General features: G+C 70.2%; 114 protein-coding genes (1 of these 114 only partly in view). 46 read left to right on the forward strand and 68 right to left on the reverse strand.

What is annotated here, in order from left to right; genetic code table 11:
- Positions 1-242: helix-turn-helix domain-containing protein (locus ASG52_RS06900; RefSeq protein WP_156383826.1), on the reverse strand; the 242-nt coding region annotated here is incomplete at its 3' end.
- Between the two features lie 270 nt (positions 243-512).
- Between ASG52_RS06900 and ASG52_RS06905 the strand changes: the two genes are divergently transcribed.
- On the forward strand, positions 513-1,298 hold the full coding sequence (locus ASG52_RS06905; protein WP_056240875.1) for a lysophospholipid acyltransferase family protein: 786 nt from the start codon (positions 513-515) through the stop codon (positions 1,296-1,298).
- Positions 1,299-1,303: 5 nt separating this feature from the next.
- Positions 1,304-1,945, forward strand: coding sequence for a hypothetical protein (locus tag ASG52_RS27640; protein ID WP_056240878.1), 642 nt, complete (start codon positions 1,304-1,306; stop codon positions 1,943-1,945).
- A gap of 28 nt (positions 1,946-1,973) precedes the next feature.
- Here the strand turns inward: ASG52_RS27640 and metW are convergent, their stop codons facing one another.
- Complete coding sequence (gene metW / locus ASG52_RS06915) at positions 1,974-2,663, reverse strand: methionine biosynthesis protein MetW (RefSeq protein ID WP_056240881.1); 690 nt, start codon at positions 2,661-2,663, stop codon at positions 1,974-1,976.
- A gap of 11 nt (positions 2,664-2,674) precedes the next feature.
- The gene (gene metX / locus ASG52_RS06920; protein ID WP_056240882.1) at positions 2,675-3,880 is read right to left on the reverse strand and encodes a homoserine O-acetyltransferase MetX; all 1,206 of its coding nucleotides are present in this window, start codon (positions 3,878-3,880) and stop codon (positions 2,675-2,677) included.
- A 323-nt stretch (positions 3,881-4,203) separates the two neighbouring features.
- On the opposite strand from metX, the gene msrB reads away from it, so the two are divergent.
- Together msrB and msrA are read left to right on the forward strand one after the other, a co-directional pair.
- The gene (gene msrB, locus ASG52_RS06925; protein ID WP_056240885.1) at positions 4,204-4,713 is read left to right on the forward strand and encodes a peptide-methionine (R)-S-oxide reductase MsrB; all 510 of its coding nucleotides are present in this window, start codon (positions 4,204-4,206) and stop codon (positions 4,711-4,713) included.
- Entirely contained in the window at positions 4,710-5,444 is a 735-nt protein-coding gene (gene msrA, locus ASG52_RS06930) for a peptide-methionine (S)-S-oxide reductase MsrA (protein ID WP_056240888.1), read from the forward strand. The genes msrB and msrA overlap by 4 nt, the downstream gene beginning before the upstream one ends.
- 47 nt (positions 5,445-5,491) lie before the next feature.
- Here the strand turns inward: msrA and bfr are convergent, their stop codons facing one another.
- The 3 genes from bfr to ASG52_RS06940 form a co-directional block, all read right to left on the reverse strand.
- On the reverse strand, positions 5,492-5,989 hold the full coding sequence (bfr, locus tag ASG52_RS06935) for a bacterioferritin (protein WP_056240891.1): 498 nt from the start codon (positions 5,987-5,989) through the stop codon (positions 5,492-5,494).
- 51 nt (positions 5,990-6,040) lie between these two features.
- Positions 6,041-6,331, reverse strand: coding sequence for a (2Fe-2S)-binding protein (locus tag ASG52_RS28230; protein ID WP_082552409.1), 291 nt, complete (start codon positions 6,329-6,331; stop codon positions 6,041-6,043).
- A gap of 309 nt (positions 6,332-6,640) precedes the next feature.
- Entirely contained in the window at positions 6,641-7,504 is an 864-nt protein-coding gene (locus ASG52_RS06940) for a universal stress protein (protein WP_056240893.1), read from the reverse strand.
- A gap of 385 nt (positions 7,505-7,889) precedes the next feature.
- Here ASG52_RS06940 and ASG52_RS06945 point away from each other — a divergent pair, with 385 nt between their 5' ends.
- Positions 7,890-8,594 carry a DUF4142 domain-containing protein gene (locus ASG52_RS06945; RefSeq protein WP_056240896.1) on the forward strand — a complete coding sequence of 235 codons (705 nt, stop codon included), beginning with the start codon at positions 7,890-7,892 and terminating at the stop codon, positions 8,592-8,594.
- A gap of 221 nt (positions 8,595-8,815) precedes the next feature.
- Here ASG52_RS06945 and ASG52_RS06950 read toward each other — a convergent pair whose 3' ends face one another.
- From ASG52_RS06950 to ASG52_RS28240, 3 genes are all read right to left on the reverse strand, one after another.
- Positions 8,816-9,499 (reverse strand): carbonic anhydrase, encoded by a 684-nt coding sequence (locus tag ASG52_RS06950; protein WP_056240898.1) that lies wholly within the window; start codon positions 9,497-9,499, stop codon positions 8,816-8,818.
- Between the two features lie 147 nt (positions 9,500-9,646).
- Positions 9,647-10,174, reverse strand: a complete 528-nt coding sequence (locus ASG52_RS28235) for an NUDIX hydrolase (protein WP_056240900.1) — start codon at positions 10,172-10,174, stop codon at positions 9,647-9,649.
- 12 nt (positions 10,175-10,186) lie between these two features.
- Positions 10,187-10,936 carry a DUF429 domain-containing protein gene (locus ASG52_RS28240; protein WP_056240902.1) on the reverse strand — a complete coding sequence of 250 codons (750 nt, stop codon included), beginning with the start codon at positions 10,934-10,936 and terminating at the stop codon, positions 10,187-10,189.
- 131 nt (positions 10,937-11,067) lie between these two features.
- Between ASG52_RS28240 and dut the strand changes: the two genes are divergently transcribed.
- The 3 genes from dut to ASG52_RS06975 all read left to right on the forward strand — a co-directional run bounded on the left by dut (position 11,068) and on the right by ASG52_RS06975 (position 12,669).
- Entirely contained in the window at positions 11,068-11,535 is a 468-nt protein-coding gene (gene dut / locus ASG52_RS06965) for a dUTP diphosphatase (RefSeq protein ID WP_082552417.1), read from the forward strand.
- A 108-nt stretch (positions 11,536-11,643) separates the two neighbouring features.
- The gene (locus ASG52_RS06970) at positions 11,644-11,841 is read left to right on the forward strand and encodes a hypothetical protein (protein ID WP_056240908.1); all 198 of its coding nucleotides are present in this window, start codon (positions 11,644-11,646) and stop codon (positions 11,839-11,841) included.
- Between the two features lie 201 nt (positions 11,842-12,042).
- Entirely contained in the window at positions 12,043-12,669 is a 627-nt protein-coding gene (locus ASG52_RS06975) for a TetR/AcrR family transcriptional regulator (protein ID WP_056240910.1), read from the forward strand.
- A 179-nt stretch (positions 12,670-12,848) separates the two neighbouring features.
- Here the strand turns inward: ASG52_RS06975 and ASG52_RS06980 are convergent, their stop codons facing one another.
- The 6 genes from ASG52_RS06980 to ASG52_RS07005 all read right to left on the reverse strand — a co-directional run bounded on the left by ASG52_RS06980 (position 12,849) and on the right by ASG52_RS07005 (position 18,824).
- Entirely contained in the window at positions 12,849-13,193 is a 345-nt protein-coding gene (locus tag ASG52_RS06980) for a DUF1330 domain-containing protein (RefSeq protein WP_056241221.1), read from the reverse strand.
- 14 nt (positions 13,194-13,207) lie between these two features.
- A complete protein-coding gene (gene pyrF, locus ASG52_RS06985) occupies positions 13,208-13,906 on the reverse strand; it encodes an orotidine-5'-phosphate decarboxylase (RefSeq protein ID WP_056240913.1) in 699 nt (232 codons plus the stop codon).
- Positions 13,907-14,593: a uracil-DNA glycosylase family protein gene (locus ASG52_RS06990; protein WP_056240915.1), complete on the reverse strand. Its 687-nt coding sequence runs from the start codon at positions 14,591-14,593 to the stop codon at positions 13,907-13,909.
- A 63-nt stretch (positions 14,594-14,656) separates the two neighbouring features.
- A complete protein-coding gene (locus ASG52_RS06995) occupies positions 14,657-17,017 on the reverse strand; it encodes a calcium-binding protein (RefSeq protein WP_056240916.1) in 2,361 nt (786 codons plus the stop codon).
- 182 nt (positions 17,018-17,199) lie between these two features.
- Positions 17,200-18,333, reverse strand: a complete 1,134-nt coding sequence (locus ASG52_RS07000; protein ID WP_156383827.1) for an AI-2E family transporter — start codon at positions 18,331-18,333, stop codon at positions 17,200-17,202.
- A 35-nt stretch (positions 18,334-18,368) separates the two neighbouring features.
- Positions 18,369-18,824 (reverse strand): molybdenum cofactor biosynthesis protein MoaE, encoded by a 456-nt coding sequence (locus tag ASG52_RS07005; protein ID WP_056240921.1) that lies wholly within the window; start codon positions 18,822-18,824, stop codon positions 18,369-18,371.
- 139 nt (positions 18,825-18,963) lie between these two features.
- Between ASG52_RS07005 and ASG52_RS07010 the strand changes: the two genes are divergently transcribed.
- Positions 18,964-19,986: a gamma carbonic anhydrase family protein gene (locus tag ASG52_RS07010; RefSeq protein ID WP_056240924.1), complete on the forward strand. Its 1,023-nt coding sequence runs from the start codon at positions 18,964-18,966 to the stop codon at positions 19,984-19,986.
- Positions 19,987-20,148: 162 nt separating this feature from the next.
- On the opposite strand, the gene ASG52_RS07015 is transcribed toward ASG52_RS07010, so the two are convergent.
- Positions 20,149-20,835, reverse strand: a complete 687-nt coding sequence (locus ASG52_RS07015; RefSeq protein WP_056240926.1) for a DsbA family protein — start codon at positions 20,833-20,835, stop codon at positions 20,149-20,151.
- A 126-nt stretch (positions 20,836-20,961) separates the two neighbouring features.
- Complete coding sequence (locus ASG52_RS07020) at positions 20,962-24,378, reverse strand: acyl-[ACP]--phospholipid O-acyltransferase (RefSeq protein ID WP_056240928.1); 3,417 nt, start codon at positions 24,376-24,378, stop codon at positions 20,962-20,964.
- Positions 24,379-24,715: 337 nt separating this feature from the next.
- Here ASG52_RS07020 and ASG52_RS07025 point away from each other — a divergent pair, with 337 nt between their 5' ends.
- From ASG52_RS07025 to hisG, 4 genes are all read left to right on the forward strand, one after another.
- Entirely contained in the window at positions 24,716-25,345 is a 630-nt protein-coding gene (locus ASG52_RS07025) for a TetR/AcrR family transcriptional regulator (protein ID WP_056240930.1), read from the forward strand.
- A 117-nt stretch (positions 25,346-25,462) separates the two neighbouring features.
- A complete protein-coding gene (locus ASG52_RS07030; RefSeq protein ID WP_056240932.1) occupies positions 25,463-26,350 on the forward strand; it encodes a TIGR01459 family HAD-type hydrolase in 888 nt (295 codons plus the stop codon).
- Positions 26,351-26,459: 109 nt separating this feature from the next.
- Positions 26,460-27,602 carry an ATP phosphoribosyltransferase regulatory subunit gene (locus ASG52_RS07035; protein WP_056240935.1) on the forward strand — a complete coding sequence of 381 codons (1,143 nt, stop codon included), beginning with the start codon at positions 26,460-26,462 and terminating at the stop codon, positions 27,600-27,602.
- Positions 27,599-28,576, forward strand: a complete 978-nt coding sequence (gene hisG, locus ASG52_RS07040; protein ID WP_056240936.1) for an ATP phosphoribosyltransferase — start codon at positions 27,599-27,601, stop codon at positions 28,574-28,576. The genes ASG52_RS07035 and hisG overlap by 4 nt, the downstream gene beginning before the upstream one ends.
- A 156-nt stretch (positions 28,577-28,732) precedes the next feature.
- On the opposite strand, the gene ASG52_RS07045 is transcribed toward hisG, so the two are convergent.
- From ASG52_RS07045 to hemE, 4 genes are all read right to left on the reverse strand, one after another.
- Positions 28,733-29,071: a lysozyme inhibitor LprI family protein gene (locus ASG52_RS07045; protein WP_056240939.1), complete on the reverse strand. Its 339-nt coding sequence runs from the start codon at positions 29,069-29,071 to the stop codon at positions 28,733-28,735.
- 96 nt (positions 29,072-29,167) lie between these two features.
- Positions 29,168-29,608 carry a protoporphyrinogen oxidase HemJ gene (hemJ, locus tag ASG52_RS07050; protein WP_082552410.1) on the reverse strand — a complete coding sequence of 147 codons (441 nt, stop codon included), beginning with the start codon at positions 29,606-29,608 and terminating at the stop codon, positions 29,168-29,170.
- Entirely contained in the window at positions 29,601-30,047 is a 447-nt protein-coding gene (locus ASG52_RS07055; RefSeq protein ID WP_056240941.1) for an NUDIX hydrolase, read from the reverse strand. The genes hemJ and ASG52_RS07055 overlap by 8 nt, the downstream gene beginning before the upstream one ends.
- Positions 30,044-31,111: a uroporphyrinogen decarboxylase gene (gene hemE / locus ASG52_RS07060; protein WP_056240944.1), complete on the reverse strand. Its 1,068-nt coding sequence runs from the start codon at positions 31,109-31,111 to the stop codon at positions 30,044-30,046. Before hemE ends, ASG52_RS07055 begins: the two co-directional genes overlap by 4 nt.
- Positions 31,112-31,874: 763 nt before the next feature.
- Between hemE and ASG52_RS07065 the strand changes: the two genes are divergently transcribed.
- From ASG52_RS07065 to coaE, 6 genes are read left to right on the forward strand one after another with little or no spacing between them, the layout of a single operon-like run.
- Positions 31,875-32,705 (forward strand): pyruvate, water dikinase regulatory protein, encoded by an 831-nt coding sequence (locus tag ASG52_RS07065; protein WP_056240945.1) that lies wholly within the window; start codon positions 31,875-31,877, stop codon positions 32,703-32,705.
- Positions 32,705-33,838 carry a glycosyltransferase family 61 protein gene (locus ASG52_RS07070; protein WP_056240948.1) on the forward strand — a complete coding sequence of 378 codons (1,134 nt, stop codon included), beginning with the start codon at positions 32,705-32,707 and terminating at the stop codon, positions 33,836-33,838. Before ASG52_RS07065 ends, ASG52_RS07070 begins: the two co-directional genes overlap by 1 nt.
- A gap of 11 nt (positions 33,839-33,849) precedes the next feature.
- Positions 33,850-34,464 (forward strand): Maf family protein, encoded by a 615-nt coding sequence (locus tag ASG52_RS07075; RefSeq protein WP_056240952.1) that lies wholly within the window; start codon positions 33,850-33,852, stop codon positions 34,462-34,464.
- Positions 34,465-34,478: 14 nt separating this feature from the next.
- Positions 34,479-35,429, forward strand: a complete 951-nt coding sequence (locus ASG52_RS07080) for a cation diffusion facilitator family transporter (RefSeq protein ID WP_056240954.1) — start codon at positions 34,479-34,481, stop codon at positions 35,427-35,429.
- Positions 35,426-36,262, forward strand: a complete 837-nt coding sequence (locus tag ASG52_RS07085) for a shikimate dehydrogenase (protein WP_056240956.1) — start codon at positions 35,426-35,428, stop codon at positions 36,260-36,262. Before ASG52_RS07080 ends, ASG52_RS07085 begins: the two co-directional genes overlap by 4 nt.
- The gene (coaE, locus tag ASG52_RS07090; protein ID WP_056240959.1) at positions 36,259-36,870 is read left to right on the forward strand and encodes a dephospho-CoA kinase; all 612 of its coding nucleotides are present in this window, start codon (positions 36,259-36,261) and stop codon (positions 36,868-36,870) included. The genes ASG52_RS07085 and coaE overlap by 4 nt, the downstream gene beginning before the upstream one ends.
- A 3-nt stretch (positions 36,871-36,873) precedes the next feature.
- Here the strand turns inward: coaE and ASG52_RS07095 are convergent, their stop codons facing one another.
- Positions 36,874-37,944, reverse strand: coding sequence for a GSCFA domain-containing protein (locus ASG52_RS07095; RefSeq protein WP_056240961.1), 1,071 nt, complete (start codon positions 37,942-37,944; stop codon positions 36,874-36,876).
- Entirely contained in the window at positions 37,941-38,804 is an 864-nt protein-coding gene (locus ASG52_RS07100) for a WcbI family polysaccharide biosynthesis putative acetyltransferase (RefSeq protein WP_056240964.1), read from the reverse strand. Before ASG52_RS07100 ends, ASG52_RS07095 begins: the two co-directional genes overlap by 4 nt.
- Before the next feature lie 131 nt (positions 38,805-38,935).
- Here ASG52_RS07100 and ASG52_RS07105 point away from each other — a divergent pair, with 131 nt between their 5' ends.
- From ASG52_RS07105 to ASG52_RS07120, 4 genes are all read left to right on the forward strand, one after another.
- Entirely contained in the window at positions 38,936-40,270 is a 1,335-nt protein-coding gene (locus tag ASG52_RS07105; RefSeq protein ID WP_056240965.1) for a leucine-rich repeat-containing protein kinase family protein, read from the forward strand.
- 53 nt (positions 40,271-40,323) lie between these two features.
- Positions 40,324-41,046: a DNA polymerase III subunit epsilon gene (gene dnaQ, locus ASG52_RS07110; RefSeq protein ID WP_056240968.1), complete on the forward strand. Its 723-nt coding sequence runs from the start codon at positions 40,324-40,326 to the stop codon at positions 41,044-41,046.
- 104 nt (positions 41,047-41,150) lie between these two features.
- On the forward strand, positions 41,151-41,603 hold the full coding sequence (locus ASG52_RS07115; RefSeq protein WP_502691033.1) for a ribbon-helix-helix domain-containing protein: 453 nt from the start codon (positions 41,151-41,153) through the stop codon (positions 41,601-41,603).
- 71 nt (positions 41,604-41,674) lie between these two features.
- Complete coding sequence (locus ASG52_RS07120; protein WP_056240971.1) at positions 41,675-42,889, forward strand: extracellular catalytic domain type 1 short-chain-length polyhydroxyalkanoate depolymerase; 1,215 nt, start codon at positions 41,675-41,677, stop codon at positions 42,887-42,889.
- A 4-nt stretch (positions 42,890-42,893) separates the two neighbouring features.
- Here the strand turns inward: ASG52_RS07120 and ASG52_RS07125 are convergent, their stop codons facing one another.
- The 3 genes from ASG52_RS07125 to secA form a co-directional block, all read right to left on the reverse strand.
- On the reverse strand, positions 42,894-43,688 hold the full coding sequence (locus tag ASG52_RS07125) for a 4'-phosphopantetheinyl transferase family protein (protein WP_156383828.1): 795 nt from the start codon (positions 43,686-43,688) through the stop codon (positions 42,894-42,896).
- A gap of 319 nt (positions 43,689-44,007) precedes the next feature.
- The gene (locus ASG52_RS07130) at positions 44,008-44,421 is read right to left on the reverse strand and encodes a GNAT family N-acetyltransferase (protein WP_056240974.1); all 414 of its coding nucleotides are present in this window, start codon (positions 44,419-44,421) and stop codon (positions 44,008-44,010) included.
- An 8-nt stretch (positions 44,422-44,429) separates the two neighbouring features.
- The gene (gene secA, locus ASG52_RS07135) at positions 44,430-47,345 is read right to left on the reverse strand and encodes a preprotein translocase subunit SecA (RefSeq protein WP_056241234.1); all 2,916 of its coding nucleotides are present in this window, start codon (positions 47,343-47,345) and stop codon (positions 44,430-44,432) included.
- A gap of 343 nt (positions 47,346-47,688) precedes the next feature.
- Between secA and ASG52_RS07140 the strand changes: the two genes are divergently transcribed.
- On the forward strand, positions 47,689-48,597 hold the full coding sequence (locus ASG52_RS07140; protein WP_056240977.1) for a peptidylprolyl isomerase: 909 nt from the start codon (positions 47,689-47,691) through the stop codon (positions 48,595-48,597).
- Between the two features lie 392 nt (positions 48,598-48,989).
- On the opposite strand, the gene ASG52_RS07145 is transcribed toward ASG52_RS07140, so the two are convergent.
- From ASG52_RS07145 to ASG52_RS07185, 9 genes are all read right to left on the reverse strand, one after another.
- Positions 48,990-49,628, reverse strand: a complete 639-nt coding sequence (locus ASG52_RS07145) for an acyloxyacyl hydrolase (protein WP_056240980.1) — start codon at positions 49,626-49,628, stop codon at positions 48,990-48,992.
- Positions 49,629-49,854: 226 nt separating this feature from the next.
- Positions 49,855-50,040 (reverse strand): twin transmembrane helix small protein, encoded by a 186-nt coding sequence (locus ASG52_RS07150; RefSeq protein WP_056240983.1) that lies wholly within the window; start codon positions 50,038-50,040, stop codon positions 49,855-49,857.
- A gap of 70 nt (positions 50,041-50,110) precedes the next feature.
- On the reverse strand, positions 50,111-52,828 hold the full coding sequence (locus ASG52_RS07155) for a TIGR02302 family protein (protein ID WP_056240985.1): 2,718 nt from the start codon (positions 52,826-52,828) through the stop codon (positions 50,111-50,113).
- Positions 52,829-52,922: 94 nt separating this feature from the next.
- Positions 52,923-54,191: a diaminopimelate decarboxylase gene (lysA, locus tag ASG52_RS07160; protein WP_056240988.1), complete on the reverse strand. Its 1,269-nt coding sequence runs from the start codon at positions 54,189-54,191 to the stop codon at positions 52,923-52,925.
- A gap of 73 nt (positions 54,192-54,264) precedes the next feature.
- Positions 54,265-54,561 (reverse strand): hypothetical protein, encoded by a 297-nt coding sequence (locus tag ASG52_RS07165; RefSeq protein ID WP_056240991.1) that lies wholly within the window; start codon positions 54,559-54,561, stop codon positions 54,265-54,267.
- Positions 54,562-54,683: 122 nt separating this feature from the next.
- Positions 54,684-54,959: a hypothetical protein gene (locus tag ASG52_RS07170; protein WP_056240993.1), complete on the reverse strand. Its 276-nt coding sequence runs from the start codon at positions 54,957-54,959 to the stop codon at positions 54,684-54,686.
- A 236-nt stretch (positions 54,960-55,195) separates the two neighbouring features.
- Positions 55,196-55,849: an HlyD family secretion protein gene (locus ASG52_RS07175; RefSeq protein WP_056241236.1), complete on the reverse strand. Its 654-nt coding sequence runs from the start codon at positions 55,847-55,849 to the stop codon at positions 55,196-55,198.
- A 251-nt stretch (positions 55,850-56,100) separates the two neighbouring features.
- Positions 56,101-56,703 carry a DUF1134 domain-containing protein gene (locus tag ASG52_RS07180; protein ID WP_056240996.1) on the reverse strand — a complete coding sequence of 201 codons (603 nt, stop codon included), beginning with the start codon at positions 56,701-56,703 and terminating at the stop codon, positions 56,101-56,103.
- 290 nt (positions 56,704-56,993) lie between these two features.
- Positions 56,994-57,902, reverse strand: coding sequence for a 3'(2'),5'-bisphosphate nucleotidase CysQ family protein (locus ASG52_RS07185; RefSeq protein WP_056240999.1), 909 nt, complete (start codon positions 57,900-57,902; stop codon positions 56,994-56,996).
- A gap of 446 nt (positions 57,903-58,348) precedes the next feature.
- On the opposite strand from ASG52_RS07185, the gene chpT reads away from it, so the two are divergent.
- Together chpT and hisS are read left to right on the forward strand one after the other, a co-directional pair.
- Positions 58,349-59,095 carry a histidine phosphotransferase ChpT gene (gene chpT / locus ASG52_RS07190; protein ID WP_056241001.1) on the forward strand — a complete coding sequence of 249 codons (747 nt, stop codon included), beginning with the start codon at positions 58,349-58,351 and terminating at the stop codon, positions 59,093-59,095.
- A 260-nt stretch (positions 59,096-59,355) separates the two neighbouring features.
- Positions 59,356-60,867: a histidine--tRNA ligase gene (gene hisS / locus ASG52_RS07195; protein WP_056241004.1), complete on the forward strand. Its 1,512-nt coding sequence runs from the start codon at positions 59,356-59,358 to the stop codon at positions 60,865-60,867.
- Positions 60,868-60,906: 39 nt separating this feature from the next.
- On the opposite strand, the gene ASG52_RS07200 is transcribed toward hisS, so the two are convergent.
- The 10 genes from ASG52_RS07200 to secB form a co-directional block, all read right to left on the reverse strand.
- Positions 60,907-61,761, reverse strand: coding sequence for a CheR family methyltransferase (locus ASG52_RS07200; protein ID WP_056241006.1), 855 nt, complete (start codon positions 61,759-61,761; stop codon positions 60,907-60,909).
- On the reverse strand, positions 61,758-62,915 hold the full coding sequence (locus ASG52_RS07205; RefSeq protein ID WP_056241009.1) for a protein-glutamate methylesterase/protein-glutamine glutaminase: 1,158 nt from the start codon (positions 62,913-62,915) through the stop codon (positions 61,758-61,760). The genes ASG52_RS07200 and ASG52_RS07205 overlap by 4 nt, the downstream gene beginning before the upstream one ends.
- A gap of 97 nt (positions 62,916-63,012) precedes the next feature.
- Positions 63,013-63,399 carry a response regulator gene (locus tag ASG52_RS07210; RefSeq protein ID WP_056241013.1) on the reverse strand — a complete coding sequence of 129 codons (387 nt, stop codon included), beginning with the start codon at positions 63,397-63,399 and terminating at the stop codon, positions 63,013-63,015.
- Positions 63,400-63,410: 11 nt separating this feature from the next.
- Entirely contained in the window at positions 63,411-63,893 is a 483-nt protein-coding gene (locus ASG52_RS07215; protein ID WP_056241015.1) for a chemotaxis protein CheW, read from the reverse strand.
- Positions 63,894-63,921: 28 nt separating this feature from the next.
- Positions 63,922-66,624, reverse strand: coding sequence for a hybrid sensor histidine kinase/response regulator (locus ASG52_RS07220; RefSeq protein WP_056241020.1), 2,703 nt, complete (start codon positions 66,622-66,624; stop codon positions 63,922-63,924).
- A gap of 260 nt (positions 66,625-66,884) precedes the next feature.
- Complete coding sequence (locus ASG52_RS07225; protein ID WP_056241024.1) at positions 66,885-67,256, reverse strand: tRNA-binding protein; 372 nt, start codon at positions 67,254-67,256, stop codon at positions 66,885-66,887.
- A 1-nt stretch (position 67,257) separates the two neighbouring features.
- Positions 67,258-67,767, reverse strand: a complete 510-nt coding sequence (locus ASG52_RS07230; protein ID WP_056241027.1) for a DUF3429 domain-containing protein — start codon at positions 67,765-67,767, stop codon at positions 67,258-67,260.
- A 42-nt stretch (positions 67,768-67,809) separates the two neighbouring features.
- On the reverse strand, positions 67,810-68,067 hold the full coding sequence (locus ASG52_RS26970) for a hypothetical protein (protein WP_156383829.1): 258 nt from the start codon (positions 68,065-68,067) through the stop codon (positions 67,810-67,812).
- Between the two features lie 71 nt (positions 68,068-68,138).
- A complete protein-coding gene (locus tag ASG52_RS07240) occupies positions 68,139-68,741 on the reverse strand; it encodes a hypothetical protein (RefSeq protein WP_056241031.1) in 603 nt (200 codons plus the stop codon).
- Between the two features lie 168 nt (positions 68,742-68,909).
- Positions 68,910-69,413: a protein-export chaperone SecB gene (gene secB / locus ASG52_RS07245; protein WP_056241033.1), complete on the reverse strand. Its 504-nt coding sequence runs from the start codon at positions 69,411-69,413 to the stop codon at positions 68,910-68,912.
- Positions 69,414-69,834: 421 nt separating this feature from the next.
- On the opposite strand from secB, the gene ASG52_RS07250 reads away from it, so the two are divergent.
- The 5 genes from ASG52_RS07250 to poxB all read left to right on the forward strand — a co-directional run bounded on the left by ASG52_RS07250 (position 69,835) and on the right by poxB (position 76,082).
- A complete protein-coding gene (locus ASG52_RS07250) occupies positions 69,835-70,551 on the forward strand; it encodes a Tim44/TimA family putative adaptor protein (protein WP_056241035.1) in 717 nt (238 codons plus the stop codon).
- A gap of 19 nt (positions 70,552-70,570) precedes the next feature.
- On the forward strand, positions 70,571-71,764 hold the full coding sequence (gene mltA / locus ASG52_RS07255) for a murein transglycosylase A (protein WP_082552419.1): 1,194 nt from the start codon (positions 70,571-70,573) through the stop codon (positions 71,762-71,764).
- A complete protein-coding gene (locus tag ASG52_RS07260; RefSeq protein ID WP_056241036.1) occupies positions 71,761-72,435 on the forward strand; it encodes a Smr/MutS family protein in 675 nt (224 codons plus the stop codon). The genes mltA and ASG52_RS07260 overlap by 4 nt, the downstream gene beginning before the upstream one ends.
- A 234-nt stretch (positions 72,436-72,669) precedes the next feature.
- Entirely contained in the window at positions 72,670-74,013 is a 1,344-nt protein-coding gene (gene rho, locus ASG52_RS07265) for a transcription termination factor Rho (protein ID WP_082552412.1), read from the forward strand.
- Between the two features lie 335 nt (positions 74,014-74,348).
- The gene (poxB, locus tag ASG52_RS07270) at positions 74,349-76,082 is read left to right on the forward strand and encodes a ubiquinone-dependent pyruvate dehydrogenase (RefSeq protein WP_056241042.1); all 1,734 of its coding nucleotides are present in this window, start codon (positions 74,349-74,351) and stop codon (positions 76,080-76,082) included.
- An 8-nt stretch (positions 76,083-76,090) separates the two neighbouring features.
- On the opposite strand, the gene ASG52_RS07275 is transcribed toward poxB, so the two are convergent.
- The 6 genes from ASG52_RS07275 to ASG52_RS07300 form a co-directional block, all read right to left on the reverse strand.
- On the reverse strand, positions 76,091-76,390 hold the full coding sequence (locus ASG52_RS07275; protein ID WP_056241044.1) for a helix-turn-helix domain-containing protein: 300 nt from the start codon (positions 76,388-76,390) through the stop codon (positions 76,091-76,093).
- Positions 76,387-76,743, reverse strand: a complete 357-nt coding sequence (locus tag ASG52_RS07280; RefSeq protein WP_056241048.1) for a type II toxin-antitoxin system RelE/ParE family toxin — start codon at positions 76,741-76,743, stop codon at positions 76,387-76,389. The genes ASG52_RS07275 and ASG52_RS07280 overlap by 4 nt, the downstream gene beginning before the upstream one ends.
- Positions 76,744-76,811: 68 nt before the next feature.
- On the reverse strand, positions 76,812-77,270 hold the full coding sequence (locus ASG52_RS07285; protein ID WP_286158969.1) for an NfeD family protein: 459 nt from the start codon (positions 77,268-77,270) through the stop codon (positions 76,812-76,814).
- Between the two features lie 5 nt (positions 77,271-77,275).
- Positions 77,276-78,265, reverse strand: a complete 990-nt coding sequence (locus ASG52_RS07290; RefSeq protein ID WP_056241053.1) for an SPFH domain-containing protein — start codon at positions 78,263-78,265, stop codon at positions 77,276-77,278.
- Positions 78,266-78,342: 77 nt separating this feature from the next.
- A complete protein-coding gene (locus ASG52_RS07295; RefSeq protein WP_056241057.1) occupies positions 78,343-79,629 on the reverse strand; it encodes a thermonuclease family protein in 1,287 nt (428 codons plus the stop codon).
- Between the two features lie 182 nt (positions 79,630-79,811).
- Positions 79,812-80,645, reverse strand: a complete 834-nt coding sequence (locus ASG52_RS07300) for a hypothetical protein (protein ID WP_056241060.1) — start codon at positions 80,643-80,645, stop codon at positions 79,812-79,814.
- Between the two features lie 192 nt (positions 80,646-80,837).
- Here ASG52_RS07300 and ASG52_RS07305 point away from each other — a divergent pair, with 192 nt between their 5' ends.
- The 3 genes from ASG52_RS07305 to ASG52_RS07315 all read left to right on the forward strand — a co-directional run bounded on the left by ASG52_RS07305 (position 80,838) and on the right by ASG52_RS07315 (position 83,016).
- The gene (locus ASG52_RS07305; protein ID WP_056241063.1) at positions 80,838-81,029 is read left to right on the forward strand and encodes an antitoxin MazE-like protein; all 192 of its coding nucleotides are present in this window, start codon (positions 80,838-80,840) and stop codon (positions 81,027-81,029) included.
- 302 nt (positions 81,030-81,331) lie between these two features.
- Complete coding sequence (locus ASG52_RS07310; RefSeq protein WP_056241065.1) at positions 81,332-82,258, forward strand: lipid kinase; 927 nt, start codon at positions 81,332-81,334, stop codon at positions 82,256-82,258.
- Between the two features lie 17 nt (positions 82,259-82,275).
- Positions 82,276-83,016 (forward strand): TerC family protein, encoded by a 741-nt coding sequence (locus tag ASG52_RS07315; protein ID WP_056241068.1) that lies wholly within the window; start codon positions 82,276-82,278, stop codon positions 83,014-83,016.
- Between the two features lie 15 nt (positions 83,017-83,031).
- On the opposite strand, the gene fhuF is transcribed toward ASG52_RS07315, so the two are convergent.
- The 6 genes from fhuF to ASG52_RS07345 all read right to left on the reverse strand — a co-directional run bounded on the left by fhuF (position 83,032) and on the right by ASG52_RS07345 (position 88,535).
- Positions 83,032-83,556: a siderophore-iron reductase FhuF gene (gene fhuF / locus ASG52_RS07320; RefSeq protein WP_056241070.1), complete on the reverse strand. Its 525-nt coding sequence runs from the start codon at positions 83,554-83,556 to the stop codon at positions 83,032-83,034.
- A gap of 279 nt (positions 83,557-83,835) precedes the next feature.
- Positions 83,836-84,705, reverse strand: coding sequence for an acid phosphatase (locus ASG52_RS07325; RefSeq protein ID WP_286158970.1), 870 nt, complete (start codon positions 84,703-84,705; stop codon positions 83,836-83,838).
- Positions 84,706-84,842: 137 nt separating this feature from the next.
- Entirely contained in the window at positions 84,843-85,733 is an 891-nt protein-coding gene (locus tag ASG52_RS07330; protein WP_502691031.1) for an alpha/beta fold hydrolase, read from the reverse strand.
- Between the two features lie 247 nt (positions 85,734-85,980).
- The gene (gene dapD / locus ASG52_RS07335; protein ID WP_056241075.1) at positions 85,981-86,835 is read right to left on the reverse strand and encodes a 2,3,4,5-tetrahydropyridine-2,6-dicarboxylate N-succinyltransferase; all 855 of its coding nucleotides are present in this window, start codon (positions 86,833-86,835) and stop codon (positions 85,981-85,983) included.
- Positions 86,836-87,076: 241 nt separating this feature from the next.
- The gene (locus ASG52_RS07340) at positions 87,077-87,544 is read right to left on the reverse strand and encodes a Crp/Fnr family transcriptional regulator (RefSeq protein ID WP_056241077.1); all 468 of its coding nucleotides are present in this window, start codon (positions 87,542-87,544) and stop codon (positions 87,077-87,079) included.
- 304 nt (positions 87,545-87,848) lie between these two features.
- On the reverse strand, positions 87,849-88,535 hold the full coding sequence (locus tag ASG52_RS07345; protein ID WP_056241080.1) for a response regulator transcription factor: 687 nt from the start codon (positions 88,533-88,535) through the stop codon (positions 87,849-87,851).
- A 306-nt stretch (positions 88,536-88,841) separates the two neighbouring features.
- Between ASG52_RS07345 and ASG52_RS07350 the strand changes: the two genes are divergently transcribed.
- Together ASG52_RS07350 and rlmN are read left to right on the forward strand one after the other, a co-directional pair.
- Positions 88,842-89,444 (forward strand): L,D-transpeptidase family protein, encoded by a 603-nt coding sequence (locus ASG52_RS07350; protein ID WP_082552414.1) that lies wholly within the window; start codon positions 88,842-88,844, stop codon positions 89,442-89,444.
- Between the two features lie 72 nt (positions 89,445-89,516).
- Positions 89,517-90,794 carry a dual-specificity RNA methyltransferase RlmN gene (gene rlmN / locus ASG52_RS07355; protein ID WP_056241088.1) on the forward strand — a complete coding sequence of 426 codons (1,278 nt, stop codon included), beginning with the start codon at positions 89,517-89,519 and terminating at the stop codon, positions 90,792-90,794.
- 133 nt (positions 90,795-90,927) lie between these two features.
- On the opposite strand, the gene ASG52_RS07360 is transcribed toward rlmN, so the two are convergent.
- The 6 genes from ASG52_RS07360 to ASG52_RS07385 all read right to left on the reverse strand — a co-directional run bounded on the left by ASG52_RS07360 (position 90,928) and on the right by ASG52_RS07385 (position 95,349).
- On the reverse strand, positions 90,928-91,239 hold the full coding sequence (locus tag ASG52_RS07360) for a hypothetical protein (RefSeq protein WP_056241092.1): 312 nt from the start codon (positions 91,237-91,239) through the stop codon (positions 90,928-90,930).
- Between the two features lie 186 nt (positions 91,240-91,425).
- Entirely contained in the window at positions 91,426-92,250 is an 825-nt protein-coding gene (gene panB / locus ASG52_RS07365) for a 3-methyl-2-oxobutanoate hydroxymethyltransferase (protein ID WP_056241096.1), read from the reverse strand.
- 336 nt (positions 92,251-92,586) lie between these two features.
- Positions 92,587-92,973 (reverse strand): thioredoxin family protein, encoded by a 387-nt coding sequence (locus ASG52_RS07370; protein ID WP_056241100.1) that lies wholly within the window; start codon positions 92,971-92,973, stop codon positions 92,587-92,589.
- Between the two features lie 9 nt (positions 92,974-92,982).
- Positions 92,983-93,564, reverse strand: coding sequence for a rhodanese-like domain-containing protein (locus ASG52_RS07375; RefSeq protein ID WP_056241102.1), 582 nt, complete (start codon positions 93,562-93,564; stop codon positions 92,983-92,985).
- Between the two features lie 4 nt (positions 93,565-93,568).
- Complete coding sequence (locus ASG52_RS07380) at positions 93,569-94,384, reverse strand: quinoprotein dehydrogenase-associated SoxYZ-like carrier (RefSeq protein ID WP_056241104.1); 816 nt, start codon at positions 94,382-94,384, stop codon at positions 93,569-93,571.
- Positions 94,385-94,419: 35 nt separating this feature from the next.
- Positions 94,420-95,349, reverse strand: coding sequence for a quinoprotein relay system zinc metallohydrolase 2 (locus ASG52_RS07385; RefSeq protein ID WP_056241252.1), 930 nt, complete (start codon positions 95,347-95,349; stop codon positions 94,420-94,422).
- Between the two features lie 193 nt (positions 95,350-95,542).
- Between ASG52_RS07385 and ASG52_RS07390 the strand changes: the two genes are divergently transcribed.
- Genes ASG52_RS07390 through ASG52_RS07405 form a run of 4 tightly spaced genes read left to right on the forward strand, consistent with a single transcriptional unit; the run spans position 95,543 to position 97,825 of the window.
- Entirely contained in the window at positions 95,543-96,133 is a 591-nt protein-coding gene (locus ASG52_RS07390; RefSeq protein WP_056241106.1) for a TetR/AcrR family transcriptional regulator, read from the forward strand.
- On the forward strand, positions 96,130-96,426 hold the full coding sequence (locus ASG52_RS07395) for a nucleotidyltransferase family protein (protein WP_056241109.1): 297 nt from the start codon (positions 96,130-96,132) through the stop codon (positions 96,424-96,426). Before ASG52_RS07390 ends, ASG52_RS07395 begins: the two co-directional genes overlap by 4 nt.
- Positions 96,423-96,797: a HepT-like ribonuclease domain-containing protein gene (locus ASG52_RS07400; RefSeq protein ID WP_156383830.1), complete on the forward strand. Its 375-nt coding sequence runs from the start codon at positions 96,423-96,425 to the stop codon at positions 96,795-96,797. Before ASG52_RS07395 ends, ASG52_RS07400 begins: the two co-directional genes overlap by 4 nt.
- A gap of 35 nt (positions 96,798-96,832) precedes the next feature.
- Positions 96,833-97,825, forward strand: coding sequence for a CobW family GTP-binding protein (locus ASG52_RS07405; protein WP_056241114.1), 993 nt, complete (start codon positions 96,833-96,835; stop codon positions 97,823-97,825).
- A 377-nt stretch (positions 97,826-98,202) separates the two neighbouring features.
- Here ASG52_RS07405 and ASG52_RS07410 read toward each other — a convergent pair whose 3' ends face one another.
- Positions 98,203-98,472, reverse strand: a complete 270-nt coding sequence (locus ASG52_RS07410; protein WP_056241116.1) for a hypothetical protein — start codon at positions 98,470-98,472, stop codon at positions 98,203-98,205.
- Positions 98,473-98,772: 300 nt separating this feature from the next.
- Between ASG52_RS07410 and ASG52_RS07415 the strand changes: the two genes are divergently transcribed.
- The 4 genes from ASG52_RS07415 to ASG52_RS07430 all read left to right on the forward strand — a co-directional run bounded on the left by ASG52_RS07415 (position 98,773) and on the right by ASG52_RS07430 (position 106,231).
- On the forward strand, positions 98,773-100,149 hold the full coding sequence (locus ASG52_RS07415) for an O-antigen ligase family protein (RefSeq protein ID WP_156383831.1): 1,377 nt from the start codon (positions 98,773-98,775) through the stop codon (positions 100,147-100,149).
- A gap of 4 nt (positions 100,150-100,153) precedes the next feature.
- Positions 100,154-103,444, forward strand: a complete 3,291-nt coding sequence (locus ASG52_RS07420) for an ATP-binding protein (RefSeq protein WP_056241120.1) — start codon at positions 100,154-100,156, stop codon at positions 103,442-103,444.
- 244 nt (positions 103,445-103,688) lie between these two features.
- Positions 103,689-105,134 (forward strand): YcjX family GTP-binding protein, encoded by a 1,446-nt coding sequence (locus tag ASG52_RS07425; RefSeq protein ID WP_056241122.1) that lies wholly within the window; start codon positions 103,689-103,691, stop codon positions 105,132-105,134.
- Positions 105,131-106,231, forward strand: coding sequence for a YcjF family protein (locus tag ASG52_RS07430; RefSeq protein WP_056241124.1), 1,101 nt, complete (start codon positions 105,131-105,133; stop codon positions 106,229-106,231). The genes ASG52_RS07425 and ASG52_RS07430 overlap by 4 nt, the downstream gene beginning before the upstream one ends.
- A 199-nt stretch (positions 106,232-106,430) precedes the next feature.
- Here ASG52_RS07430 and ASG52_RS07435 read toward each other — a convergent pair whose 3' ends face one another.
- From ASG52_RS07435 to ASG52_RS07445, 3 genes are all read right to left on the reverse strand, one after another.
- The gene (locus tag ASG52_RS07435) at positions 106,431-106,811 is read right to left on the reverse strand and encodes a hypothetical protein (RefSeq protein ID WP_056241127.1); all 381 of its coding nucleotides are present in this window, start codon (positions 106,809-106,811) and stop codon (positions 106,431-106,433) included.
- A 315-nt stretch (positions 106,812-107,126) separates the two neighbouring features.
- A complete protein-coding gene (locus ASG52_RS07440; protein WP_056241128.1) occupies positions 107,127-108,020 on the reverse strand; it encodes a hypothetical protein in 894 nt (297 codons plus the stop codon).
- Positions 108,021-108,297: 277 nt separating this feature from the next.
- The gene (locus ASG52_RS07445) at positions 108,298-109,044 is read right to left on the reverse strand and encodes a YebC/PmpR family DNA-binding transcriptional regulator (RefSeq protein ID WP_056241131.1); all 747 of its coding nucleotides are present in this window, start codon (positions 109,042-109,044) and stop codon (positions 108,298-108,300) included.
- Between the two features lie 373 nt (positions 109,045-109,417).
- Here ASG52_RS07445 and rpmG point away from each other — a divergent pair, with 373 nt between their 5' ends.
- Positions 109,418-109,585 carry a 50S ribosomal protein L33 gene (gene rpmG, locus ASG52_RS07450; protein ID WP_003602581.1) on the forward strand — a complete coding sequence of 56 codons (168 nt, stop codon included), beginning with the start codon at positions 109,418-109,420 and terminating at the stop codon, positions 109,583-109,585.
- Positions 109,586-109,658: 73 nt separating this feature from the next.
- Here rpmG and ASG52_RS07455 read toward each other — a convergent pair whose 3' ends face one another.
- Complete coding sequence (locus ASG52_RS07455) at positions 109,659-110,033, reverse strand: VOC family protein (protein WP_056241135.1); 375 nt, start codon at positions 110,031-110,033, stop codon at positions 109,659-109,661.
- 276 nt (positions 110,034-110,309) lie between these two features.
- On the opposite strand from ASG52_RS07455, the gene ASG52_RS07460 reads away from it, so the two are divergent.
- A protein-coding gene (locus ASG52_RS07460) for a DUF4440 domain-containing protein (RefSeq protein ID WP_056241138.1) crosses the window boundary here: on the forward strand, positions 110,310-110,355 show its 5' end (the start). 323 nt of this gene lie beyond the right edge of the window; the window shows 46 of its 369 coding nt (coding positions 1-46); the start codon lies at positions 110,310-110,312; its stop codon lies beyond the right edge, outside the window.

The raw sequence follows: 110,355 nt of genomic DNA on the forward strand, positions 1-110,355 counted from the left end.
AGCGTCGGTCGATCCAAGCGCAGTTTGACGATGAACGCGGCTTGCGCTTCGAGGTGCTGCGAGCGCCGGTCGCCGCCCTGCGGCTTGGCCGCCACCCGGCCTTCCCGCTCGAAGTTCTCCTGCCAGCGAATGGCGCTGGCGGGACTGACCCCGAACCGCGCCGCCGCCTGACGGCGCGAAGCGCCCTCGGACACGGCCTTCACGACCCGTTCGCGCAGATCCGATGACAACGCTGAGCCCATCAATCCTCCTGTCGAGGACCACAGGGAATCAGATATGACAACGCTGAGCCCATCAATCCTCCTGTCGAGGACCACAGGGAATCAGATCACGCCGTGCCAGTGAACCCCGAACGACTCGCAGCGGTCGGCAACAGCTCTAGCGTCGCGGCCAGTCGTGGATTCCGGGTTCCGCGGCGCGGCCCCGGAATGACGGCGGAGGGGTCGGGACACGCGGCGGTGGGCAAGCGCGGGCGCGCGAGCTAAAGGAGCGCCAGCCTCACCGGACCGCCGATGCTCCTCTTCCGCTCCCTCGCCTTCAACCTCTGCTTCTACGTCGCGACCGCGCTGATCGCGATCGGTGGCCTGCCGGCCTTCGTCACGCGCAAGGGCGTGATCCGGGTGGCACAGTTCTGGGGGCGGACGATCCTGTGGCTGCTGCGGGTGGTCGGCGGGACGCGGGTCGAGTTCCGCGGCCTGCACAACATCCCCGAGGGCCCGCTGCTGGTGGCGGCCAAGCACCAGTCGGCGCTGGAGACTCTGGCGCTGACGACCCCATTCGACGACTTCGCCTACGTGCTGAAGCGCGAGCTGATGTGGACGCCGATCGTCGGCTGGTACTTCGCCCGCGGCGGCATGGTGCCTATCGACCGCTCCAAGGGCAGCAAGGTGATGGCGGCGATGAACGCATCCGCCAAGGCCGCCATCGGCCAGGGGCGCCAGCTCATCATCTTCCCCGAGGGCACCCGCCGCCCGGCCGGTGCCCCGCCCGCCTACAAGCAGGGCGCCTCCCACCTCTACACCGCGCTGAACGTGCCCTGCCTGCCGGTGGCGCTCAACACCGGCCTCTACTGGCGCCGCCGGGGCTTTCGCCGCATGCCCGGCACCACCGTCATCGAGTTCCTGCCGGTGATCCCGCCGGGCCTGTCGCGCGTCGAGTTCCTGAACACGGTGCAGGAGCGCATCGAGACCGCCTCCGCCGCCCTGCTGGCGGAAGGCCGCGAAGACCTCGCCCGCCACGGCCACCCCGTCGCCGTGCCGGTCGGCGGCTCGGAGCCGGACACGTCCGGCACGCTCTGACGGAGGTGGTCGAGGCCGCCATCGCCCAGCCGCTGGAGGCCGCGGTCATCGGCGTCGACAAGATGATCTACGATCCCGCGGCCGGATTCCTCGACGAGGGCGAGGCAGCGGTCTCTCTGCCGACGGTTCCACGTCGCCGTATACTGCAGGAACTCGAAGGTCAGCTGTTCCGGACATCCCGGCGGACCCTCGGGACGCACACGGCCGAGGCTCGACAGGGTGCGCCGCAGGACCCGCGCGGTGCAGAGCCAAGCGGGCTGATCGAGATAGATCACTGCGTCGGCGGCGGCCAGGCGAGGGCCGATGGTGCCGAGATAGTTGCCGTCCACCACCCAGGCCGGGAGGGCTGCGATGCGCTCGACTTCCGCGCGGAACGCGTCCGATCCCGCTTCGACCCAACCGGGACGCCAATAGGCATGGTCGAGGTGGAACACCGGGAGCCCGTGCCGAGCGCCGAGACGGCGGGCCAGCGTCGTCTTCCCGCTGCCCGGCGGCCCCAGCACGACGATGCGCCGGGGCGACGGATCGGGCTCGCAGCTCACGCTCTCGGACGGCTCGACCATAGGCGCCCCTTGCGCACCCGTCAGGCTCCGGGATCGACAAGCGTGAAGCGGGGCTCCGCGCCCCGCGCCCCGCCAAAGGGATGATCCCTTCGGAATCCCGGGACTTGCCGCGTCAGGATTTCGGGCGGCCGCGCCGCAGCAGGAACACACCCTGTGCGCCGAGCAGGTTCCAGAACCACCACGGCATCGAGAAGCGCATCGGGCGACCGCGCACGTCCAGCGCGGTGGCCTTCTCGATGCGGGCGCCGACGAGGCGGCACAGGCCGACGAAATCGCGGATGGTGCAGTGGTGGATGTTGGCGGTCTCGTACCACGCCTCCGGCATGGTTTCGGTCACCGGCATCCGGCCGCGGAAAGCGAGTTCGGTCCGCACCCGCCAATGGCCGAAATTAGGGAACGAGATCACCACCTGCCGCCCGATCCGCAGCAGGTGCTCCAGCACGATCCGCGGGTTGCGCGTCGCCTGGATGGTCTGGGACAGGATCACGACGTCGAAGGCGCCGTCGGGATAGTTGGCAAGATCGGTGTCGGCGTCGCCCTGGATCACCGGTAGGCCTTGCGCGAGGCAGGCGTTGACGCCCTCGCGCGACAATTCGATGCCGCGCCCGTCGACCCCGCGGCGATCGCGCAGCAGCGCCAGCAGCGAGCCGTCCCCGCAGCCGATGTCGAGGACGCGCGCGCCCGGCGGCACGAGGCCGAGCACGACGATGTGGTCGATGCGGGCTCCGGCCTCGCGGGGCAGCCCTTCGGCCGCGTCCCACGGGGCGTCGGAGGCGGCGTCGGTGAAGCGTTCCGTTTCCACGGCAGGTCCGCTCACAGGCCGCGCGCCCGCGCTGCCGCGTCGATGAAGCCGCGGGCGGCCGAGAACATCGCCGGCTCGTCGAGCAGGAAGGCGTCGTGGCCCTTGTCGCTCTCCACTTCGACGAAGGCGACGGGGGCCGCCACCGCGTTCAGCGCGTGGACGATGGCGCGGGAATCGGAGGTCGGAAACAGCCAGTCGGAGGTGAAGGACATCACGCAGAAGCGGGTCTTGGAGCCGCGGAAGGCATGGCCGAGCACGCCGCCATGGTCCTCGGCGAGGTCGAAATAATCCATCGCCCGAGTGAGGTAGAGATAGGCGTTGGCGTCGAACCGCTCGACGAAGGAGAGGCCCTGATGGCGCAGGTAGCTCTCGATCTGGAAGTCGGCGTTGAAGGAGAAGGTCGGCGCGGCCCGGTTCTGCAGGCGGCGGCCGAACTTCCGGTGCAGCGCCGGCTCGGAGAGGTAGGTGATGTGCGCGCCCATCCGGGCGACGCCGAGGCCCTTGGACGGCCGGGTGCCGGCCTCGAGATAGCGGCCCTCCTCCCAGGCCGGGTCGGCCATGATGGCCTGGCGCCCGACCTCGTGGAAGGCAATGTTCTGCGCCGAGTGGCGGGGGCCCGTGGCGATCGGCATCGCGGCAAACACCCGCTCGGGGAAGAGCGAGGCCCATTGCAGCACCTGCATCCCGCCCATCGAGCCGCCGATGCAGAGGAACAGGTCCGGCACGCCGAGCCGGTCGAGCAGCATCGCCTGGGCGCGCACCATGTCGCGGATCGTCACCAGCGGGAAGTCGAGTCCGTAGGGGCGCCCCGTGGCGGGATCGAGCGAAGCCGGGCCGGTCGAGCCCATGCAGGAGCCGATGACGTTGGAGCAGACGACGAAGTAGCGGTCGGTATCGACGGGCTTGCCCGGCCCGACCAAGGTCTCCCACCAGCCGGGCTTTGCCGTGACCGGGTGACGATGGGCGAAATGCTGGTCACCGGTGAGCGCGTGGCAGATCAGCACCGCGTTGGAGCGGTCGGCGTTGAGCGTGCCCGCGGTCTGGTAGGCGATCTGGAACGGCCCGAGCCGCGCGCCGGAATCCATCGCCAGCGGTTCGTCGGCGGAGAAGCGCATCACCGGGCTGCGCGGGTCCATCGCCTGCGAGGCCTCGCGGCGCGCGTCTTCCCGTAGCACCGTGTCGCTGCCCGGCTCGATGTGGGTGAGGGTGGAATCCATTGCGCGTCCCGGATGCCTCAAGCCCGGAGCCGGCCCACCGGAGGAGCCGCCCGTCCTCCGCGCATCCCGCAAGATTTCGGGAGCCCGGCCCGCGGCGCCCTTCGGTGGGCAGCCCTCGGCCGGGCCTCCATCGGAGGTAATGCCCGGCCGGGCGAGCGTCAACGCGGGCGAGAGAAAGGTTAAGCTGCCGAAGCCCCTGCCCCGCATGCGGCTCTTCGTCGGGGCGGCGCTGGGGAAAGGATCGTGCTATCGATTGCGCACGATGCAATGCCTCGCCCGCGCAACGGTTTTCGTTCCGGGCGATTTTCCCCGGAGGCTTCGTCATGAACCGCCGTGATACCCTACGCGCCGGCGCCTCGTTCCTCGGGCTCTTCGCCGCCGCGCGCCTCGCCGGACCGGCCTCGGCCGAGACCGGCACGACGTTCGAGGTGACCAAGACCGAGGCCGAATGGCGCCGGAGCTTGAGCCCCGCCGCCTACACCGTGCTGCGCGAGCACGGCACCGAGCGCGCGGGCACCAGCCCGCTCAACAAGGAGAAGCGCGCCGGCCGCTTCGTGTGTGCCGGCTGCGACCTGCCGCTGTTTGCCTCGGACACCAAGTTCGAGAGCGGCACCGGCTGGCCGAGTTTTTTCCAGCCGCTGCCGGACGCCGTCGGCACGCAGGTCGACACCGCCTACGGCATGCGCCGCACCGAGGTGCATTGCCGCCGCTGCGGCGGGCATCTCGGCCACGTCTTCGAGGACGGGCCGCGCCCCACGGGCCTGCGCTACTGCATGAACGGCGTGGCGCTCCGCTTCGAGCCCGCCGCCGACCAGAAGGGAGCCGCATTATGACCCAGAAACCCTCGCGCCATCCGCGCTCCGCGAAGGCGTTGTGGCTCGGCGGCCTCGCGGGCTTGGGCCTGCTGGCCGCGACGGCACTGCCGCTCGCCCCGGTCTCGGCGGAAGAGGCCGGGCGGCGCCTGCCCGACGCGACCGAACGGGCGCAGGAGAACTCCGGCCTTCGCACCGCGACGCTCGCCGGCGGCTGCTTCTGGGGCGTGCAGGGCGTGTTCCAGCACGTGAAGGGCGTCCACCAAGCGGTCTCGGGCTATGCCGGCGGCACCAAGGCCAGCGCCAACTACGACGCCGTCGGCACCGGCCGCACCGGCCACGCCGAGGCCGTCCGGATCACCTACGATCCGGCGGTGATCCGCTACGACGAGTTGTTGCAGATCTTCTTCTCGGTGGCGCTCGACCCGACCCAGGTGAACCGCCAGGGCCCGGATGCCGGCCCGCAATACCGCTCGGCCGTCTTCCCGGCGGATGCCGAGCAGGCGCGGGTGGCGCGTGCCTATATCGGCCAGCTGGACGCCGGAAAAGCCTTCTCGCGGCCCATCGCCACGACGATCGAACAGAGCGCCGTCTTCTACCCGGCGGAGGACTACCATCAGGACTACATGACCCTGCATCCGAACAACGGCTACATCGTCGCCAACGACGTGCCGAAGCTGCAGGATCTGAAGACGCACTTCCCGGAGCGGGCGAACGCGAAGCCGGTGCTGGTGGGAAAGTCGAAGGCGTAAAACGATATCGCCCCCTCCTGCCGGCAGGAGGGGGCGATATCCAAAAATCAGTCCTTCTCGGGCTCGATCTGCTGCAGCCCGCCGATGTGGCGCTGGGCGTAGAGCGGCAGGCCGATCTGGCCGATGAGGTCGAGCTGCGTCTCGAGGAAGTCGATATGGCCTTCCTCGTCGGCGGCCAGCTCCTCGAACAGGATCTTGGTGACGCGGTCGTTGATCGAGTCGCAGTACTTGGCGGCTTCGAGGTAGAGCGCCCGGGCCTCGTTCTCGGCCGCGAGATCGCACTCGATGATCTCCTGGACGTTCTGCCCGATCTTCAGCGGGTCGAGCTCCTGGAGGTTCGGGAAGCCGTCGAGGAACAGGATCCGGTCGATGAACCGATCCGCGTGGTTCATCTCCTCGATCGATTCCTTGCGCCAGAACTTGGCGAGATCGACGTAGCCCCAGTCGTTCAGCAAGCGGAAATGGAGCCAGTACTGGCTGACCGCGGTCAGCTCGCTGCGCAGGCCCCGGTTCAGATATTCGATGACCTTCGCATCACCCTTCATCGGCCCTTACTCCTCATCGTGCGAGGCGTCGGGACGATCAGTCGAACCGTCTCAGGCAGCGACGCCCTCGGGCTCCCTTGTAGTTTGGAACGATCCCAAACTGCAAGTCGCTTCGCAGCCGGTGGAGCAGGCGTGGGCCGCATGACTATGCCCCGCATGGCTCTCGGCCTCGGCGAGCGCGTTGCGTAGGATGCCGCGGATGGTGCGGGCGCAGCGCCCGCATTTGGCGCTGCAGCCGAGGCAGCCATAGACCTGGGCCGGCGTGCGCGGACAGGCGGGGCCCGCCTGAAGGCACGCACGGACCTGTCCGTCGGAGAGGACGTTACAAGAGCAGACGATCATGCGGGGATCGCGAACCTGTCGTGCCTGTCGGGTTCCGCCGGGCGGCGGCGCCTGGAGCCCTCCCGATCACCCTATCTCGCCGGCGTCCTTGAAACGCCCGTAGATTAGAATGATTGAAAAGATCAAGCTTTTCAGGACTTTAGCCGGCAGGTTCGGCCTTGGCAACTCCCCGTGCGCGCAATCGAACGCGACGCGAGCCATCGCGCATGCGGGCGCCATCAAGCGGCCGCGTCCGTGGCGGGGCGGTTCAACGGAACGCGATCAAGGACTTGGCGGACGCGGCTGAAGCGACGGTTCGGCGGCCCCGCCTCAATGCGCCATCAGCACCGGCACCTTCGCCTGCGACAGGATGTGGCTCGTCGGCCCCCCGAAAATCATCTGGCGCAGGCGGCTCTGGGTGTAGGCGCCCTTGATCAGCAGGTCGCAGCCGACGCTCTCGGCGGTGTCGAGGTAGAGTTCGCCCGGCGTGCGGCGCCCGGCGAGCAGCTCCTTGTGCGAGGCCTCGACCCCTTCGGCGGCGAGCGAGCGGGCCACGTCCTCGGCGCTCGGGCCCGGCACCATGCCGCCCTCGGCGCTGAGCACGAGGATGCGCCGGGCGCGGCGCAGGAACGGCATGGCGAAGGCGATGGCGCGTGCCGTCTCGCTCGACCCGTTCCAGGCGATCAGGATCGATTCGCCGAGACAGTCCGGGGCCTGCGGCGGGGCCAGCAAGATCGGGCGCCCGCTTTCGAACAGGGCGGTCTCGAAGGTGGTCATGCGCGGCGCGCCGTCCTCCGGCCCCGGCCGCCCGACCACGGTGGCCGAGAACAGGCGGGCGTACTGGCCGAGGAAGGCGTCGCCCGGCGGCACGTCCGGGCGCCAGCGGTAGCGCGGGCCGGCGTTCGCCGCCGCATCCGGCGAGCAGGCCGCGCCGTATTCGCGCCGCGGCAGGTTTGCTGCCTCCATCGCGGCGACGAAGCGGGCGCCGGCATCCTGGGCTTCCGCCTGGTCGGCCTCCTCGTCGCGCAGCCACGTCATGCCGCCGACCATGTCGACGGGGACGTATTCGGCGAGCGCCGGGCGCAGGGCGATGCCCTCGATCACGCTGCCGAAGCGGCGCGCCACCAGCACGGCGGTCGCGAACACGGAGGGCAGCGCGTCGTGCAGCGTGACCGGAACGAGCAGGGTCTTCATGGCCGGCCTCCTCGAACGGGTTTTTTGGGACTTTGCGGTGCGGGCCGCAGGATCGAAGTGGTGAGGCTAGATCGAATCGGCGTCGTGGAAAACCGGTCCCGTCGCCGCCGTCCCCGGCCGATCCGCCCCGTCACGCGGCGTTTTCCACCGATGCGGTTTCAAGCGACCCGGCGCGGGTGAGTGATCCGCCGCATCATGAGGCAAATGTGGTGGACGACGGACAAGCTTGACCGTTCCGACAAGTCGTCGCTCCGAAGAATTCAATCTCAGGGAACCATGGCGCCGGACGGCAGTTGTCCGAGCGAAGTCGATGTCACGGCCTCGACCGGTTCTACCGGTCTGTGAGGCCGTCACCCATGTCGATTGATCCAATCAGAGGTTCAGTATGCTGAAGAAATACGCTGTCGCGTCCGCTCTCGTCGCCGTCATGGCCACCCCGGCCTTCGCCCAGAGCATGGGCGATTTCCGCATGGACGCGCTGCAGGCCAACTCGTTCGAGATCCAGTCCAGCCAGATCGCGCTGCAGAAGAGCCGCAACCCGACTGTACGCGCTTTCGCCAAGGAAGCGATCCGTGACCACCACGCAGCCGCCGTGGCGCTGACCGGCGGCGGTCGCGACGCCGTCGCGGGCGGCATCGGTGGGCCGATCGGCGGCCTGATCGAAGCTCCGCTGCAGATCGCGGGCGGTGCGGTCGGCGCGGCCACGGGGGCTGCGGCCGGCGTCGTCGGCGGCACGCTCCAGGGCGGCCCGGTCGGTGGCCTCGAAGGCGCTGGCACCGGCGCGGCGCGCGGCGCGGCGGCCGGCACCCGCGCGTTCGACGTGGACACCACCGCGGGCACCGGCCTCGGCGGTCGCCTGAACCCGCAGCAGCAGCAGATGCTCGCCGAGTTGTCCGCCACTCCGGCCGGCCCGCAATTCGACCGGCTCTACGGCCGCCAGCAGGTGATGTCGCACCAGATGTCGCTGCAGATGCACCAGTCCTACGCCCAGTCCGGCCCGAACCCGGCCCTGCGCAACTACGCCCAGCAGGCCGTGCCGGTGCTGCAGGAGCACTACACGATGGCCCAGCGCCTGCCCGGCGCCCGCTGAGTCCAGCGACCCAGTAAGTAAAGAAAGAGCGGCGGGCCGAGAGGCCCGCCGCTCTTTTTGTGTCCCATGATCCGGAAGCGAACGGGCGGCGGAGATGCTCCGCCGCCCGTTCGATTAGAGCATCGTCCCGAAAGGTGGTTTCCGGCTTTCGGAAAAAAGACGATGCGGCACAATAACATAGAGCATCGCCCTGGATCCGATATCCAGGACGATGCTTTAGATCAGCTGCACTGGATCAACGCGGAAGGGGCGAGGCTCAGGCCGTCGCGGGCGACGACGGAGTGGAACTCGCCGGTCTTCGGATCGCGCACGCGCAGCTCGCCGGTGGCGATGCCGAAATGCGCGCCGTGCAGGTGGAGTTCGCCGGCCTCGACCGCCTTGCGGACGAAGTCGAAGGTCATGAGGTTCTTGAGGCTCTGGCCGACCATCGCGTATTCGAGGCGGGTGAGGTAACCCTCCTTGTCCTTGTGGTCGCCGGCATCCGCGAGCGTCTGCTTGGCCGGCTCGACCAGCGAGACCCAGTTGCCGATGTAGTTGCCGCTCGACAGTGGATCGGAGCCGAGGCCCGCGGCCTTGATGCCGCCGCAGGTGGCGTGGCCCATCACGACGATGTGCTTCACCTTGAGGGCCACCACCGCAAATTCGAGCGCCGAAGACGTGCCGTGGTGGCTGTCGCCCTTCGTGTCTTCCGCCGGCGGGACGATGTTGGCGACGTTGCGGATCGTGAAGATCTGGCCAGGCCCGGTGTCGAAGATCACCTCCGGGGCCACGCGGCTGTCGCAGCAGCCGATCAGCAGCACCTCCGGCTCCTGGCCGGCACCGAGCGCTTCGTACTTGCGCCGCTCGTTCGGCAGGCGCTCACCGAGGAAGGTCTTGTAGCCTTCCGTCAGAACCTCAGGAAACATCGTGTCGCTCTCCGGTTATGGTCGAGGGTGCGGCAGCGCACGCGCAGCCCCCGATCGACCCTTCGAGCGTCGGACGGGGTTTGCCGCATCAGGCGCCGCCTCAAGGCGGAAATGACCCCGTTGCCGGTGGTGCCACCGGCAGCAATGTCATGCGTTGCGCCAAGTTAAACGCACAGGCGTGCCCGGAACGTCCCCGGTCACGATTTGTTGCGCCAAATCCGCGAGACCGGCGGGCTCGACCCGCTCCTGGCTCGCGGCAAGTGCGTCAAGGCACCACCAGCGGGTGCCGCGGACCGGATTGTCCTCGGTCTCGGCGAGCCGGCTCGTGTCGATCCGGTCGCTCTGGAGCCGAACCACGAAGTAGCGCTCGCGGGCGAAGCGCGACTTGCGAAACAGGTGGAACGGCCCGTCACAGACGGCGACCAGCGGCCCGAGTTCGACATCCGTGACGCCGATCTCCTCTGCGAGTTCGCGGCGGCAGGCTTCCTCATGGGTCTCGCCGGGCTCCAGCCCGCCGCCGGGCATGAACCAGAAGCCGCGCGCGTCGGGGTTGTCCGGGTCGATCGGGCGGACGGATTCGTACTCGATCAGGAGCAGGCGCCCGGCCGGGTCGAACACCAGGGCGCGGGCGACGTCGCGGGCCGGAAGGTCGGTTTCATGGTCGGTTTCGCTCATCCCCCCGGCCTATCAGCAAACCGGGTCGCGTCCGAGACCTTTGGCCGGCGCCCAGATCACCACCGGCAGCCCCTCCGCGTCGTGCTCGAACGTCGGCGGCAGGGCGACGGCGCGGCCCTCGGCGATGTCGCGGGCGACGATCAGCGCCGCCATGGCGTCGAGATGGTCGTCCGCGCCCACGCCCCGCGGCGGCGTCGAGGCGACGAGGGACGGCGGCAGGCCGGCGACCGCCAGCAGCAGCCGGCGCTCGGTGAGTCCCACGGCCTCGCGCTTGCCGGCCTCGAGCGGCCGATCGCCGTTGAGGCGGAAGAAGGCGACCTCGGGATGGACCTCGTGCACCCGCGTCCGCAGCGCCGGCTCGGCCCGCAGCAGCCCATCCACCTCCTTGATGTAGCGAAAGATATTCCAGCACTGGAGCGAGGGGGCGAAGGGCGGCCCGGAGTTTTCGCGCGAGAGCGCCTTGGCGGTCTCGTAGTCGGCCGCATAGACCGCGGCGCGGGGCGGCACCGGAAAGACGCTGGTGCGCTTCGCGCCCAACAGGGCGCGGGCCGCGTTGTCGGCCGAGCGCCCCTTGTCGTGGATGCGCTCGGGCAGGCCGATCGGCACGTCGATGCCGACGACCTCCGGCGCCTCCGGGGCGTCGAGCAGGTCGCGGACGGAGGAAAAGCGGGCGGCACGCCAACGCTCGGGATCGTCCCGGTCGATGAGCACGCCGGCCCAGGCGCCGCGGCACCCGTCCAGTCCCGCGATCCAGCGCGCCATTTCCGATCCTCGATTGCCGGATTGCTCGATTGTCCTTGGGTCCGGCTTCGCACAGAGTCGGCCGAACTCCTCCCCCGATACGAGGCCGCCGCTTGCGCGAGGATGCGACGAAACGGTTTTCCGCGGAGCCTCTGACGGTGGGGCTGCGCATCCTCGATGCCCGTGTCACCGGCTGGGGCTTTCCGCGCTGGGGCAGTCCCGGCTCGGCCGGGCTCGATCTCCATGCCTGCCTCGACGCGCCTCTGCTGCTGCCCCCCCAGGCGGCGGCCGTGCTGATCCCGGCGGGGGTCTCGGTGCGGATCGGCGATCCCGGTTGGTGCGGGCTGGTCTATCCCCGCTCGGGGCGGGGGCATCGCGACGGGCTCGTGCTCGGCAACGGCACGGGGGTGATCGATGCCGACTACGAGGGCCCGCTGCTGATCTCGGCCTGGAACCGCAACCCGGCGGGCGAAGCGATCCGCATCGAGCCCGGCGAGCGCATCGCGCAGATCGTGTTCACGCGGGTGGTGCGGCCGGAATTCGCGCTGATCGAGGAGGGGGTCGAGGGCGATGCCGCGGGCGGGCGCGGCCAGGGCGGCTTCGGCTCGACCGGGCGGTGAGGCTCGAGATAAGCTTGGCCATAGAGAGACTTAGCGGATCGCCCTCCCGAACTTTTCCCCGTCTCGTCCGTTGATCAGGCCGAACCCCGCAAGCCCGACGAGACCGCCATGGCCGCCCACGAGATCCTCGGCTATTTCGAGCACCGCACCGACGGGGCCTGGATCTGCGTGAAGCCGTTCACGCTCAACACCCGATCCAGTCGGGTCGACATCCGCCGCGGCATGCGCTTCGAGTACGGCCGCCGCGTCGGCGGGCTCGACCTTGCGGAGTATCTGGAGCAGCTCGGCTCCCAGTTCGGCTCCTGATTTTTTGTCCGGAGTTCGGTGATTTCGGCACGGCGGTCGCGAAAAATGCGGCCGTAAAGCCACGCCGCCTCGCTTTTTCTCTCTCCGCACAGATCACCGGGAACGGATCGTCGGCTACGCGATTTGCGATGTGGCCCGGCGACCGATGGGCCGCTCACTCGCTCTGACGCCACCACGCGCGAGGCCTAGGACCCCCCGATCATGTCCCCCGCGACGGCCCGCCTCGTCCCGCCCTCCGCCGAGGAGATTCCGACGACCCGAGAACGGATCGTGGAGGTGGCGGCCCGGTCGTTCCGGGAGATCGGCTACCAGAAGACCACGGTCGCCGACATCGCCCGAACGCTGAAGATGAGCCCGGCCAACGTCTACCGCTTCTTCGATTCGAAGAAGGCCATCAACGAGGCGGTGGTCGAGCGGGTGACGGGCGAGATCGAAGCGATGATTTCGGCCATCGCGGACAGTCCGAATCTCGACGCGCCGGAACGGATCACCCGCATCGTCACGGCGCTGCACACCGATTGCCGTCGCCGCTGGGAGGCGCATCCGCGCGTCCACGAGATGGTCGAGGCGGCCATGAGCGAGAGCTGGTCGGTCTGTCAGGCGCATGTCGATCGCATCGAGGCGGTGCTGACGCGGGTGGTCGAGGACGGCGTGCGCGAGGGCCACTTCACCATCGCCGACCCGAAGGCGGCGGCCGCCTGCCTCCACGCCGCAATCGTGCGCTACTGCCATCCGCTGCTGGTGAGCCGGCAACAGGACACCGCGCTCCCGCCGCTGCCGACGATGATCGCGTTTTTGCTCGGGGCCTTGCGGGCGTCCGAACTGTAGCGCCGGTTCGTCCCACCCAAATCCCTCATCCTGAGGTGCCCGCCTCGGCGGGCCTCGAAGGAGGGCTCCAGCGTATCGCGCGATCCCTGGAGCCCTCCTTCGAGGCTCAGCCTCCGGCTGAGCACCTCAAGATGAGGGTCAAGGGTTGGAAGGCCGGCCGGTGAGCCGAAGCGGCCCTCTTACTCCGAAGCCGCGCCCGGCGTCGGGGCCGGCTCGGAGACCTGCGGCTGCGGGCCGTCGTAGCCTTCGATCACCACGATGTCGGCCTCGGCACCATTCTCCTGTAGGGCGCGGGCGGATTGGTAGAGGTCCGAGTTCCAGCAATCGAGCGCCGCCGCGTAGCTCGGGAACTCGATGACGACGTTGCGGGCGCGCGCCGTGCCGGCCACCGCCTCGTAGGCGCCGCCGCGCACGAGGAAGCGACCGCCGAAGCGGGCGAAGGCGGCGCCGTTGGCGGCGGCATAGGCCTTGTAGGCCTCCGCATCCTGCACATCGACCCGGACGATCCAGTAGGCCTTCGCGATACCCTGGGCCATGCTCACGCTCCCTCCATCTCGGCGACGATTCTTTGGGCGACCGCGCAGGGGTCGTCGGCCCCGGTGATCGGGCGCCCGACCACGACGTGGTCGATGCCGGCCGCCCGCGCCTGACCCGGCGTCATCACCCGCTTCTGGTCGCCCAAACCGGCATCCGCCGGGCGGATGCCCGGCGTGACGATCAGGCGCTCGGAACCGACGACGCGGCGCACGGCCTGCGCCTCGACGGCCGAGCAGACGATGCCGTCGATGCCGATGTCGCGGGCTTGGTTCGCGCGCTGCGCCACCAGTTCGGCCACCGGCAGGGCGTAGCCGGCCTCCGCCGCGTCGGCGTCGTCGTAGGAGGTCAGCACCGTGACCGCCAGGATCTTCAGGCCGTTCCCCCGCCCCTTCACCGCGGCCCGCATGGTCTGCGGATAGGCGTGCACCGTCAGGAACGTCGCCCCGAGGTTCGACACCGAGCGCACCCCCTCCTCGACGGTGTTGCCGATGTCGTGGAGCTTGAGGTCGAGAAACGTCTTCTTGCCCTGCTTGGCCAGCCGCTCGGCGAAGGCGAGGCCGTCGGCGTAACCGAGCCGGTAGCCGATCTTGTAGAAGGTCGCCGCGTCGCCGATGCGCTCGACCAGCCGCTCGGCTGCGCCCACGTCGGGCAGATCGAGGGCGACGATCAGGCGGTCGCGGGGGTCGGCGATGTCCGGCATTCAGGCGCTCGAAGGTGAGGGACCGCGGGCAGCGATCCCCTTCCCAGGCGCGTCTGTCAACGCGCTCGCGACTTCCGCCCTCAGCACCGGAAGCAGCTCGGCCTCGAACCAGGGGTTCTTCCTGAGCCAGCCGTTGTTGCGCCAGGACGGGTGCGGCAGGGGCAGGATGCGCGGCCGCATCGAGGCCGCCAACACATCGCGCCAGCCCGCCACCGTCTCGGTGAGGCCGCCGGGATTGCGTCCGAGATGCCAGGCTTGCGCGTACTGGCCGATCACCAGGATCAGGTCGAGCTGGGGCAGGCCGGCGAGCAGGTCGGCCCGCCATGCGGGCGCGCATTCCCGCCGCGGCGGGCGGTCGCCGCCCTTGGCGTCGAGGCCGGGAAAGCAGGCGCCCATCGGCAGGATCGCGACCTTGGTCGCATCGTAGAACGCCGCCTCGGACAGGCCGAGCCATGCCCGCAGGCGCACGCCCGAGGGATCGCTGAACGGCACGCCGCTGCGATGCGCCCGGTTGCCCGGCGCTTGGCTGGCGATCAGCAGGCGGGCGCTGCCGCTCCCTTGCACCACCGGCCGCGGCTCGTGCGGCAGGGGCGCGCCGAAGCGGGGCGCGTCGCGGCAGATCCGGCAGGCCCGCAGGGCGGCGGCGGTCTGCGCGAAGTCTTTTTGTAGGACGGGCGCGGAGGACATCGCATCCGGAAATGGGGCGGAAAGCCCCAAGCCGCGATGCGTCATCCGCGCCCGCCGTCGACCTTACACGATCAGGATGTCGGCGTGGTCGAGATGCGCCTTTTCGTGGTTGTCCACCACGGCGAAGCGGATCGCCGTGAACGCCGTGCCGCTGCCGTCGGCGTCGTAGGACAGGTCGCCGGTGTTGTGGTCGTAGAGGATGCGGTCGTCGGCATCGACTGCGGCACCGGCATCGCCCAGGTCCTTGAACGCGTCGTCCGTGAGATGACCCGCACCGAGCGCCGTAAAGAGGCTCTTGGCCAGCCGCACCGTGTCGCTGCCATGGGCGAAGTCGGTGATGTGATCGACGTTGTCCGAGCCCAGCGCCGAGGCGAAGACGAAGCTGTCCCGGCCCGCGCCGCCTGTCAGCAGGTCGTCGCCGAGCCCGCCCTCGATCTTGTTGTTGCCCGCGTTGCCGACGATGGCGTTGTCGAAGGTGTTGCCGACCAGCGTGTAGCCGGCCTTGCCCGTCGAGGCCGCGAGTTGCAGCGTCTCGATCTCCTGGCCGGTGCCGAGCCGGTAGTTGCCCGAGGCGATGACCGTGTCCTGGCCGCCGCCCTTGGCCTCCACCACCCGGTCGTTCCAGTTATCGACCAGGTAGGTGTCGTTGCCGCCCTTGCCGACCAGGGTGTCGGCCCCGCCCTTGCCGTCGAGGACGTTGGCGCCGTCGTTGCCCGTGATCGTCTGGGCGAATTCGTTGCCGGTGAGGTTGAGGGCCTTCGTCTTCAAAGGGGCCAGAGCCGAGAGCGTCTCGATCTCCTGGCCGGCCTGGAGCGTGTAGCTCCGCACCGCCAGCACCGTGTCGTTGCCGCCGCCGACGCTCTCGAAGACGCGGTCGCCGATGTTGTCGACGACGTAGGTGTCGTCGCCGCCATAGCCGTAGAGGGCGTCGGCCCCACCCTTGCCGTCGAGGACGTTCGCGCCGAACGTGCCCTGGATCGTCTGGGCGAACGCGTTGCCGGCGAGGTTGATCGCCGCGCCGCCGACGTCGTCGCCGGCCCGGAGCAGTTCGATCTCCTGGCCGGCCTGGAGCGCGTAGCTCACCCCGGCCACCACCGTGTCGGTGCCCCCGCCGACGGCCTCGAAGACGCGGTCGCCCCGGTTGTCGACGATAAAGGTGTCGTTGCCCAGGTTGCCGGTGAGCTGGTCTGAGCCTGTCCAGCCGTCGAGGCGGTCGTCGAAGGCCGAGCCGATCAGCATGTCCCTCGCGGACGAGCCGACGATGGCGGCGCCCGAGGTCAATTCGCTACCATTGGCGGAGAGATGATCGCCTTTACCGATTTTCGATCGAAAATCGATCGATCCTCCCGACCCGAACAATTGCAAGGAAATGCCGTCAAGGGACGGCATCGGGGTCTCCAGATGAGAAAACGAATTGAACTGTTCCAGTGTTCCAGCTGCATAGAATGCCTCTAGAACCTCGACATTCGAAAAGGTGTATCCCTTCAAGCTACCCGAGACGATGACGGTGTCCATTCCAATGCCGCCATCGATACGACCCGCTCCGGATTCAACGATGTCGATCGAAAAAATGTCGCCACCGGCATTTCCAATTAAATCATCGGTCCCTCCGCTCGTATAAAAGTGGTCACTACCATTACCACCGTAAAATTTGTCATCGAATTTGGTCCCATAAAAGGAGTCGCCATTGTTTGATCCGGTCACCGTCAGGCCTGACGTCATGGCGTCGGGCCTCAGTGCGATCGCGAATCCGTCCGTGACCGACGAACTGAAATCAAGCGTCCCACCCGCGCCATCAATGAAGATGCTGATTTTAGATTTGCTTAAAGTCGTTTCACTGTCGATAAATTTACTGAATAATTGGTACTGCGCGACAGTTCCGCGATGGCCGTACCCATCCAGAATCTCGACATTCTTGATCGTCGTATTGCTGAGAAGACCGAGTTGAAGAGTATCGATGCCATCGCCGCCGTCGATCACCGCGCCATCGTAGCTGAATCCGCCCATCTGGAACGTGTCGTTGCCCTTGCCGCCCAAGAGCTGATCGGCACCGCCGCTCTCGAAGATCAGGTCGTCGGTGATGATGACGTCGTCGCCGTCGCCGCCATCGATGATGTCGGCGGCCGACGAGCGCGCCACGATCACGTTGGCGCCCGCGTTGCCCTGGATGACGCTGCCCTTCTCGGAGCCGTACACGGCGATCGGCGCATCGCCCGACAAGGTGAGATGCGTCGCATCGCCCTGAAGGTCGAGCGTGATCTGTTGAGCGGCTCTATCGGCCCCGACCGTCAGGTTGTCGGTCTTGATCGCCACGTATTCCTGGGCCGAATACGTGGCATCGGCGACGACGGTGTCGCCGGGCTTTGCTGCGTCTGTTGCCTCTTGGATCGTTTCGTAATCTTGCGGCACGCGAAGGACGGCCATGACGGATCTCCAAACGTTTCTTGTGTGCCGATTGCTTCGGCATCACTGGTCACGCCAGCGGTGCGGGCACGGTTCGACAGTCGAACCACGCCCGCGTCTCAAGCGCGGCCGCGCACAGTGGTGCAACGTGTGGCTTTTTCGGGGCTGGCGCGGCAACCGCGTCGGCGCGAAATCCGGAGGCGTCAGTCCTCGCCGGGCGCGTCCTCAATGTAGAGTTCCTCCAGCAGAACCTTGATGACGGCCACCAGCGGCAGGGCCAGCGCCACGCCCCACAGGCCGAACAGCACGCCGAGCAGAAGCTGGCCGGCGAAGATCGTCGCCGCCGGCAGGTCGAGGGCGCGACGCTGGATGAACGGCGTGAGGCCGTAGCTCTCCGCCGCCTGCACCGCGAGGTAGACGCCGGTGGCGCCGAGCGCGCCGTTGAGGCCGGAGGCGAGGCTGCTCAGCACGATGATGGCGCCCGCGATCATCGGGCCGAGGGTCGGCACGAAGGCCAAGAGTCCCGCCTGGAGCCCAAGGATCAGCGCCCCGCCGATGCCGAGGAAGGACAGGCCCGCCCAAGTCAGCAAAAAAATCGCCGCCATGGTGAGGAGCTGGCCGAACAGCCAGTGCCGCAGGGTCTCGCCCGATCCGTCGAGGACGCGGGCGCCCTTGTCGCGGTGGCGCGCCGGCACGAGGCGGAGCGCCCCGTCGCGGTAGCCCTTCGGATCGGCCGCGATGGCGATGCCGAGGAAGGCGATGACGAGGACGTTGCCGAGCGCGTTGAACAGCCCGAACACCACGGTCGCCGCCGGCCCGAGCACGCTGCCGGCATCCGACAGGAGCGAGCCGGGGCTCTTCAAGGCGCCCGAGGCGAGGCCGGCGAGGCCGCCCTGCTTCGGTCCCTTGTTCTGCCCGTCGTCGTCGCCCTTGTCTTCCGCCGGCTTCGGAGCGGATGTCTCCGGCCCCTGCGAAAAGTCGAGCTCGATGCCGTGGTCCTTGAGCCAGGTCCGCACCGTCTCGGATTGCTGGCGCACGGTGGTGCCGAGGTCGCGTGCCTGGGTCGTCACCGTGGCGCCGCCGAAGGCGACGAGCGCCAGCGAAAGCGCGCCGAGCGCCAGCGTCGCGATGGTCAGCCGCAAGGCGCGCGGCAGCGGCAGCACGTATCCGAGGCCGCGGGTCAGCCCGTCGAGAAAGACGGCGAACAGGATGCCGGAAAAAATCAGCAGCAGCGTCGCCGAGGCGGTCCAGGCGAGCCAGAGCGCGGCGGCGAAGCTGACCACGGCGATGCCGGCGGCCGTGAGCCGCCGCGGCCCGATGGAGGAGGTTGTGCTCATCGGGCTGTTTTCGCTTTCGATTGTGGTGTGGGGCATCAGGCCCAGGCTTCGGCCGCAGCCTCGTCGGCCTGGGTCGCCTCGACCCAGCCGCCGGTGGCGCCGTCGGCGAGGTGCTCGCGCTTCCAGAACGGGGCGCGGGTCTTGAGGTAGTCCATCAGGAAGTCGGCCGCCCCGAAGGCGGCCTTTCGGTGGGGCGAGGCGGTGATCACGAGCACGATGCCCTCGCCCGGCCGCACGAGGCCGTGGCGGTGGATCACCCGCACGGCCTGGACCGGCCAGCGCGCGCGCGCTTCCTCGACCACCCGGCCGATCTCGGCCTCGGCCATGCCGGGGTAATGTTCGAGTTCGAGTGCGGCGAGCCGCCCGCCCTCGTCGCGGCAAAGGCCGGAAAAGGTCACGACGGCGCCGGCGCGCCCCATCAGCGCCGCCTCGACGCGGGCGATCTCGGCGGCGGTGTCGAACGGCTCGGACTGGATGCTGACCGGATTCATCGCACTCGTTCGATAAGACTTCGCCGGGAGTCCGTAACGGGGCGAGGGTCTCGACTTACCCCATCGCCCCGTGCGCCTATATGGCCCATTCGAGCCCGCGCGCCACGGCGCGCCGGCCCCGCCAGATGACGAGCCGCCCGTGACGCCCGACCTGATCCTGCCCTATCACGGCGTCCTGCCGGTCTTCGCCTCGCGTCCCGTCTGGTGCGGGCGCGGCAGCACCGTGATCGGCACCGCGACGCTGGGGGCCCAGGCGTGGCTCGGCGACGACAGCGTGATCCGCAGCGACGGGCAGGTCATCACTGCGGGCGAGCGCCTGTGGCTCGGGGCCCGCTCCACCGTCCACATCGCCACCGAATCGACCCCGACCCATATCGGCGACCGGGTCACGGTCGGCCGCAACGCGGTGGTGCATGCCTGCACCGTCGGCTCGGACGTGGTGATCGAGGACGACGCGATCATCCTCGACGGCGCCACCGTGGGCGACGGCGTGCTGATCGAGGCCGGCGCCACGATCTTTCCGCGTTCCACGTTGGAGGGCGGCTTCGCCTATGGCGGCAACCCGGCCAAGCAGTTGCGCCCGGTGACGCTCGAAGAAATCGCCGAGCGGGCCGAGCGCCTGCGCGAGGCCGCCGACGAGCGCCCGGCCGGGCCGGAGCCGCTGGCGCCGGAGGTGGAGGAGAGCGTGTTCGTGGCCCGCACGGCCCGGCTCTCCGGCCGCATCGCGCTGGGTGCGGGCGTCACCGTGCTGTTCTCCTGCGAACTCGCGGCGGAAGTCGGCCCGATCGTGATCGGCGCCGACACCAACATCCAAGACAACACCGTGATCCGCACCCGCGGCGAGGGCGTGGTCATCGGCCGCGACACCACCATCGGCCACAACGTCCGCATGGCCGACTGCCGCATCGGCGCGCGCAGCCTCATCGGCATCGGCTCGGTGCTGGCGCCCGGCACGGTGGTCGCCGACGACGTGATGCTGGCCGGCGGCTCGACCACCGATCCGGGCCAGTTGTTGGAAGGCGGCCACCTCTGGGGCGGGCGCCCGGCGCGCATCCTCGGGACGCTCGATCCGAAGAAGCGGGCGCTGATGGCCCACATCGTCGAGGGCTATTGCCGGCACGGGCGGGAGTACCGGGCGTTGCAGGCCGAGAGCGAAGGGTAAGGGCCCGCTTTGTCCTATGCCTCCCCTCATCCTGAGTTGCTGAGCGTCAGCTCGGCCTCGAAGGAGGAGGGCTCCAGTTCGCGCGCGATCCGCTGGAGCCCTCCTTCGAGGCCGCTCCGCGGCACCTCAGGATGAGGGGTTCGGGTGGGACGGAGGGCAGCCCTACCCGCACGCGATCTGATCGCACCGCCGCACCGCCGCGATCATGCGCGCCAGCGACTTCACACCCGGATGCCCCAACATGCCGGTGTTGCCGAGCACGTAGGAGGGCGTCGCGGTCAGCCCGAGATTGGCCGCGAGGTTCATGTGAGCGCGCAGCGCCAGGCGCACCTCCTCGCTGTCGGCGATCTCCTCGAGTTCCGCGCGGGAGACGCCGGTCTTGGTGCCAATGTCGAGGGCCTTGAGGCCGTCGATCTGGCCCTTGGTGGCGAGCAGTTGGCCGTAGAAGGCGAAGGCCGCGGCCGAGCCGAGCTTGCGCTGGACCGCGAGCGAGACCTTTGCGGCTTGGGCCGACATCGGCGAGAGGATCGGGTTGTGGACGAGGCCGATGCGCAAGGCCGGGTCGGTCCCTGAGAGCGCGGTGACGTCGGCGGCGGCCTTTCGGCACCAGGGGCAGTTGTAATCGAAGAACTCGTAGAGCGTGACCTCGGCGTCGCGCGGGCCGACATAGGTGACGCCGCGCAGTTCCTGGATCTGGCCAGTGATCTCGCCGGGCAGCCGCATGTTGGCGACCGGCCGGCCCTCGTCGTTCTCGACCTTGAAGAACTGGCCGTAGCTCTGCGCGGCGGCAGGCCCCGCAACGGCGAAGCCGAGCGAAGCGGCGAGGAGGCGGCGGCGGTCGAGGCTCATGGCGCGAAACCCTGTCGGCGCGGCCGGCGACGACCGCTCGCTGCGCGCCTTATCGACCGAGCATGGTTGAAATTCGGCTTAAAGATCCCGCCCGCCGCCCTCGGAAAGCGGGCAGGGCGCCGAACCTCACGCCGCCTCGGCGGTCGCCGCCCGTTCCTTGGCGAGCTTGCCCACGCTTACCTGATCGACCTTGCCGGTGCCGAGCATCGGCAGCTGCTCCAGCACCACCACCTCGGCCGGCACCGCGAGGTCGGAGGCGCCGCGGCTCTTGGCGAAGGTCTGGTAGGCGGCGCGGGTGGCGCCCTTCGCTTGCGTGAACAGGATCAGGCGCTCGCCCTTGCGGGCGTCCGCCACGGCGGCGACCGCGCTCGGGGCGTCGGGCCAGAGTTCGGCGGCGAGCGCCTCGACGCCCGCGAGCGAGACCATCTCGCCCGCGATCTTGGCGAAGCGCTTGGCCCGGCCCTTGATCGTCACGAAGCCCTCGGTGTCGAGGGCGACGATGTCGCCGGTGTCGTGCCAGCCGTCGGCGGGAGGCTCCAGCACGCCGGGTCTGTCGGCCTTGAGATAACCCAACATGATGTTGGGGCCGCGCACCGAGAGGCGTCCGCCCTCGTCGATGCCGGGCACCGGCTCGAGCCGCGCCTCGATGCCGGGCAGGAGCCGACCCACCGTGCCGAAGCGGTTGAACATCGGCGTGTTGAGCGCCAGCACCGGCCCGCACTCGGTGACGCCGTAGCCCTCCAGAATGCGCAGGCCGAACTTTTCCGCCCAGGTCTTGCGCGTCGTCTGCTTCACCGGCTCGGCGCCGGCCACTACGTAGCGCAGCGAGCGCAGGTCGTAGGAATGGGCCATCTTGGCGTAGCCGGTGAGGAAGGTGTCGGTGCCGAACAGGACGGTGGCGTTCGAGCCGTAGATGAGCTCGGGCACGATCCGGTAATGCAGCGGCGAGGGGTAGAGGTAGACCGGCACGCCGGAGACCAGAGGCAGCACCAGCCCCGCCGTCAGCCCGAAGGCGTGGAACACGGGCAGCACGTTGAACACCTTGTCGCGCGGCCCGAAATCGATGCGGGCGGCGACCTGGGCGGTGTTGGCGAGCATCGCCCGGTTGGCCAGCACCACGCCCTTCGGTGTGCCCTCGCTGCCTGAGGTGAACAGAATCGCGGCCGGGTCTTCGCCCCGACGCGACACCAGCGGACGGCGGGGACTCAGGAACCCCTTGAGCTTGTCGGCCGTACCGACGCTCCCGCGCACGTCCTCCAGATAGATGAGCCGGACGTTCTCCTTGATCCCGTCGATCAGGGCGCCGAGGCGGCCCTTCTCGATGAAGGCGCGCGACGTCAGGATGGTGTCGACCTCCGCCGCCTTGCAGGCCGAGAGGACGGCGGCCGGGCCGGCGGAGAAGTTGATCATCGCCGGGACGCGGCCGGCGCTCGCCAGCGCGAAGAAGGTGACGGCCGCGCCGTTGGCGTTGGGCAGCATCAGCCCGACGGGCTTTTTGCTGTCCGGCAGCAGGGTCTGGAGTTTCCGGGCGAGGATGTTGGCGCCCATCACGAGGCGCGAATAGCTCATCGTGCCCGAGACCGGGTCTTCCAACGCCGTGCGCCGCCAGCCGTGATCGCGGCCCGCCTCGATCAGGGCTTCGAACACGCCGCGCTCGATGTCGGCGGTCTCGAACACAAGGTCCGACATGATGTCGTAGAGGGCGGCGCCCGCGGCGCGGCGGCGGTTCTTGCCCTTGAGGGCCGGGTCCACTTCCAGCCGCACCGGCGGCATGATCGTCACGGTGATCTTGGGCCACCACGCCCGGCGCACCTGATCGCGCTTGAGGCGTGAGAAGATGGTGCGCTCCGGGCCGTCGATCTTCACCGGCACCACCATGGCGCCGGACTTGTCGGCGATCAGCCCGGCCCCGTCATAGACCTTCATCAGGCTGCCGGTGACGGTGAGCCGGCCCTCGGGGAAGATGATCAGCGTCTCGCCGGATTTGACCGCGTTGATCAGCGTGCGGGTGGCGAGCGGCCGGGTCGGGTCGAGCGGCATCGCCTTGGCGACGCTGAGGAACGGCTTCACCCACCAGCGCTGGGCGATGCCGTGATCGATGGCGAAGACCGGGTCCTGATCGAGCAGCGAGAGCGCCAGCGGCGCGTCGAGGAAGGAGACGTGGTTGAGCGCCACGATGGCGTTCGGGCCGGCCCGCTCGACGTTCTCCAGCCCCTTCACCTCCAGGCGATAGACCGCGCGGAACAGGATCGAGAGCGCATCGCGCAACGGGTTCGTCGGCAGGGTCTTCAGGATGACGGCGCCGACGATCAGGTTGAGCACCGCCACGAGCGCCAGGAGCTGCGCCATCGACAGGCCGGCGGCCTGGAGCGCGGCGAGCGCCAGGGTGCCGCCGACCATGAAGGCGGCGGTGAGCACGTTGACCGCGCCGATGACGCGGGCGCGCTTGGCCTTCTCGGTCCAGGCCTGCACCGCCGCGAAGGACGGCACGACGTAGAGGCCGCCCGCGGTGGCGAGCCCGAAGAAGTCGATGGCGATGCGCAGGCCCGATGCACTGGTGATGAAGTCCCAGGCCCCGACCGGCACGTCTCCGTGCGGCGGCACGTGCGAGACCGCCCAGGCGAGATCGAGCCCGAACAGACCCATCAGCACGGCGCCGACGGGGGTCGGCAGCAGGACGATGCGGCCGCTGGCGAGCCAGGAGGCCAGCCCCGAGCCGACCGCGATGCCGACCGAGAAGATCGCGAGCAGGGTCGTCGCGACGATCTCGGTGCCGTTGAGCGTCTGGCGCACCAGCGTCGGCAGCAGCGAGAGGACGACGACGCCCACCAGCCAGAACCAGCTGACGATGACCGAACCGCGCCACAGCCGCGTGTCGGCCCACAGATCCTTGAGGAGATCGGCGGTGGAACGGGCGATGTTGGGATCGACCCTGAGATCGGGCGCGCCCTCGCCGGTCTTCGGGATCGCGCGGGCCGAGAGCCAGCACAGGACCGCCATGCCCATCAGCCCGGCGCCCAAGCCCAGCGCGTGGCCGCCCATCGCCATGGCGAGCCCCGCCGTGATGGTGCCCAGCAGGATGGCGAGGAAGGTCGCGGCCTCGACCAGCGCGTTGCCCGCGGTCAGTTCCTCGCGCTTCAGGTGGTCGGGCAGGATGCCGTACTTGATCGGCCCGAACAGCGCCGCGATGATCCCGAACAGGCCGAGCGCGCCGAACAGCATCGGCACCGAGTGCAGCCAGAAGCCCAGCACCGAGAGCAGGGCCGCAAAAATTTCCGCGAATTTCAGGCGCTTGGCGAGCAGCGCCTTGTCGTAGCGGTCGGCGAGCTGCCCGCCGAGGCCCGACAGGATGAAGAACGGGCCGACGAACACGGCGCTCGCCAGCGTCACCAGCACGCTGCCGCTCTCCCCGCTCTCGGCGTTCACCTGGAACAGGATCAGCAGCGCGAGCGCGTTCTTGAGGAAGTTGTCGTTGAACGCGGAGAAGAACTGGCACCAGAACAGCGGCGCGAAGCGCCGCGTCGTCATCAGCGTGCGGAACATCGTGGTCTCCCGGCTTGCGGCATGACTGCCCGCCGACGGGCGGTGCGTCAAATCCTGCCTTTGCACGGTGTTCAAATTATCCACGAGACATCGGCCCGCAAGGTTGATTTTGCACGGTGTGCAATCTAACGCGGCGAAGCGTGCGAGCCCGCACGCTTCTTTTCGGACTTCCCACCCACACCCCTCATCCTGAGGTGCCGCAGCGTAGCGGAGGCCTCGAAGGAGGGCTCCAGCCGGCCGCGCGACTTCTGGAGCCCTCCTTCGAGGCCGCTTCGCGGCACCTCAGGATGAGGGGAATGGGTGGGACGGGCCTTGCCGACGAGCCGTCTCGACCAGAATGCAGGATCAACCGGCAACCTCCCCCCGCAAGAAGCCGGCCCGCAGCAGCGGCCCGAGGGGGGAGCACGACCGCAACAGTTTCGTCGCGCTGGTGGCAGGCGCCGCCGAGAGCCTCGTGCGCCACGAAGGGTTTCGCGCGCTCGGGATGCGGCGGCTCGCCGGCGCCATCGGCTACGCGCCGAACTCGATCTACAACGCGGTCGGCGACCTCGATCAGGTGGTGCTGCGGGTCAACGCCCGCACGCTGGAGCGCCTGCACGGGGCGCTGGCGGCCGCCACCGATCTGAGCCGGCCCCCGCGGGACAACGCCCTGGCGCTGGCGGACGCCTATCTCTTGTTCGTGGCCGCCGACCCGCGCGTGTGGAGCCTGCTGTTCGAGCATCTGGCCGCGCCCGACCAGCCGTTTCCGGACTGGTACGCGGCGGCTTTGGCGCGCCCGGTCGGCCTCGTCGATGCCGCGCTGGCACCGCTGATCGCCGACGCGGCCGAGCGGCGCCGGGCGGTCGCGGCGTTGTGGGCGGCGCTCCACGGGCTCGCCTCGCTCTCGACCTCGGGCAAGCTCGCCGTGCTGACACCGGACGCGCCGCGGGACTTGGCGCAGCTGCTGGTGGGGCGGTTTTTGGGATAGGCGCGCCGGTCGATGCCCTTCCCCTTCGCGGGAGAGGGATCTGCAGCGGCGGTCTTCAGGACAGCCGGAAGACGGGTATAGAGCCCGCAACACGGCCGCCCGCACGGATTTTCCTTCATGACCCATCCCCCCGTCCCGACGCTCCATCACTTCGAGGCGGTGGCCGAGCGCTACGACTTGATCCTCTGCGATGTCTGGGGTGTGCTGCATGACGGGCGCTACGCCCACGTTGCGGCAGGCGAGGCGCTGATCCGGTTCCGCAACCTGCCGGGGCCGCGGACCCGGCGGGTGATCCTGGTCTCGAACGCGCCGCGCCCCTGGCCGGGCGTGCAGAAGATTCTCGACGGCTACGGCGTGCCGCGGGAGGCCTACGACGCGATCCTGACCTCCGGCGACCTGACCCGGCGGCTGATCGCCGAGCATCCCGGCGAGCGGGTGCATCACCTGGGGCCGGAGCGCGACGCGCCGATCTTCGAGGGGCTCGACCTGACGCTGGTGCCGGGCGAGGACGCGCAGCGCGTGGTCTGCACCGGCCTGTTCGATGATTACACCGAGACCGCCGAGGATTACCGCGACACCCTGGCCGCGTTTCGCGAAAAGAACGTGCCGATGATCTGCGCCAACCCCGATCTCGTGGTCGAGCGCGACAAGAAGCTGATCCCCTGCGCCGGCCTGATCGCCCAGGCCTACGAGGCCATCGGCGGCGAGGTGGTCTATGCCGGCAAGCCGTACCGGCCGGTCTACGAGACGGCGCTCAAGATGGCTGGCGAACTCGACGGCGGCTCGGAGCCCGCCATCGCCCGCACGGTCGCGGTGGGCGATGCGATCCGCACCGACATCGCGGGTGCGGCCGCCTACGGCATCCCCTCGATCCTGGTGGCGCGGGGCATCCACGCGGAAGAACTCGGCGTCACGGCCGACCACCACAGCCTCGGCGACATCGCCGATTGGCTCGGCCGACAGCCGGCGCGGCCCGATGCCGTGATCGAGCGACTGGTGTGGTAGCCGCCGTTATCCCTGCGTACTCAAAAGGCCATCCCCAAATCCTTCCACAGGTCGCCAACAGGGCGGGCGGTTGCTATGGGGGCCGGGATCCAAGCGGGACCCAAAACCCATGACGAGACCGGAGGCAGGCGGACCCAGCGGGGCGGAAGCCGTGCGGCACGAGCGGCTGCGGGCGCATTTCGCGGCCTGCGGCTACGTGCCAGCCTCGCCGCCGGTGCTGCAGCCGGTGGAGCCGTTCCTCGAACTCTCAGGGGAAGACATCCGCCGACGCATCTTCGTGACCCAGGACTCAGGTGGGGCCGAACTCTGCCTGCGGCCGGAATTCACGATTCCGGTCTGCCGCCTGCATCAGGCGACGCGGCCGGGCGAGGCCGCCGATTACAGCTATCTCGGCCCCGTCTTTCGCCTCGCCGCGGGCGAGCCCGACGAGTTCGTCCAGGGCGGCATCGAGTCGATCGGGCGCACCGACACGCCCGCCGCCGACGCCGAGGTGATCGGGCTGGCTATCGAAGGCCTCGATCTGCTGGGCCGCACGAACACGGCCGTGCGGCTGGGCGACATGGGCCTGACCCACGCCTTCCTCGACGCGCTCGCCGTGCCGCCCGTCGCCAAGCGCCGGACGCTCAGGGCCATCGCGGCGGGGCGCTCGCTCGAAGAGGTCGTCAACAGCGCCCAGACCGAGGACCCGCATGCGGGCCTGCTCGCCGCGATCCAGGGCCAGGATGCGGGTGCCGTGCGCGGCTTCGTCGAGGACGTGCTGTCGATCGCCGGCATCTCGCAGGTCGGCGGGCGCAGCGCGGGCGCCATCGCCGAGCGCTTTCTGGCGCGTGCCGCCGCGCAGGCGCAGGGCGGAGCCGGGCTCAATCCAGGGAACCGCGACCTGATCGAGCGCTACTGCGCGATCACCGGCGATCCCGACACTGCTGCGGCCTCGGTGCGGGCGCTCGCCCAGGAGGCGGGGCTGGAGCACGCCGGGTTGGAGGCCGCGCTCGCCCTGTTCGAGGAGCGCACCGGTTTCATGGCGGCGCGCGGCCTGCCGATCGAGCGGTTCCGCTTCTCCGGCGGCTTCGCGCGCAATCTCGATTACTACACCGGCTTCATCTTCGAGGTGACCGCGGAGAGCGGTGGCCCGACGCTCGTCGGCGGCGGGCGCTACGACGGCCTGTTGCAGCAACTCGGCAGCCCCGTGGCGCTGCCGGCGGTCGGCTGCGCCTTCTGGCTGTCCCGGTGCGCTGAGGGAGCGTCTGTATGAGCGATCAGCCCCTGGTGCTGGCCGTGCCCTCCAAGGGCCGGCTTCAGGAGAATGCCAGCGCCTTCTTCTCCCGCGCGGGCCTCCGGCTCGTGCAGAAGGCGGGCGGGCGCGAGTATCGCGGGACGCTGGCCGGCGTGCCCGGCGTCGAGGTGCGCTACCTCTCGGCCTCCGAGATCGCCGGCCAGCTCGCCAGCGGCGCGGCCCATCTCGGCGTCACCGGCGAGGACCTGATCCGCGAGACGCTGCCCGATCCGTCGGCGAGCGTCGAACTGCTGACGCCGCTCGGCTTCGGCCATGCCAGCGTCGTCGTGGCGGTGCCCCAGGCCTGGATCGATGTCCGCGCCATGAGCGACCTCGACGAGGTGGCGAGCGAAATGCGCCTGCGCCAGGGCCGGCGGCTGCGCATCGCCACCAAATACGTCAACCTGACCCGCCGCTTCTTCGCCGAGGCCGGCATCGCCGATTACCGCATCGTCGAGAGCCTGGGCGCCACCGAGGGCGCGCCCGCGTCCGGCTCGGCGGAGATCATCGTCGACATCACCACCACCGGCACGACGCTGGCCGCCAACGCGCTGAAGATCCTCGACGACGGGGTGATGCTGCGCTCGGAGGCCAATCTGGTCGCCTCGCTGAAGGCGCAGTGGGGCGAGACCGCCCGCGGGGCGCTGCGCACGGTCCTCGGCCGCATCGCCGCGGAGGAGCGCGCCCGTACGACGCGGGAGGTGCGCGCGGGCCTGCCCGAATCCGGCGCCATCGATCTCGCCTCCATCGCCGCTCTGCACGAGGCCGAACTGCCCTACGGGGCGCCGCGCGGCCCGGACGGCGAGATCGTGCTGCGCTGCCCGGCGGACGGGGTGTTCGACCTCTCCGACGCCCTGGTGCAGGCCGGGGCGCGGGCGGTGACCGTGCGGCGGATCGATTACGCGTTCCAGGCGGAGAACCCGCTGGCGGAGCGGCTGCTGGCGCGTCTCTGACGGCTTTTTCGTCCTCCCCCCTCATCCTGAGGTGCCCGCGCAAGCGGGCCTCGAAGGAGGGCTCCAGCTCGCTCAGCGATCCCTGGAACCCTCCTTCGAGGCTTCGCCTTCGGCTCAGGATGAGGGCTTTGGGTGGGAGGGTGCCGCGCGTCGGCGCTACTGTCCGCCCTGCTTGGCGAACTCCGACAGCACACTGCGAAGTATCTTCAGCCGGCTCTCGTAGGCCGCGGTCAGGCACGCCACGTCCGCCCCGCAGGCGCGGCGGTCGGTGAGCCACGTCTCCTGATCCTCCTGCATCTTGGTGCGGTTGCCCATCGGCAGCAGGTCTTTGAGGATGTCGAAGCGCACGCCCATCTCGACATCGAGATCGTTGAGGGCGCGGGTGTCGCAGACCGCGCGCTCGTCCGGCGTCTCGGCCTTGGCGCAGGGGAAGCTCGCGGCGCAGGCCGGGCCGGCCGCACAGCTCAGCATCAGGGCGAGGATCGGCGCGCGCATGGAAGAACTCTCCTGGTGGCGAACGGCCACGCTTGAGTCGTCAACACGCGAACGGCCCGGCAGTGCCGCCGGGCCGGACGATTCAAGCGCGAAGGCCTATGACCACGGCTTCACGATCGCCAGGATGACGATGCCGATCATCAGCACCGTCGGCACCTCGTTGATGATCCGGTAGAAGCGCTGGCTGCGGGTGTTGCGGTCGGCGGCGAAGTCCTTGACCGCCCGGGCGAGGAAGCCGTGGGCGCCGCTCATGGCGATCACCAGGGCGAACTTCGCCTGCAGCCAGGGCGCGGCGTAGTAGCCGCTGGCCCAGGCCAGCCACAGGCCGAGCCCCCAGGTGACGATCAGGGCCGGCGTCATGATCGCCTTGAGGAGCCGGCGCTCCATGACCTTGAAGGTCTCGGACTGCACCCGCGAGCCAGCCGGCAGGCCGGCGTGATAGACGAACAGCCGCGGCAGGTAGAGCATCGCGGCCATCCAGGCGATCACCGCCACGACGTGGAAGGCCTTGATCCAGAGGTACAGGCTGTCAGACACCGGGTGAGGAACTCCGCGACGGGGACGCCGCGCGCAGGCGCGGCAGAAGCTCTTGGCAAAGGAGTGGCGCGAGCGGCAGCGCCGGATCGTCCACCGCGTCGAGGGCGAGCCAGCGAGTCTCCTCGATCTCCGCGCCACAGACCGGGTCGAGGCCCGGTGCCGCCGCCTGCCGGTAGACGACCGCCTCGACGACGTGGCCGGGCTCGTTGGCGGCCTCCGCCTCGAACCGGCCGAGGCAGATCGCGCTCGCCGGATCGAAGGTCAGGCCCAGTTCCTCCCGCAATTCGCGGGCGAGGCAGGCCGCGTCGCTCTCAAAACCCTCGAACTTGCCGCCGGGCAGCATGAAGCGGGCGCTGCCGCGCTTGCGTACCAGCAGCAGCGCCGCGCCCCTGTCGTCCTGCCGCACCAGAGCCAGAGCGGCAACGCGGATGCGGCTCACCGGCCGGCCCTGAGCCGGGCGAGCATCCGCTCGACATGGGCGACCGGCGTCTGCGGGGTGATGCCGTGGCCGAGGTTGAAGATGTGCGGCAGGCCCGCCGTCGCCGCCAGGATCGCGTCCACCTCGGCGTCGAGCTTTTCTCCGCCCTCGATCAGCGTCTCGGGATGCAGGTTGCCTTGCGTCACGGTGGTGGCGGGGATGCGCTGGCGGAGCGCGGCGAGATCCACGCCCCAATCGACGCCGACCGCGTCGGCCCCGGTCTCCGGCACGACGCGGGCGTGCCCGTCGAGCCCCGAGCCGCGGGCGAACACGATGATCTTCGCGTTCGGCACCTGCGCCCGGATGCCCGAAATCATGCGGGCGATGGGGCCGAGGGAGAACCGCTTGAGGGCGTCGCCGTCGGCGGAATCCGGCAGCACGCCGGCATGGGATTCGAAAATCTGCACCGCGTCCACTCCGGCGCGGAACTGGCGCACGAGGTACTCGGTCTGGACCGTGACCAGCCGGTCGAGCAGCGCGTCGAGCAGGGCCGGGTCGGAAGCGGCCAGCGCGCGGGCCGGGGCGAGGTCGGGCGTGCCGCGCCCGCCGATCATGTAGCTCGCCACGGTCCAGGGCGCGCCGCAGAAGCCGAGCAGCGTCGTCTCGTGGGGGAGCGCCCCGCGGATGCGCTCCACCGCCTCGAAGACCGGCGCGAGGTGGGTGAAGATCGCGGGGTCGCCGGCCTCGCGCAGACGCTCGAACTCGGCACGTCCTTCGAGCGCGTCGAGGCGTGGCCCCTCGCCTTCGACGAAGCGCACGTCCTGACCGAGCGCGTGGGGCACCACGAGGATGTCGGAGAACAGGATCGAGGCCTCGAAGCCGAAGCGGCGGATCGGCTGGAGCGTCACCTCGGTGGCGAAGGCCGGATTGTAGCAGAGATCGAGGAAGGAGCCGGCTTCCGCCCGCGTCGCCCGGTATTCCGGGAGGTAGCGCCCGGCCTGGCGCATCATCCAGGCGGGGGGCGGGGTGATCGCCTCGCCCCCGAGCACGCGCAGCACCGGCCTGTCCATCGTCGCGTCCGCCATGCCGTCTCCCGCCCCGCTCGGTCGCCTTGGTCGGGTGCCGGCGAGGTCGCGACCGCGCCGTCCCCAACCCGGCCCCTCTTAAAGAAAGAGAGATTCTAGACTCTCTGTTTTTTCTCTTGGACGTTGGATCGTGATGCCGCAAGCGCGTCCACAGGCCCTCCCCACAGCCGCGGCGTTAATCGGCTCTTAACGGATTGGGTCTAATCTCTTGGATAGGCCAAGCTTGCCATGGGCTTGCGAGCCCGAGCGTGCCCGCCTTCGGCCGACGGTCCCGGATTCTCCCATCGGGCCGAATCCCGCAAGCCGTGCCGGACGCGGTGTTGAGGGCGGAGTCGATAAGATCGGCACCGCTTCCCCGCCGACCCGCTCGGGAGCCGGTTTATCCCCATCCATCGACTCCCGCCGGGCGGGCTGGGGATGACGGGGTGGTTCGGACTCCGCAAACCGCTCGAAACACTGACGTTTTCCGCCACCTTCGTCGCCCCGGCAGCCCCCGTAGCCGTCCTTCCGGGGCGCGAAGCGAACCTGGAACCCACCCGTGATGCGCGGCATCGCACGGCGTCGCGGCCGGTCGTGGATCCCGGGTTCCGCTGCGCGGCCCCGGAATGACGGTGGCAGGGAGATCGTCAGGCTTCGGACCCCCGTAAGGAGCCCCTTCGTAGCGGCCCGGCTTCCCTGCGGGCGCGCGCCCCTCTAAGCATCGCTGAGGCGGGCGGCCTTGCGGCGGCCCGGATTGCGTCATCGAAAGCCGATCTTTCCGACGATGAGCCGCAGCTACTTCCATCTCCACCTCGTCTCGGATTCCACCGGCGAGACCCTGATCAATGTCGGGCGCGCCGCGGCCGTGCAGTACGAGGGCATCTCGGCGATCGAGCACGTCTATCCGCTGGTGCGCTCCGGGCCGCAGCTCGAACGGGTGATCTCCGAGATCAAGGCGGCGCCCGGCCTCGTGCTCTACACGCTGGTGGGTCACGAGCTGACCGAGCGCCTGGAGGAGGCCTGCCGCGAGACCGGCTCGCCGACGCTCAACGTGCTCCAGCCGGTCCACGCATTGCTGCGCTCCTATCTCGGCGCGACCTCGACCGAGCGGCCCGGCGCCCAGCACATGCTCAACGCCGAGTACTTCAAGCGCATCGACGCGATGAACTTCACGCTCGCCCACGACGACGGCAACCTGCCCGACGATCTCGACGAGGCCGACGTGGTGCTGGTCGGCGTCAGCCGCACCTCGAAGACGCCGACCTCGATCTATCTGGCCAACCGCGGCCTCAAGACCGCGAACCTCCCGCTGGTGCCGTCGATGCCGCTGCCGCCGAGCTTCGACCGGGTGCGCAAGGCGCTGATCGTCGGCCTGATCGCCAGCCCCGAGCGCATCGTCCAGATCCGCCAGAACCGCCTGCTCAGCCTCAAGGCCGACGACAATTCCTCTTACGTCGATCGCGATGCCGTTACCGACGAGATCACCGCCTCGCGCCGGCTCTGCGCCAAGTACCGCTGGCCGACGATCGACGTGACCCGCCGCTCGATCGAGGAGACGGCCGCCGCGATCCTCGACCTCTACCGCGAGCACCGCCTGAAGTTCATCGCGACCTGATGCCGGTCCCCGACGAGACCGGCTTTACGGCCGGCGAGCTGAGCGACGCGGTGGCCGCCGGCCGCGGGCGCCGGACCGAGCTGAGCCCGTCCTTCCGCGACTGGATCCGCCCGCCGGACCTGATGGTCGGCGCGGTCCATCCCGAACTGATGCGGGTCTATTTCGAGCAGACCATCGTGCTCGGCACCACCCTCTTCACCCTGCCCGACGCCGAGGTGGTGGCCGAGGGCGTGATCTTCCTCGACGGCGCGGCGCAATACTGCAACCAGCTCAACACGTTCGCGGTCAGCCAGGAGGCCGGCTACCGGGCCCAGGCCGCCCGGCGTGCCACCTTGCGGCGGGTGGAGATCGCCGAGCCGGTCGTGCTGCTCGCAGGCACCGGGCACCAGATGTACGGCCACTGGCTGGTCGATTTCCTGCCCAAATTCTTCCTGCTCGACCGGGCCGGCCACGACATCACCCGGCTGCGCTACCTCCTGCCGACCGACACGCCGGACTTCGCCCGCGTCTGGCTCGGGCTGTTGGGAATCGGCGCCGACCGGATTTTTGCTTACGACCGCGAGCGCGACCGCCTCGCCTGCCGCGAACTCCTAGTGCCGACGACCCTGCGCTTTGCCGGCCGCGCCTCGCCGCTGATGCGCGAGGCCCGCCGCTTCCTCATGCGCCGGGTCTTTCCGCCGCCGCGCTGGCGACTCGGTCGCCGCCGGCCGCCGGCCGGCACCCGCCGCCTGCTGATCTCCCGCTCCGACAACGCCGACACCCGCAACCGCCGCACGCTGCGGGAGCGGGCCGAGTTGGAGGCGCGCGCGCTCGCCCGCGGCTACGAGATCGTGCGGCCGGAGCGGCTGAGCGTGCCCGAGCAGATCGCGCTGTTTCGCTCCGCCGAAACAATCGTCGGCGAATACGGCTCGGGGCTGCACGGCTCGCTGTTCGCGCCCTCGGGCGCGACCGTCGTGTCGCTGCGCGACAACGGCCTCGAACTCGGCTTCCTGCAAAGCTCGATCGACCACACGCTGGGACATGCCAGCGGCTACGTGTTCGGCACTGCCCGCGACGCGCAGGGGTTCTTCTCGGTGCCCCCGCCGGATATCGATCTCGCCTTCGACTGGATCGACGCGCGCGGTCTGAGGTGAAGGGTACTCCTTTGACTGTCACTTCTCCCTGGCGTCCGTCTGAACCGCTGATCCTCGCCTCGGGCAGCCGCACCCGCCGCGATCTGCTGGCGAGTGCCGGCCTGCCTGTCGAGGCGGTGCCGGCGGCGATCGACGAGCGTGCGGTGGAGACCGAGGCAGGCGACTTGTCACCCACGGCGCTCGCTCTCCATCTCGCCCGCGCCAAGGCGCGGGAGGTCGCGGCGCGCCATCCCGGCCGGGTCGTGGTCGGGGCCGATCAGGTGCTCGAATGCGACGGCGCGGTGCTGCACAAGCCCGCCGACCTCTCGGCGGCGGCGGGGCATCTCGCCCGGCTCCAGGGCCGGACCCACGCGCTGCATTCCGCCGTCGCGCTGGTGCGCGGCGCGAAGGAGGACGGCTTCGTCGAGACCGCGCGGCTGACGATGCGGCCCCTCGATGCGGCCGGGATCGAGGCCTATCTCGGACTGGCCGGCGCGGCCGTCACCACCTCGGTCGGTGCCTACCAGCTCGAGGCCCTGGGCATCCACCTGTTCGCGCGGATCGAGGGCGACCATTCGACCATTCTCGGCCTGCCGCTGTTGCCGCTGCTGGCGCGGCTGCGGGCGATGGGCCTGCTGACGTTCTGAGGACGGGAGCCGGCATGCACGAGCATTCGCACGATCACGCCGGCCATGATCACGACCATGGCCATAGCCACGATTCCGGCCACGCCCACACCCCAAAAAATTTCGGGCGGGCTTTTGCGGTCGGCATCGCGCTCAATGTCGGCTTCGTCGGGGTCGAGGCGGCCTACGGGGTCCTGTCGAACTCGATGGCGCTGGTGGCGGATGCCGGCCACAACCTCTCCGACGTGCTCGGGCTTGCCGCCGCGTGGCTCGCCGCGGTTCTGGTGAAGCGCACACCCACCGCCCGCTTCACCTATGGGCTACGCGGCTCCTCGATCCTCGCCGCCCTGTTCAACGCGGTGATGCTGCTGGTCGCCACCGGCGCGATCATCGCCGAGGCGGTCCAGCGCTTCCTCGAACCGGCCCCCGTGGCCGGCACGACCGTGATGGTGGTGGCCGGCATCGGCATCCTCATCAACGGCTTCACCGCGTGGCTGTTCGCCTCGGGCAGCCAGCACGACATCAACATCCGCGGTGCCTACCTGCATATGGCCGCCGACGCCGCGGTCTCGCTCGGCGTGGTGCTGGCCGGCCTCGCGATCCTGGCGACCGGCTACGACTGGATCGACCCGGTGGTGAGCCTCGCCATCGCCGCCCTCATCATCGTCTCGACCTGGGGCTTGCTCACCGAGAGCCTGCGCATGGCGCTCGCCGCCGTGCCGCCGCGGATCGACCCGCTCGCGGTGCGGGCCTGCCTGACCGGGCGCCCCGGCGTCGTCGGCCTGCACGACCTCCACATCTGGCCGATGAGCACCACCGAGGTCGCGCTCACCGCCCATCTCGTCGTGGCGGAGCCCCCCGCGGGCGATTTCCTGAAGGAGACCGCCGAGAGCTTGCGGGCGCTGTTCGGCATCCACCACGCCACCCTCCAGATCGAACTCCAGGGCCGCACCGCCTGCACCCTGGCCGAGGATTGCAGCGCATGAACCGGAAAGCCTTCGTCGTCGGGCATCCGATCACCCATTCCCGCTCGCCGCTGATTCACGGCCACTGGCTCGCCGAGCACGGCCTCGACGGGAGCTACGAGCGCGTCAGTGTGGCGCCGGAGGATTTCGAAGCGTTCTTCCGCGGCCTGCCCGAGTCCGGGTTTGCCGGCGGCAACGTCACGATCCCGCACAAGGAGGTGGCGTTCCGGCTCGCCGATTCCCTGACCGAGCGAGCGAAGGCGATCGGCGCCGTCAACACGCTGGTCGTTCAGGACGGCAGGGTCGTCGGCGACAACACCGACGGAATCGGCTTCATCGCCCATCTCGACCGCAGCCTCGGCGCGGATTGGCCGGAGCGCACGGGCCGCCGCGCCGTGGTGCTGGGCGCGGGCGGCGCGGCGCGTGCCGTCGTCGCCGGGCTGATCGAGCGGGGGCTGACGGTGGCGATTACCAACCGCAGCCCGGAGCGGGCGCAGGCGCTCGCCGCCCTCGATCCGGATCACGCGCGCGCCCTGCCCTGGGAAGACCTGCCGGCGGCGCTCCCCGAGACCGGGCTTCTGGTCAACACCACCTCGCTCGGCATGGCCGGCCACCCGCCCCTCGACATCGACCTCGCGCCGCTGCCGGCGCGAGCCGCGGTCTGCGACATCGTCTACGTCCCACTGGAGACGCCGCTGCTGGCCGCCGCGCGCGCGCGGGGCCTCGCGGCGGTCGATGGGCTCGGCATGCTGCTGCATCAGGCGGTGCCGGGTTTCGCCGCGTGGTTCGGTGTCCGCCCCGAGGTGACGCCGGCCTTGCGCGAAACAATCGTCGCGGATCTCGTGTCGAAATGAGCGAATCCGAAAAGAGACCGTTCGTGCTGGGCCTCACCGGCTCGATTGGCATGGGCAAGTCGGCCACCGCCGCGATGTTCTCCGCCCGCGGCGTTCCAGTTCATGACTCGGACGCGGCGGTCCACGCCCTCTACGGGCCGGGCGGCGCGGCGGCGCAGGCCATCGGCCAAGCATTTCCCGGCACGCTGACGCCGGAGGGCCGCGTCGATCGCCCGGCCCTGCGCGAGGCCGTGCTCGGCGACGCGGAAAAACTGCGACGGCTGGAGGCCATCGTCCATCCCCTCGTCGGCGCCGAGGCCCGCGCCTTCCTGGCCCGCCACGCGGGAGCCCCCCTCGTCGTCCTCGACATCCCGCTGCTGTTCGAGACCGGAGGACAGGCCCGCTGCGACGCGGTGCTCGTCGTCACCGCCCCACCGGAAGTCCAGCGCGCGCGCGTGCTGGCCCGCCCCGGCATGACGGAGGCCGCCCTCAACGCGATCCTCGCCAAGCAGATGTCGGATGCCGAGAAGCGGGCGCGGGCCGACCACGTGATCGACACGAGCCGGGGCTTCGAACGTGCCGAGGCCGAGGTGGAGGCGCTGATCGGGCAGTTGCGGAGACCGGCCTGACCGTCAGGCGCGCTGGACGTTGCCGCGCTGCATCGCCCGCTCGATCGCCTCCTCGTCGCAGACGACGTCGTCGCTCTCGAAGATCGTCGCGCCGAGATCGACCGGCGCCTCGCGCTCCTGCGACGGGGACACGAAATGGTCCTCGAACACCCGCATCACGTGATCGACGCCGAGCTTGGTCACCTGCCGCAGGTCGTCGGCGTAGTAGCGCCCGCAGGAGGCCGGCGAGGTGATGATCTCGAAGCTCGGGAAGTAGAACACGTCGTCGTAGCGCGCCCGCGCCTCGTCGGCGGCCACCCGCAGGACCGCCTTGCTGTAGACCGTCGATTCGAGCACGTGGCGCGGCTCGTAGGTCGCGGCGAGCGCCACCGGCGAGACCGTGAGCAGGATCTTGACGGACGGGTTGCGGCCCCGCACCCGCTCGATGAACGCGAACAGATCCTGCCGCACCTCGTCGAGGCCGAAATTCACGAATTCGTGCCGCGCGGGATCGAAGCTGCCGCCCGCCACGCCCGGCGCCAGGGGATAGACGCAGCCGTCGCGCTTCGAGCGCCAGCCCTCCGTCAGCCCCAGGGTGAAGACCAGCCAGTCGCTCTCCAGGAAGACCGCGCGCACGGCGGCCAGATGCGCCGCCTGCGCCGCACGCACCGCCTCGGGGCTCGCCAAGGGCTCCCGGTCGATCTGCGGCCGGAACGCATCGACGTATCCACCCTCGGGATGCGCCCACACGTCTTCCACCGGCTCCAGCGCCCCGAAGGCGCGGTCGAACAACTGCACCGCCTGCCGCACGGTGTAGACGTTGCCGTAGCGGGCGGAGAAGATGCCGTAATTGCCCGCCGCCCGCGCCGCCTCGTCGAGATGGTCGGGGGCGGCCTCCGGCACGAAGTAGTGCAGGCCGAGCTTCTGCACCCGCTTGCCGATATGCTGCGCGAAGCAGCTTCCCATGGTCGACACCTTGTCGGTCGCCCCGATGCGGCCGCTGCGGGTCACCGGATCGATCCGCCCCGGTGCCGGGGCCGACATCGCCTTCGACCAGAAGCAGTGGTCCGGGAGGTCGCGGTAGGGGTGGCTCATCTCTCGACCTCCGCGCGGAACGCCGCGTCTATCGACGGCACGAGGCGCCGGATGGCGCAATTGTCGGGGCTCAGCTGCTGCTCGGCATAGAGCTTGTAGAAGCGTGCGATGCAGTGCTCCAGGCTGTCGGAGACCACCGCGCCCTTGCTGATCCAGCGGTACTCGCTCGCAAGAGCGAAATAGTCGCCGATCTCCGGGTAGACCGGCCAAGTCGAGCCGCCGAGCGTGTCCTCGGTGTGGAGCGCGCGCTCCATGAAGCTGCGGTCGCCGGTAATCTTCACGGCGATCATCCGCGCGATCTGATCCAGCACGACCGTCTTGGGATGGTTGATCGTGTGCATGAACACGCCGTGCCGCTGGACGTGGCCGAAGAACAGGTTGAAGTTCATCCCGCACTCGTCGAAGCGGTTCTTGATCGAGGCCTTGTTCTGGTCCCAGATCTTGAAATAACCCAGTTTGGCGAACATCGCGCGGTTGAACAGGCCGCGCACTGCCTGCTCCGAGAGGCCGTGCAGGTAGCCCCAGGCGACGATCCGGGAATGGTAGTTCGGCGTGATCGTCGGGCCGCCATCGGTCCGCAGGAGATAGGTGAGATCGGGGTGGAAGCCGTGGAAGGCGATTGAGGGAAACGCGATGCGCTTGGGGCCCCGCCCGGGCTCTTCCTTCGGCCCCGGAAAGCCCTCGCTCGAGATCCAGTAATCGGCCTCGGCGACGACCGGCAGCCGCGCGTCGAGGCCGCGCTGGGTCGCGAACTCGCGGATGTGGATGCCGTATACGGTCGTGTCGGGGAAAAGCTGCTTTAACGCGCTGGCGACACCCGCGGTCTGACAATTACTTGTCAGAACGATGCTCGAAACCATCCTGTGCCCCGTGTACGATTGCTGGAACAGCCTGGATGCCGAATCCCCCGACGGGGTAGCAGACCCTCGCCAGGGTGCCAAGGCGACCCTCTTCCTGTTCTTTTTGTGGCCTCGATCGGCGCCGGACACCCATGGACGCTCCAACGGACCCGACCCTCCAGGCCCTGCGCCGCGGCGGCCTCGCCGGCGCCCGGACCTTGCGGCTGACAGGCCCGCTCGACGCCCTGCCGGAGGAGGTGTTCGGCCTTGCCGACAGCCTCGAACAGCTCGATCTCAGCGGCTGCGGGCTCACCGAACTGCCCAAAAATTTCGCGCGGCTGCGGCGGCTGCGGGTGCTGTTCTGCTCGGGCAACCGCTTCGAGCGATTGCCGCCGGTGCTCGGCGACTGTCCGGACCTCGCCCAGATCGGCTTTCGCGGCACGGGCCTGCGCGAGGTGCCGGGCGAGGCGCTGCCGCCGCGACTGCGCTGGCTCACGCTCACCGACAACCGGATCACGCATCTGCCCCACGCGCTGGGCGAGCGCCCGGAGCTGCAGAAGCTGATGCTCGCCGGCAACGCGCTGACCGCGCTGCCGACGACGCTTCAAGGCGCAAACAATCTCGAACTTGTGCGGCTCTCCGCCAACGCCTTCGCGGCGCTGCCGCCCTGGCTCTGCGATCTGCCGCGGCTCGCCTGGATCGCCTGGGCCGGCAATTCTTTTGAAAGTCAGGCGGCGCCGGCCCGCGCGCCCGACGTGCCGTGGGGGCAGGTGGAAGCCGGCCCCCTGCTCGGCGAGGGTGCCTCCGGCCGCATCGTTTCGGCGATCTGGCATCCTCCGACCGGGCCGGCCCAACCCGTCGCGGTGAAGCTGTTCAAGGGCGCCATGACGAGCGACGGCCTGCCCGAGCGCGAGATGGCCGCCTGTCTCGCCGCCGGCCGCCACCCGAACCTGACCGGCGCCCTGGGTCAGGTCGTCGATCACCCGGACGGCGCGCAGGGGCTGCTCATGCCGCTGCTGCCATCGGACTGGCGGGTTCTGGCCGGCCCGCCGAGCCTCGAGAGCTGCAGCCGCGACGTCTACGATCCGGCCCTGCGCTTGGCGCCCGACGTGGCCCTGCAGATCGCCCGCGACGTGGCGCGGGGCGCCGCCCATCTCCATGCAAGCGGCCTGCTGCACGGCGACCTCTACGCCCACAACACCCTGTGGGACGGCACCGCGGGCGAAGCGGTGCTGAGCGATTTCGGCGCCGCCTCCCGCCTGCCGCCCGGCGCGGCCAGCGCGGCGTGGCAGCGGATCGAGACCCGCGCCTTCGGCCTGCTGCTCGGCGAACTTTTCGATTGCTGTGCGAGCGAGCCCGAGGACATCGCCCGGCTGCGGGACTTGGAGCGGGCCTGCGTCCAGGCCGATGCCGCGGCCCGGCCGCTCATGGCCGAGGTGGTCGATACCCTGTCCGGGCTTACCGACAGGCTCCGTTCAGACGGGTAACCATTCCGGGTTAGGATCACCCAATCCTTATCCCGTCGGCCGAGTGCCAAAAAATGCTGCGCGAGATCGTCCTCGACACCGAGACCACCGGCACCGACGCCAAGGGCGGCGACCGGCTCATCGAGATCGGCTGCGTCGAGCTGATCAACCACGTCCAGACCGGTGCAGTCTTCCACAAGCTCGTCAATCCGCAGCGGGCGGTGTCCGAGGGGGCGTTCGCGGTCCACGGCATCTCGGACGCGATGCTCGCCGACAAGCCGGTCTTCGCCGACATCGTCGATGAGTTCGTCCGATTCTGCGGCGACGCCCGGCTGGTGATCCACAACGCGCCGTTCGACGTCGGCTTCCTCAACATGGAGTACGGCCGCCTCGGCCCCGCCGCCCCGAAGGCGATCGTGCTGGAAGAGGTGGTCGACACCCTGCTGATGGCGCGGCGCAAGCATCCGGGCGCGGCCAACAACCTCGATGCCCTATGCAACCGCTACGGCATCGACACCGCGCGCCGGGTCAAGCACGGGGCGCTGCTCGATGCGCAGATCCTCGCCGAGGTCTACGTCGAGCTGCTCGGCGGCAAGCAGACCAGCCTCGGCCTCAGCGTCGCCGAGCCGGTGGAGACGATCGCCCTCCTCGCCTCGTCCGATTCCGGGCCGGTCGGCCCGCGGCCGATGCGCTCGCGCCTGACCGACACGGAGCGCGAGCGGCACGCCGCCTTCGTCGTGACCTTGGGAACCAACGCGGTCTGGCGTGACTATCTCGGGGAGCCGGAGACGGCCTGACGTTACGATGTCGCACATTGCTGCGATGCAAAACGTTTCATCTTGCAGCGCAACATAATCGTCCCCATACCATCCCTGTGGATGGCGTCGGGATGGTCGGGATGATGGAAGCGCTTCAGGACGTAGGGCAAGTCGCACCGATCCGGATCGCGACGCGGCCAGGAACACGAATTGTCGACAGCGAGAAGATCACGGTCAATCTCGGCTACGTCGATCTCGGCCATGTCGATCTGCTCGTGTCCGAGGGCGCCTACGCCAACCGCAGCGACTTCATCCGCACGGCGGTGCGCAACCAGATCGAGCGCCACGCCGACATCACGCGCCAGTCCGTCGCCCGCAAGGCGGTCGAGATGGGCCTGCGGCATTACGGAAGGGCCGAGCTGGAAGCCGCGAGAGCGGCCGGCGTTGCCCTCGACATCCGGGTGCTCGGCCTCGCGGTGATCGCCGCCGACGTCTCCCCCGACCTCGCGCGGGCCAGCATCGCTTCCCTCGAAGTGCTCGGCAGCCTCCAGGCGAGCCCGGCCGTCAAGCGGGCGCTCGCCGACCGCCTGCGCTGATCCCTCCCCCTCCTCGTGAACCTCCGGCGCGTGCGCGCGCCCGTCGCCGACCCGGAAAGCGAGACTTATCGATGACCGATCAATCCTCCACCCTGATGGCCGACATGGCCGAGGCGAACCGGCTGACCCGGGCCGGACGGCTCAGCGAGGCCACCGCGCTGATCCAGCGCAGCCTCGGTGCCAACGGCATGGGGCCCGCGCGCCCCGCGCCCGCCGCCCCGAATGCGCCCCGGCTCGAAGGGCCGGCCGGCGCGGACGCGCCGCCTCCTGAGGCCGCGATCCCCGAGGGGCTGCGCGACGGCCTCGACCAGATGATGCGCAACCTGCGCAACCTCGCACCCGCACTGAAGGGCTTCGGGGGTGGCGAGACGCATGCACCGCAGCCCGGCGGCACCGCGACCGGGGACGGGCAGTTCGTCGAGCGCAGCTTCTCCAACGCGGCCGGCGCGCGGGACTACAAGCTGTTCGTCCCGAGCCCGCGGCCGGGCCCGCGCCCGCTCGTGATCATGCTGCACGGCTGCTCGCAATCGCCCGACGACTTCGCCGCCGGCACCCGCATGAACGAACTCGGCGAGGAGCTGGGCTTCTTCGTCGCCTATCCGCGCCAGTCGGGCCGGGCCAACGCCCAGCGCTGCTGGAACTGGTTCGAGCCGTCCGATCAGGGCCGCGAGATGGGCGAGACCGGCATCATCGCGGGCCTGGCCCGCGCCATCGCCACCGAGCACCCGATCGACCGCGCGCGCATCTACATCGCCGGCCTCTCGGCGGGCGGGGCTGCGGCGGCCAACATCGCCCGCGCCTACCCGGACCTGTTCGCCGCCGTCGGCGTGCATTCGGGCCTCGCGGCGGGCTGCGCCCGCGACCTGCCCTCCGCACTCTCGGCGATGCGGGTCGGCGCGCCGGGCTCCGAGGCGCCGGGCGGCGCGGCGGGCTTCGGCGCCGGCTCGGTCGCGCAATCGCTACGGGTGCCCACCATCGTCGTCCACGGCGAGGGCGACGGCACGGTGAGCCCACGCAACGCCGACGCGATCCTGGCTCAGGCCGGGGTCAACGGGCTGACGCCTCGGACCGAGCGCGGCAGCAGCGCCGGCCATTCCTATCAGCGCACCCGCTACGCCGACGAGGCCGGCCGGGTGCAGGTCGAGGCGTGGTCGATCCAGGGAGCGGGCCATGCCTGGGCCGGCGGCAGCCCGGCAGGCAGCTACACCGACCCGAACGGCCCGGACGCCTCGCGGGCGATGCTCGACTTCTTCCTCGGCCACAGCCTGCCGAGCCGCCGCGACTGATTTTCTAGTCCGGCCGCGCCTCGAGCGCGGCCGCTGCAGCGAGCGCCGCCCGCCACGCTGTCCAGTCCGCCGGTTCGAGCCCGACGGTCTTCGGCATCACCAGCGCAGCGGCGAGATCGCCGCCGACGAAGCTCAGGCCGCGATACTGCGCGAAGTTGGTAAATTCCGCCGACAGCCCGGCCGGATCGGGTTCGACGCTTCCCACCGCCAGCAATTCGAGCGGCACGGTGAGGCCGCAGCGCAGGGCCTTCGACAGCGCCTCCTTCAGGCACCACAGCCGCATCTGCCGCTCTGGCTCCGGCCCGTCGAGGCGGGCCGCCAAAAGCTGCTCGGCCCGCGGGCTCTGGTTCACGAGCAGCGGCACGGCATCGGTGCGCACCCGCTCCACGTCGATCCCCATCGGGCAGCCTTCCGGAAACGCCACCGCCAGCGCCACCGGGCCGGCATGGGACAGGCTGATGCCGAGATTGCGCACGCTTGTCCCCGACACCACCGGCTGCTCCAGCACGCCGGGCCGGACGGCCAGCGCCCGCGGATCGATCTCGGGATGGAGCCCGGCCAGCGCGCGCTTGGCCGCATAGCGCCCGACCAGCAGCCCGTGGCGGCGGCGCGCATGCAGCCGGTCGGTGACGAGCGCGACCTCGTCGGGATGCAGGAATTTTTTGGAATTCGCGTCGAGCCAGTCGAGGGGGGCTGCGGCGAGGGTAAGGCTCGCGCGCAGGGGCTCGCCCCGGCTGGTGAGAGGGAGGGGCAGGGTGTGGACGAAGGGGGCCGAGGGTTCGGCGGATTGTCCGGTCATGGGGCTGCCGGTTCCCCTCCCCCTTGCGGGGAGGGCCAGGGGTGGGGGTCGGGCCGGATGAGGCGCGAGCGGTGCCTTCTGCATCACCCCCACCTCCTCCCTCCTCCCTGCAAGGGGGAGAAGGGAACTCTACGACGAGCCGATCCGACCGATCCGATTATCCAAACCAACCCCCCTCATCCTGAGGTGCTGCGAAGCAGCCTCGAAGGAGGCCCCCAGCGGATCGCGTGATCCCTGGAGCCCTCCTTCGAGGCTTCGCTACGCTTCGCACCTCAGGATGAGGGAGGTTTGATGAGATGAGCGCGTAAGAAAGTAGCTCTCAAACCTCCCGATCATACCGGAAGGCATGGGCCACCCGCGGCATGCCGATCCTTTCGTAATACGCCTCGACGCCCGGCGCGGCGGTGAGCAGGACGCTCGTCTCCGGCCCCGCCGCCCGGCGGGTCTCCTCGATCAGCTTTTGGCCGATGCCCAGCCCCTGCACGTCGCGGGCGACCGCGAGGTCCGAGAGGTAGGCGCAGAACGCGAAATCGGTGAGCGTGCGGGCGACCCCCACCAAGCGTCCGTCGAGGCGGGCGGTGAGGATGAGGTCGGAGCCCGCCAGCATGCGCCCGAGTCGTTCGAGGGACTCGGCCGGGCGGCGCGGGGCGAGGCCGGAGGCGACGAGCACCTCTTGGAATTCCTCCGCGCCGAGATCGGGCTCCCGCGCGTAGACGATCGCCCCGCCCGCCATTTTCGGCCTCAGGCCTCGCCGGCTTCGGCGAAGCGGCCGTGGCAGTGCTTGTACTTCTTGCCCGAGCCGCAGGGGCAGGGCTCGTTGCGGCCGACCTTGCCCCAGGTCGAGGCGTCGGCGGGGTCGCGCTCCAGCACCGCCCCGTCCACGGAGAGGTCGCGCGCGGCGTAGCCGTAGGCGGGGCCCGCGCCGCCGTCGCTGCCGGTGCCGTCATAGGCCATCTCGTTGCGGCCGGTGACGGGGTCGCGGTGCTCCTCGAACAGCGGCGGCAGCTGCCCGCCGCTGAAGCCCGCCTGCTCGAAGCCGGCGCCGGCCTGTCCTTCCGGCTCCTGGTACATGATCTCGACGCGGGCGAGCTGCGCCGTCACCTGTTCGCGGAGCGCCGTGACGAGGCCGTTGAACAGCTCGAACGCCTCGGACTTGTACTCGTTGAGCGGGTCGCGCTGGGCGAAGCCGCGCCAGCCGATCACCTGTCGCAGGTGATCCAGCGTCACGAGGTGCTCGCGCCACAGGTGGTCGAGAGTCTGCAGCACCACCTGCTTCTCGATATAGGTCATCACGTCCGCGCTGTTCTTCTCGACGCGCTCCTCGTACGAGGCATCGGAGGCCTTCTTCAGGCGCTCGCGGATCTCCTCGTCGGCGATGCCCTCCTCCTTGGCCCACTCCTCCACCGGAAGGTCGAGGTTGAGCAGGTCGACGGAGCGCGCCTTCAGCCCCGCCACGTCCCACTGCTCGGCATAGGCGTTCTCGGGAATGTGGGTGGCGACCACGTCGTCGATCACGCCGTGGCGCATCTCGTCGACGGTCTCGCGCACGCTGTCCTGGCCCATCAGGTCGCGGCGCTGCTCGAACACGACCTTGCGCTGGTCGTTCATGACGTTGTCGTACTTGAGCACGTTCTTGCGCATGTCGAAGTTGCGCGCCTCGACCTTCTGCTGCGCCTTCTCGATCGCCTTGTTGATCCAGGGATGGATGATCGCCTCGCCCTGCTCCAGGCCGAGGCGGGTGAGCATCCCGTCCATCCGGTCGGAGCCGAAGATGCGCATCAGGTCGTCCTTGAGGGACAGGTAGAACTTTGAGCGGCCCGGATCGCCCTGGCGGCCGGAGCGGCCGCGCAGCTGATTGTCGATGCGGCGCGATTCGTGGCGTTCGGTGCCGAGGATGTAGAGGCCGCCCGGCAGCGCCTTCTTGCGCCCCGCCTCCGGGTCGGCCGGCTCGCCGGACGCCAGCACCTTCTCGCGGTTCTGCGCGATCTCGGCCTTCAGCGCCTCGATCGCCGCCTCGCGCTCGGGGCCCTCGGCCATCGCCCCGAGTTCCTTCTCGATGCGCATTTCGAGGTTGCCGCCGAGTTTGATGTCGGTGCCGCGGCCGGCCATGTTGGTCGCGATGGTGATCGCGCCCGGTACGCCGGCTTCCGCCACGATGTAGGCCTCCTGCTCGTGGAAGCGGGCGTTCAGCACGGCGAAGCGCCGGGTCACCCGGCCCTCGCGGGCGGCGGCGTAGACGTCGGTGAGCGCGTTCGGGTCGGAATAGTCGAGCGCGGTGTAGCCGGCCTTGCGCAAGAGGTCGGCCAGGACCTCGGACTTCTCGATCGAACCGGTGCCGACCAGCACCGGCTGGTGGCGGGCATGCGCCTTGTCGATCTCCTTGATGATCGCGTCGAACTTCTCCTCGACGGTGCGGTAGACCTCGTCGTCCTCGTCGACGCGCTCGATCTCCTTGTTGGTCGGGATCTCGACCACGTCGAGCTTGTAGATCTCGGCGAACTCGTCGGCTTCCGTCGAGGCCGTGCCGGTCATGCCGGCGAGCTTCTTGTAGAGGCGGAAATAATTCTGGAAGGTGATCGAGGCGAGCGTCTGGTTCTCGGGCTGGATCGTCACCCGCTCCTTGGCCTCCAGCGCCTGGTGCAGGCCTTCCGAGTAGCGCCGGCCCTGCATCATGCGGCCGGTGAACTCGTCGATGATCACCACCTCGTCGTTCTTGACGATGTAGTCCTTGTCGAGCGTGAACAGGGTGTTGGCGCGCAAAGCCTGGTTCACGTGGTGGACGAGCGTCACGTTGTGGGCGTCGTAGAGGTCGCCCTCCTTGAGGATGCCGGCCTCGCGCAAGGCCTCCTCGATGAACTCGTTGCCGGCTTCCGTCAGCGAGACCTGACGCTGCTTCTCGTCGAGGTCGTAATGCTCGGGCACGAGCTGCGGCATGATCGCATCGACGGCGACGTAGAGTTCCGAGCGGTCATCGACCGGGCCAGAGATGATGAGCGGGGTGCGCGCCTCGTCGATCAGGATCGAATCGACCTCGTCGACGATGGCGAAGTGGTGCCCGCGCTGCGCCATCTGCGACAGCTCGTACTTCATGTTGTCGCGCAGGTAATCGAAGCCGAACTCGTTGTTGGTGCCGTAGGTGATGTCGCAGGCATACGCGTCCTTGCGCTGCCCGTCGTCGAGCCCGTGGACGATGGTGCCGACCGACATGCCGAGGAAGCGGTAGACCCGGCCCATCCACTCGGCGTCGCGCGAGGCGAGGTAGTCGTTGACGGTGACGACGTGGACGCCCTTGCCCTCCAGCGCGTTGAGGTAGACCGGCAGCGTGGCCACCAGCGTCTTGCCCTCGCCGGTCTTCATCTCCGCGATGCCGGACTCGTGCATCACCATGCCGCCGATCATCTGCACGTCGAAGTGACGCTGGCCGAGCACGCGCTTGGCCGCCTCGCGGACCGTGGCGAAGGCCGGCACCAGCAGGTCGTCGAGGCGCGTGCCGGCGGCGAGCTGATCGCGGAACGCCTGCGTGCGGGCGCGCAGCTCGTCGTCGGAGAGGCCGGCAAGCTCGGGCTCCAGGGCGTTGATCGCGGCGACCCGCGGGCGAAAACCCTTCACGCGACGGTCGTTGGACGAGCCGAAAATCTTCTTGAGGGCACCGAGCATCGTGAACCTGCGGTCCTGGAAAAAGTCGCGCGGCGGCATTCGGTCGGGAACGCCGCCGGCCTCGCGTTGGGCGGGCTTATAGAGATAAATAGGGCGTCCCGCATCTGCCCGCATCCGGAAGTGACGGGGCGAGGCCGAAGAGTCTTTGCTGCACGCGAAAACGGGGGCAGCCGGAGTCACGAGACCGCGCGCGGGTGTCCGGCCACGCTTGCCTTTGATCCGAAGAGGTTCCACCTCTGGCCCGCCGCGGCAGCCGCCGCGTCCGGAAATATCCGCCCCGCATGAAGACCGGTCTTCAAGACGCCGGCCCGCGGTGGCCTCGCCCGAGGACGAGCCTCATCCGATGACGATCCCGACCCTTCTCCGGCGCGCGAGCGCCGCCGCCCTGATCCTGGCGCTGCCGTCGCTGGCGCTCGCGCAGGGAGCGGCACCCGGAGCGTCACCGGCCCCCGCCCAGCCCGCCGCGGCGGCACCCGGCCCGGACACGGTGGTCGCCAAGGTGAACGGACAGCCGATCCTGGGCGCCGACCTCGCGCTCGCCGCCGAGGACCCGGCCCTGTCGCTGCCGGGCGTGGACGAGGCGGCCAAGCAGAACCTGCTCGTGGATTACATGGTCGATCTCAAGGTCGGCGCGCAGGCCGCCGAGGCCGCCAAGGTCGGCGACTCAGCCGAGTTCAAGCGCAAGCTGGCGTACTTCCGCGACAAGCTCCTGCTCGACGACTACCTCGAGCGCGAGACCAAGAAGTCGGTCACGCCGGAGGCGGCCAAAGCCCTCTACGACCAGACCGTGAAGTCGATGAAGCCCGAGGAGGAGGTGCGCGCCCGCCACATCCTCGTCGAGAACGAGGACGAGGCGAAAAAAATCGCCGCCCGCGTGAAGGGCGGCGAGGATTTCGCCAAGATCGCGGCGGAGGTCTCGAAGGACCCCGGCTCCAAGACGGAAGGCGGCGACCTCGGCTTCTTCACCAAGGACCGGATGGTGAAGCCCTTCGCCGACGCCGCGTTCAAGCTTAGCCCCGGTCAGGTGTCCGATCCGGTCAAGACGCAGTTCGGCTGGCACGTGCTGCGCGTCGAGGAGAAGCGCACCAAGCCGGTGCCGAGCTTCGACGAGATGAAGGAACAGATCGACCAGTACCTGACCCGCAAGGCGCAGCAGGACACGATCATCAAGCTGCGCGAGGCGGCGAAGGTCGAGCGCACGGGCGCGGCCCCGGCCGAGACGCCGGCGACGGGCGAGCCGAAGAAGCCGTAAGCGGTTTTTTGGGGGAAGGCCCGGAGCGATGCCTCCGGGCCGACGACGGGAAGCGTCACGCGCCGTCGGGTTTATCCGCGTGGGTTCAGCCGCATTCCCCCTCTCCCCGCACGCGGGGAGAGGCCTTCATGGACCTCGTCGTCCATGAAGGAAGCGGAGGCGAAAGCCGGAGCGGCGGTGAGGGGGACTCGACGGAAGGGGCTGGTGGTTCTTAACCGCCCCCTCACCGTCGGCTGCCGCCTCGCTTCGATGACGACAGGGTCATCGAAGCCCTCTCCCCGCGTGCGGGGCGAGGGGATGCACGGCTCTACGAAGCGATAGACGGAAAGTGTTTTCGGGCGTCGACCCGCGACGCCACGATCACCCGCGCGCCATGGCGCGCGGCGCGTTCCTCAGAACGTATAACCGATCTTGCCGCCGAAGTTCGTCAGGCCGCGGTTCTCGCCGCAGAGGCCGGCGTTCGACATGTGCTCGACGGTGGCCATCACGCTCCATTGCGGGGTGATGCGGAAGCCCAGGGCGGCGGCTTCGCGGAAGAGCGGCGAGCAGCCCAGCGAGTTGAAGCCGTAGGGCGTGCCGGCTTTCGGGCCGGTATAGCCGTTGTGCGCGGCGCCGCCGAAGAAGCCTTCGAGGAAGACGCGGCGGCCGAACGTCTCGGGGAAGAGGTCGATCGACCACGTGCCGCCGAGATAGGCGTAGCTGGTGCGCCCGCCGGTGTTGTAGCTGCCGCCCACCGTCGGGCGCGGCACGAAGGCCTGCCAGAACGGATCGAGGCTGACGACCGGCTTGGCGAACAGGATTTCGCCATTGACGTTGGCGGTGCTGAAGCCCGGCGCCTTGCCCTCGGCGCTGCCCGGATCCTGCACCGAGCCGCCGATGCGGATCTCGGAGACGAAGCTGTAGGGCTGGACCGGCGCGACGTAGGGCATCGGCGCGGGCGCCCGGACGCCGAGATCGGCAGCCTGCGCGGCCGAGGCGGCCAGCGCGCCGGCCACGATCAGGGCCGTAGTCCGAGCGAAAGGTGAGGTCATCGGCGGTGCATCCGTTTCAACCGCCCTCGAATACCACGCGGCCCCGGAGCCATCCCGTAGATTCATCCACCCGTCACGCTTTTGCCGGGCCGGTGGGGCGCGGGGGCCACACTTTCCCGCGCCGCGGTGCCTCCGCCCACGGCCTCACGCCGGAGTATCGGCCCGAAAGGTGGGAACCGGCTTGTCGGAGGAAGCCGATGCGGCACAGGAATCGAGCGCGTCGTCGTCAGGCCGAGCGCCACCACACCACGCCCATGATCACGACGATCGCCACGAATTGCAGCAGCACCCGCAGGCGCATCAGCTTCTGCGAGAGGTTGGCGCTGCCGCCGCGCATCATGTTGACGAGGCCGAACAGGAGGACGGCGGCCACCGCGAGGCAGGCGAGAAGAACGACTTGGTTGGAGGACATCTTTTGCGACTTGTCCCGATAGGGGCCCGCGCGCGTCGCGCAGGCTCATGGTGATCGATCCGCGCGCCGCTCAGTTCCGGCGCAGCAGGCGCTCGAAATAGTCGAGTTCCTCCTGCGGACGCGAGGGGTCGCCGAGCTTGCGCCGCAGCTCCTCCATGATCCGTCGGGCGCGCTGCACCGCCGATTCGTCGGCGCCCGGCACGCGCACCCGGCCGTCGGAATTGTCGCGCCCGCGGGTCGGGCGGCCGAGGGGGTCGTCGTCGCCGCCGCCGGGGCGGCCCTGCTGGGCCTGCTGCTGGCCCTCGCCCTCCCCCTGGCCTTCGCCCTCGGCCATCTGCTGCATCTGCTTCTGCATGCCCTCGGCGCCGCGCTTCAGCCCGTCCAGCGCGCGGCCCTGCGCGTCGACCGCGTCGCCGTTGCGGCCCTGGCCCAGCGCGTCCTCGGCCTCCTTCATGGCGTCCTCGGCGTCGGCGAGGCCCTGCTCGCCCTGGAGGCCCTGCTGCTTCATCCGCTCCTTGAGATCCTGGAGCTGCTCGCGCAGGCCCTGCTGGCGCTGGCCGGGGCTCTGGCCCTTCTGTCCCTTCTGACCCTGGCCCTGCTGCCCTTGCTCGCCCTGCTGGTTCTGGCCCTGTTGACCCTGCTGCTGCTGGCCCCGCTGACCCTGCTGGCCTTGCTGACCCTGGGGCTGGCCGCCCTGCTGCTGTTGCTGGCCCGGCCGCGGGCGCTGGCCGGGGCGGGGGCGCTGCTGCTCGCCCTGCTGACCGTCCTTGTGGGTCTCGTCGCGCAGCTCCTGCTGGTCGCGGGACATCTGGTCGAGTTCGTCGAGCTGCCGGTTCATCTCGGCCTGCCCGTCGCCGGACTTCTGGCCCTGGTTCTCGGCGCTCTGGAGATTTTCAAGGGTGTTGCGGAGCTGTTCGAGCAGGCGCTGCGCCTCGGCCGTGTTGCCGCGCTGCATCGCGTCCTGCATGTCCTTGAGCATCTTCTCCAGATCGTCGGGGGTGACGGTCTTGGCGCCCTTCTGCTGCTGTTGCTGCTGGCGCTCGGATTGCTGCTGGCGGTTCTGAGGGTTCTGGCGCTGGCGCTCGGCGAACTCCTTCATGAACTTGTCCAGCGCCGACTTCAGATCCTCGGTGAGCTTCTTGATCTCCTCGTCGGGCGCGCCGCGCTCGATCGCCTCCTTCAGCCGGTCCTGCGCCGCACGCAGCGCCTTCTCGGCATCCGACAGGTCGCCGTCCTCGATCTTGAGGGCCATCTCCCACAGGAGGTCGGCCACGCCGATCAGGTCGTCGTCGGATTTCGCTGCGCGAAGCCGGTTGGACGCGGTGGTGAGCCCGAGGAAGATCGACGGCTCCGGCGTGAATTTGTCCGGGGCGATCAGCAGCGCGTCGAGGGCGGTCTGGACGCGCTTGCGCTCGTCGTCCGGCGCGGTGACGAGGCGGCGGCGTTCTTCCGCCAGCGCGCGGGCCAGCGCCTTGGTGAAGGGGCGGGCCGGCAGCGTCGTCTCGGCGGGTTGGGTGCGGCCCTCTTGCCCGGCCTCGTCGCGCACGACCAGCGTCAGCCGCACGCGGGCGCCGGACCAGGGATTGTCGGTGAGATCGACCAGCGACTTGGTGTCGTGCTCGCCCGTGGCGTCGGCGGGCAGCGCCAGAGCGAGCTTGGGCACCGGCACCAGCGAGCGGCCGGGCTTCAGCGGCTCGACCATCCCCTCGGCCGACGCGATGCCGTAATCGTCCTTGGCCCGGTAGGTCAGCGAGAAGGTGCCGCGCCCGTTCACCTCGAGCGCGCCGATCTGCTGCACCTCGGGCGGCAGGTCGGGGATCGTCTCGATCACGAGGCGCTGCGGCTCGGAGCCGGAGGCCGAGATGCCGAGTTCGGCGGTGCCGCCGGTGAGGCGGAACCGCTCCTCGCGCAGCGACGCGCGGGCATCCGCGCCTTGCGCCAGGACAGGGCGCGGGGCCGGCTTGCGGTCCGGGGTCTCGTCCTTGGCCACCGGCATCAGGGCGGCGTTCGGCGTCAGCGCCGCCTCGCCTTGGCCGGCGATGCGCACGATCAGGGTCGAGTTCACCGGCGCGCGCAGGCGCTGCACCGCGTCCTTGCCGCCGGCCATGGTGACGATCAGCGGCGGCACGCGGGTGTAGATCGGCGGATCGATCCAGCCGTCCACGCGGAAGCTCGGGGCCGCGGCCGGGGGCTCGCGCCAGTCGAAGGCGGCCGCGACCCGCCCGCGCCATTCCGGGCCGGCGACGAACAGGGCGGCGAGCGCTGCGACCAGCGCGCCGGCCCGCAGGGCGCGGGGATCGTGGCGCGGCATGTCCGGCCGCGGTCGCCCGACCCGCAGCCGGGCGACGGTCGCAGCCGCCCGCTTCTGGTGCAGCGCCCAGAGCGCGCGGGTCGCCGGATCGGCCCCGCCGACGGCGAGCGTGTCCTCGATGGCAGAGGCCGGATCGTGGGTCAGCCCGGTTTCGCGGGCGGCCTCGCGATCGATCCGGGTCAGCGCCTCGCGCCGGCTCGGCCGGGCGACGCGCAAGACGGGCAGGAGGGCGGCCAGCGCCAGCAGCGCGAACAGGCTCAAGCCCACCATGCGCCACAGCGGTGGCAGATCCAGCCACAGGCCGAGCCAGGAGGCGGTGAGGAACAGGAACACGACGCCGAGCGGGCGCCACAGCACCGGCCAGACCCGCTCCCACAGGCCCGCGGCCCGTGCGCCCGCCACGAGCCGGTCGAGGCGCTGCCGCGCGTCGCCGGGCTGCGGCCCGGCCTCTGGGCTCGTCCGTTGCGCCTCGCTCATCGTGATCGGTCGCGGCTCCCGTAGACAGGCCAGGAAGCTAGCATGGTGCCGGCCCGGCACCATCGGGTCAAATCAGCCCAGCCGCGCTCGGGTGTTACGCCAGCCACTCCGGCACGCGGTCGAGGCGGATCAGGTCCTCGTAGCTCGGGCGCGGGCGCACCACCGCCGCGCGGTCGCCGCTCACCAGCACCTCCGGGACGAGGCGGCGGCTGTTGTAGGTGCCGGCCTGGACCGCGCCGTAGGCGCCCGCGCTCATCACCGCGATCAGGTCGCCGGCCGCGACCGCCGGCATCTCGCGGGCGAGCGCCAGATAATCGCCGGTCTCGCAGACCGGGCCGACCACGTCCGCCGTGATCCGGGCGGCGTCGGGCGCGGCTTCGGTGAGCGGGCGGAGCGCATGGAACGCCTCGTAGAGGGTCGGGCGGATCAGGTCGTTCATCGCCGCATCGACGATGACGAAGGTCTTGGCCTCGGTCGGCTTCACGTAGACCACGCGGGTGACGAGGATGCCGGCATTGCCCGCGATCATCCGCCCGATCTCGAAGACGGGCCGCAGGCCGAGCGGCCAGAAATGCGGGCGCAGGATCGCGGCGAGCGCGGCCGGGTCCGGCGGGGGGGCGTTGTCGTCGCGGTAGGGGATGCCGAGCCCGCCGCCGAAATCGACGTGATGCAGCCCGTGCCCGTCGGCGAGCAGCGCGCCGGCCAGCTCGCAGAGCCGGCGCGCGGCGCTCTCGAACGGGGCGAGATCGGTGATCTGGCTGCCGATATGCGTGTCGACGCCGACGAGATCGAGCCCCGGCATCCGGGCGGCGCGGGCGTAGACCTCGCGTGCGCGGGTGATCGGAATGCCGAACTTGTTCTCGGACTTGCCGGTCGAAATCTTGGCGTGCGTCAGGGCATCGACATCGGGGTTCACCCGGATCGAGACCGGCGCACGTTCACCGCGCGAGGCGGCGACCTCGGAGAGCGCCGCGAGTTCCGGCTCGCTCTCGACGTTGAAGCAGAGGATGCCGGCTTCCAGCGCGGCGGCCATCTCGTCCTTGGTCTTGCCGACGCCGGAGAAGACGATGCGCTCGCCCGGCACGCCGGCTGCGAGGGCGCGGCGCAACTCGCCCTCGGAGACGATGTCCATGCCGGCACCCCGGCGGGCGAGCGTCGTCAGCACCGCCTGGTTCGAATTCGCCTTCATGGCGAAGCACACCAGCGCGTCGTCGCCGGAAAAGGCCTCGGCGAAGACGCGGTAATGCCGCTCCAGCGTGGCGGTGCTGTAGCAGTAGAACGGCGTGCCGACCTCGGCGGCGAGCGCGGTCAGATCGACGTCCTCCGCGTGGAGGCGCCCGTCGCGGTATTGGAAATGATGCATGGCAGGCTCAAAGGGGCGCTCGGCGCGTCGCCCGCGTCTTTAGCCCTCGGCGGCTCCGCCTGAAAGCCGGAGCCTACAGGATCGCGTCGAGGATGAACGGCTCCTTCGGGATCCGGTAGCCGCGCTTGCCGCCGCGATTGGTCGTGACCGGCACGCCGTCGCCGCCGGGCGGGATCGCCGCGGGGCTCAGCTCGTCGCCGGCCTGGACCGCGTCGGGATCGGGCGCGGCGGCCCGGTCGCCGACGCTGGTGGTCGGCAGGCCGCGGGGCGAGGCGGTGCCCGGCGGCTGCAACCCGCCGCGGCGCCCGCAGGCGGTGCAGGCGAGCGCGACGAGGCCGATCGCGATCAGGGCGGGCAGGCGGGAGGGCATCGGCGTTTCCGGCCAAGAGTCTGGCGATGAGTCCGGCGCCAGCTTAGCCGTTTAGGGCGTGCCGTGCGAGCCTGTCTCGGCCACAGGCGCGCGCCGACAGCGAAGAAGGATACGGAAGAGCCTCAGCCCTTCTTACGCGCGTTCGCATCCTTCGGCGGGGTGTAGGCGTCGATGGCGCGGCGGCAGTTCTCGGAGAGCTTGGCCCAGTTGGTCTTGAAGCACTGGTCGGTGGCCGGATCGTCCGGGTCGAGGTTGCCGCAATAGCTCAGGTAGTCGCCGGTGCAGTACTTCTTCAAATTCTCGTTGCCGCGCTTGGTCTGCTGCGCCTGCGCCGGCGCGATCAGGAGGGCGGCCGCACCCGACAGCACGAGGGCGAGAGACGTCAGCTTCAAGGCCATGATGTTCGCTCGATCGCGGTTCGAAGGATGAAGGCGGGCGCGATGAGCCTGCCGCTTGTCCGAAACAAGGCGGACGCGCGACCATCGCGAGATGGTTTTTCCTGTTACGGATTCGGAAACACCCTCGCAAGGGAGCGGGTTCGGACGGGTCCGAACCTGCCGCAGGCAAGTGCCGCCGCGCACGATCGAGGGTTTCCGGACGATCCGGACGGCGGAGCGTGGGAGGTCGTGAAAAATCAGCGCTCCGCCATGGCCGAGGCCGGGAAGGCGCCGACGTTCGGCAGGCGGTCGCGGCGGGCGAGCGCCTCGGCGACCTCGCCAATGCGGCGGCGCAGCTCGGCGGTGTCGTCGTGGCCGCGGGCGGCGAGCGCGGTGCGGGCCGCCTCCAGTTCCGCGCGCAAGGCCGCGACGTCCTCAAAGGCGGCGACCGCCTGCGGGTCGGCGGCCCGGCGGGCGGCCTTGAGGCCGTCGAGGACGGTGCGGTGGGCGTCCTCCAGGGCGTGCAGCGTGGCGAGGCCAGCCTCGCCCTCTGCCCGCGAGGACGACAGGTCCTTGTCGAGGCCGGCGATCTTGTCCTGCGCGCGGGCGAACTCGGCCTCGCTGCGCAGCCGGGCGGCCACCGCGGTCTCGGCCTCCATGGTGCGGGCGCCGAGCGCGGCCATCTCGGCATGGCGCTTGGCCGCCTCGGCCTCGGCCCGGCGCTCCAGCCGGCGCTGCGCCACCGCGAACTCGGCCCGCAGATGGTCGCGCTCGGCGGCGACCTCGGCGGTACTGACGGGCAGCGTCGCCTCGATGCGCCGCCGGGCCAGCCGGGTCGCACGGGCGTTGACGGTCGGCAGGGCGATCAGGGCGCACAGGCTCGCCAGCAGGAAGCCGAGCCCGAAGATCATCACGGTCTCGATCACGCGGGGCGCCCTCGTGCGGCCTTCGACCGGTTCTTTCGGTCGCCGGTCTTTTGCCCGGCTTACCTCAGCGGAGGCAAGTGGCGGAGCCTGGAACGGCTCCGGCAATCGCCTGAAAGGCGATTGGGCCGCATTCCGGGCGCGAAGAGCGCCCCGTGGAGCGGGTCTCGGCGGAAGCCGAGGCGTCTAGCGGAACGAGAGCCAAGCCCGCGGAGGCGGGCGCCGGCGCTTGAGGCCAGCTAGAACGGATTCCAGGTCGGGCGACTCGTGAACTTCAGATAGCCGACATTGATGCCGAGCCGGGCGCCGACGCCGGAGCGGATCGGCACCACCACGACCCCGCCGTCGGTGACCGCGGTCATGCCGAAGCCGCCGATGAAGTAGGCCGAGCCGTCGACGCCGCCGAAGCGGCGGTAGAGGCCGGCGACGGCGGGCAGGTTGTAGACCAGCATCATGGTCCGCGCCCCGTCGCCGCCGACATCGAAGCCGAGCGTCGGCCCCTGCCAGTAGATGCGGCGCTGGCCGGCGTTGCGGGTATAGAGCGTGCCCTCGCCGTAGCGCAGGCCCCCGACGAAGGCGCCCGACGCCTCCTGGCCGAGGATGTAGCCGTTGGGCTCGCCCCAGCGCCGGGTCGCCTCCTCGATGGTGAGCGCCAATCCCCGCGACACGCTGCCGAAGAAGCGGTGGCCGTTCTCGACCACCTCGGCGGCGCGGAAGGATTCGGGGCGGCCCATATCGTCCACGGCGCCCGCGGGGACGGCGGCGGCGATCAGGCCCGCGGCGAGTCCGAGAACGGCGGCGCGGCGGGTGGCACGGAATTCGTCACCGGATTCGTGCGGCATGGTCGGTCTCCCTCGGCGTCGCCGACCGTCGGTGCCGTGCATCCGGGACGCGACGCGGGCGCGTCCGACCGGACAGGTCCGGTAGGCAAACGCGCAACGACGCCCTGATCAAGTCAAGTTTGAGTTAACGAGGAGTTAAGCGGTCTCGCTTGGTTTGCCTCAGGCGCCGGCGCCCGCATCCGCGGGCATAGGCTTTCGCTCCGCTAGACGCCTCGGCTTCGCCGCGGCCGCTGCGCGGGGCGCTCTTCGCGCCCGGCCATACGGTGCCATCGCTCGTTCCGAGCGACGGCTTACCCCTGCGTCCCGATCGCCTCGCCCGCCCGCCGCCGGTCGAAATAGGTGACGGCGGATTCCTGCGGCAGGTCGATCCCGTCGTGGTAGCGGGCCGCGCCGAGGGCGGCAAAGGGGCCGTTGCGGTAGAAGCGGCCGTAATGCCCGTAGGTGACGGTGCCGCCGTCGGGCCCGACGACGCGCCCGCCCGCCATGGTCAGCACGTGGTCGCCCGCGGCCGTGTCCCACTCCATGGTCGGCGCGCAGCGCACGTAGACGTCGGCCTCGCCCGCGGCGATCAGGCAGAATTTCACCGCCGAGGAGGTGACGCGGCGCTCCCCCACGGCGAGGCGCTCCAGGCAGGCGTCGGTGGCGCTATCGCCGTGCAGACGGCTCACCAGGGCGACGGGGCCGCCCGCGGGGGCCTCGCGCACCGCGACCGGGCGGAAGGCGCCCGCGCGCCCCTGGACGATCGCCGCCTCCTGGGCGGTGGTGCCCGCGGCCCAGACCCGGCCGAGACCCGGCGCGGCGAGCGCGGCGGCGATCGGCCGATCGCCCTGCACGAGGCAGATGTTGACGCAGTACTGGTCGTGGCCCGCCAGGAAGTCGCGGGTGCCGTCGAGGGGATCGACGAGGAAGAACAACGGCGCGGGCGGCGCCGTGCAGGAGGTTTCCTCCGCGATCACCGGGATGCCGGGAAAGCCGGCCATGAGCGCCGCGACGATCAGTTCCTCGGAGCGGGCGTCTGCGAGGCTCGCGGGCGAGCCGTCGGGCTTGACCACGTGCGGGCAATCGCCGCCGTGATAGCCCCGCAGGATGCGCCCCGCCTCGCAGGCGATGCCAGCGAGCCGCCGCGCCACGGGATCGCGCAGGGCCTCCGGCACCGGGGCCGTCGGGTGGAGCGCGGGGAACGGATCGGGGGCGGTCATCGCGGGGTCATGAGCGGTGGTGGCGGGTGATCGAGCGCGGACGTGGGGAGAAACATGCGAGGGGAAGGCAAATATCACGCCCCGGCCTGACGCGTTGCTGAACGATTCTTCCTGAACGGCGCTTCGCCCGCGTCCCTGGGAGGCTCTTGCGATACAACTTGGGACAAATCAGGACGGAATCCTGCTTGGCCTCAAACGCCGGCGGCCGCGTCCGCGGCCTTGGGCTTCTCGCTCCGTTAGACGCCTCGGCTTTGCCGAGGCCCACTGCGCGAGGCGCTCTTCGCGCCCGGCCATACGGCACGATCGCCCCTTCCGTGCGCCTTTCCAAAGCCGCCTTCCATGACTATCGGTGCCCGGATGCCCGCGTCGGTCGCACGATCGGATCGGGCGACGACATCGGACCAGACCTCGCGGCTTGCCCGCGACATCCGGCAACGGAGCGTGCCATGAGCGGCCCCAGCACCAGCCTCACCCTCGACAGCCTCGACCTCTCGGCGCTCCTGTGCTCGCGCGTCTGCCACGACGTGATCAGCCCGATCGGCGCCATCGTGAACGGGCTGGAGGTGCTGGAGGACGACAACGACCCGTCGATGCGCGAATTCGCCCTCGACCTGATCCGCAAGAGCGCCAAGACCGCCTCGGCCCGCATCCAGTTCGCCCGCATCGCCTTCGGGGCGGCGGGCTCGGCGGGCGCCTCGATCGATCTGGCCGACGCCGAGAAGGTCGCGCGCGCCATGTTCGCCGACGAGAAGACCCAACTCTCGTGGAGCGCGCCGCAGGCTTTGTTCCCGAAGAACAAGGTCAAGCTGCTCCTGAACCTCGTCGTCATCGCCTCGACCGCGATCCCGCGGGGCGGCCATATCGACGTGAAGGTGACGGGCTCGGGCGACGCGCCGACCTTCACCCTGCTCTCGAAGGGCAGCCACGCCCGCATCCCGAACCACGTCGAGGCGCTGATCGCCGGCACGCCGGAGGGCGGCACGGTCGATGCCCACGGCATCCTGCCGTTCTATGCCGGCCTCGTGGCACGCGCCGCCGCCATGGACGTGCGCTTCGTGATCGAGGGCGACGAGGTGACCGTCACCGCCACGCCGACCGAGGCCAATGTCGGCCTGCCCGGCGCCCCGGCCCCGAGCATCGAGGCCGACCGCCCCTCCGACAGCGCGCCGCCGTCGGACACGCAGCTCGCCTGAGCGCCGGTTCCACCGGCCCGTCCCACCCCACCCCCTCATCCTGAGGTGCCCGCGCAAACGGGCCTCGAAGGAGGTCTTCAGTGGATCGCGCGATCCCTGGAGCCCTCCTTCGAGGCTGCGCTTCGCGTCGCACCTCAGGATGAGGGGGTGGGTGGGATGAGCGCGCCTCCGCGCTCCGGAGCGCTCGGCTTGCCGCCGCGCCGCCGCCTGCGATAGAGCCGGGCCTCAACCCCCGAAAAAAAATCCTGAGCGGCGACGACATGGCCAAGGCCGAGACCCTGAAACCCCGCCTGCCGCGCGGCTTTCCCGACCGCACCGAGGCCGACCTGCTGGCGCAAGGGCGGATGCTGGAGACGATCCGGCAGACGTTCGAGCTCTACGGCTTCGAGGCGCTGGAGACGCCGTTCGTCGAATACACCGAGGCATTGGGCAAATTCCTGCCGGATCTCGACCGGCCGAACGAGGGCGTCTTCTCGTTCCAGGACGACGACGAGCAGTGGCTGTCTCTGCGCTACGACCTCACCGCGCCGCTCGCCCGGCACGTGGCCGAAAACTTCGACGCCATTCCAAAACCCTATCGCAGCTACCGGGCCGGCTACGTCTTCCGCAACGAGAAGCCGGGTCCGGGCCGCTTCCGCCAGTTCATGCAGTTCGATGCCGACATCGTCGGGGCGGCGAGCGTCGCCGCGGACGCCGAGACCTGCATGCTGATGGCCGACACGCTCGACCGGCTCGGCCTCGGCGGCCAGTACGTGGTCAAGGTCAACAACCGCAAGGTTCTGGACGGCGTGATGGAGGCCATCGGCCTCGCCGGTCCCGACAAGGCCGGCCAGCGCCTCACCGTGCTGCGCGCCATCGACAAGCTCGACCGGCTGGGCGCCGACGGCGTGCGCCAGTTGCTCGGCCCCGGCCGCAAGGACGAGAGCGGCGACTTCACCAAGGGCGCGGGGCTGGCCGATGACGCCATCGAGCGCATCCTCGCCTATGTCGGCTTCGAGGCCGCCCCGCACGAGGGCGCCGACCGCATGGCGTTCTGGGAAAAGTTCTTCGGGTCCTGGCACGCGGTCGTGGGTGATTCCGAGACCGGCCGCGAGGGCATCGCCGAACTCCACGCGATCATGCGGCTGTGCGAGGCGGCGGGCTACAGCCACGACCGGATTCGCGCCGACCCGTCGGTGGTGCGCGGCCTCGAATACTACACCGGCCCGGTCTACGAGGCGGAGCTGACCTTCCCGGTCACCAACGAGGACGGGCAGACCGTGCGCTTCGGCTCGGTCGCGGGCGGCGGGCGCTACGACGGACTGGTCGGCCGCTTCCGCAGCGAGCCGGTGCCGGCCACCGGCTTCTCCATCGGCGTCTCGCGGCTGTTCTCGGCGCTGCGGCTGACCAAGAGCCCGCTGGTCGAGGGCGCGGCCAAGCCCGGCCCGGTGGTGGTGCTGGTGCTCGATCGCGAAAACATCGCCGAGTATCAGGCGCTGGTGGCGCGGTTGCGGGCGGAAAACATCCGGGCCGAACTCTATCTCGGCGCCGCCGGCATGAAGGCGCAGATGAAATACGCTGACCGCCGCCGCGCGCCGGCGGTGGTGATCCAGGGCTCGAACGAGCGCGAGGCCGGCGAGGTTCAGATCAAGGACCTGATCCAGGGCGCCCAGGCGGCGGCGGACATCGCCAGCAACGCCGAGTGGAAGGCCGCGCGTCCGGCTCAGGTGTCGGTGCCGGTGGAGCGGATGGTCGAGGCCGTGCGCGAGGTTTTGGCGCGGCACTTTGGGTGAGCGGGATCTTCTCCTCACCGCAAGGAGAAGAAGATCGTCTCAGAAACCCGCCGCGAGCCGCGTCGGGGCCGCCGCCCGGTGGACGGCGCCCTGGCGGTAGAGGCCCCGGTGCTGGCCGTCGGGCACCAGCGCCTCGGTCAGCCCGATCACCGTCTCGGCGGCGCCGAGCAGGACCGCGCCGTCGGGGGCCAGTGCCTTGGCGATGCGCTCCAGCACGTCGGCCTTGGTCGGCGCGTCGAAGTAGATCAGCACGTTGCGGCAATAGACAATGTCGAACTGCCCGAGATGCTCGAACGGGTGCAGGAGGTTGAGCGGGCGGTAGCTCACCATTTTCATCAGTTGCGGGCTGATGCGCCACTGCTCGCCGACTTGGGTAAAGTGCTTGACGAGGAGTTGCACGGGCAAGCCGCGCTGCACCTCGAAATGGCTGTAGAGGCCGAGGCGGGCCTTCTCCAGCACCTCGGTAGAGAGGTCGGTACCGACGATCTCGACCTGCCAGCCGGCGAGCTGCGCCGCCGCCTCGTGCAGCATCATCGCGAGCGAATAAGGCTCCTGGCCGGTCGAGGCCGCCGCCGACCAGATCCGCAGGCGGCGGGTCGAAGCGCGGGCCGCGATGGCGCGGGGCAGGAGCACGTCGCGAAACAGGTCGAACGGGGCGCGGTCGCGGAAGAAGAACGTCTCGTTCGTCGTCATCGCCTCGACCACCGCCCGCTCCAGCGGACCCTCGCGCGATAGGCGTAAGGTGCCGACGAGGTCGGACAGGGTGGCGAGATTGAAGCGGCGGCAGACCGGCGAGAGGCGGCTCTCGACGAGGTAGCGCTTCTCCGGGCCGAGCGCGAGGCCGGAGCGTTTCTTCAGGTAGTCGCGCAGGAAGCCGAAATCCGCTTCGGTCATGCCGCGCTCCCGCCGATGGCGGTGCGCAAGGCCGAGCCGATGTCGGGCAGCGGCAGGACGGCGTGGCACAGGCCCGCCTTGGCGACGCTGCCGGGCATGCCCCATACGGTGCTGGTGGCCTCGTCCTGGGCCATGAGCTGCCCGCCGGCCTCGACGAGTGCGCGCGAGCCCGCGGTCCCGTCCGAGCCCATGCCGGTGAGGATCACGCTGAGCGTCGCGCTCCCGTAGATCGCGGCGGCGTCGAGGAACAGCACGTCCACCGCCGGGCGGCAGAAGTTGACCGGCGGCCCGTCGTCGAGGCGGATCACCGGGTCGGCGGCGGAGCCGGTGAGTCGCATGTGGCGCCCGCCCGGCGCGACGTAGATGCGGCCGGGCTGCAGCCGCTCGTCGGCCTTGCCCTCGGCCGCGGGCAGGCCGACGCGGGCCCCGAGATGCTCGGCGAAGACGGCGGTGAAGACCGGCGGCATGTGCTGGACGATGAGCACCGGAAGCCGCCGCAGGGTCGCGGCGCCGATCTTTTCCAGAACCTCGCCGACCGCCTTGGGGCCGCCGGTGGAGGAGCCGACCAGCAGCACCCGCGGGGCGGTGAAGGCGCGCGGACGCGGGCGCAGCGTCACGGTGCCGGACAGGCGCGAAACCGGCGCGGGCGCCGCGGTCAGGGTGGAGGTCGAGGAAGACTCGACCGCGGTCGGCACCGGCCGGCGCCGGGCGCGGGCGGCGCCGAACACGCGGATGCGCTCCAAGAGGTCGGCGCGGAAGCCGTCGGAGGTGGTGACGCCGCGGTTGCTCTCGGGCTTGGGGATGTAATCGACGGCGCCCAGCGACAGGCAGCGCAGAGAGACGTCGGCGTTGCGCTGGGTCAGCGTCGACATCATCACCACCTGCACGCCGGGCTGGCGCGCCAGGATCAGCGGCAGGGCCTGGATGCCGTCGAGTTCCGGCATCTCGATGTCGAGGAGCACCACGTCGGGGGCGCAGCGCGCCAGCGCATCGACGGCGGCGCGGCCGTTGGGGGCGGTGGCGACGACCTCGTGGCCGGCCTCGCCCAGCCAGCGCGAGACCAGCCCGCGCACCACGGCGGAATCGTCGGCGACCAGCACCTTCACGGCGGAGCGCGGTGCCGCGGCGGGTGCGAGGGCCTGAGTAGCCGCCATGAGTTTCGTGCCTCCGCAGGAGGAAGGGGGGAAGGGTCCTGCGGCCTCCCCCGGCCGCTCGGATGGGGCGTCGCGCGAGGGTCGCGCGTTCGCCGAGCTAGGCGTGCTGGGGCAGGCGCACCGAGAAGCCGACCTGATCGAGCTTGGCCATCATGATCTCCCGGTCGAAGGGCTTCATGATGTACTCGTCGGCGCCGGCGCGGAGCGCCCGGGCGATGGCGCCGACATCGTTCTCGGTGGTGCAGAACAGGACCTTGGGCCGGTCGCCGCCGGGGGACTGGCGCAGGTTCCGCAGAACCTCGTAGCCGTCCATGTTCGGCATGTTCCAGTCGAGCACGATCACCGAGGGCATCGCCTCGGCGCACATCGCGAGCGCCTTCTCCCCGTCCTCGGCGTCGCGGACGCTGAAGTCGAGGGTCTCCAGGATGCGGCGGGCGACCTTTCGGATCACCGCGGAATCATCGACGACGAGACCGGTCCTCATCGCATCCCCCCTCAGGCGACCTTGGCGTCGCGCTGGGCGTCGCCGAAGGCGAGCAGCGCGTCGACGTCGAGGATGACGAGCAGGCGCCCGTCGAGGCGGTGGACGCCGAGCGAGAGGTCGCGCCAGCGCGGATCGAGGTTGATCGGCACCGGCTCGTGGGTCTCGGCGCCGAGTTTCAGCACCTCGCCGACGCCGTCGACGATGAGGGCGAAGGTCTCGCCCGCCTGCTCCAGGCCGATCGCCATCTGCGCCGCGCCGCTGGCGCGGTCGGGCAGGCTGAGGCGGCGGCGCAGGCAGAGCGCGGTGACGACGCGTCCGCGCAGGTTGAGGAGGCCGACGATCTCGCGCGGCGCCAGCGGCACCGGGGTGATGCCGGCGGGCACGAACACGTCGTGCACCCGGTCGATGGTGAGACCGAACATGGTCTCCCCGACGAACACCGTGACGTAGTCGGTGGTGTCGGCGGGGGCGGCGTTGGCGTTGGCGGCCTGCATGGGGATGAGTCTCGCTACGTCAGATGGATCAGGCGGCGCGGGCGAGACCGGGCTCGCCGATCTCCGCGAGGGCGGCGAGCAGGCCGGAGCGGTCGAACTTCGCCACGAGGTCGCTGATGGCGAGCTTGCGGGCCTGCTCGATCGCCTCGGGGCCGACGGTGCCGGTGAGCGCCACGACCGGCATCTCGGCCAGCCGCCCCCCGGCCTTGCGCATGGCGCCGACGAGGTCGAAGCCGCTGCGGCCGGGCATGTCGAGGTCGCTGACCACGAGGTCGATGCCCGGATTGGAGAGCAGCGCCTTGAGGGCCTCGTCGGCGCTCGAAGCCGTGCTCACGCTGTAGCCCGCCGCCTTGAGTACGGGGGTGAGCATGTCGCGGAAGAACGCCGAGTCGTCGACCAGCAGGAGCGAGGGCGCCTTGACGGCGGCCTTGCGGGGGCCGCGCGCCCAGTCGTCGTAGGCGAGCGGCAGGAAGTGGGCGATGTTGATGATGTCGGTGGCCCGGCCCCGCAGCACCGCCGAGCCGATGAGATCGGAGCGGTCGGCACTGATCTCGATGTCGAGGCGCTCCTCGACGATATCCACGATCTCGTCCACGACGAGGCCCATCGCCCGGTCGCCGTCGGAGAACACGACGAGCGCCTGGCTGCCCTCGGTGCGCAGCGCGATCGACGGGTCGGCGGGGACCAGCGGCATCAGGCGGCCGCGGTACTGGATGAGCGGACGCCCGCCCAGCCACTCGATCTTGGCCGCGTCGATTTCTTCGAGGCGCGTGACGAGGGAGAGGGGAACGGCCTTGAAGCCGCCCGCGCCGCCCTTGAACACCAGCAGCGTCGCCTTGGCGTCGCCCGCCTCGACCTCCTCGGCCTCCGATTCGGCGACCGCGCCGGACTGCGCGCTCTGGCCGACGAGCTTGGCCACGCCGTTGGGATCGACGATCAGCACCACGGCGCCGTCGCCGAGGATGGTGTTGCCGGCAAACAGCGGGATGTGGCGCAGCTTCGACGACATCGGCTTCACGACGATCTCTTCCGTGTGGAAGACCTCGTCCACCAGCACGCCGAAGCGCTGGCGGCCGACCTGGGCGACGACGACGAAGCCGGATTCGACCACCTCGCCTTCCTCCACCGTCGCCTGCCCGCGCATCAGCCCCTGGAGGGTGACGATCGGCAGGAGTCTTTCGCGCAGGCGCAGCACCGGGGCGCCGTTGATGCGCTCGATGGCGTTGGCGCCTTCCTTGGCGCCCTTGGCATCGACCCGCACCAGTTCGAGCACCGCGATCTGCGGCACCGCGTAGCGCTGGGCGCCGGCCTTGACGATGAGCGCCGAGACGATGGCGAGCGTCAGCGGGATCTTGATGGTGAAGGTGGTGCCCTTACCGAGTTCGGTCGCGATGTCGACGACGCCGCCGATGGTCTCGATGTTGGTCTTGACCACATCCATGCCGACGCCGCGGCCGGAGACCGAGGTAACGGCCTTCGCCGTCGAGAAGCCGGCGTGGAAGATGAACTTCGCGACCTGCGCGTCGGTCATCTTCTCGATCTCCGCCGCGGGGGCGAAGTTGCGCTCGACCGCCTTCTTGCGGATGGCGGCGAGGTCGAGGCCCTTGCCGTCGTCGGCGATCTCGATCGTGATGGTGCCGCCCTCGTGATAGGCGGACAGACGGATCGTGCCGCGGGCGGGCTTGCCGGCCTTGATGCGCTCGTTGGTGGCCTCGATGCCGTGGTCGGCCGAGTTGCGCACCATGTGGGTGAGCGGGTCCTTGATCACGTCGAGGACCTGGCGGTCGAGCTCGGTCTCGGCGCCGGACATCACCAGCTCGATGCCCTTGCCGAGTTCGGCCGAGAGGTCGCGCACGACGCGGGGCAGCTTCTGCCACGCATTGCCGATCGGCTGCATGCGCGTCTTCATGACGCCTTCCTGCAGCTCGGCGGTGACGTGGGAGAGCCGCTGCAGCGGCACCTTGTAGCCGGAATCCTCGTGGCGGCGGGCGATCTCGAGGAGCTGGTTGCGGGTCAGCACCAGCTCCGAGACCATCGTCATCAGGTGCTCGATGGTGTCGACGTTCACGCGGATCGTCTGCACCTTGGCGATGGGGCCCTCACCGCCCTCGGCAGCCGCAGCGCGCGGGGCCACGGGCTCCGGCGCCTCTTCGGCCTGCATCTCGAAGGCGGGCTCTTCGGCGACCTGGGGGGCCGGCTCAGGTACGAAAAAGTCGTCGGGGCCGGGCGCCTCCATGAAGGCGCGCTCCAGATCGTCCAGCGAGACCTCGCCGGGCTTCAGTTCGCGCTCGACCGGCGGCGGCAGCACGATCGCGGCGGGAGCCGGCGCAGGAGCATGGGCCGCGGCGGCGGGCGCGTCGTCGGAGGCCATCTTCTCCAGCGCGCCGATCAGGTCGTCGTCGGAGCCCGCCGGCTCGGCGCCGGTGGCTTCGAGATCGCCCAGGATCGCCTTGAGCCGGTCGAGGGTGGCCAGGATCAGGGTGACCGAGGCGCCGCTGACCGGATAGCCGTCGCGGAAGCGGCCCATCAGGGTCTCGGCGGCATGCGCCAGGGCTTCCAGCCGCGGCAGGCCGAGGAAGCCGCAGGTGCCCTTGATGGTGTGCACCAGCCGGAAGATGTTGCGCAGAATCTGTTGGTTGTTCGGATCCTGCTCGAAACGGACCAGCTCCGCATCGACCGTGTCCAGATGCTCGGCGCTCTCGACCAGGAACTCGCGAAGCAGATCGTCCATGGCAGGTACTCGTCAAACGCGCACGAAAGGACGTGCGAAGAGCACTCTCGCCTCGGAAAGTTAGTGAAGGGTTGCGGACGGGGCGGAAAATTCAGATGCCACGTTCAAGATTCCCAAGGCGGGCGCTGAAGCGACCGCCTTGGCTCGTTCCCCGGCCTCCAGCGCCGGCGACCGCGACCGCGTCCGCGGGCATCAAGTCCCCTTGGGCTTCTCGCTCCGCTAAAGCACGGCCACTCGTTCTTCGATCTGCAACAGCGGGCTCAGAACAGCCGGCTGCCATCCGGCACCGGCCGGTCGGGGCGGAACAGCACCACGGCGCCGGCCTCGTCGGCGAAGCCCAGCGTCAGCACCTCGGACAGGAACTTGCCGATCTGTCGGGGCGGGAAGTTCACCACGGCGGCGACCTGGCGGCCGACCAGCGTGTCCGGCGTGTAATGCTCGGTGATCTGCGCCGAGGAGCGCTTGCGGCCGATCACCGGCCCGAAATCGATCACGAGCTTGAGGGCGGGCTTGCGGGCCTCCGGAAGCGGCTCGGCGGAAACGACCGTGCCGAGGCGGATATCGACGGCCAGGAACGCGTCGAAACCGATTTTTTCGGATTCCGGCGCCTGCGGATCGTGGCGGACGTGCATGTCAGGCGAGCAAGCGGTGGGTGAGGAGAGGTCCCAGTCCTAGCACGGCGAGCGGCATCTGGAACGGGCGCAGCCGCTCGAAGAACAACGGTGCCTCCCCGCGCCGCGCGGCGATCGGATCGAGCACGGCGATGGCGGTGAAGCCGAGCATCAGCAGGATAAGGGCGGTGACGACCGATCCGGGGGCGAAGGCCACGAGTGCCGCGAAGCCGAGGAGGAACGGACCGAGCATCGTGACGATCTGCGTGGCCCGCGCGCCGCCCTCGGTGCGGACGCTGACGCTGCGGCGCACGCCCGACAGAAACAGCAGGATCGCGCAGCCCCATAGCAGCGTGAGCCCGAACACGGCGCCGCTCGCCTTCGGCGGCAGCAGCCAGGCCAGGGCGCTGCCGCCGCGATGGTTGGAGGCCTGATTGCGGCCCTGCTGGCGCGGAAATACCTCCTTGCCGAGGCCGCCGAGCGTCGGCGCGGTCACCGCCAGCAGCAGCAGCGTGCCGCCCGCCGCCGCCAAGGAGCTGCGCCGCCGGCACCGGCACGAAGCCCTGGGCCGGCATCAGGAGCAGCGTGCCGGCCAGGATCGCGGCGCAGGACAGCACGACGAGGAGCCGCGGCCGCTCGACCCGATCCACCAGGGCACCGAACGGCCCGCTCGGCAGCAGGGCGCCGCCCCCGACGAGGGTGGGACGATACCGATCTCGGACGGGCTCCACGGGCGCTGCTGCGCCAGCCACGTGCCGAGGGACGGCCCCAGCCTTCCCTGGATGTCGCCGATGAAGACGTTGATCAGGGCGAGGTGGGTCGTGGGCGCCATCGGGTCCTTCGGCCAAGCGCGGCCGTAAGCCCTTGCCGTCCAAAACCTTTCGGCGGCTGCGGCGTGACGCCTCAGCGGTGCGCGAGCCAGTCGCCGAAGCCCTCGGCGTAGTCGTTGGCGGCGCGGTCGAACAGGTCGTCGGCGCCCATCGATTGCACGAGCGCGTCGCCGACGACGCCGTAGACGCCCTGGCCGGACATCTTGCTGCCGACGCCGCCGCGATAGGTCGTCAGTTGCGCACCGGTGCGCGCGTCGATGACGTCGATGTTGGCGGCGATCGTCGGATTGCCGCCGATGACGATGCGGCGGGCCGCCGAGGGGATATCGATGAGGATGACGGTGGCGACGAGGCGCACCGGCCGCGTGCCCTGCGGACGCTGGGCGATCACGCGGTCGAGCTTCGCCTTCAGGCGGGCCGTCGCGAGGTTGCGCAGGTGGGTGCGGGCGTCGGGCGAGGCCACGAGCGCCGGGTCGGTCTGCGAGAGGTTGCGGCTGCGCAGATAATCGTCTTCCGCCGAGGACCAATCGACCCGCGCCTCGGGCGGGATCACGATCTCCAGGCTGGTGATCTTCAGGTCGGCCGCTTCCTGCGGCGACAGCGTGTTGGGCGTGACGGTGACGCAGGCGGAGAGGCCCACAGTCAGGAGCAGCGCGGCGAGCGAGAGGCGGAACATGGTCGGACGGCTCGAAACCCCTGCCGAAGCGGCAGCGGATTTTCGCCTAGCACAACCCCTCCGGGCGGAGTGCGGCGCGCCGGCCACAGCGAGGGCCCGTCGTTGAAAGAGAAAAAAGCCCCGGAGCGTCGGCGCCGGGGCTTCTCTCAATCTGAGGTTATTTGTCGCTTACGAAGCGAGCGGGGCGCCCTGACCCTGGCCGGCCTGGGCCTCTTCCATCTTCTGGCGGTAGAGGCCGACGAAATCGATCGGGTCGATGTAGAGCGGCGGGAAGCCGCCGTTGCGCACGGCCTCGGCGACGATCTGGCGCGCGAACGGGAACAGCAGGCGCGGGCACTCGATCATCACCGCCGGGTGGATCTGATCCTGCGGGATGTTGCGCATCCGGAAGACGCCGCCGTACTTCAGCTCGAACTTGAACAGCACCTCGTTCTTGATCTTGGCGTCGCCTTCCAGCGACAGCTCGACCTCGAAGTCGGCCTCGGCGAGCTGCGAGGCGTTGACGTTGACCTGGATGTTGATCTGCGGCCCGCCCTCCTGCGGCTGCAGCGAGCGCGGCGCGTTCGGGTTCTCGAACGAGAGATCCTTGGTGTATTGCGCCAGCGCGTTGATCGCGGGGGTGAGGTCGCCGTCCTGGGCGCCGTTGCCGTTGGGTGCCGCGGTATCGGCCATGACGAATCTCCTCCTCGCGTCGTTGCTGCGCGGCGGTTGTGGCGCCGGCACGCCCGTAGTCCGGCGCGGGCAGCGCGCTAACATGACGCTTCGCCGCGAACAAGCCGAAGAAGGACTCTGGCTAGGCCCTGCGGGCGATTGCCCCGCCGGGGCGCCTGGAATCGTGTGCGGCCTCACCCATATCACGAGGACTCACGGAGTTCTCGACGCCGGAGACATTCGCCTTCAAGATGCCAAGCTTCCGGCTCGCTCCTTGCGCCGGGCTCGGCTAAGAGCTTCGAAAGCCTTTCGCGAGACGTGCTCCTGACCGCAGGAGCGGCGCCACGGCCGGCCCCGCGGGAGCACGGATCGCGCGGGGTCCCTCTCCGGCAGCCCTCGGGTGTCAGCCTCACGCGTGCGACGGGCACGATTCGGATCGGTGATGCAGGATTCCTTCGACGCAACCACCCTGATTTTCCTGGCGCTCGCCGTCTTCGTCATCTGGCGGCTGCGCTCGGTGCTGGGGCAGAAGACCGGGACGGAGCGCTCGCCCTTCCGCCCGGTGGAGCGCAACCGCACCGACGCGCCCGGCGCGCGCCAGGACGGCGACAACGTCGTGCGCCTGCCCGGTGCCGACCGCGCCCCGCCCGCCCCGGCGCAGGCGGCGGCCCCGCGCGACTGGCGCGGCATCGCCGAGCCGGGCTCGGCGGTGGCCCGCGGCCTTGAGCAGATCGTGCAGGTCGAGCCGGCCTTCGAGCCGCGCGCCTTCCTTGAAGGCTCCAAGAGCGCCTACGAGGCGATCGTCACCGCCTTCGCCACGGGGGACCGCAAGACCCTGCGGGCGCTCTTGTCGAAGGAGGTCTGCGAGGGCTTCGAGCGGGCGATCTCCGAGCGCGAGAAGCGCCGCGAGACCGCCGAGACCACCTTCATCTCGATCGACAAGGCCGAGATCGTCGCCGTCGAGGTCAAGAATCGGGTCGCGCAGGTCACCGTGCGCTTCCTGTCGAACCTCATCACCGCCACCCGCGACGCCGAGGGCAAGGTGATCGACGGCAATGCCGAGACCGGCGTCGAGGTGCCCGACGTGTGGACCTTCGCCCGGACGCTGGGCTCGCGCGATCCGAACTGGCAGCTCGTCGCCACCGATGCGGGCGGCTGATTTCTTTTCACGCAAGTCCATGCCGAGACGACACGTTTTCCTCCCGGCCGCAGCGGTTCTCGCCGCTGCGGCCGTTTCCGTCTGTTCCGCCTCCGCGGAGGCGCCGCTGCGCGTCGGCGACGGCGTGCTGGAGCCGGTGGCTTTGTCCGCTCTGACCGGCTGGGGCGCGGACGATGCGGCAGCGGCGCTCGACGCCTTCCGCCGCACCTGCGTCGCGCCGGGGCCGAACCCGCCCCAGGCCGCGGGTGTCACCGGCAACGCCGCCGACCTCGCGACGGCTTGCGCCGCGGCAGCCGACGTGAAGCTGGGTGAAGCAAAAAAATTCTTCGAGGGGCGGTTCTCGGCCTATCGGATCGTGCGCCCGGCCAACGGCGCCGAGCCCGAGCGGCGGGCGGGCTTCCTCACCGGCTATTTCGAGCCGGAACTCGTCGGCTCGCCCGAGGCCGGCCCCGGCTACACCGCGCCCGTGCTGGCCCGGCCCGACGACCTCGTGACTTTGGCGCCCGGCGAGACCGCGCCGGGGCTCGACCCGATCTACAAGGCGGGCCGCCGCATCGCGACGGGGCTGGAGCCCTATCCCGACCGCGCGGCGATCGAGGACGGGGCCATCGCGGCCCGCACCCGGCCGGTGCTGTGGCTGCGCGATGCCGTCGATCTGTTCGTGCTTCAGGTGCAGGGGTCGGGCCGGGCGCGGCTTCCCGACGGGCGCTCGGTGCGGGTGCTCTACGACGGCAAGAACGGCCAGCCCTACACCTCGATCGGCAAGCTTCTGGTGGCGGAGGGTCACCTGCCGCTCAACGGTCTCAGCCTTGAGCGCTGGACCACGTGGCTGCGGGCCAACCCCGACCACGCCCGCCGGCTGATGCGGATGAACAAGTCCTATGTCTTCTTCCGGGTCGAGCCGGTGGAGGATGCCCGCCTCGGGCCCCCCGGCGCCGCGGGCGCGCCCTTGAGCCCCGGCCGCAGCATGGCGGTGGACGGCAACCTGTGGCGCTACGGCCTGCCGTTCTTTCTCGAAGGCAAGCTGCCGGGTCAGCCGGGGCGCGGGCATCTGGTGATCGCCGCCGATACCGGCTCGGCCATCCTCGGCCCGGCGCGGGGCGACCTCTATGTCGGCACCGGCGCCAAGGCGGGCGTCGCCGCGGGCGACCTGCACGACCGGATGGGTTTCGTCGTCCTGCTGCCCAAACCGGTTGGGGAGCCCCGGCCGTGAGGCCGCCGCGGCGGCGCGCGCTCTCCCGCGAGGAGGCGTATCTGTGGGGCGAGATCGCCAAGCTGATCACGCCCCTGCGCGGCCGGGCGCGGTCGAAGAAGCCGGCGCCCGAGGCGGTCCCCGCTCCGGCCGATCCGGTCCCCGCGAAGCCGGCGCCGTCGAAGCCCGCCAAACCCAACCCTGCCGTCACGGCGCCGCCCGCGCTGCGGCCTTCCGCCAGAACCGCCCTCCCCTCCCCGCCGGCCCACAAGCGGCCGGTGAAGCTCGGCGATCTCGCGGGCGCGCCCGTGGCCCGCCCGGCCCCCACCCGTCCCCCCGCCCCGACCCCGCCGGGGCTGGAGCGCAAGGAGCGCCGCGCCCTGGAGCGCGGGACGCTCGCGATCGAGGCCCGCATCGACCTGCACGGGCTCTATCAGGCGGAGGCGCACGCCGCACTCGTCGGCTTCCTGATGCGGGCGCGGACCGCGGGGCACGCCCGCGTCCTCGTCGTCACCGGCAAGGGCGGCGAGGGTTTTTCCGATTCCGGCTTCTCCGAGCGCGGCGTCCTGCGCCGGAGCGTGCCCCACTGGCTGCGCGGGCCCGAATTGCGCGGCCTCGTCCTCGGCTTCGAGGAGGCGGCGCGCCATCACGGCGGCGCGGGCGCGCTCTACGTGCGCCTGCGGCGGCGGTGAGGCCGTATTTCATACTTCCTCTTGAGCTACCTCACAAAACACGATAGGGAGGACTGCTTTCCGATTGCAGCCGTGTCGCATCCCTGGGGCTTCTTCCAAGCCGAGAGGAGCCGATGCGTGGGCCGGACCGCTGCGCTCGCAGCCTTGCCGGACCTGGGGCGCCTCCCCGGCGCCCGGCCCTGCGTCCCGACCGGCCGACTCCTTCCCCCGCCTTCGTTGGTTGCATCCCCCCACATGACGTCACAGAACGACGCACTCGCCCCCGTCGATATGCCGACCGAGGACGCCCCCGTGGCCGCCGAGGTCGCCGTCAAGCGCGAGGTGCGCCTTCAGGATCTCAAGTCCAAGTCGCCGACCGAGCTCACCGCGTTTGCCGAGGAGGTCGAGGTCGAGAACGCCTCGACCATGCGCAAGCAGGAGCTGATGTTCGCGATCCTCAAGCAGCTCGCGGCCAACGAAACCGAGATCATCGGTGCCGGCACGGTCGAGGTGCTGCAAGACGGGTTCGGCTTCCTGCGTTCGAACGACTCGAACTACCTGCCGGGCCCGGACGACATCTACATCTCGCCGACCCAGATCCGCCGCTTCGGCCTGCGCACCGGCGACACCGTCGAGGGCCCGATCCGCGGCCCCAAGGACGGCGAGCGCTACTTCGCCCTGATCAAGGTCAACACGATCAACTTTGAGAACCCGGAGAAGATCAAGCACAAGGTCCACTTCGACAACCTGACGCCGCTGTTCCCGACGAAGCGGTTCAAGCTCGAGCTGGACAACCCGACCAAGAAGGATTTCTCGCCCCGGATCATCGACATCGTCTCGCCGATCGGTAAGGGCCAGCGCGCGCTGATCGTCGCGCCGCCGCGCACCGGCAAGACCGTGCTGATGCAGAACATCGCGCAGTCGATCACCCTCAACCACCCTGAATGCTACCTCATCGTGCTGCTCATCGACGAGCGCCCGGAGGAGGTGACCGACATGATCCGCTCGGTGAAGGGCGAGGTCATCGCCTCAACCTTCGACGAGCCGGCCACCCGCCACGTTCAGGTCGCCGAGATGGTGATCGAGAAGGCCAAGCGGCTGGTGGAGCACGGTCGCGACGTGGTGATCCTGCTGGATTCCATCACCCGCCTCGGCCGGGCCTACAACACCGTCGTGCCGTCCTCGGGCAAGGTGCTCACCGGCGGCGTCGACGCCAACGCGCTCCAGCGGCCCAAGCGCTTCTTCGGCGCGGCCCGCAACATCGAGGAGGGCGGCTCCCTCTCGATCATCGCGACCGCGCTCATCGACACCGGCTCGCGCATGGACGAGGTGATCTTCGAGGAGTTCAAGGGCACCGGCAACTCCGAGATCATTCTGGACCGCAAGGTCTCGGACAAGCGCATCTTCCCGGCCATCGACATCACCCGCTCCGGCACCCGCAAGGAGGAGCTGCTGGTGCCGCCGGACGCGCTCAAGAAGACCTACGTGCTGCGCCGCATCCTCAACCCGATGGGCGTCACCGACGCGATCGAGTTCCTCATGGACAAGCTGCGCCAGACCAAGAGCAACAGCGACTTCTTCGACTCGATGAACACCTGAGGCGGCGCTCGCCGCCCCGCATGAGCAAGGACCGCAAGGGAAGTGGGCCGAGTGCGGCAGCGAATGCCGTCCTCGGCCTCGACGCATTCGAACGGATCAGCGCCGTCGAAGGCGTTCGGCCAACGGACGAAATGCGGTGCGACCTCCTCGCCTTCGGGAACGCGTCGGTGTGCAGGAGCGGACGCGGTTCATCGCTGAGAAATATGGCTGCGAGCCCTCCTGCTGGGACCGGCAACATCCTGCATTGATTGTGAAATTCGCGTAAGTCGCGAACCATCGCGCCCCGCCGACGTTGGCCCGCATCGACCGCCCGCGGTCAACCGGGGAGACGGGCCATGGCCTCCGACAACGTATCCGATCTCATCGTCGAGACGCTCCAGCTCGCGGGCGTGCGGCGGGTCTACGGGCTCGTCGGCGACAGCTTGAACGGGATCACCGAGGCGATCCGGGCCCGCGACGTGATCGAGTGGGTCCATGTCCGCCACGAGGAGGTCGCGGCCTTCGCCGCCGCGGGCGAGGCGCAGGTCACCGGCGAACTCGCCGTCTGCGCCGGCTCGTGCGGGCCGGGTAACCTCCACCTCATCAACGGCCTCTACGACGCCCACCGCACCCGCACCCCGGTGCTGGCGATCGCCGCTCACATCCCCTCTTCCGAGATCGGCCTGAACTATTTTCAGGAGACGCGGCCCGAGCAGCTGTTTCGCGATTGCAGCCATTTCTGCGAGCTGGTCTCCGACCCGGCGCAGTTGCCCAACGTCTTGGAGACCGCGATCCGTGCGGCGGTGGGTCAGCGGGGCGTCGCCGTCGTCGTCATCCCCGGCTCCGTGGCCTTGAAGCCCGCGCCCGAGCGGACGCTGGGGGCAGCCTCGACGCTGCGGCCCCGCGCCCCGATCGTCGTCCCGCAGCCCGACGACCTCGACCAATTGGCCGACCTTCTCAACAACTCCAAAAAAATCACGCTGCTGTGCGGCCGCGGCTGTGCCGGGGCGCATGCCCCGCTGATGCAGTTGGCCGAGCGGCTGAAGAGTCCGATCGTCCATGCGCTCGGCGGCAAGGAGCATGTCGAGCACGACAATCCCTACGATGTCGGCATGACCGGGCTGATCGGCTTCTCCTCGGGCTATGCCGCGATGGAGGCCTGCGAAACCCTGCTGATGCTCGGCACCGATTTCCCCTATCGCCAGTTCTATCCCGAGCACGCCCGCATCGCCCAGGTCGACATCCGCCCGGAGAATCTGGGGCGCCGCTGCCGGCTCGAACTCGGCCTCGTCGGCGACGTGGCGGCCACCATCGAGGCGCTGCTGCCGCGGCTCACCGGCAACGACAGCCGCCGCCATCTCGACGCCAGCCTCAAGCACTACGCCAAGGCCCGCGAGGATTTGGACGATCTCGCCACCGGCAAGCCCGGCCGTCGGCCGATCCATCCGCAATACCTCACCCGCCTGCTCAGCGAGGCCGCGACGGAGGATGCCGTGTTCACGGCGGACGTCGGCACGCCCACGGTGTGGGCAGCGCGCTACCTGCACATGACCGCCGGGCGGCGCCTGATCGGCTCCTGGGCGCACGGCTCGATGGCCAACGCCCTGCCCCACGCCATCGGCATCCAGGCGGCGAGCCCGGGGCGCCAAGTGATCTCGCTGTCCGGCGACGGCGGTTTTGCGATGCTGATGGGCGACATCCTCACCCTGACGCAGGAGCGGCTGCCGGTGAAGGTGGTGATCTTCAACAACGGCACGCTGGGCTTCGTCGAGCTGGAGATGAAGGCGGCGGGCTATCTCGAGACCGGCGTCGAGCTTCAGAACCCCGATTTCTCGGCACTCGCCCGCGCGGTCGGCATCCACGCCCGCCGCGTCGAGGACCCCGGCGATTTGGAGGGCGCGATCCGCGACGTGTTCTCGCATCCCGGTCCGGCGCTGCTCGATGTGGTGACGAACCGCCAGGAACTCGCCATGCCGCCCAAGCTCCAGGCCGAGCAGGTGAAGGGCTTCAGCCTCTACGCCCTCCAGGCGGTGATGAGCGGGCGGGGCGATTCGATTCTGGATCTGGCGAAGACCAACCTCATCCGCTGAGGACACGATCAAACTGCGTCGATCATCTCGATCCGCAGCCGCTTGCCGACCGCGCGGGCGGCGCGGGCGATGGTCGTCAGATGGACGTTCGGGTTGTCGGGATCGAGCAGGCGGTCGAGCTGCGAGCGGCTGGTGCCCAGGCGCTCGGCCAGGGCTTTCTTGCTGAGTCCTTCCGCCTTCATCGCCTCCGCCAAGTGCCACGCGATCACCCGCTTCAGGGCGGAGGCCTTGGTCTCTTCGAGCAGCCCTTCCTCCGCCAGGAAGTCGTCGAAGGACGATCCGCTGTGGTCAAACGGCGTCTGCGTCATGACAGGCCTTGCTCGTGCTTGCGCTTGTTGGTTTTGGCGAGCCGCAAATCCTCGGACGGCGTGCCCTGGGACTTCTTGATGAAGGCGTGCAACAGAACCATCCGCTGCCGTGCATCGATGTAGAACAGCACCCGAGCGATCCGGCCGTTCGAAATCCGGGACCGGACTTCGTGCAAACCCTCGCCCATCGGCCGACAGGTCGGCATTCCGATCGGCCAGCCGTACTCAGTCAACTTGACGTCTTCCCCGATTCGACGGCGATCCGCTTGGTCGAGCGCCTTGAGCCAATCCCTGACGGGTTCGTTGCCGGCCTCCGTCCGAAAGAAGATGGCCGGGACGCGCTTCAGGGACATTCAAGCCTCCCGACCGATAGCATGCGTACCGCACAAGGTACAGCTCTGCCGTTCCGGTGCACCCTGCTTCAGACGTGCGCTGTGCCCGAAGCCTCGTCCTCCTGCGGGACGTGAGCCACCCGCAGCACCGTCCCCTCGACGCCCGTCACCCGCACCGGCGTTCCGGCGGGCAGGTCGGGCCCGGCGACGCGCCAGAGCGTGTCGTCGAGGCGGGCGCGGCCCTCGCCCGCGTGGATGGCGGCTTCCAGCCGGAAGGAGCGGCCGATCAGGCGGTGGGCGCCGAGGTTCAGGGTCGGCGCCCGCTGCCGGTTGAGGCGGTTCGCCAGCACCACGGCGGCGACGGAGAGCCCTGAGAACAGCACGAGCTGCCCCTGCCAGGGCAGGCCGAGGGCGGCCTCGATCAGCCCCGTGAGCCCGGCGGCGAGGCCGAGCCAGACGAGGAAGACGCCCGGCAGCACGAGTTCGCCGCCCACGAGCACAAGCCCGGCGATGATCCAGGCCCAGGCGGGCGAGAGCGCTTCGAACACGGGAATCAGGCCTTCGGCGGCGTGGCGGGCACGCGTGGCGGCAACCCGGCGCGCCCGGCCGCGGCGCTGCCCGGATCGCCGAAGACCGAGCGGGTGATCTCGGCGATGCCGCCGAGCGTGCCGGCGAGCGCGGAGGCCTCGATCGGCACGACCACGACGCGCTGGTTCGGCGCGGTGGCGATGGCGCGGATCGCCTCGACGTATTTTTCGGCCACCAGAAAGTTCGCCGCCGCGAGGTCGCCCTGACTGATCGCCTCGCTCACCATGGCGGTGGCCTTCGCCTCGGCCTCGGCGCCGCGCTCCCGCGCCTCGGCATCGCGGAAGGCGGCCTCGCGGCGGCCCTCCGCCTCCAGGATCGCCGATTGCTTGCGGCCTTCGGCGCGTAAAATCTCGGCCTGGCGCTGGCCTTCGGCCTCCAGCACCGAGGCGCGCTTCTCGCGCTCGGCCTTCATCTGGCGGGCCATGGCGCCGGCGAGATCCGCGGGCGGCAGGATGTCCTTGATCTCGACGCGGTTCATCTTGACGCCCCAGGGAGCGGCGGCCGCATCGAGCACCCGCAGCAGCCGCTCGTTGATCTCGTCGCGGTGGGACAGGAGCTGGTCGAGGTCCATCGAGCCGACCACGGTGCGGATGTTGGTCATGGTTAGGGTCAGCAGCGCCATCTGCAGGTTCGAGACCTCATAGGAGGCGCGCGCGGCGTCGAGCACCTGATAGAACACCACCGCGTCGATCCGCACGCCCGCGTTGTCGCGGGTGAAGGCCTCCTGGCTCGGCACCTCGACGACCTGCTCCATGATGTTCACCCGCCGGCCGATCCGCTCGACATAGGGGATGATCAGGCCGAGGCCGGATTCGAGCGAGCGGTCGTAGCGCCCGAACCGCTCGACGGTGTGGACGTGCCCTTGCGGGATCGTGCGGATGCCGATGGCGAGCGTCACCACGACGAGCAGCGCGAGGACGACGGCGAAGGCGCTCAGGCCGAGCGAGAGGGTCATGGGGTTTGCTGTCCATCCGCCGCGCGAATCGTGCGCCGCGTACAGTCTAGCCTATAGCCCGGCCTGCGTGTGGCGCCTCACTTCTTCCACACCCCCAGCCGCTCGGTGCGGGCATGGTCCTCGGCGGCGACGAGTTCGGGCGAGGCCTCCGACGAGGCGCGCCCGCCGCCGTTGAACAGCACGACTTCCGACAGGTCGCGCCCCTCCACGGTGCAGACATGGGCGCTGCTGCCGGCCGCGGGCAGGCAGGTGACGGACCGGCCGCGCAGGTACTTCGACAGCTCGTCGGCCTGCCCGCCGCGGACCCACTCGACCCCGAACAGGCGCACGAGCTTGCCGCCGACCCGCAGGGTCGCGGTGTCGATCACCTCCGCATTGCCCTCGACGGCGTTGGGGTTGCGCCGCGGCTCGGGTGGACGCTGGTCGGTCTCGGGCGGGGGCGTGTCGGTGTTGCCTTGCGGGGCCGTAGGGTTGGCCTCGGGCGCGGTCGGCTCGGCCTGCGGCGCGTCGTTGCGCGCCTCCTGCCGCTCGGTCCGGGTTTCGCCGCCGCCGTCGTCGCGTCCGGTGAGGGCGAGGCCGGCCACCAGCGCCGCGCCCGCCAGCGCGCCGAGGCCCATGAGCACCACCGGGCGGCGGCTGCCTGCCGCGAGCCCGTCCTCGACCACGTCGCGCAGCCGCGACGCCGCCGCGCCGGAGCGGGTCGAGACGGTACGCAGGCCGCCGCCCAGGCTGGTGCCAACGGTCGCGAACCGCGCGCCGAGCGCCGGTTGCGGCGCGGTCGGCCCGTCGATGGTGCGCGGCGTCACCGTCGCGGCGGGAGCCGGGCGGGGTCTGGCGCGCAGACGCTCGGCGAGGCGATGGCGCCAGCCCTCCACGGTCTCGCTCGCGGCGCTGGCGATCGCCCGGCTGCGCTCGGCCGAGGTGCTGGCGAGCGAGCGCGCCAGGGCCGATTGCGTCTCGACGAAGCGGGCGCCCGCCGCCCGCACGTCGGCGATGGGATCGCGGGCCGGCTCCGGCGGCGCCTGCGGCGGGAGCGCGGGGAGCATCAGGGCCGAATGTTGCTCGGCCAACTCGTCGATGAGGTCGTGGATCGTGAGGGGCGTGCCGGTCCCGGCCTCCTCGCCGCGCCGACGCACCGCGCCGGTGCGATCGACGATGCGGTAGCCGGGCAGGCCTTCGGCGGGCTCGACGAAGCCCTCGGCGATCAGCGCCAGCGTGCGCCGCGCCACCGGCCGCACCCGGCGGCGGTCGAGTTCGGCCAGGATGAGCCCGCGGATGCGCAGATCGTCCTCGGAGACCGGCACTTCGGGGGCAGGCGCAGCCTCCGCCCCGCTCTTCACCGCGGCCTTTGCCGATCCTTTCACGCGCGGGTCACTCCGTCTCTAGCATCGGCCCGAAAGGTGGTCGCCGGCTTTCGGAACAGCCGATGCGACACACGAACCCAAAGAAGCGTCCTGGATCTTTGATCCAGGACGCTTCTTTGGGTCTGTTTCGGCCTTGCGCCTCCTCCTAGCACAACAGGGCACGGAGTGCGGAACGGCAGGGATCAGGCGCCGCCCCGCCCGCCGATGGAGGCGCTGAGGCCGCCACGGCGCAGCACGCGGCTGGTCTCCTCGACGATGATCGGGCGGCCATTGGCGAAGCTCACGGTCAGCATCAGCTCGGCCACGCCTTGGGAGCGGGCGCCGCGGCCGGGGCTCCCGGCGCTGAATGCGTGGACCGTGCGCACGAGGCAGCTCTGGGTCGCCGCGTTGCACGAGACCCGCGGCTCACCTTCCGGCTCGTAGCGCCGCTCGGGCCAACGCCGGGCGAAACGCCGCTTCTCCGCCATCAGCGCGGACAACGACATCATCCGGCCGTGGAAGCGGACCTGCGACCCGTAGAAGCGCGGCGCGGCGGTCGCCATGCCGTCGCCGGGGCTCGACACGCTGTCGAGATAGGCCTCGCTCAGGCGCTGGGCCGTACCGGCCCATTCGGAGAAGCGCGGATCGGGCTCGGACCGGGCCATAGCCGGTGCCTCCCGCGGCGCCGTGAAGACCGGCGGCGCCACGCGGGCCGAGCGCGTCGCCCTCGCCCCGGATTCGCGGGCGGCGGCCTCGCGCGCGGCTTGGCGCCGGGCCTGCCGCTCCTCGCCCGCACGGCGGGTGCCGCGGGCCGATCTTTGCGCGGCCTGAGGTTCGTCCACCGTGGCGGAGCGCGTCTCGCGCCGCGCCGGAGCGGCGGCTTCGGGCTGCGGCGCCGGGGCAGGCTCGGCGGGCTTGGTCTTCGGCGTCTCGGCCGCCTTGGCCGGCGGATCGACCCAGCCGGCCCCCTGCTGGGCGACCGCCGGCAGCGACAGGGCGAGGAGCGCGAGGGCGGTCGTGGCGAGGAATGGGCGCATGGCATCACCGATCGGTCGGGCGCGACCGGGTAAAACGCGCAGGCTCATGCCGGCGGTTCCCTCCAATCCGGCAGGCGGATGCGACGGCGGGTGACTGTGGCTGAAAGGTGACGGCGGGCTGGACGACCAATCCGGTTGACGGACCCTGTCCATGCCTGTCTTTTTCGCGGAAACAACTATCCGGAGCCTCGCATGACCACACCGAACCGCGAGCGTGTCCAGCAGCCCGTCCAGATCGAGGCTCTCGATAGGCAGCGGCCGGTCGTCAGTGAGGAATGCCGCCGCCAGTCGCAGGCGGTCGCGGCGGCGGATGCCGCCGATCCCGGCTTGCATGCCTTTCTCGATGCCGCGCTCGCCGATCTCGATAACGAGAGCGAGACCTGAGGCGAAGGCGGGTGGCGCCGCTGCTCTCGGGATCGTCTGAGACCGGGAAAAAGCCCCGCCCCTTGCCCTCGCCTGCGAAGCCCCCACCTTCAGCGCGAGCGTAGCCCTGCGGACGTGCCCTCCGGCACCGCGGGTTTTCCAGAGACGGGTCCGGGCCCCTCTGGCGGCCGAGGCGTCGGTCGCGATGTCGGACCCTGCCCGCGACCCGAGCGCTGACGCGGCGCCCCTGCGTGCGAGGATTCCTTGCCGGCCGCGCCCTTCCTGTGCCCCCCTCCCCTCCCGCACGCGCCGGGAGGTCCGCTTTGAGCCGGGCGGACGAGAAGTCGCGCCGCGCCCTCCTCCTCGTCAACGGCAAGGCCCGCAGCGGCGGGACGGACCTCGACGCGATCCGCAACATCCTGCGCGAGGGCGGGCTCGAACTGATCGAGCCGGAGACCAACCGCGATTGCCACGAGACCATCACGCGCCACGCGCCGTCGGTCGATCTGGTGGTGCTCGGCGGCGGCGACGGCACCATGAACGCGGCGGCGCCCGCGCTGGTCGAGACCGGCCTGCCCTTCGGCATCCTGCCGCTCGGCACCGCCAACGATCTCGCCCGCTCCCTCGGCCTGCCGCTGGAGGCGGAGGCGGCGGCAAAAATCATCCCGACGGCGCCCGAGAAGGCGATCGATCTCGGATGGGTCAACGGGCACTACTACTTCAACGTGGCGAGCATCGGCTTCTCCGCGGATCTGGCGGGCGAACTGACCGCGGAGGCCAAGAAGAAGTGGGGCACGGTGGGCTACGCCATCGCGGCCTTCCGGCTGCTGCGTCGCGCCCGCCCCTTCACCGTGACGATCGAGCACGACGGCACGACGGAAAAGGTCACGACGATCCAGGCCTCGGTCGGCAACGGGCGCCATTACGGCGGCGGCATGACCGTGCAGGAGGACGCCACCGTCGATGACGGCAAGCTCGATTTCTACAGCCTGGAGGTCGATCACTGGTGGCGGCTGGTCGCGCTGCTGCCGGCGCTCCGCCGCGGCACCCACGGGCAGGCCGAGGACGTGCGCACCTTCGAGACGACCGAACTCAAGCTCACCACCCGCAAGCCGCGCGCCGTGAACACCGACGGCGAGCTGACCACCTGGACGCCGGCCCACTTCAAGGTGGTGCCGAAGGCGGTGCGCGTGCTCGCTCCGCCGATCGAGACGGGCGCCAACCGCATCCCCCTCCCCTTCAAGCTTTAACCCCGGACGTGCCTGCCGTGGACAGCCTGCTCCAACTCGCCAGCGACCCGACCGCCTGGGCCGCACTCGCCACCCTCGTGGTGATGGAGGTGGTGCTCGGGATCGACAACCTGATCTTCATCTCGATCATCACCAACAAGCTGCCGGCCGAGCAGCAGGCCAAGGCACGCCGCATCGGCATCGGGCTGGCCCTGATCCTGCGGCTGGCGCTGCTCGGCACGGTCGCCTGGATCGTCCACCTGACCGAGCCGGTGTTCGAGGTGTTCGGCAAGGGTTTCTCCTGGCGCGACCTCATCCTGATCGCAGGCGGCCTGTTCCTGCTCTGGAAGGCCACCAAGGAGATCCACCACACCGTCGATCCGAACCCGGAGGAGAAGGTCGGGGGCGGAGCCGGGCTCGGCTTCACCGCGGCGATCGGCCAGATCCTCGTGCTCGACCTCGTGTTCTCGATCGATTCGATCATCACGGCGGTCGGCATGACCGAGCACGTGCCGATCATGGTGATCGCCGTCGTCACCGCGGTGACCGTGATGCTGATCGCCGCCGACCCGCTCTCGCGCTTCATCGCGGCCAACCCCACGGTGGTGATGCTGGCGCTCGGCTTCCTCATCATGATCGGCATGACGCTGATCGCGGAAGGGTTCGGGGCGCATGTGCCGAAGGGCTACATCTACACCGCCATGGCGTTCTCGGCGGGCGTGGAAGGGCTCAACATGCTGGCCCGGCGGCGGCGGAAGAAGCGGACCGGGACGGCCTGACGGTCGGGGCGGCGCTCAGCCGCCCTTCTCGCCCCGCAGCAAGGGGCAGATGCCGGCGCATTTCGGAAAGCCGGGGAGCGCGTGGCGCAGGCAGCAGACCCGGCGGCGGGGCGCGTCGAGGCCGGCCAGCGCGTCGGCGCGCATCAGGGTGAGGGCCGAACAGGCCTCCTGCGGCCAGCGCAGGGCCCGCAAGGCCTCCCGCACCTCGCCGGCCCGCTCCGGCGCCTCGTGGGCGAGCGTCGACAGCGTCCAGAACAGGTGCCCGCCCGCATTCTCCCATAGGAGCCGCACCGACAGCCCGGTCTCGGCCCGCAGGCACCGCACCGCCGGGGCGACGCATTCGGTGAGCAGGCGATCGACCTGAGCCGGCAGCGCGGCCGGGAACGGCAGTTCGGGCGCGAGATGGAAGGCGTCGGGCAGGCCGGTCGCGGCGGCGAGGCTGAACCGCTCCGGCGGCAGCGCCAGACCGAGCCGCGCCCCCGCGGCGAGGCCCGGCGCGATCAGCCCGGCGAACAGGTAGGCGCTCCACAGCGAGGCCACCGCCCGCCGCTCGCCGCCGGGATGCGCGTCGGCGAAGGTGGCGAGCGCATCCGACAGTCCACCGCAGGCGGCCTGCTCACCGAGCGTCAGCGCGGCCGCATCGGGATCGAGGCGCAGCCGGCCGGAGAAGGGGGCGAAGGCTCCCTCCAGGGCAGTGTCGAGTTCTTTCTGAGTTGGAAGGGTCGAGGGGGTCAGAGGGAGGCGGGTCCACGCCGGCTGCCGTCGCGCCCGTACTTCGGGCGGGCGCGCCTTAGCAGAATCCTGCGTCCCCGTCCCCTTTCAGAGCAAGGGCTGGCGGGCGGCGGCGTCCTCGCGGGCGCAGATCGCCGGATCGGGCTTGGGGCCGCCCGCGCCGAGCGCCCGCTTCAGGTCGGCCCGGGCCTTTTCGAGGTCGGCGCGGAAGCCCGCATCGGCCAGCAGCACCGCGACGAGGGCCGAGGCGCCGGTGCGGGCCGCCACCACGTCGCTCAGCCAGTGGACGCCGCAGATCACCCGGCTCTCGCCGTAGAGCCGGCTGCGCACGAGGAGCGGCGTCGCCTTCTCGGGGATGAGGTTGGCCATGATCAGGCCGTAGGCCCAGCCCTGGCCGGCATGGCCCGAGGGGTAGCTGTAGCTGTCGGCGAGTTCGGGCGAGCGGACCACGCAGATCGGCGCCTCGTTGCCGACGAAGGGCCGCAGGCGGCGGTAGCGGCGCTTGGCCTCGCGGGTGGCCCGCGCGATGTCGAGGCGCGCCCGGTCGAGCAGGCGCATCAGGTCGGGCACGCGGGTCTGGTCGAGCCGTTGGCCCAGCACGCAGGCGTAGTCTTCGAGCAAAGCCGCGCCGCCCTCGGCGACGTCGTCGGTGGCGAGCGCCCAGCGCGGCGTGCCCTGGTAGGCCCGGGTCGCGTTGAAGGCCGCCCGGTCGGCGGCCTCCGCCACCGAGTGGCCGCCGGGCGGCGGCGGCAGGATCGCGACGAGGCTCGGCGCCGTCTCCTCGCTGAGATAGGCCTTCGGGCCGGTCGCGGCCGGGTTCAGCCGGTCCTTGTCGAGCGAGGGCGCGGATGTCTCCGGCGGCGGGGCCGGTTGCGGCAGCGCCTCGGTCTGTGCGGCCAAAGGCGTGGCCAGCAGGACGGTCAGCAGGGCGGCGAGGCGGACCGGCGGGCGGAGCATCGGACGAGGCACTCTTGAGAATTCGGATCCTGATCGAATCCGGGCCTCTCTATGATGACCGTACGACAGTCGTGTCACAGTCCTTCAACGGGCGATTGCCTGACAGCGCGTCCCTGCTGTTGCGATGGGCCGAGGGTTCAGCTCCGGATCGCGGCGGCGACCTCGCTCGAAAACTCCTCGTGCGGGCTCAGCGCGCCGGGCACCGTGCGGGCCTCGACCCGCCCCGTCTCGATCAGCGCGTCCATCTCGGCCCCCGAGCGCCGCGGCGCCCGCTCGGGCCGCAGCACCCGCACCGGGGGCAGATCGGGGCCGAACAGGTCCAAGAACTCCTCGCGGGTGCCGACGGGATCGAGCCCGCCGGTGACGAAGGCGGCGGTGCCGAAGCGCCCGCCGGTCTGGCGGGTGATGCGGTGCTTGGCCCGGATCACCTCGGGCGTCACGTGGGCGGCCTCCGCGTAGACGTGGGCGCGCATCATCCGGCCGATGATCGGCGGGCTGATGTTGATGCGGTAGAGCGCTTCCCCCACGAGCGGCATCTCGACGGCCCGGCGGATGCGCCCGAACCAGTGGGCGCGCTGCGGCCCCATCGCGGTCGGCAGCGGCCCGCGCCAGGTCGGCGCCACCAGCACCAGCCGCCCGAAGGCTTTGGGATGTCGCCGCGCCGCCGCCATGAGATAGGGCGCGGCGTGGCCCGCCGCGATCGCCAGCGCGTAGGGGCCGGGGGCGGTGGCGAGCAGCGCATCGAGGAAGGCGTGGTAGGTCGCGGGCTCCAGCGGCACGCGGGCGCGGGCCTGGGCGCCGAAGCCCGGCCAGTCCGGCACGAGGCAGCGATGGTCCGCGGAGAGTTCACGGGCGAGCGGCCGCATCTCCTCCCGCGCCGAGATCGAGGAAAGCGCCGGCAGCAGCAGGACTGCGGGCCCCTTGCCGATCTCCAGGCAGGGCGTCGGGACGAGATGGCCCGCGACGGTGAGATCGAGGATGCGGGTGGTCAGAGGCTGATCGCGCGACAGGGTCGTCACCGTGCTCAAGCGGACTTTTGGGGTTTCCGAACGATCCTCGGCGGGGCGTGGACGATGTCGGTTTTCGGATCGGCCCCGCCGCTCGCGATGGCAACGGCCTCCTTGGCCGCCCGGATCGGTCGCTCGCCGAATTCCGTCATGCCTGCTTCCCCGATCGGTCCGCTCGCATCCTACCGCTCCGGCCGAAGGGGGCCGGACGGAGCGCTTCGACGAGATTGTGGGCGTGCGGAAAAATTCCCGCACGCCGCGCCGCGCATCAGGTCCGCAGCAGCTCGTTGATGCCGGTCTTGGCGCGAGTGCCGGCATCGACGCGCTTGACGATGACGGCGCAGTAGAGGCCGGGACCCGGGGTGCCGTCGGGGAGCGGCTTGCCTGGCGTCGTGCCCGACACCACCACGGAATACGGCGGCACGCGGCCGTAGAAGGTCTCGCCGGTGGTGCGGTCGATGATGCGGGTCGAGGCGCCGATATAGACGCCCATCGACAGGACCGAGCCCTCGCCGACGATGACGCCCTCGGCCACCTCGGCGCGGGCGCCGACGAAGCAATTGTCCTCGATGATGACCGGGTTGGCCTGGAGCGGCTCCAGCACGCCCGCGATGCCGGCGCCGCCGGAGATGTGGCAGTTCTTGCCGACCTGGGCACAGGAGCCGATCGTCACCCAGGTGTCGACCATGGTGCCCTCGCCGACATGGGCGCCGAGGTTGATGAAGCTCGGCATCAGCACCGCGCCCGGCGCGATGTAGGAGCCGCGGCGCACGAAGCAGCCCGGCACGGCGCGAAAGCCGGCGCCGCGGAACTCGGCCTCGCCCCAGCCGGAGAACTTCGAGGGCACCTTGTCCCACCACGGCGACGAGCCGGGGCCGCCCTCGATCGGCACCATGTCGTTGAGACGGAAGGACAGCAGCACCGCCTTCTTGAGCCACTGGTTCACCTGCCAGGACTCGCCGGCCTTCTCGGCGACGCGGGCCTTGCCCGAGTCGAGCAGGTTCAGCGCCTCCTCCACCGCCTCGCGCACCGCGCCGCCGGTGGCGGTCGAGACGTTGGCACGGTCCTCCCAGGCGGCTTCGATGGTCTTTTCGAGATCCGAATGAGAGGTAGCTTGGGACATCGTCGGGTTCCGGCAGTTCGCGGCGTGAAGGATCGGGCGTGCTTACAAAAGCTGCCCTCGTCTGTCACCGCTCGCAGGGCGATCGCCCTGCTTCCTTTCTTGGCCTCAAGTCTTGGCCTCAAGCGCCGGCAGCCGCGTCCGCGGCTTTGGCTATCGCTCCGCTCGACGCCTCGGCGCAGCCGAGGCCGCTGCGCGGGGCGCTCTTCGCGCCCGGCCATCCGGTGCTGCCGCCGGTCCGCCCTCACCGCCCACGCGGCGCGGGTGTCTTCAGCCGCTCGCCGACGCGCGAAAACCCCTGGACGAGATCGCGCAGTTCTCCGGCGATGCCGTCATGGACCATGGCGGCGACGTCGGGGAACTCGCGCAGCACGCGGCTCATCACGGAGGGCGTCAGGCGCATCACCTCCGCGGGCTCGACGGCGCGGGCGTCGGCCGGGCGCTCGACCGGGCGGAACAGGGCGTTGCGCCCGATCAGGCCGGAGCGGGCGACCGTGACGGGCGGCTCACCCGTACGGCGGGACTCGACCGCGACGAGGCCGGACATCACGACGTAGCCGCCGTCGGAAGGCTCGCCGCGGGAGAACAGCAACTCGCCCTCGTCGAGTTGGCGCCGGTCCCCGGCGAAGCTCAGGAGGCGCAGGGCGTCGCGCTCGAACAGCTCGAACACCGGGGCGGCGGCCAGGATCGCGATGTCGTCGTCGAGCCCCAACGCCTGTCCCGCCCTTCGGATCGTCCTCTCACGGTCTGGTGAAGCTTAGCGGATCGAGGCCGGATGCGATACGCCGCGGCATGAGGGCTTCGCGGGGCGATGATGCCGAACGGCCTGCCCTTCCAAGCCAAGCGCCGTCATTCCGGGGCCGCGCAGCGGAACCCGGAATCCACCCGAGATGCGCGGCGGAACGGTAACCGGCGCGGCCGGTCGTGGATTCCGGGTTCGCCTTCGGCGCCCCGGAATGACGACCGCGTGTGTCGGGTTGTTCCGTGCCGCCGCCAATCGACCATAAAAAGTCGAATCAGGGCAACAGCTTGTAGCCTCCGCCCTCGGTCACGAGGATCGCGGCGGTGGCCGGGTTCGGCTCGATCTTCTGGCGCAGGCGGTAGATGTGCGTCTCGAGGGTGTGGGTGGTGACGTGGGCATTGTAGCCCCACACCTCGGCGAGCAGCGTGTCGCGCCCCACCACCTCGCGGCCCGCCCGGTAGAGGTAGCGCAGGATCGCGGTCTCCTTCTCGGTGAGCTTCAGCTTCGAGCCGCGCTCGCCGACCAAGAGCTTGGCGCCGGGGCGGAAGGTGTAGGGGCCGATGCGGAACACCGCGTCCTCGGAGGCCTCGTGCTGGCGCAGCTGCACGCGGATGCGGGCCAGGAGAACCGCGAACTTGAACGGCTTGACCACGTAGTCGTTGGCGCCCGCCTCCAGGCCCTCGACCATGTCGTCGTCGGATTCCTGGGCGGTCAGCACGATGATCGGACCGCGATAGCCGTTGCGGCGCATGAGGCGCACGGCCTCGCGCCCGTCCATGTCGGGCAGGCCGACATCCATCACGACGAGGTCGATGCGCTCCTCGGCCACGCGGGCCATCGCCGCCGTGGCGTTGGCCTCGCCGATGACGGAGAATTCGTCGTAGGCGTCGATCTGCTCCGTCAATGCCTCGCGCAGGGCGTCGTCGTCATCGCAGACGAGGAGGCAGTAAGGATTGGACATCGACGACGTGACTTTCGGCAAGCTCATCCGGTAACCGAGCCCTCGGCTCAGGCAGGCGACGAAGGGTGATTCATGACGGGAGGCCGGCCAGAGCGCATCTGGCCTTTGGTCTACCGTGGGCAACGCTCGTGCAGCCTCGCCCCAGGCCGAATCTAGTTCGTTTCCGTCCCCTGAAAATCCGGCAGGCCTGCTTATGCAGCACTTTCGCCATTTTCGACGATCTGTTTTGCGCGGCAGCGCACAATCCTGCACCGATGGACGCGGTCCGCGGGAATCAGATCGGTACGACCACGGGATGAACCGGAGATGAAGCGAACCCGACCGGATACGGGTGGAATGCCGCGCCCGGCGGCGCTGGCATGGCTGCGGGTACATCCGCTGCCCGGCGCGCCGACGCTCGGGCGGCTGGTGGCCGGCGCCGCGGTGATCCCCTGCGCGCTCGGGCGCTCCGGCATCCGCGCGGTCAAGCGCGAGGGCGACGGCGCCTCGCCCCTCGGGGTGTTTCGCCTGCGCGGCGGCTTCTTTCGGCCGGACCGGTTTTGCGTGCGGCCGGCGAGCCCTCTGCCGCTCCGGGCGATCCGGCCTGACGACGGCTGGTGCGACGCCAAAGCCGACCGGCGCTACAACCGCCCGATCCGCCTGCCGAGCCCGACCAGCGCCGAGGCGATGTGGCGCGACGACGGACTCTACAACCTCGTGCTCGATCTCGACCACAACCGCGGCCCGATCCGCCCCGGCGCCGGCTCGGCCATTTTTTTGCATGTGGCCCGCGAGGGGTTTCGGCCGACCGAAGGCTGTGTGGCCTTGCGACCCGCGGACCTGCGCCGGCTGCTGCGGCGGCTCGGGCCGGAGACCCGGATCGTGATCGGGCAGGTGCCGGCACGCCCCAAGCGAACGAAAGCCTCGTAAGCGGATCGCGCATTCGCATTCACGGCGAATCCGGGTATACGAGAAAAATTCCAGAGTCTTAAGGTCACTTCCATGGCGACGGCGTCGTTCGACTCCGCCGGGCGCGCGGCGCGCCCCGTTTCCCCGATCGAGAAGGCCCCCGAGGTCACGGCGCTGTCGGCCCTGCCCGGCCGCAAGCGCTCGCTCGTCGGCCTCTCCCGCGCCGACCTGAAACAGGCGCTGCTCGACATCGGCGTCACGGAGCGCGAGACGCGGATGCGCGTCTCCCAGGTCTGGCACTGGATCTACGTGCGCGGCGCCCGCGAGTTCTCGGAGATGACCAATGTCGGCAAGGGGCTGAAGGCGCAGCTCGCCGACGCCTACACCCTGGAGCGGCCCGAGGTCGTGAGCGAGCAGGTCTCGCGCGACGGCACCCGCAAGTGGCTGCTGCGGATGGCGCCGACCGGCGCGCACGACCACAACCGCGGCGCCGAGATCGAGTGCGTCTACATCCCCGGCGACGACCGCGGCACGCTCTGCGTCTCGTCCCAGGTCGGCTGCACGCTGACCTGCTCGTTCTGCCACACCGGCACGCAGCGCCTCGTGCGCAATCTCTCGACGGCCGAGATCGTGTCGCAGCTCGTGATCGCCCGCGACGCGCTGGGCGACTTCGCCGGGCAGATGCCGAGCAAGGACGGCGGCGAGGTCGGCAGGCTCGTCACCAACATCGTCTTCATGGGCATGGGCGAGCCGCTCTACAATCTGGATGCCGTGATCGACGCGGTCGCGGTGATGTCGGACCAAGAGGGGCTGGCCCTGTCGCGGCGGCGCATCACGGTCTCAACCTCCGGCGTCGTGCCGCAGATCGAGCGGCTGGGGCTGGAAGCGAACGCCATGCTGGCGATCTCGCTGCACGCCGTGCGCGATACCTTGCGCGACGAGCTGGTGCCGCTGAACCGCAAATACCCGATCGAGCAGCTCTTGGAGGCCTGCCGGAACTATCCGGGGGTGAGCAATGCGCGGCGCATCACTTTCGAGTACGTGATGCTGAAGGGCGTGAACGACTCGGACGCGGATGCGCGCGCCCTGGTGCGGTTGCTCAAGGGGATTCCGGCCAAGATCAACCTGATCCCGTTCAACCCCTGGCCCGGCTCGAAATACGAGTGCTCGGACTGGGAGCGGATCGACCGCTTTTCCGAGATCGTCTTCAACGCCGGCTACGCCTCGCCGGTCCGCACGCCCCGCGGTCGTGACATCCTGGCGGCCTGCGGCCAGCTCAAGAGCGAGACGGAGAAGATGCGCGCCCGCGCCCGGATGCTGATGGAAGAGGGTTTGGGGGCCGAAGGGTTTTACGCCGGCGGCGAAGATTAGGGCATCGGCCTGAAAGGTGTGAACCGGCTTGCGAGAAAGCCGACGCTTCAGGTGCCTTTCCGCCCTTCATCCTATTCTCATCCTGAGCTGACGCCCGCCGTCTCAGGATGAGGGAAGGAGGCGGCGGCGCCCCCTACCGCACCGAGTTCTCGCCGTTGTTGCGCTGGACGCAGCGGTAGCCGGCAAAGCAGTAGGGCTGATCGAGAGTCGGCTCGAAGGCCGGGGCGGAAGTCACCTCGTTCCGGCAGGCGCCGCTCTCGTGATACACGGTCTCATAGGCGGTCGGGCTCGAGGCCAGCACGACCCGGCCCCGCTGCGCCACGATGCCCCGCACCGCTGCGCAGGACAGGGCCGGAGTGAACGGCCGATCCAAGCCGACCGGCTGGGCCGCGGCCGAGCCGGCCACGAAACCGGCGAGCAGGAGGACGAAGGCCGGGCGCATCATGGTCGGGGCTCCGGGTCGGGCCGAGTGATTTGCGCCGACGATCCGGCGCGGCGCAAGCTGGGTCCGGGCTCGGGCTCCGCCCGCCGGCCACCCCGCGCCGGGCGGGGGAACAGAACCGCGCCGGCCAGCGCTCCGAGCAGGCCCGTCCATCCGATCCGCCACAGGCTCATCGCGGTCTCCTCGGGCTCAACGCGGGGCGTAGGTGTGCTCGTCCGCCGGAAAACGGCCTTCACGGACTTCCTCGGCGTAGAGGCGCACCGCGCCCTCGATATGTTCGCGCAGCGACCCATAGCCCTTGACGAATTTCGGGGCGCGCTCGCTCAGGCCCAGCATATCTTCGAGCACGAGGATCTGGCCGTCGCAGGCGCTGGTGGCGCCGATGCCGATCGTGGCCGCCGTCACGGCCGGGTCGGTCGCGATGGCGCGGGCCACCGGCTCGACGATGCCTTCCAGCACGATGGCGAAGGCGCCCGCGTCGCTGATGGCGCGGGCATCCGCGATCAGGCGCGCCTCGTCGCCCGCGCCGTGGCCCTGAACCCTGAAGCCGCCCATCGTGTTCACCGACTGCGGAGTGAGGCCGATATGGCCCATCACCGGCACGCCGCGCTCGGTCAGGAAGGCGACGGTGTCGGCGAAGCGCGCCCCGCCCTCCAGCTTGATCGCCCCGGCCCCGGTCTCCTTGAGGACGCGGGCGGCGCTGAGGAAGGCCTGCTCGCGGCTCGCCTCGTAGGAGCCGAACGGCATGTCGACGACGACGAGCGCCCGCGCGGTGCCGCGCATCACGGCCTGGGCCTGGACGATCATCATCTCCAACGTCACCGGCAGGGTCGATTCCATGCCGTGCATCACCATGCCGAGGGAATCACCCACGAGGATGAAGTCGCAATAGGGATCGAGGATGCCCGCCGTGTGGGCGTGGTAGGCGGTCAGCGCGATGATCTTGCGGCCGTCCGCCTTGCGCTTGGCCAAGTCGATCGCCCTGAGGCGATGGGACTGGACGTGCTGCGACATGGCTTGCCATCCGAAGGCTGCGTTCCGGCCCGCCGGAACCGTCATGGGAGACGGAAGGCTATAGCCCGGTTCGCGCCGGCGTTCGACGCCGTGTTCAAGCGGAAAATTGTGGCCCGGAGGCACCTGCCTCCTGTTGCGGTGGCGTTTGCCGCCCCGCGCGCCCGTTATTCGGGCGTTTCCTCCCTAGACTTCGGACCGCCTCCGGGCGTGCCGTTTTTCCGCCACATCCGACCCGGTGTCAACCGTCCCCGGCTGTCATAAGGGGTTTGAAATTGCTCGAATTTCGAGCTCTGCCGGAATTCTGTCGAAAATGTGACAAATGATGGTGGCGGGCGTTCAGAGCGCCTTCTCCAGAAGCTGCTCGATCCATTCGGGTTGGGTCTCTCCGACGGATCGGCCGACTTCGGCCTTGCCCTTGTAGGCGATCAGCGTGCTCTGCATCCGCGCCTCGAACCGGCGTACGAGATCGCGCTGGCTGTCGAAATCGATGGTGAAGACCGCCAGATCCTTGAACCGCGGCTCGGCGGCGAGCGTGGCCAGGATCGGCTTCTGCGTCTTGCAGATCGGGCACCAGGGCGCCGAAATCTGCACGAGGATCGGCCGGCCCGCCGCTTGCGCCGCCTCGAAGGCGGCGGCGTCGAACGGCGCGGGCGCGGCGGCCCGCGCAGCCCCGGCGAGGATCAGGGCGGCGGTCAGCGCAAGGGCGTGGCGGCGGGTCGGCATGGGAAGAACCTATCGCTCGGGCGGGGCGCCCGCCGCGCCCCATTGCGGGTCGGGCTTGACGGCGGCGGTGTCGTGGTCGTCCTGCCAGCCCTCGACGCCCCCTGGGAACCAGTAGACGCGGGTGAAGCCAGCCGCCACCAGCCGCTTGCCGGCGTTCCAGCTGCCCCAGCATTCCGGGCGGCAGAAGGTGACGACCGGTTTCGCCTTGTCGCCGCCGGTCAGCGCCGCGACGCGGGCCAGAAACGCCTCCTCCTGCGCGGGCGGCAGAGGCGCCTCGCCCGCCCCCGGCAGCCAGACGGCGTCGGGCAGCGAGCGGTGGGTCGGCAGCCAGGGGCGGTTCGCCGGAAAACCCGCGGGCTTGCGGTCGGCCAGCACCACGTCGAGCAGCACGGGCTTTTCCGGCAGCAAGCCCTCAAGCCCCTTGAGGTCGAGCACGGTCGCCCCTTTCAGGGTCGCGGGCGTGTAGCCGTGCGAGGGGCCGGTATAGAGCCCCTCGGGCTCCGGCACGTTCACCGGCGAATCGGCCGGCCCCACCGCCCCGAGCATCAGCCCGAGCGCGACGAGAGCGGCGGTTCTGGCAAGCGCCCGCATGGCGTCAGTTGCTCGCCGAGGGCAGCTCGAAGCTGTGCTCCCAGCGTCCGCCCTGGTTGTCGGAGGCCGCGACCTTCACCGGGCCCTTGCCGTCGCCCTTGATCCCGAAATGGATCACCGGGTTCGAGGCGATGGAGATGTCGCCGGCGAGGTTGAACACGAGCTGGTCGCCATGGGTGACGTCGAGCTTCTCGATGTAGCGGGCCGGCGTGTAGTCGCGGGTCACTTGGTTCATCTGCATGCCGGAGAAGTTGGGGTGGCGCACCATCAGGGTCGCCTCGACCGGCTTGCCGCCTTGGGCCTCGCCCGAGAACTTCATGCGCATGTCGCCCATGCCCTTCATGGCCTCCTCGTCGCTCATGCCCATCGGGGCCGAGCAGCCGCCGGACGCCTTCACGAACTTGGCCGACTCGATCAGCTTGCCGTCCTTGGTCTCCACCACGGCGTGGACGTTGGTGTAGTTGTTCACCCGCACCCGCATCTTGATCTCGGCCGGGTCGGCGGCCGGGCCGAAGGTGAAGTGCGCGGCGTAGGGCGACGGGTTGTCGTCGATGATGAAGTAGAGGCTCTTGACGTTGTCCCCGTCGGCGAGCGTCAGGCCGATCGGTACCAGCGAGGCGTCCAGCGCGCGGGCCGGCGCGTCGATCTTCACCGCGGCGTCGTTCGCTTCGACCGTGCGGTCGCCGAAGATGGTCTTCTTGATCTCGGCCCAGCGGGCGCCGCGCTCCTCGTCGGAATCGGTGGCGCCGGCCAGCACCGGCACGGGGGCGAGCGCGGCGGCCGAGAGGGTGAGGCTGAGGGCGAGCAGCAAGCGTTTCATGGTCGGTCTCCTTCCCGGATCATTGAGGGGCGGGATCACTCCCACTCGAGTTCTTGGTAGGCCTGGGTGACGTTGCGACCGTTATAGGTGTCGAACAGGGCCCATTGGTCCTTCTCCCCCTGCGCGATCGTCGTCACCGCCGTCTCGATAGGGGTGTCGGCGGCGACCGCCTTGCGGGTCTCGTCGCGCATCGTGGTGAGATAACGCGCGAGATCGCCGATCGCGGGCGCGAACTTCACCCGCGTCGGGCCGTGGCCCGGCACGGCGTCGGTCGCGCCCATGCTCTTGAGCCGCTCGATCTCCTTGAGCCAGCCGATCAGGCTGCCGTCGAGCGACGGGATGCGGCCGACGAACAGGAGGTCGGCGGGAAACAGCAGGCCGCTGCCGGAATCCAGCATCGACAGGTCGCAATTGGTATGCGCCGTGCCGTGCGCCGTGAGCGTGAGTTTGCGGTCGCCCAGATCGATCTCGGCCCCGTCCTTCACCTCCAGGGTGGGGTAGACCACCGTGCCGGCCCGCTCCTCGCCGAGGATGTCGGCGAGCCGCTTGCGGTAGAACTCGCCCCGCGCGTCGAGCGCGCCGCGGAGCGCCGCGTGGCCGACGAAGGTCGGGTTGTCGGCCTTGAAGGCGGCGGCGCCGAAGACGTGGTCGGGATGCACGTGGGTCAGCATCACGTATTTGACCGGCTTGTCCGTGCGCTTGGCGATCTCGGCGCGCAGCCACTGCCCGTCGGCCAGGCTGCCGCCGGATTCGGTCACCAGCACCCCGTCGCGCCCGACGATGAAGCCGATATTGGCGATGGCGTCGTTGTTCTCCGGGCTCGCCTCGGCATCGGGGCCGCGGCGGATGAAGATGCCGGGCGCGACCTCGTCCATGGAGAAGGACTCGGCGGTGCGCCCGAGCGTCGGCAGGCAGCACAGGCACAGGCCGCCGAACAGGGCCTGCCTGCGGGTCGCGGCACTCATGCCGCGCTCCCCGGCTCGCTGCTCCGGCAGGCGTACCGCCATGTGCCGTCTCCTCCCGATCGCTCGGTGATATATTGCCATCCATCTAGTAGGTAGATTTATTGTGCGTCAAGTGCGATGGTGATTCCGAGGCAGTTCGGGCCATCGCGTTTGCGTGATCGGCCTTCGAGGTTGATGGACTGACGGACGGACGATGAGAGACACGCGCGCGTCGCTCCTCAGCGAGGCCGAGATCCTGGTGCGCGGCCGGGGCTATTCGGGTTTCAGCTACGCCGACCTCGCCGAGGCGGTGGGCATCCGCAAGGCCAGCATCCACCACCATTTCCGCACCAAGGAAGATCTCGCGGGCGCGCTGATCACGGCCTACGCGGCGCGCTACGACGCGGCGCTCGCCGACATCCTGGCCGAGAGCCCGGACGGCGTGGCGCGGATCGAGGCCTATGGCCGGCTCTATCTCGGCGGGGTCGAGCAGGGGCTCGGCTGCCTGTGCGCGGCGCTCGCGGTCGAGCTGGAGACCCTGCCCGAGGCCTTGAGGCGGCAGATCGCGGCCTTCTTCGAGGGGCATATCGCCTGGCTCGAGCGGGTACTGGCGGAGGGCGTCGCCGACGGCAGCGTCCGCGCCGGGATCGGCCCGCCGTCGCACGCCCGCATGGTGGTGGCGACGCTGGAGGGCGCGCTGCTGCTGGAGCGTTTCTTGGCGGGGCCCGAGGGGTTCGGGCAGGCGCTGGGGGCGTTGAGCGCGGGTTTGCGGCCGGTTCGTCCGGGCGTAGGATCGACGGCATGAACCGGACGACCGCCCTCGACCATCTCCGGGCCAGCGCCGACGCCGTGCGGAGCTTCGGCGCCACCGGGCTCTACCTGTTCGGCTCGACGGTGCGGAACGAGGCCGGCGCCGAGAGCGACCTCGACCTGTTCGTCGATTACGATCCGGGCAGCCGCTTCAACGCGTTCGATCTCGTCGGCATCAAACTGCTGCTGGAGGACCGCCTCGGCCTCGCGGTCGACATCGCCACCCGAGACGGCCTGCATCCACGCCTGCGCGAGCGGATCGAGGCGTCGGCGGTCCGCGTGTTCTGATGCCGCGGGACTATCGTCATGCGCTGGACGACATGCTCGCTGCCCTCGACGGGATCGCGCAGGCGACCGCCGGAAAGAGCTTCGATGAGTTTCGCGGCGACTGGCTGCTGAAACACGGGATCGAGCGCGGCATCGAAATCATTTCCGAGGCCAGCCGGGCGCTTCCCGATCCGATCAGGGCGTTACAGCCCGACATCCCGTGGCATCAGGTGCGGGCGATCGGCAACGTGCTGCGCCACGAGTATCACGGCCTGTCCGACCGGATCGTCTGGAACGTGGTGGTGGACGCACTGCCCCGCCTGCACGCCGTCGTCGGGGCGCTCCGGGCGCATGCCCCCGACCTTCCATCGGGCCCCGCTGATACAATATGACAGCCTCAAGCCCCCATCACAGCACAAGCGCCCCGATGTCCGACGCATCCCCCCTCACCGCCTCCTCGTCCCAAAAAATCCCGGTGACGGTGCTCACCGGCTATCTCGGGGCCGGCAAGACGACGCTGCTCAACCGCATCCTCACCGAACAGCACGGCAAGCGCTACGCCGTGATCGTCAACGAGTTCGGCGAGATCGGCATCGACAACGACCTCGTGGTCGGGGCCGATGAGGAAGTGTTCGAGATGAACAACGGCTGCGTCTGCTGCACCGTGCGCGGCGACCTGATCCGCATCATGGACGGCCTCGTGAAGCGCCGCGGCAAGTTCGACGCGATCATCGTCGAGACCACCGGGCTCGCCGACCCGGCCCCCGTGGCCCAGACCTTCTTCGTCGATCAGGACGTGGGCGAGGCCGCCCGCCTCGACGCGGTGGTGACGGTGGCCGACGCCAAGTGGCTCATCAACCGGCTCGCCGACGCGCCGGAGGCCAAGAACCAGATCGCGTTCGCCGACGTGATCCTGCTCAACAAGTCCGATCTGGTCTCGGGGGAAGACCTCGACCGGGTCGAGGGCCGGATCCGGGCGATCAACCCCTGGGCCAAGGTCCACCGCACCCAGCGCTGCGACATCGCCCTGGATCAGGTGCTCGACCGCAACGCCTTCGACCTGTCGCGCATCCTCGACATCGAGCCCGACTTCCTGGAGGAGGGCCACCACCATCACCACGACGAGCAGATGCAGTCGGTCTCGGCCAGGATCGACGGGCCGGTGGACCCGGAAAAGTTCATGCCCTGGATCTCGAACCTGACCCAGGTGCAGGGGCCGGACATCCTGCGCTGCAAGGGCATCGTCGCCTTCCCCGACGAGCCCAAGCGCTTCGTCTTCCAGGGCGTCCACATGATCCTCGACGGCGACGTGCAGGGCGAGTGGGGCGCGGACGAAAAGCGCGTCTCCCGCGTCGTCTTCATCGGCCGCAACCTCGACCCGGAGGCGATCCGGCAGGGGTTTTTTGATTGCAAAGCGTGATGGGGCGGTCGGCGTCGAACGGCGCCTCCAACCAAATCCTCTCATCCCGCGGTGGAGGCGCAAAGCGGCGCCCTCGAAGGAGGGTTCCAGCGTATCGCACGAGCCCTGGAGCCCTCCTTCGAGGCTGCTTCGCAGCACCTCAGGATGAGGGGGGATGGGATCAAGTCGCCCTGAACCCCCAAAGCAAAAGGGCCGCCCCTCGGCGGCCCTTTCTCATGTCGTGACGGCCCTTGTCGTCAGGGGGCTTGCCGTCAGGGGTTCAGCAGCGCGTGCGCCGTGCCGATCGCCGTGGTCGCGAGACCGAAGGCGAAGACGCCGATCATCGCGTAGGAGATTGCCTTCCTCAGCATCGGCCGGCTCTCGTCTCACGCATCCGATCAGCAGCGGTAGCCGCCCGAGGTCTGGCCGTACTGCTTGACCGGGAAATGCTGCTGGTTGGCGTTGCCTTCGGCAGCCGAGCTCTGCGGGCAGCTCGGGGCGGCGTAGGCCGGGCCGTAGCCGTAACCGCGCACGAGCGAGCCGGTGGTCTCGATCTCGTAGGGGACGGCGTAGCCGGTGTAGCGACCGCCCCAGGTCTGAGCCGTGGCGGCGAGGGGGGCGGCGCCGAGAACGAGGGCGGCGACGGCGGCGGCGATGCGAGTCTTCATGGTTTGTCAGTCTCCGGTGAGAGGCCGACCCGGTCGTCCGGGCCGTTGCGTCTTCGATGAACTGAATATGGGGCGCCCTTTGCCGGCATGACGTGTCTCCCCGCACGCGCCGACGCGGATTAAATTTTTCCTCGTCTCCCCGAACTTGGAACACTCTTCCCAAGGGGGTCCCAAGCCAAAGGGGGTCCCAAGGGTGCCCCGGCGGGCCCGTTGGGCAAACCTCAACCTTTCGGTGGTGTGATCCGGCTCGGCGACGGGCCAGCGTAGAGTGGCCCGCGCCCCGGAGTTGCGTTGGCGTCGATGACCACAGCGAGCCTCACGGCCCCGCTCCCGCGCTGGCGCGAAGGCGCCTGGGCGGGGATTCCCGCGATCCGGGTGATCCACAGTTTTGCCGGCGCGATGCACGCCGCCTTCATCTTCTTCGCCTGCTTCGCCTTCTCCGACGCCTCGCCCTACGACCTCATCGCGCTCCCGACGATGCTGCTGTGGCTGGCGCTCGGTGTCCGGCTGCACCGGGGGGCGATGCCGCTGGTGTTCCTGCTCGCCCTCTACCTGTCGGCGATCGTGGTGGCGCTCCTGCCCTATGTCAGCGAGCCGCTGCCGCTGACCTGGACGATCCAGCTCGGCTACCTCGTCGTCACCGCGGTGTTCTTCGCGATGCTCTACGCCGAGGACACGCGGAGCCGGCTCGATCTCGCGCTGAAAGCCTACACGGCGAGCTGCGTGCTCTCGGCCGCGCTCGGCATCGTCGGCTACCTGCAGCTGCTCGGCATCGAGGACCTGTTTTCCCGCTACGGCCGCGCCTCGGGCACGTTCCAGGACCCGAACGTGTTCGGCTCCTACCTGATGCTCGGCACCCTCACCCTCGTCCACGGGCTGCTGACGGGCCGCGGGCGCCATCCGGTGCTGGCGCTGGCCTGCCTGCTGGTGATCCTGGCCGGCACCCTCCTGTCCTTCTCCCGCGGCTCCTGGGGCGCCACCCTCGTCTCCACCAGCTTGATGGTCGGCTTCGTCTTCGTGACGAGCCGGTCGCGGGCGATGCGGCGGCGCATCGTGGTGCTCGGCCTCGTCACCGCGGGCCTGGGTGCTGCGGCGCTCGTCGGCCTGCTGTCGATCGACAGCGTCGCCAAGACCTTCGAGTCGCGCGCCACCGTCACCCAGGACTACGACGAGGGCGAGACCGGGCGCTTCGGCAACCAGATCCGCGGCATGTCGATGCTGCTGGACGAGCCGCTCGGCATGGGCCCGCTGCGCTGGCGCCAGATCTTCAATTTGGAGCCGCACAATTCCTACATCGGCAGCTTTGCCAACGGCGGCTGGGTCGGGGGGGCGGTGTTCATCGTGCTGGTGGCCGCGACCACCTTCGTCGGATTCCGCCTGATGGCGCGGGCCTCGCCCTATCGCCCCTACGCGCAGATCGTATTCCCGGCGCTCCTCATGTTCTTCGTCCAGGCGATGCAGATCGACGTGGAGAAGTGGCGCCACGTCTACATGATGCTCGGCATGGTCTGGGCGCTGGAGGCCGCGCGCCTGCGCTGGGAGACGCTCGGAGGCCGCGATCACGATGCGTTGCTCCGCGGCCCCCATGTGGCGGCGGCAGGGGACGGGCGTGACGGCAACGGCTATGCTGGCGTGTCGCACCCGCACGGGCGGGCGGCGGCGCCGAGAGAGAGATGAGCCCGTGAGCACCCCGTCGGCGAGCGAGGCCGAGCGCCTCGCGGCGCTCCACGCGCTGCACATCCTCGACACCGATCCGGAGGCGCATTTCGACGCCGCCTGCCGGACGGCGCAGCGCCTGTTCGGCGTCGCCACGGCCTACGTCTCGCTGATCGACGCCGAGCGGCAATGGCTGAAGTCCTGCACCGGCTCGATGGCGCTGCCGCCGCAGCGGCCCCGCGACGGCTCGATCTGCACCCACACGATCGAGCAGGACGGGGTGCTCGTCATCCCCGACACCCGCCGCGACCCGCGCTTCGCGGGCGGCGACCTCGGCGAGGGCGCCTCGCGGATCGTGTTCTACGCCGGCATCGCGCTGAGCCTCGGCCCCGGCCTGCGGATCGGCTCGCTGTGCCTGATCGATCCCAACCCGCGCCTCTTCTCCGCCGAGGACGAGACGGCTCTGCGCGACCTCGCCGAGACGGTGACGGCGCATCTGCGGCTGCACCGGGACAACGTCGCGCTCGCCCGCGAGGCGGAGCTGCGCCGGGACCACGAGAGCACGATCCGGGCGCAGAGGGTCGAGATCGAGCAGCGCCGGGCCGCCAACGCGCTGCTCAGCATGGCCGAGCAGGTGGCCGAGGTCGGCCATTGGCGGGTCAACTTCACCGAGCCGCGGCCGCGCTACTCCGACAGCCTGCTGCGCATCGCCGGTCTCGCCCCGGACGCGCCGCCTCCGGCCCTGCCGGACCTGTTCCACGCCGACGACCGCGCGGCGGTCGAGGCGGCGCTGGCGGCGGCCCTGGCCAAGGGCGGCGATTTCGAGTTCGAGGCCCGGCTCGCCCGCCCCGACGGATCCTCGCGTGACGTGATGGTGCGCGGCACCTGCAAGCGCGAGGCGGGCCGCATCATCGGGCTGTTCGGCCTCCTGATGGACGTGACCGACCGGCGGCGCATCCAGACCGAGATCCGCCGCAGCGAGTTGCGCTACCGCAGCCTCGCCGACACCCTGCCGCTTCTGGTCTGGACCGTCGATCCCGAGAACGGCGCGGCCACCTACGCCAACGCCCGGTTCGAGGGCTATTACGGCCCGATCGGCCCGGACCGGCTGGAGCGCGTGGCACGCAACCATCCCGACGACGCGCCGCTCCTCGACGCGGCGTGGCGCTCGGCGCGAGCCACCGGCCGGGGCTATGACGGGCAGTGGCGGCTGCGCGGGCGCGACGGCGCCTATCGCTGGCACAAGCTGACCATGACCCCGGTCCACCACCCGGCCGACGGCACGGTGATCGAGTGGATCGGCACGGCGCTCGACGTCGATGAGATCGTCACCGCGCGCCTCGCCGTGGAGGAGACCGGCCGGCTGCTCGGCATCGCGCTCGAGGGCGCGGGCGCCGGCACCTTCGACTGGGACATGCGCACCGGCACGATGACGCTCTCGCCCGAGAGCCTGCGCCTCTACCGCCTGCCGGAGGCCGGCGAATCCCGCGGCCTGACCACGGCCGAGTGGACCGCCACCGTGAACCCCGACGACGTGGTCGAGACCTGGGACCGCATCCACCGCGCCATCGACAGCCACGGCCGCCTCATCGCCGAGTTCCGCGTCGGCCCGACCTGGCTCTACGCGTCCGGCCGTACCCTCTACGACGGCAACGATCGGCCCTACCGGATGATCGGGCTCAACCTCGACGTCACCGAGCGCAAGGCGGCGGAGGCGGCGCTCCGCGCGCTGACCGACGAGGCCCAGGCCGCCCGCGCCGAGGCCGAGCGGGCGAGCGCGGCGAAAAGCGAGTTCCTGGCCTTGATGAGCCACGAGATCCGCACGCCGCTGAACAGCATCCTCGGCTACGCCGACCTGCTCTTGGATCGCACCGACCACGGCCCCGAGGACCGCCGCCGCCTGGAGTTGATCCGGGTCTCGGGCGAGGCCTTGCTGACCGTCGTCAACGACGTGCTCGACGTCTCCAAGATCGAGGCGGGCCGGCTCGAACTCGATCCGGTCGCGTTCTCGCTGCGCGACCTCATCGACGACACCGTCGCGATCATGCGCGGCGGCGCCCTCAAGAGTGGGCTGACCGTGGAGGCGCGCATCGATCCGCGCCTGCCCGAATCCCTCAAGGGCGACGCCGACCGCCTGCGGCAGGTGCTGTTCAACCTGCTCAACAACGCGGTGAAGTTCACCCCCGCGGGCTCCGTGACGCTCACCGTGCGCGCCGAGGGACCGGTGCGCCTGCCCACCGGCGAGGCGGCGGAATCCTTACGCTTCGAGGTGCAGGACACCGGCATCGGTATCGCCGAGGCCCAGCAGGATCGCCTGTTCAAGCGCTTCAGCCAGGTGGACGGCTCGATCAGCCGGCGCTTCGGCGGCTCGGGGCTCGGGCTCGCCATCTGCCGCGACCTCGTCACGATGATGGGCGGCAGGATCGGCGTCGAGAGCCGGGAGGGCGCGGGCTCGACCTTCTGGTTCACCCTGACCCTGCCGCTCGCCCAACCCCGCGCCGCGCCGGCGCCCGTGCCGCCCCCGGAGCGGGCCGCGCTCCCGGCGCCGGCCAAGCGCGGCGCCCGGCTGCTGCTCGCCGAGGACGTGATCCTCAACCAGGAACTCGCCCGCGCCGTGTTGGAGGCCCGCGGCTACCGGCTCGACATCGTCGGCGACGGGGCAAAAGCGGTCGCCGCCCTGGAGGCGGAGGGCGACGACCCCTACGCCCTCGTCCTGATGGACCTTCAGATGCCGGTAATGGACGGGCTGACCGCGACCCGCCGCATCCGGGCGCTCCCCGGCCCGATGGCGCGGGTGCCGATCGTCGCCATGACGGCCAACGTGCTCGACGAGCAGGTCCGCGAGCTGATCGAGGCCGGCATGGACGACCATGTCGGCAAGCCGTTCAAGCGCGCCCACCTCTACGCCGTGATCGAGCGCTGGCGCGGCCAGGGCGCCGCCCGCCGGACCCACGAGGCCATCGCCCCGGCCCCCACTGTCCCGATCCTCGACCACGAGACCTACGCCACCGTGCGCGACATGATGGGCCGCGAGCGCGTCCTCGCCCTGCTGACGCTGCTGGAGGCCGAACTCGACCACCGCTTCGCCTCCGCCGCCGCGATGGCCGAGACCGACCTCGACCGCACCCAGCTCGCCTACGACGCCCACGCCATGGTGGCGGCGGCGGGCGTGCTCGGCTTCGTCGGCATCTCCTCGCTCTGCCGCGAGATCGAGACCGCCTGCCGCAGCGGCGGCGACGTCCTCCCCCTGATCCGCCACTTTTCGGCGTTGCGCCGCGACACGCTGGGGACCATTCGGGCGCTGAAGGCGGCGTAAATCCCCACCATCTTCATTCCGGGGCGCCGCAGGCGAACCCGGAATCCACGACTGGCCGCGACGCCCTATGGCCGCGCATCACGGGTGGATTCCGGCTTCCGCTGCGCGGCCCCGGATTGACGGTGGAGGATTGGGAGCGCAGCGATGATGCGGCCTCCCCCACCGCGCGCAGCCCATACCCTTGAGATCGGCCACACCCCGCGCCACCTGTGACGGGCTTCATTCCGCCTTGCCGAGCCCGTCCTTGCCCCTCCTCGACTACGCCGCCCAGGCGGGTTCCGCGATCAAGGCCTTCGCCGAAGCCTCCAGCGATCTCCTGATCCAGCCGACGCTTCGGCTCGGCGTCACCGGGCTCGCCCGCTCCGGCAAGACGGTGTTCACCACCGCGCTCGTCCACCACCTCGTGGAGGGCCACGCGCTGCCGGCCTTCGAGCCGGCGCAGGCCGGGCGCCTGCGCCGCGCCCGCCTCGTGCCCCAGCCCGACGACGACGTGCCGCGCTTCCCCTTCGAGGAGAATTTTGCCGCGCTCACCGAGGCCCGGCGCTGGCCGGGCTCGACCGACCGGATCAGCCAGTTGCGGCTCGCCATCGAGTACGAGCGGGCGGGGGGCTGGCGCACCGGGCCGGGCACCCTGATGCTCGACGTGGTCGATTATCCCGGCGAGTGGCTGCTCGATCTCGCCCTGCTCGACCAGAGCTACGTCGCGTGGTCGCGCGCCACCATCCTCGGCACCCGCCGGGCCGGCCGCGCCGCCATCGCCGCGCCCTGGCTCGAGGCCATGGCCGGGCTCGATCCGGCCGCGTCGCTGGACGAGGTGGTGGCCGAGCGCGCGGCCAACGCCTTCAAGGCCTATCTCTCGGCGCTCCGCGCGGGCGCGGAATCCGTCGCCACGACCCCGCCGGGACGCTTCCTGATGCCGGGCGACCTCGCCGGCTCGCCGATGCTGACCTTCGCCCCCCTCGACCGGCTGGAGGAGGTGCAGGTGCCCGGCAGCCTCGGCGCTCTGATGGAGCGCCGGTTCGAGGCGTACAAATCCAAGGTGGTCGAGCCGTTCTTCCGGGAGCATTTCCAGCGGGTCGATCGCCAGATCGTGCTGGTCGATGTCCTCTCGGCCGTCGATGCCGGCCCCGCCGCGCTCGCCGAACTGGAAGAGGCGCTGGACGCCGTGCTGCTGGCCTTCCGGATCGGGCGCAACAGCCTGCTGACGCGCTTCTTCGCGCCCCGGGCCGACCGCATCCAATTCGCCGCCACCAAGGCCGACCACCTGCACCAGTCGAGCCACGACCGGCTGGACGCGCTGCTGCGCCTGCTCGTCGCCCGCGCCATGCGCCGCACCGAGGCCGCGGGCGCCCGCGTCGGCACCGTGGCGCTCGCCTCGGTGCGAGCGACCCGCGAGACCACCGTCCACGACGGCGGCGAGGTGTTGCGCGCGGTCTCGGGCACGCCGGAGGCCGGCGAGACCATCGGCGACGACACCTTCGACGGGCTTGCCGAAGCCGCGATCTTTCCCGGCGAATTGCCAGCCGACGTGCAGAGCGTGCTCGACGGCGCGGTCCCGCCGGGCTCGTTCCGCTTCCCGCGCTTCCGCCCGCCGGTGGCGCGGCCCGACGCCCTCGGCCGGCCCGGCCACCTCCCGCAGATCCGGCTCGACCGGGCGATGCAGTTCCTCATCGGGGACAAGCTGACGTGACGACGCCTCCAGGCCCCGGCCCCCAAGCCCCTCGCCCCCAAGCCTCTCGCCCCCGCGCCTTCCGCCTCCCCGGCGCCGAGCCCACCCCCGCGGCATCCTCCGAGCCGCAGCAGGAAACCCGAACCGAGGCGCCGCCCAAGCCCGAGGCCCCGCCCAGGACAAAGCCCGACATCCGCTTCGTCGACGAGCCGTTCGAGATCGTCGAGACCGCCGACCGCGTGCCGGTGCCGGTCGCGACCCGGAGCGGCCCGCCCTGGCTGTCGATCTTCTTCAGCGCGCTCGGCAGCCTCGTCGCCATCGGCGTCGGGCTGTCGCTGGAGCGTCTGGTCTCCGACCTGTTCGCCACCGCGCCCTGGCTCGGCTGGGTTGCGCTGGCCCTCGTCGGCGTGGCCGGCGTGGCGCTGCTCGCCATCGTCGGCCGCGAGGCGCTCGGCGTCTGGCGCGAGCGCAAGATCGAGCATTTGCGCGAGCGGGCGCTGGCGGCGCTCACCGCCCGCGACCACACGTCGGCGCAGGGCGTGGTGCAGGAGTTGCGCTCCCTCTACGCCGACCGCCCGGCCTTGGCGAACGGCATCAAGCGCCTCGCCGCGGTGGGCGACGCGATCCTCGACGTGGACGACCGGCTCGGCCTCGCCGAGGGCGAGTTGCTCTTAGCCCTCGACCGGCAGGCCAAGGCCGCCATCGCCCAGGCCGCGAGCCAAGTCTCGGCGGTGACGGCGCTGAGCCCGCGGGCGATCGTGGACGTCGCGTTCGTCGTCTACTCCGCCGCGCGCCTTCTGCGCCGGATCGCGGCGATCTACGGCGGGCGCCCCGGCTTCCTCGGCTTCCTGCGGCTGGCCCGCGCGGCGTTCGCCCACCTCACCGTCACCGGCGGCATGGCGGTGGGCGAGGGCATGCTGCACCAAGTGCTGGGCCTCGGCCTCGCCGCGCGGGTCTCGGCGAAACTCGGCGAGGGCGTTCTCAACGGCCTGATGACCGCCCGCTTCGGCCTCGCCGCCATCGCGGTCTGCCGCCCGCTGCCCTTCGTCCGGGCGACGCCCCCGACCGTCAACGACGTGGCCGGCCAGCTCTTTCGCCGGAACGGCGAGGAGACGTAGCGGAGGTTTTGAGGGGATCGCGCCGGTGGTGCGCATCCCCTCTCCCCGTACGCCGGGAGAGGGGGAATGCGGCCGCATCCGATTAGATGGGCCGGAAGGCGATAGTCTCCTCCCCCTGTCGGCATACGAAAAGCCCCCGCACCGTGCGGTGCGAGGGCTCGCTCAACCGGGTTCGCGCGAATGCGAAACCCGAAAAGAATCAGCAGTCGTTGCCGCCCTTGTCGCCGAGCTTCTGGTCGGCGCCCGCGGCGTTCATCGCGCCGACGGTGCCCGGCGAGGCCGGCTGGTCGCCGCCCGCCTTGTTCTTGGCGGAAGCGGTCTGGTCCGAGCCGGGCTTGTCGCCCACACCCTGGCCGGCGCCGACATTGTTCATCGCGCCGACGGTGCCCGGCGAGGCCGGCTGCTGGCCGCCCGCGAGGTTCTTCGAGCCGGCGTCGGCGCCCTTGGCGGTGCTGCTGGTGTCCTGCGACTTCTGGTCGGGGGCCTTGGCGGTGCTGCCGGTGTTGCAGGGGGCGGCGAAGGCGGAACCGGCCATGAAGGCGAGCGCGGTAGCGGCGGCAAGGGTCTTGGTGAGCGTCACGGGCTATCCTCCGAGATTGTCTTACCGGCTTGACGAACCGGTTCGACCGGGGAAAGCGATTAAGGAAAATTAAGTTCCCGAATTCTCCCGAGATAAATTGTTCTTCTTGCCGGGATTGCGCTCTTGGGGCGCCATCCCGCGAAGGGAATACCGGCTTTTTCAGAACAGCCTGCGTCAAAATCGCAGGCGAGCGTCTACAACCCGACACATGCGGGCCGGGTTATGAAGCAGGTCGCAGCGGCGGATCGCGCCGACGGTGTCTGTCCCCGAAACCGGGCGAGTGGTGCGAAGTTTCCGCACCGCCGGAGTTTTTCGTCACGCCGGGGCGTCGGCCTCGACGCTGCATGCGGCCACGGCTTCGTCCAGAACGCCGGCCACGGCTCGCGAAAATTCCGGCGTGCGCAGGTAACCGTAGGATTTGTGCGGGTTGCGCCCGCCGCGGGGGCGCCGGTAGGCGTTGATCACCGGGCAATCGGCCACGCGGACCCCGTCCGGGTTCGGCGCGTAGGCTTGCGCCAAGTCGGCGCCGACGGTCGCCACGTCGTCGCGATCACCGAGATGGGTCCAGCGCGCCACCGCGCTCGGCACCCGCAGGTCGCCGTGTTCGGCGGCGATCCGGTGCTTGATCTCGGCAAGCCCCAGCGGCGTGCCCATGGTGACGAAATGCGCCACGCGCGGGCGCGGCCCCTGACGCTCGGCGAGCCGCAGCACGTCGTAGGCGATCAGCCCGCCCATGGAGTGGGCGGCGAGCATCAGGGTGCGGCCCTCGTAGCGCGCCAGCACCGCACGCAGGCGGTCGCGGGCGTCCGTGCGGAAGGCGGCATCCTTGTAGTAGCCCCACAGGTCGTCGAGACGGTACTCGATGAAGGCGTCGTCCACGACGAGGTGGCCGGTCTTCTCCTGCATCCACTCGACGGCGCGGTAGAACCGGTCGGTCAGGCTCGGCCCCGGCGGCTTGCCGCTCGGACTCGGGAAGGGTTTACGGCCGCGGGCCGGATAATAGGGCTCGCGGTTGCGCTCAGGCGTCACCGGCGCGTCGTAGCGCAGGTCGGCCCAGTAGACGAACTCGAACGGCACGTCGGGCGGCGCACGCCCGAGGTTGCGGGCCAGCCCCTCCTCGATGGCTTGGCGCCACCACGTCTGCTTCTCCTCCCGCGGCGGCTTGTTGGCGAGGCCATGGATGCCGATGATGACCGGATCGTCGTGCATCGTGGGGACGGAGGGACCTTCGGGCGCACCGCGACGGCGCGGCGGTCGCAGCAGATAGCGCGCGGGCCGGGGCGGCGCCGCGCGACAAATTGCGCGCCATCTTTTCAGGGGTTGCGCTTTCCACCGCCGTCAGTCCGGGGCTCGCCGGAGGCGAGAACCCGGAATCCACGACTGGCCGCGCGGCATCGTTCAGCGTCGCATCACGGGTGGATTCCGGGTTCCGCTCCGCGGCCCCGGAATGACGGTGATTGTCCCTGGGAAAACCCTGTCAGGACGCTCAGGCGCCCATCTTCTCCATCAGCGCCTCGGACAGGGCGAAGTTGACGTAGACGTTCTGCACGTCGTCCTGGTCCTCGATCACCTCGACGAGGCGGATCAGCTTCTCGCCGGTCTCGTCGTCGACGTCGATCGCGTTCTGCGCCTTCCAGATCAGGCCGGTGCGGCGCGGCTCGCCGAAGCGGGCCTCCAGCGCCTTCGAGACCTCGCCGTAGGCCTCCTGGGCGCAGGTGACCTCGTGGCCGTCCGCGTCCGAGCGCACGTCGTCGGCGCCGGCCTCGATCGCGGCCTCCAGCATCGCGTCGGCGTCGGCGACCTCGGGCGGGAACGCGATCACGCCGACCCGGTCGAACATGAAGGCGACGGCGCCGGTCTCGGCGAGGCTGCCGCCGGACTTGGTGAAGGCCGAGCGCACGTCGGAGGCGGTGCGGTTGCGGTTGTCGGTCTGCGCCTCGACGATCAGCGCGGCGCCGCCGGGGCCGTAGCCCTCGTAGCGGATCTCCTCGTAGTTCTCGCCCTCGCCCCCGGTCGCCTTCTTGATGGCGCGCTCGATGTTGTCCTTGGGCATGTTCTCGGCGCGTGCAGCGAGCACCGCGGCGCGCAGGCGCGGGTTCATCGCCGGATCGGGCGTGCCGAGCTTGGCCGCCACCGTGATTTCGCGGGCGAGCTTGCTGAACAGCTTCGAGCGGACCGCATCGACGCGGCCCTTGCGGTGCATGATGTTCTTGAACTGGGAATGCCCGGCCATGGCGGGACCTTTTTCGGTTTGCCGGGGGCGGAGGGCTCCCACAGGCCGGGATCCTCGACGCTGCGCGCGGCAGGTGTGTCGGGAGCGCCGCTTATAGGATGCTTCCTTGTTGAGCCTCAAGCGCCGGCGGCCGCATCCGCGGCCTTAGGCTTCTCGCTCCGCTAGACGCCTCGGCTCAAGCCGAGGCCGCTGCGCGGGGCGCTCTTCGCGCCCGGCCACACGGTGCTGCGGCACGCTTCCACCTTGACGAACGACGACCCGTCAGGCATTCACCCCGCGGAATTCGGCCGGGGTGTCCCGGCCTTTTGCGTTTCGCGTGGGCGCCGCCACGATCGCGAATCGTGTCCGACAACCCGCACTGGGAGCGCCAGCCATGGCCAAGGCCGTCACCGTCAAGATCCGCCTCGTCTCGACCGCCGACACGGGCTACTTCTACGTCACGAAGAAGAACTCGCGCACGCAGACCGAGAAAATGGTCATGAAGAAGTATGACCCGGTCGCCCGCAAGCACGTCGAGTTCAAGGAAGCCAAGATCAAGTAAGTTATTGCTTCGATCATCAGCTTGAAGTCAAAAGCCGTCACGTTCGCGTGGCGGCTTTTTTACGTCTCAGACCTCAGCGCGTCGGCACTGTGCGTGCGGTGAGCTTGTTGCCGTCCGGATCGCGCAGATAGGCGACGAAGGCCCCGTTCGGGCGCTCCGTGGGCGGGCTCTCGATGGCGACGCCGCCCTGCGCGAGGCCGGCGGCGTGCCACGCCAGGACGTGCTCACGGCTCGGCGCGCGGATGCCGATCGTCCCGCCATTGGCCGCACGCGCCGGCCTCCCGTCGATCGGCGTCGTGATCATCAGCCGACCGCCCTCGTGGGTGTAGATCAGCCGGCCCCTGTCATCCATCCGGCCGGGTCTGCCGCCCAGGGCCGCGAAGGTGGCGTCGTAGAAGCCCCTGGCCCGCTCCAGATCGTTGCTGCCGATCATGACGTGGGTGAACATGCAGCCTCTCCGGACAAGGGCGGCGGGAAATGAAGAGGACGCGCCGGCCGCGCGTGAACGGGGCGAACACGGCGACCGGCGCGCTCGCACACGGGAGCCGGGACGGCTCGACCGCGGCGATGGGAAACATGGACGGCATCCCTCAGATGGGAGCGATCCAGCCGGCGATCAACGACCGCCCGTGCCGCAGGGGAGGCTCATCGCGTCGATGGCCGCCGGAACGATCACTGCGGATCGGTCTTCTCTCGTCACGCCGCCGGATCGGGAGAGAGTACCATGGACGATGATCGCGTCTGGTCGTTCGAGAAGAGCCTGTGGGAGG

Source organism: Methylobacterium sp. Leaf456 (assembly GCF_001425465.1).
GTDB lineage: Bacteria > Pseudomonadota > Alphaproteobacteria > Rhizobiales > Beijerinckiaceae > Methylobacterium.

Excerpts from the sequence above, each read along its gene's own strand:
- ASG52_RS07085 (WP_056240956.1), top strand. The coding sequence starts at position 35,426 with ATGAACCGGAAAGCCTTCGTCGTCGGGCATCCGATCACCCATTCCCGC.
- ASG52_RS07120 (WP_056240971.1), top strand. The coding sequence starts at position 41,675 with ATGACCGATCAATCCTCCACCCTGATGGCCGACATGGCCGAGGCGAAC.
- hisS (WP_056241004.1), top strand. The coding sequence starts at position 59,356 with ATGGCCAAGGCCGAGACCCTGAAACCCCGCCTGCCGCGCGGCTTTCCC.
- chpT (WP_056241001.1), top strand. The coding sequence starts at position 58,349 with ATGAGCGGCCCCAGCACCAGCCTCACCCTCGACAGCCTCGACCTCTCG.
- ASG52_RS07455 (WP_056241135.1), bottom strand. The coding sequence starts at position 110,033 with ATGTTCACCCACGTCATGATCGGCAGCAACGATCTGGAGCGGGCCAGG.
- rpmG (WP_003602581.1), top strand. The coding sequence starts at position 109,418 with ATGGCCAAGGCCGTCACCGTCAAGATCCGCCTCGTCTCGACCGCCGAC.
- ASG52_RS07210 (WP_056241013.1), bottom strand. The coding sequence starts at position 63,399 with ATGAGGACCGGTCTCGTCGTCGATGATTCCGCGGTGATCCGAAAGGTC.
- ASG52_RS07170 (WP_056240993.1), bottom strand. The coding sequence starts at position 54,959 with ATGGCCTTGAAGCTGACGTCTCTCGCCCTCGTGCTGTCGGGTGCGGCC.
- ASG52_RS06945 (WP_056240896.1), top strand. The coding sequence starts at position 7,890 with ATGCTGAAGAAATACGCTGTCGCGTCCGCTCTCGTCGCCGTCATGGCC.
- ASG52_RS07225 (WP_056241024.1), bottom strand. The coding sequence starts at position 67,256 with ATGCACGTCCGCCACGATCCGCAGGCGCCGGAATCCGAAAAAATCGGT.
- ASG52_RS07325 (WP_286158970.1), bottom strand. The coding sequence starts at position 84,705 with ATGCTCCGCCCGCCGGTCCGCCTCGCCGCCCTGCTGACCGTCCTGCTG.
- ASG52_RS07350 (WP_082552414.1), top strand. The coding sequence starts at position 88,842 with ATGAAGCGAACCCGACCGGATACGGGTGGAATGCCGCGCCCGGCGGCG.
- msrA (WP_056240888.1), top strand. The coding sequence starts at position 4,710 with ATGACCCAGAAACCCTCGCGCCATCCGCGCTCCGCGAAGGCGTTGTGG.
- rlmN (WP_056241088.1), top strand. The coding sequence starts at position 89,517 with ATGGCGACGGCGTCGTTCGACTCCGCCGGGCGCGCGGCGCGCCCCGTT.
- ASG52_RS07290 (WP_056241053.1), bottom strand. The coding sequence starts at position 78,265 with ATGACCCTCTCGCTCGGCCTGAGCGCCTTCGCCGTCGTCCTCGCGCTG.
- ASG52_RS06905 (WP_056240875.1), top strand. The coding sequence starts at position 513 with ATGCTCCTCTTCCGCTCCCTCGCCTTCAACCTCTGCTTCTACGTCGCG.
- ASG52_RS07240 (WP_056241031.1), bottom strand. The coding sequence starts at position 68,741 with ATGTTCCGCCTCTCGCTCGCCGCGCTGCTCCTGACTGTGGGCCTCTCC.
- ASG52_RS07175 (WP_056241236.1), bottom strand. The coding sequence starts at position 55,849 with ATGATCTTCGGGCTCGGCTTCCTGCTGGCGAGCCTGTGCGCCCTGATC.
- ASG52_RS06975 (WP_056240910.1), top strand. The coding sequence starts at position 12,043 with ATGTCCCCCGCGACGGCCCGCCTCGTCCCGCCCTCCGCCGAGGAGATT.
- ASG52_RS28235 (WP_056240900.1), bottom strand. The coding sequence starts at position 10,174 with ATGAGCGAAACCGACCATGAAACCGACCTTCCGGCCCGCGACGTCGCC.
- msrB (WP_056240885.1), top strand. The coding sequence starts at position 4,204 with ATGAACCGCCGTGATACCCTACGCGCCGGCGCCTCGTTCCTCGGGCTC.
- bfr (WP_056240891.1), bottom strand. The coding sequence starts at position 5,989 with ATGAAGGGTGATGCGAAGGTCATCGAATATCTGAACCGGGGCCTGCGC.
- ASG52_RS07380 (WP_056241104.1), bottom strand. The coding sequence starts at position 94,384 with ATGAAACGCTTGCTGCTCGCCCTCAGCCTCACCCTCTCGGCCGCCGCG.
- dnaQ (WP_056240968.1), top strand. The coding sequence starts at position 40,324 with ATGCTGCGCGAGATCGTCCTCGACACCGAGACCACCGGCACCGACGCC.
- ASG52_RS07385 (WP_056241252.1), bottom strand. The coding sequence starts at position 95,349 with ATGAGTGCCGCGACCCGCAGGCAGGCCCTGTTCGGCGGCCTGTGCCTG.
- ASG52_RS07275 (WP_056241044.1), bottom strand. The coding sequence starts at position 76,390 with ATGACGCAGACGCCGTTTGACCACAGCGGATCGTCCTTCGACGACTTC.
- pyrF (WP_056240913.1), bottom strand. The coding sequence starts at position 13,906 with ATGCCGGACATCGCCGACCCCCGCGACCGCCTGATCGTCGCCCTCGAT.
- ASG52_RS07105 (WP_056240965.1), top strand. The coding sequence starts at position 38,936 with ATGGACGCTCCAACGGACCCGACCCTCCAGGCCCTGCGCCGCGGCGGC.
- ASG52_RS07130 (WP_056240974.1), bottom strand. The coding sequence starts at position 44,421 with ATGGCGGGCGGGGCGATCGTCTACGCGCGGGAGCCCGATCTCGGCGCG.
- ASG52_RS07185 (WP_056240999.1), bottom strand. The coding sequence starts at position 57,902 with ATGACCGCCCCCGATCCGTTCCCCGCGCTCCACCCGACGGCCCCGGTG.
- ASG52_RS07080 (WP_056240954.1), top strand. The coding sequence starts at position 34,479 with ATGCACGAGCATTCGCACGATCACGCCGGCCATGATCACGACCATGGC.
- ASG52_RS07100 (WP_056240964.1), bottom strand. The coding sequence starts at position 38,804 with ATGGTTTCGAGCATCGTTCTGACAAGTAATTGTCAGACCGCGGGTGTC.
- ASG52_RS07405 (WP_056241114.1), top strand. The coding sequence starts at position 96,833 with ATGTCCGACGCATCCCCCCTCACCGCCTCCTCGTCCCAAAAAATCCCG.
- dapD (WP_056241075.1), bottom strand. The coding sequence starts at position 86,835 with ATGTCCCAAGCTACCTCTCATTCGGATCTCGAAAAGACCATCGAAGCC.
- ASG52_RS07065 (WP_056240945.1), top strand. The coding sequence starts at position 31,875 with ATGAGCCGCAGCTACTTCCATCTCCACCTCGTCTCGGATTCCACCGGC.
- ASG52_RS07005 (WP_056240921.1), bottom strand. The coding sequence starts at position 18,824 with ATGAATCCGGTCAGCATCCAGTCCGAGCCGTTCGACACCGCCGCCGAG.
- ASG52_RS07030 (WP_056240932.1), top strand. The coding sequence starts at position 25,463 with ATGACCCATCCCCCCGTCCCGACGCTCCATCACTTCGAGGCGGTGGCC.
- ASG52_RS07250 (WP_056241035.1), top strand. The coding sequence starts at position 69,835 with ATGCAGGATTCCTTCGACGCAACCACCCTGATTTTCCTGGCGCTCGCC.
- ASG52_RS07035 (WP_056240935.1), top strand. The coding sequence starts at position 26,460 with ATGACGAGACCGGAGGCAGGCGGACCCAGCGGGGCGGAAGCCGTGCGG.
- ASG52_RS07280 (WP_056241048.1), bottom strand. The coding sequence starts at position 76,743 with ATGTCCCTGAAGCGCGTCCCGGCCATCTTCTTTCGGACGGAGGCCGGC.
- ASG52_RS07015 (WP_056240926.1), bottom strand. The coding sequence starts at position 20,835 with ATGAGCCTCGACCGCCGCCGCCTCCTCGCCGCTTCGCTCGGCTTCGCC.
- ASG52_RS07445 (WP_056241131.1), bottom strand. The coding sequence starts at position 109,044 with ATGGCCGGGCATTCCCAGTTCAAGAACATCATGCACCGCAAGGGCCGC.
- ASG52_RS07180 (WP_056240996.1), bottom strand. The coding sequence starts at position 56,703 with ATGCCGCACGAATCCGGTGACGAATTCCGTGCCACCCGCCGCGCCGCC.
- poxB (WP_056241042.1), top strand. The coding sequence starts at position 74,349 with ATGGCCTCCGACAACGTATCCGATCTCATCGTCGAGACGCTCCAGCTC.
- ASG52_RS07305 (WP_056241063.1), top strand. The coding sequence starts at position 80,838 with ATGACCACACCGAACCGCGAGCGTGTCCAGCAGCCCGTCCAGATCGAG.
- ASG52_RS07140 (WP_056240977.1), top strand. The coding sequence starts at position 47,689 with ATGACGATCCCGACCCTTCTCCGGCGCGCGAGCGCCGCCGCCCTGATC.
- ASG52_RS06990 (WP_056240915.1), bottom strand. The coding sequence starts at position 14,593 with ATGTCCTCCGCGCCCGTCCTACAAAAAGACTTCGCGCAGACCGCCGCC.
- ASG52_RS07205 (WP_056241009.1), bottom strand. The coding sequence starts at position 62,915 with ATGGCGGCTACTCAGGCCCTCGCACCCGCCGCGGCACCGCGCTCCGCC.
- ASG52_RS07440 (WP_056241128.1), bottom strand. The coding sequence starts at position 108,020 with ATGCACGACGATCCGGTCATCATCGGCATCCATGGCCTCGCCAACAAG.
- ASG52_RS07000 (WP_156383827.1), bottom strand. The coding sequence starts at position 18,333 with ATGAGCACAACCTCCTCCATCGGGCCGCGGCGGCTCACGGCCGCCGGC.
- mltA (WP_082552419.1), top strand. The coding sequence starts at position 70,571 with ATGCCGAGACGACACGTTTTCCTCCCGGCCGCAGCGGTTCTCGCCGCT.
- ASG52_RS07345 (WP_056241080.1), bottom strand. The coding sequence starts at position 88,535 with ATGTCCAATCCTTACTGCCTCCTCGTCTGCGATGACGACGACGCCCTG.
- ASG52_RS06970 (WP_056240908.1), top strand. The coding sequence starts at position 11,644 with ATGGCCGCCCACGAGATCCTCGGCTATTTCGAGCACCGCACCGACGGG.
- panB (WP_056241096.1), bottom strand. The coding sequence starts at position 92,250 with ATGTCGCAGCACGTCCAGTCCCATCGCCTCAGGGCGATCGACTTGGCC.
- ASG52_RS07115 (WP_502691033.1), top strand. The coding sequence starts at position 41,151 with ATGGAAGCGCTTCAGGACGTAGGGCAAGTCGCACCGATCCGGATCGCG.
- secA (WP_056241234.1), bottom strand. The coding sequence starts at position 47,345 with ATGCTCGGTGCCCTCAAGAAGATTTTCGGCTCGTCCAACGACCGTCGC.
- hemE (WP_056240944.1), bottom strand. The coding sequence starts at position 31,111 with ATGGCGGACGCGACGATGGACAGGCCGGTGCTGCGCGTGCTCGGGGGC.
- ASG52_RS07125 (WP_156383828.1), bottom strand. The coding sequence starts at position 43,688 with ATGACCGGACAATCCGCCGAACCCTCGGCCCCCTTCGTCCACACCCTG.
- ASG52_RS07220 (WP_056241020.1), bottom strand. The coding sequence starts at position 66,624 with ATGGACGATCTGCTTCGCGAGTTCCTGGTCGAGAGCGCCGAGCATCTG.
- secB (WP_056241033.1), bottom strand. The coding sequence starts at position 69,413 with ATGGCCGATACCGCGGCACCCAACGGCAACGGCGCCCAGGACGGCGAC.
- metX (WP_056240882.1), bottom strand. The coding sequence starts at position 3,880 with ATGGATTCCACCCTCACCCACATCGAGCCGGGCAGCGACACGGTGCTA.
- ASG52_RS07025 (WP_056240930.1), top strand. The coding sequence starts at position 24,716 with ATGCAGGATCAACCGGCAACCTCCCCCCGCAAGAAGCCGGCCCGCAGC.
- ASG52_RS07415 (WP_156383831.1), top strand. The coding sequence starts at position 98,773 with ATGACCACAGCGAGCCTCACGGCCCCGCTCCCGCGCTGGCGCGAAGGC.
- ASG52_RS28240 (WP_056240902.1), bottom strand. The coding sequence starts at position 10,936 with ATGGCGCGCTGGATCGCGGGACTGGACGGGTGCCGCGGCGCCTGGGCC.
- ASG52_RS07150 (WP_056240983.1), bottom strand. The coding sequence starts at position 50,040 with ATGTCCTCCAACCAAGTCGTTCTTCTCGCCTGCCTCGCGGTGGCCGCC.
- ASG52_RS06950 (WP_056240898.1), bottom strand. The coding sequence starts at position 9,499 with ATGTTTCCTGAGGTTCTGACGGAAGGCTACAAGACCTTCCTCGGTGAG.
- ASG52_RS07145 (WP_056240980.1), bottom strand. The coding sequence starts at position 49,628 with ATGACCTCACCTTTCGCTCGGACTACGGCCCTGATCGTGGCCGGCGCG.
- ASG52_RS07375 (WP_056241102.1), bottom strand. The coding sequence starts at position 93,564 with ATGCGGGCGCTTGCCAGAACCGCCGCTCTCGTCGCGCTCGGGCTGATG.
- coaE (WP_056240959.1), top strand. The coding sequence starts at position 36,259 with ATGAGCGAATCCGAAAAGAGACCGTTCGTGCTGGGCCTCACCGGCTCG.
- ASG52_RS06940 (WP_056240893.1), bottom strand. The coding sequence starts at position 7,504 with ATGAAGACCCTGCTCGTTCCGGTCACGCTGCACGACGCGCTGCCCTCC.
- ASG52_RS26970 (WP_156383829.1), bottom strand. The coding sequence starts at position 68,067 with ATGGCGCCCACGACCCACCTCGCCCTGATCAACGTCTTCATCGGCGAC.
- ASG52_RS07095 (WP_056240961.1), bottom strand. The coding sequence starts at position 37,944 with ATGAGCCACCCCTACCGCGACCTCCCGGACCACTGCTTCTGGTCGAAG.
- lysA (WP_056240988.1), bottom strand. The coding sequence starts at position 54,191 with ATGCATCATTTCCAATACCGCGACGGGCGCCTCCACGCGGAGGACGTC.
- ASG52_RS07200 (WP_056241006.1), bottom strand. The coding sequence starts at position 61,761 with ATGACCGAAGCGGATTTCGGCTTCCTGCGCGACTACCTGAAGAAACGC.
- ASG52_RS07390 (WP_056241106.1), top strand. The coding sequence starts at position 95,543 with ATGAGAGACACGCGCGCGTCGCTCCTCAGCGAGGCCGAGATCCTGGTG.
- ASG52_RS07165 (WP_056240991.1), bottom strand. The coding sequence starts at position 54,561 with ATGCCCTCCCGCCTGCCCGCCCTGATCGCGATCGGCCTCGTCGCGCTC.
- ASG52_RS07155 (WP_056240985.1), bottom strand. The coding sequence starts at position 52,828 with ATGAGCGAGGCGCAACGGACGAGCCCAGAGGCCGGGCCGCAGCCCGGC.
- ASG52_RS07410 (WP_056241116.1), bottom strand. The coding sequence starts at position 98,472 with ATGAAGACTCGCATCGCCGCCGCCGTCGCCGCCCTCGTTCTCGGCGCC.
- rho (WP_082552412.1), top strand. The coding sequence starts at position 72,670 with ATGACGTCACAGAACGACGCACTCGCCCCCGTCGATATGCCGACCGAG.
- ASG52_RS07045 (WP_056240939.1), bottom strand. The coding sequence starts at position 29,071 with ATGCGCGCGCCGATCCTCGCCCTGATGCTGAGCTGTGCGGCCGGCCCG.
- ASG52_RS07020 (WP_056240928.1), bottom strand. The coding sequence starts at position 24,378 with ATGTTCCGCACGCTGATGACGACGCGGCGCTTCGCGCCGCTGTTCTGG.
- ASG52_RS07370 (WP_056241100.1), bottom strand. The coding sequence starts at position 92,973 with ATGCCGACCCGCCGCCACGCCCTTGCGCTGACCGCCGCCCTGATCCTC.
- ASG52_RS07360 (WP_056241092.1), bottom strand. The coding sequence starts at position 91,239 with ATGATGCGCCCGGCCTTCGTCCTCCTGCTCGCCGGTTTCGTGGCCGGC.
- ASG52_RS07070 (WP_056240948.1), top strand. The coding sequence starts at position 32,705 with ATGCCGGTCCCCGACGAGACCGGCTTTACGGCCGGCGAGCTGAGCGAC.
- ASG52_RS07395 (WP_056241109.1), top strand. The coding sequence starts at position 96,130 with ATGAACCGGACGACCGCCCTCGACCATCTCCGGGCCAGCGCCGACGCC.
- ASG52_RS28230 (WP_082552409.1), bottom strand. The coding sequence starts at position 6,331 with ATGATCGTCTGCTCTTGTAACGTCCTCTCCGACGGACAGGTCCGTGCG.
- ASG52_RS07215 (WP_056241015.1), bottom strand. The coding sequence starts at position 63,893 with ATGCAGGCCGCCAACGCCAACGCCGCCCCCGCCGACACCACCGACTAC.
- hisG (WP_056240936.1), top strand. The coding sequence starts at position 27,599 with ATGAGCGATCAGCCCCTGGTGCTGGCCGTGCCCTCCAAGGGCCGGCTT.
- ASG52_RS07300 (WP_056241060.1), bottom strand. The coding sequence starts at position 80,645 with ATGCGCCCATTCCTCGCCACGACCGCCCTCGCGCTCCTCGCCCTGTCG.
- ASG52_RS06995 (WP_056240916.1), bottom strand. The coding sequence starts at position 17,017 with ATGGCCGTCCTTCGCGTGCCGCAAGATTACGAAACGATCCAAGAGGCA.